Genomic DNA, 115,343 nt, shown 5'->3' with positions numbered 1-115,343 from the left:
GCTTCGTCAATACTGTTTATATTATCAAAAGATATGCGGAGGGTATTTTTTACCTCTTTTAGATTGCACAAACGGGGGTGCATCTGAGCAAAAGCCAGGATCTTGTTGAATACTTCCGAATCGAAATATTTAGACTGTTTATCGGCAATGAAATAACCCCTTAAGATATTTTTCTTGAAACTTACTTTCTCAAAGCCTAATTTTTTGGCGATCCATTGTAAACGTAAAACCTTTACCATATCTGTTACCTGTTGAGGTATTGGTCCAAATCTGTCTCGCAATTGCTGTTCAAAAGCCAAGAGGTCTTTCTCATGTTCTAGCTTAGACAACTCGGTATAAAGGTTGTAACGCTCTGTTATGCTGGTAATGTAATCATCAGGGAAATGTAGCTCAAGATCAGTATCAACCTGTGTAAAGTTTACAAAAGGTTTTTCTGGCTGGTCTTTAAATAGATCTTTAAACTCATCATCTTTAAGCTCCTGTATGGCCTCGTCTAAAATCTTATTGTACATTTCGAAGCCTATTTCTGCTATAAATCCACTTTGTTCGCCGCCCAAAAGGTTTCCACTTCCGCGTATATCCAAATCTCGCATGGCAATATTAAAGCCACTACCCAGATCAGAAAATTCTTCAATGGCACTTAAACGTTTACGAGCCTCTGTAGTAAGTGTAGATAAGGGCAGAGTTAGCAAATAGCAAAATGCTTTTTTGTTAGAACGCCCTACACGGCCACGCATCTGATGCAGATCACTCAAACCAAACATATGTGCCTGATTGATGATAATGGTATTGGCATTTGGGATATCTAATCCGGCTTCAATAATGGTAGTAGCGACCAGTACATCTTTTTCGCCATTAATAAAGGCTAACATTACATCTTCTAAGGCGTCGCCATCTAATTGTCCGTGCGCAATACCTATACGGGCATTCGGTACAAGGGTCTGAATTAATCCGCCCAATTGTTGCAGGTCATTTACCCTATTGTGTATAAAAAACACCTGGCCTCCTCTATCGAGCTCAAACTGTATAGCCTCTTGAATCAGTTTGTCATTAAACACGTGCAACTCAGTATTTACGCCTTGTCGGTTTGGTGGCGGAGTGCTCATAATGGAAAGATCTCGGGCACCCATTAAAGAAAAATGCAAAGTACGAGGAATAGGAGTGGCGGTAAGCGTTAAAGTATCTACATTTACCCTCAGAGTTTTAAGTTTCTCTTTGGCGGCTACTCCAAACTTTTGCTCCTCATCTATTACCATTAAGCCCAGGTCCTTAAACTTTACATCTTTGCTCAGTAGACGATGTGTACCAATAATGATATCAATCTTGCCTTGAGCCAATAGCTCTAAGGTTTCCTTAATCTGTTTAGAAGTTTTAAAGCGGTTAATGTAATCTACTTTGGCTGGGAAATCCTTTAATCGTGAAGAAAAAGTCTTGTAATGCTGCAAAGCCAAAATGGTGGTAGGTACTAAAATGGCAACCTGTTTACTGTTAGCAACTGCTTTAAAGGCAGCACGGATGGCAATTTCGGTTTTACCAAAACCCACGTCGCCACAGATCAGCCTGTCCATAGGATGAGGGGCTTCCATATCTTTTTTTACCTCTGCTGTAGCCTTAACCTGATCGGGCGTATCTTCATAAATGAATGAAGCTTCGAGCTCGGTTTCCAGGTAACCATCTGGGGCAAAAGCTGTACCCTGCTGCGCTTTACGCATGGCATACAAACGGATCAGGTCGCGGGCAATATCTTTTACCTTTTTCTTGGTAGTGCGTTTTAGCTTATCCCAGGCATCAGTACCCAATTTATTCATTTTAGGTACGGTTCCATCTTTGCCGCTGTATTTGGCAATACGGTTTAAAGAGTTGATGTTAACGTACAGCAGATCGTTATCGGCGTAAACCAAACGAATCATTTCCTGTACCTTGCCATTTACCTCAACCTTTTCCAGTCCGGCATATTTACCTATTCCGTGGTCAATATGCGTAACAAAATCGCCGGGTTTAAGTTCTCTTAAGTCTTTTAAGGTAATAGACTGACTGCGTTGATAGCCCTTTTTAAGTTGATATTTATAAAAGCGGTCAAATATCTGGTGGTCGGTATAAAAAGCAACTTTCTGCTCAAAATCAACAAAACCTTCACGTAAAGAAATGTTGATTGGAACAAATTTTACGGTTTTATCAATGTCGTCTAATATGGCATATAAACGCTCAATTTGCTTGGCAGAGTTGGTAAAAATAAAATTGTGGATATGCTGCTTTTCGTTTTCTTTGAAATTGTGGATTAGCAGGCTGAAATCCTTATTAAAAGAAGGTTGAGGTTTAGTGTCAAAAAATACGGTTTCATCTGCACGGTAAAAAAACTGCTTACCAAACTCAACAACGTTAAAATCCTGAAACAGGTCGGCCAGCATTTTCTCATCTGTAAAAGCAAATTTTGGATCAAGCCAGTTGGGATTTTGTTGTTTATCGGCCTGTGGCAAGGCCTTCCACAATTCATCAGCTTTTCTATAACCTGTTTTTACCACATCTAATGCAAAAGCCACGTCTTTGAACCATAGCTGCGTATCTTTGTCGATGTATTCTAATAAACTGATGTTGTTTTCGGTCAGGAACTTGGCTTGTACGTTAGGCACAATGGTAAGTGTTTTGATTTCTTCTACCGATAACTGGCTGTCGATCTCAAAAGTTCGGATACTTTCTATTGTATCGCCAAAGAACTCTATACGATAAGGCAAATCGTGCGAGAAAGAAAAAATATCGACGATACCGCCCCTTATAGAGAATTGTCCAGGTTCATAAACAAAATCGCTGCGCTCAAAATCGTAATCTGTTAAAAATTCATTGATAAAATCGATACCTAAGTTGGCGCCGATGCTTATTTCCAAGGTGTTTTTTTCTAATACATTTCTGTTGATCACTTTTTCGGCCAATGCCTCAGGATAGGTTACTACAATTTTTCCGTATGGCGAATGATGATTGAGTTCTGTTAAAACTTCGGCACGGGCCAGTACGTTGGCAGTATCTACCTGCGTAAATTCAAAGGCTTTACGAAAGGATGCTGGGAATAAAAGCACTTCTTTTCCTAAAAGCGCTTCAAGATCTGAAGAAAAATAAGCAGCTTCTTCGCGGTTAGGAAATACAAATAACTGGGGTTTGTGTTGTAGAAAATAAGTTGTAACAGCAATAAAGGCATCAGCAGAGCCTACCAAACCTTTTATCTGTGTTTTGCTTTTGTGGCTATTCAGCGATGTGGCCAGTGCAAGTACACGTTTATCGGTCTTAAATCTTTCAATTAAATCTTTAACGTTCACTATTCAAAGATACGGCATAAAATAATAATCATTGCACCGTAACCTTGAAAGTTTAAGCTTTAATTATTCCAGTTTAACGGCATAATTCTACCTGTTACAGGCGCAAGACCAATTTTGTTCGATGAAGGATGCTAATTTGTCGGTTTTTATTTACCTTTCGTCGAAATTTAAATAAACCGAAGTAACAAAGCTGTTTTAAAGGCTTCTAACATATAAAAACAGGCATTAGCATGGTAAAAGGTAAGTACTTTGAACTGTTTTTCTGGATCTTTGCGCTGGTGATATTAGCCATGGCAAACCCGAACGAGCATCATTTTACCTTATGCCCATTGGCTAATTTGGGTATAAACTGGTGCCCCGGTTGCGGATTAGGGAGATCGATCTCAGCGTTGTTCCATGCCAATATAAATGAGAGCTTAAGGTATCATTGGTTTGGCATACCAGCGCTAGCGCTGATTTTATACCGGATTTATAAGCTAATAACTGTTTTAACAATTAAAGAAAAACGTATATCGATTTAAAATATTAGGAGGATAAAAAAATGTTTGATCAAAATTTCATGTCTTTACCGGGTATAACCCCTCAAGAATATTCATACTTACAAACCGCTACAAACGGTTTAAATGAACAACAATTGCGTACATTTTTAATGATATATGCAAGTAAAAGAAAAAACCCCAGCGATTTACTGATGTTCTCTGTAATTGGCTTCTTTGTACCGGGTTTATCAAGATTTATCGTAGGCCAGATTGGTATGGGTATCCTGTTCTTTTTAACTTATGGTTTATGTATGATCGGAACCATTGTAGATATTGTGAACCATAAAAGCATTGCATTTGAATACAACCAGCGTATGGTTTTTGAAAGCTTGCAAATGGTAAGAATGGGTAGTTTCCAACAACCACAGCAATAAGCTTATACAGAATAAATTTCATCCCCATAAGTTAAAGCTTATGGGGATTTCTTATTTTTAGGCTATGAAGTTAAGGGAAATAACGAACCATCTCGAAAGTCTTGCACCACTAAACTATCAGGAAGACTATGATAATTCGGGTTTAATTGTAGGAAATCCTGATGAAGAGATCAGGGCGGCTTTGGTTGCTTTAGATTGTACAGAACAGATCGTTGACGAAGCCATTGCAAAAAACTGTAACCTCATTATCACCCATCATCCTATTGTTTTTAAGGGATTGAAGAAGTTTACAGGCAAAAACTATGTGGAGCGGGTAGTGATCAAAGCCATTAAGAATAATATCTCACTTTACGCCATACATACCAATTTAGATCATGTGGCACATGGCGTAAGTGGTTACATCTGTAAAAAACTGGGTTTGCAAAACGCTAAAGTTCTGGCTCCTAAAGTAGGTTTATTGAAAAAGTTAGTGGTTTTTTGTCCTGTTTCGCATACGGATGCGGTTAGAAATGCACTGTTTGTTGCGGGAGCAGGAGAAATTGGCAATTACGGTGAATGCAGTTTTAATGCACCGGGAACAGGAACATTCAAAGCAAATGATGAGGCCAACCCGTATGTGGGTGAAACAGGGAAGCAACATAAGGAAGAAGAAATCAGAATAGAAACTATTTTTAAAATCCAGGATGAAAGAAAGATTCTGGTTGCGCTTTTAGAAAGTCATCCTTATGAAGAAGTAGCTTATGATATTTATCCACTTGCCAATGAATTGAATAACGTAGGAGCCGGAATGATAGGCTGGCTATCTGAAGAAATGGAAGGTCTAAGTTTTTTAAGGCACGTGAAAAATGAAATGCAAGCTGCGGTTGTAAGACATACTGCTGTTTTACCTAAAAAAATCAGAAAAATTGCGGTATGTGGCGGATCTGGAAGCTTTTTGCTACAGAAAGCCATAGCAGCAGGAGCAGATGCTTTTGTAACAGCCGATTTCAAGTACCATGAATTTTTTGATGCTGAAAATAAATTGATTATAGCAGATATCGGACATTTTGAAACAGAACAATTTACATCTAATTTGTTGATAGAGAATATTCAAGAAAAATTTCCTAACTTTGCAATCCGTTTAACGGAGCATAACACAAACCCCATAAATTATTTGTTTTAATGGAACAAACAGTAGAGCAAAAGCTAAAGGCTTTATACGAATTACAAACCATACATTCTAAAATAGACAAAATTCGCCAGATCAGAGGTGAATTGCCTGTAGAAGTAGCTGATTTAGAGGATGAGGTAGCAGGATTAGAAACCCGTATCCAGAAAATAAAGAATGAGTTAGATGATACAGAAGATGCAATTGTAAATCGTAAAAATATGATTAAGGAAGCACAAACCTTAATTAAAAAATACGATGCTCAATTGAAAGAAGTTAAAAATAATCGTGAATACGATGCCTTAACCAAAGAGATCGAAATTCAGAACCTAGAGATCCAGGTTTGTGAGAAAAAGATCAGAGAATACGGATTTGAGATCAATAGCAAAACGGAAATCTATGATAAAGCTCAGGCTAATCTGGAAATGAGAAAAGGTGATCTTGACGCGAAAAAAACTGAGCTTGAAACCATTACTGCAGAAACAGAGAAGGAAGAAGATGCGTTGTTAAAAAAAGCAGAAAAAGCACAGAATGCAATTGAAGACAGGCTTTTATTTGCATATAACCGTTTAAGAACAAATGCGGTTAACGGTTTAGCTGTAGTAACCATTGAAAGAGATTCTTGTTCAGGTTGTTTCAACAAAATTCCACCTCAACGTCAGTTAGATATCCGTCAGCGTAAAAAGATCATTGTTTGCGAACACTGCGGAAGAATCTTGGTTGATGAAGCATTAACACATGAAGTAGCAGAAGCGTAATAAGCTTTCATTATAAAAAATATAAAGGTCAGAATACTAATTTCTGACCTTTTTTGTTTTAATTAATAAAACAAAGTTATGTTTTTAGGGTTGATATAAATACCTAACTTGCTGTAACCGATTAATTGAATTAGATGTACATTAAATACCTTAATTTTCTTCAAAAAAAATACATTGTTTTATTATTCACCGCTCTTCCTCTTGGAGCATTTGCTAATTTTGATTTTAATGCAAACTGCTTAAAAGCCTATCAGAATATTATTGAACTCAAATTGCCTGCTGCCAGGCAATTGGTTGCGGCCGAAAGAAAGGCCAGACCAAACAATGCAATAAGTGCTTTACTAGAAAACTATATAGATTATTTTTACCTGATTACCAATGAAAGCAAGCCCGAGTTTGAACGGCTTGAAGCCAATAAGAACAACCGCTTGAACGAAATCAGTAAAGATGATAAAAGCTCTCCTTATTACTTGTACGCGCAGGCTGAAATCAATTTACAATGGGCTTTGATACGCAGTAGGTTTGGAGAGTATTATACCGCATCCCGTGAAATCAACAGAGCAAGTAATCTGTTGCAGGATAATAGTAAGAAATTTCCCGGGTTTCACCTAAATGGTAAGGGAATAGGTCTGATTAATGTAGTAATGGGGTCTTTACCCGATGGTTTTATGAAAAAGGCTTTAGCAGCACTTGGTATAAAAGGCGATGTGGCTACAGGCTTGAATATGTTAGATAAACTAGCCGAAAACCTGCCTAAATCTGTCTATGAACCTTTTTACGAAGAAGTAGTATTTTACTATTCATATGTTTTATCTGATGTGGTAAAAAGCCCGGCGGCTTATAGCAAAACCATGAAATATACAGCTCGTTTTGCAGACAGTAGTTTATTGAAAACCTACTTGCAGGCTTATGTATGTGCACGTAATAGCCATAACGATCAGGCCATGAATATACTTGAAAACAGACCCAAAGGAAATGCTTACCAGCCTTTTCCTTATCTGGATTATTTGTTGGGTGTTGTAAAGCTAAATAAGCTGGATTTTAGAGCAGCAGGCAATTTTGATACTTTTTTACAGAACAATAAAGGCAACAGCTATATTAAAGATACTTACCTGCATTTAGGCTTCATTTCTCTGTTAAGAAATGACAGTTCAGGCTATTATAACTACATGGGCAAAGTAAAAAATAATGGATATACTTATAATGATAAGGATAAGCAGGCTTTGAATGAGGCTAGTGCTCCAATGCCTAATAGAGAGTTGTTAAAAGCCAGACTTCTTTTTGATGGAGGATATTTTAATAATGCACTGGAAACCTTAACCAATATAAATACATCGGCACTGACTTCTGCAAAAGATAAAACAGAATATTTTTATCGGTTAGGTAGGGTGTATGATGATCTGAATAAAAATGATCAGGCTTTGGTGCAATATCAGAATGCAATCAATAGCGGAAGAAACTTAAAATACTATTATGCTGCAAAAGCGGCCGTATTAGCAGGTAACATCTGTGAAAAAGATAAAAATGTAGCTAGGGCCAAATCATTTTACAATACAGCTATAGGCATGAAAAATCATGAATATGAAAATAGCATAGAAAATGAAGCCAGACAAGGCCTAAAAAGACTACCTGACTAGAACTTGTACACTACTGCATTGATGTGCATGCCGGCTCCTACAGAAGCAAATACCGCATAATCACCCTTTTCAACCTGATAATTCTTTACCTGCTTGTGCAGAACCAGATCTATCAATGTAGGTATAGTTGCTACGGAACTATTGCCAAGCCATGAAATGGTCATTGGCACCAAATTTTCGGGTATTTCAGTAGCCTCGTAAAGTTTAAACAGGCGTTTCATAATGGCGCAATCCATTTTGCCATTGGCCTGATGTATAAATACCATTTTAATATCGCTGATATCAAGCCCTGCTTTATCTATAGCACTTTTTACAACCTGAGGTACAGTTACAACAGCAAATTCATATAGCTTTCGCCCGTTCATCTTAATGTATAAATTATTGTTGTTTTCCTCCGGGTTATTACTCTTGCCCATGGTTAATAGCGAGGCATATGCTGCATAGGTTTGACTTTTATGGGCAAGCACTCCGGTAGGTTGTTCTGAAGTTTTTCCTTCAAAGATTATGGCTGCGGCTCCATCAGCAAAAATCATAGAATCTCTATCGTGCTGATCTACTATGCGAGATAAAGTTTCGGCACCTATAACCATAATGCGTTTTGCGTCACCTGTTCTTAATACATAATCGGCCTGTATAACACCCTGTACCCAACCCGGACAGCCAAAAATCAAGTCGTAAGCAACACAATCGGGATTTTGTATGTCTAAAATTTGTTTAACTTTTGCCGCAAGCGCGGGTAACATATCCACACGGTTACTGTTGTGCCGGATGTCGCCAAAGTTGTGGCAGAATATAATCTGGTCAAGACTTTCTTTGTCAATTTTTGCATCTTTAAGGGCATTTTGGGCTGCAATAACTGCTATATCATGGTTTAACAGATGGTCGTCTGCATAACGGCGTTCAACAATCTCGGTGATTTCGCTAAACTTCTGGATAATCTCATCGTTGGCCTTGGGAATAAGCTCTCCATTCTCGTAAAATACGCGATGGGCAAAGAAAGAACCGTTTATTACCTGCTCAGGAATATAACTTCCTGTTCCAATAATTGTTGAATATATGGGCATATTTAAAATTTAAACCAAAAACCGCTTTGGTATTCTGTTTAAATATAAGATATATTTTTTAAATATGCTATAAATGAAATGAAAGAAAATAGCGCTTAAGAAAAATCATCTACCATAAAAACAAACAATTCTTTTGGTCCGTGGGCACCCAAAACAAGTGTTTTTTCAATATCAGCAGTACGACTTGGGCCAGTAATGGTGCTGATCATGGTAGGTAATTGTGCTCCATAGCGTTCTTTCAAGAGCTGAAAAGCATCCTTTAAGTCTAAAACCAATTGGCCAGTACGCGCAATAACAATATGCTGCTGTGGGTATATGCTTAGCCTGCGACCAGCGGCATTGGCATTGCTCACCATTACAGAACCATTGCGGGCAATCAAAGCCTCACACATAGTAATACCTACTTCGGCTTGTTCAAAGTCTTTATCTCCTCTGTAAAAAGGAAATTCGTAGTGAGCTAATAACTCCTGCAACTGGGGCTCCCAGCAGTAAATTTTACGCCATTTGTATTTATCTGCTAAAGTAAGCAGGTTCTCAATAAAATCCACACCATTCTCACAAAAAATAAAATTACCCGAAACAGCAGCAAGTTCCTGTGCAAAAAGAACCTCTAACTCTTCTTCGTTGGGCTTGTATAGAGGTGCCTCTTCCAGATTAGGATAAGGATTGTCTCTTTTTTCAAGAAGCGCTTTCCTTATTTTTTTGAGCATAAGCTCTTTGGGTGTAATATTATCTTTCATGAATATTTTTCAAATGTAGGCAAGGCATTTGATCTATACAAAAACAGGCAAACATTTTTAAATGTCTGCCTGCTCAATATAGTTATTAAAACTTAGTTTTCTTCTTGTTGCGGGTTATTCTCTGTAATATGTTCTACTACAGGAGTATCTCCGGGAACCATTTCAACTGGTTTTTCTACATCTTTTGGTATGTCACCGTTCACAAACTCATCGTATGTGGTTCTGGTATCAAAAGGACGTTTACCTAAGATGTCTTCTAAATCGGTTTGGAAAAGAATTTCTTTCTCTAACAGTTTTTGAGCAAGTTTCTCTAACCCTTCACGTTTTTCAAGTAATAAAGCTGTGGTACGTTCATAAACTTCGTTAGATAATTTACGTACCTCAGTATCGATCATTTCAGCCGTTTTATCAGAATAAGGTTTATCAAAACTATATTCGGCATGTGGATCGTAAAAAGATACATTTCCAACTTCTTTATTCATACCATAGATTTTTACCATTCCATAAGCAATACGTGTAATATGTTCAAGATCGCTTAAAGCTCCGGTTGATATTTTACCGAAAACAATATCCTCAGCAACACGTCCACCCATAGTCATACACATATCGTCCATTAACTGTTCTGTGGTATATAAAAACTGTTCTTTAGGCAAATATTGGGCATAACCTAAAGCTGCAACACCCCTCGGTACAATAGATACTTTTACTAGTGGATTTGCATGTTCTAAGAACCAGCCGGCAATAGCATGTCCTGCCTCGTGGTAAGCCACAATTCTTTTCTCTTCAGGAGATATAATTTTGTTCTTTTTCTCTAAACCACCAATTACACGGTCAATAGCATCTTGAAAATCCTGCATATCAACCATTTGTTTGTTTTTACGTGCAGCAATTAATGCAGCTTCATTACAAACGTTGGCAATTTCAGCACCTGCAAATCCCGGAGTTTGTGCAGAAAGTTTTTTAGCATCAACATCAGGTGCAATTTTAACGGGTTTAAGGTGAACTTTAAAGATTTGCTCACGACCAACCAAGTCTGGTTTATCAATAGAGATCTGCCTGTCAAAACGTCCCGGACGCATTAAAGCAGAGTCTAACACATCAGGTCTGTTGGTTGCTGCAAGGATAATGATACCAGAGTCTGTGCCAAAGCCATCCATTTCAACCAATAACTGGTTTAATGTGTTCTCACGTTCATCATTACCACCCATCACACTGTTTTTGCCACGGGCACGACCAATTGCATCAATCTCATCAATAAAGATGATACATGGCGCTTTATCTTTAGCCTGTTTAAACAAATCACGTACACGGGAAGCACCCACACCTACAAACATCTCCACAAAATCAGAACCTGATAAGGAAAAGAAAGGTACCTGAGCTTCGCCTGCAACAGCTTTAGCCAATAAGGTTTTACCAGTACCCGGAGAACCCACCAATAAGGCGCCTTTAGGAATTTTACCTCCTAAATTGGTGTATTTTTTAGGGTTTTTAAGGAAATCTACAATTTCCATTACTTCGGTTTTGGCTTCTTCAAGCCCGGCAACATCATTAAAAGTAATGTTAACCTGACTTTCTTTATCAAACAAGGTAGCTTTAGATTTACCAATGTTGAAAATCTGGCCACCGCCACCGCCGCCGCCACCGCTCATACGACGTAACATAAAGATCCATAAACCTGCAAAAAGCAATACCGGAAGTACAATCTGTAAGAATATATTTAACCACGGACTTGATTTAGAAGAAGCAGTTATGGTAATCTGCTCTGCAGGTGGCATGTCTTTTTGAGATTCAGCTAGTTTTTTCTCTAACGATTCAGATGTGGTTGTAACAATTTTGGCAATAGGCCCATTTTTACTGATGGATAAAGCGCCATTGTTAACGTATTTTTTGAACTTAGGGTCTTCATTTTTACCCTCTTTTAAATAAATCTCTCCCGTATAGGTTTCACCGTCAGAAGAACGGTAGCCTACAATCTGTTTAACATCCCCGGGTAAAAGCATGTTTTGCTCAAACTCTTTATAGCTAATGGTTTTCAGATCACTGCTGTTAAACATGAAATTGAAGACCAATAAACCGATAATGATGGTTGCATATACCCAAAAAATATTGAATTTAGGTGATTTTTGAGGCTTTTTCGGAATGTTGGGAAGTCGTTTAATCTGTTTAGGTTTTTTATTATTATCCTGATTTTGTGTCATGGTTTCAGTTATGTGTTATTGGTTTAGGCACTTTTAAATCTGGTAGTTTCGGCATCACCCCATAATTCTTCTATGCCATAAAAATCTCTTTTTTCTGTTTTAAAAATATGGACTACGATATCTAAATAATCTAAAATTATCCAGTCGGCGTTTTCAAAGCCCTCTTTACGCCAAGGTTCGCTTTGTGTCGATTTGTAAATCTCATCCTCCACACTATCGGCAATGGCTCTAACCTGAGTAGAAGAATCTGCGTTGCAGACTACAAAATAATCAGATACAGCACTATTCACCTGCCTTAGATCTAAGCGAACAATATCCTTTCCTTTTTTTTCTTGTATGCCATGTATGGCAATCTGTGAAAGCATCGCTGATAGATCTTCGGTTTTCTTTTTTATCATCAAATCAATTAATTTTGGTAAATCATAAAAATTAAAATCAACAATTGCAAAATAACACTTTTTCTACATTATTTGTTGGTCAAAATCTCATCAAATTATCATCCGTTGATTCTACGAATAATTATTTAAAAAAGATGGCTTCAAATTTTGAGCCATTAACCGAAGGGACTGTAATTATGGCAGACAATCAGTTTGCCGGAAGAGGTCAGCAAGAAAATGTATGGCATGCGGAGCCCGGGAAAAACCTGACTTTTAGCATTTATTTGTGTCCAAGGTTTTTGTCGCCAGTGAACCAGTTTTCTCTGAATATGATCGTTAGCTTGGCTATTTGCAATGCATTAGCCAGTTTTTTACCTGAAAGACCACAAATAAAATGGCCTAACGATATTTATTATAATCATAAAAAGCTGGGAGGAATTTTAATCGAAAACAGCATTTCGGGCAACCAGTTAAAAAGTAGCATTATTGGCATAGGTCTTAATGTAAATCAGCAGATTTTTGACACTCATATACAATCTAAGGCTATATCTATGAATCAAATTTTACATCATGATGTTGATAGGCTCAAAGTTTTGGCACAGATTTGTAGAGGTATAGAGCAGTATTATCTTAATCTTAAGGCAAATAAGATACAGGTGATCAAAGAAAATTACATTAAAAATCTGTTTAAATATCAGACTGAAGCATTATTTAAAGCACAAGGGCAGGAGTTCAGGGGGACAATAAGTAATGTAGATGATAATGGCTTATTAAATATTACTTGTTTAAACAGACAGATAAAGAAATTCAATTTTAAAGAAATAGAATTTTTAGATTGATTTTTCATTCAATATTTTCTATTTTGGACAACAATTAAAACTTAGTTAGAACACACTTTAAACTAAAAATACACACAAATGAAAAAAATCACCTTAATTCTGACCTTTGTGCTTTTAAGCACGATTGGTGCTTTTGCACAGTTAGAAAATCCTGTTTCATGGTCTTACATGGCTAAAAAAACGGGTAAAAATGAAGCTACGTTGTTTATTAAAGCCACAGTTGATGATGGCTGGCACCTGTATTCTCAAAATTTAAAACCAGGTGGCCCAAACAAAACCATTTTTACTTATAGCAAATCTGCTGATTACAGTTTGGTTGGTAAAACAGAAGAACCAACACCTATTACCAAATTTGAAAAGGTATTTAAAATGGATGTGAGTTATTTTGAAGATCAGGTTATCTTTAAACAAAAAGTAAAGCTTAATAAAGGAACTACTGTTGTAAAAGGAAAAGTAGAGTATATGGTATGTAATGATCATTCATGCTTACCTCCTGCTGAAGTTTCTTTTAGCATTCCGGTAAAATAATCGGGAATAAATTGTTTGCCCGTTAGTTTTTTTAAAGAACAGACTTTTTGGTATGTGGTTTTAGCTGCATACCAAAAGTTTTTATACGGGTAAGCTTAAGTTTATGATGTTTTTTTAATATACAAATGAAAAAATTAAGCTTTGTAGCGCTGTTAATTCTTCTATTAACCAGCGTAAGCATGAATTATACCTATGCTGCTTCATCTATACAAAAAGATACAACTACCGTACAAGAGGCCGATGACGATGGTTTTATAACCATTGGTTCTGCGGCAGACAGTGCTGCCAATAATATTAAAGCTGATACGGTTAAGAAAGCTCCTGCAACGGCTGATACAGCAAACGCTATGGCTACCGTAACAGCGCCTAATAAAGAACAAACTTTATGGCATACTTTTATAGAAGGCTTACTGGGAGGATTTCTGGCTTTCCTGATGCCTTGTATTTTTCCAATGGTTCCTTTAACCGTAAGTTATTTTACCAAAAGGGCTGGAAGTAAACAAAAAGGTATTGGACAGGCATTAATTTATGGCCTTTCAATTATTGTTATTTATGTTGTTTTAGGCTTGCTGATAACAATTCTATTTGGTTCTTCCAAACTGAATGAACTGAGTAGTAGTGGAATATTTAATATTTTATTCTTCTTATTGCTCGTTGTTTTTGCTGTTTCTTTCTTTGGTGCTTTTGAAATCACTTTGCCAAGTTCTTTTGTGAATAAGATAGATCAGAAAGCAGATAACAGTAAAGGTTTAGGCGGCATCTTTTTTATGGCCGCCTCTTTAGCCTTGGTTTCTTTCTCATGTACCGGACCAATTATAGGTACTTTGTTGGTACAAGCTAGTGCCAAGGGTGAAGTTTTAGCCCCGGCAATGGGCATGTTTGGTTTTGCCTTGGCCTTAGCTTTACCCTTTACTTTGTCGGCTATTTTTCCGGGCTTCTTAAACAGTATGCCAAAATCAGGTGGTTGGTTAAACAGTGTAAAAGTTTGCTTAGGTTTCTTAGAGTTAGCTTTAGCATTGAAATTCTTATCGGCTGCTGATTTAGTATGGCATTGGGGATGGTTTGACAGAGAAGTATTCCTGGTATTATGGATTGTGATATTTGCCATGATGGGCTTTTATTTACTGGGGAAACTCAAATTTTCTCATGACAGTACCTTGAACTATATCAGTGTGCCAAGATTATTATTGGCTATTGTCTCTATTTCTTTTGCGGTTTATATGGTGCCTGGTTTATGGGGCGCACCTGTAAAAGTATTAAGTGGTTTAGCACCTCCTATGCATACTCAGGATTTTATTTTGAGTAGCGGCGGATCATCTTCTTCTGGATCTCAGGCTTCTTTGGATTTTCCTAAGAAAGTAAAACATGATGAAGTTTTACACCCTCCTCATGGTTTCAATGTATTTTTTGATCTTGATGAAGGAATAGAATTTGCTAAAAAGGTAAATAAACCTATTATGCTAGATTTTACAGGACATACTTGTGTAAATTGTCGCAGAATGGAAGATGATGTATGGATAGATCAAGAAGTAGGAAAAATAATCAAAGAAAAATATGTGCTAATTCAGCTTTATGTAGATGAGCGTTCTATAAAAATGCCTGCAGAAAAAGTACATTCTTCTAATTACCTTAAAGGGGAAACAGATGATTTAGGTAGATGGAATCAGGATTTGCAGGCAACTAAATATGGCGCCAACTCGCAACCTTATTATGTTCTGGTAGATCATCAGTTAAATCCTCTTGTACCTGCTCAGGGAGCGATATTCAATGCGAAAGAATATGCAGCATTTTTACAGAGCGGGGTAGATAAATTTAATTCGGCTAATGAGTAAAATAAAAAATATTGGCGTATTGACATCCGGAGGAGATGCTCCCGGCATGAACGCAGCGATAAGGGCTGTGGTAAGAGCAAGTTTATATCATGAGCTCAAAGTGACGGGAATTTTGAGGGGATATGATGGATTGATCAATGCAGATTTTATCCCGATGGATGGTAAATCTGTAGCTAATATTATACAACGCGGCGGTACAGTTTTAAAAACAGCCAGATGCGATGCTTTCAGAACCAAGGAAGGTCGCGCTAAAGCCTATGATAACCTGAAAAAAAGTGAGATAGATGCTTTGGTTGTGATAGGGGGAGACGGAACTTTTACCGGTGCAAATGTATTTGCGCAGGAATATGATTTTCCAATTGTGGGCTTGCCTGGAACCATAGACAACGATTTAATGGGTACAGACCTTACCATTGGCTATGATACGGCCATTAATACGGTTGTAAATGCTGTTGACAGAATTAGAGATACAGCAGAATCCCATGATCGTTTATTTATTGTTGAGGTAATGGGACGTGACTCCGGCCTGATAGCGCTTCGAAGCGGAATAGGTGTGGGAGCAGAAGCGATTATGATTCCTGAAGCGAAAACAGCAGTAAGCGATCTGATTAAACGCATAGAAAATGGAAGAAAGGATAAGGCTTCAAAAATTATTGTAGTAGCCGAAGGTGACGAAGCCGGAGGTGCATACAATGTGGGCAAAGCTTTGGAGAAGAAATTCCCTAACTATGATATCCGTATTTCTGTATTGGGTCATATACAACGCGGAGGTAAGCCTACTTGTATGGACAGGGTTTTAGCCAGTCGTTTAGGCGTGGCAGCTGTTGAAGGTCTTTTAGAAGGCAAAGCTGGGGTAATGGCTGGCCAGGTAAATAAAGAGATCATTTTTACACCATTTGCAGGAGCTATAAAACATATCAATGCCGAACAGATTACTCCGGCATGGTTAAAACTGGCCGAAATTTTATCGATGTAAGAATCACAAAATATTTTCATGAAAGCTGCCCATTTGGGCAGCTTTTTTTTCTTGTTAGACTTTTTTAAATGGCTGACTTTCAGTATATTTTTTTATATTGAATAAAATAATCTAAATAATGCTTGTTAAAACTTTTGGTAGCGCACTCTGCGGAGTGGATGCATTAACAATTACGATTGAAGTAAGTGTAGGTGGGGGGAGCAAATATTATGTAGTAGGGTTGCCCGATAATGCGGTAAAAGAAAGCCTTTTCAGGGTTGAAAGTGCCATCCGTATATCTGGGTTTCATATGCCGAGACAAAAGATACTGGTAAATCTGGCTCCTGCAGATATTAGAAAAGAAGGCTCTGCGTACGATCTTCCCATAGCCATTGGTATTTTGGCGGCTTCGGGGCAGATCAATGCAGATGAATTAGCAGATTACATGATCATGGGTGAGCTTTCGCTAGATGGAGGATTACAAAGCATAGCTGGTGCATTACCTATTGTAATACAAGCCCGTAAAGAAGGATACAAAGGCTTTATATTACCTAAACAAAATGCCCGTGAAGCAGCAATTGTAAATAATATCGATGTGTTTGGAATGGAGACTTTAAGTGATGTGATCAATTTCTTTTCTCATAAAGAAAAACCTGAGCCACTTAAAATAGATACCCGAAAAGCTTTTTTTGATGAAGTTAATGATGTTGAACAGGATTTTGCAGATGTAAGAGGTCAGGAAAACATAAAGCGAGCACTTGAAATTGCAGCAGCCGGAGGCCATAATGTAATCTTAATAGGACCGCCGGGAGCTGGAAAAACAATGCTGGCTAAGCGTTTGCCTTCTATTTTACCTCCTTTAACTTTGCAGGAAGCTCTTGAAAGTACCAAAATATATTCGGTGGCAGGTAAGTTAGCTGTAAGTAGCTCTTTACTTGCAGAGCGCCCTTTCAGGGCACCGCATCATACTATATCTGATGTGGCTTTAGTTGGTGGCGGTGCACATCCCAGCCCTGGGGAAATATCTCTCGCACATAATGGTGTACTCTTTCTAGATGAACTGCCCGAATTTAAAAGAACGGTTTTAGAAGTAATGCGGCAACCCCTAGAAGATCGGAAAGTAAATATTTCAAGAGCTAAATTTTCTGTAGATTATCCGGCAAACTTTATGCTGGTTGCCTCAATGAATCCATGTCCTTGTGGATTTTTTAATCATCCTGAAAAAGAATGTATCTGTGCTCCGGGAGTGGTGCAAAAATATCTGAGTAAGGTTTCGGGGCCATTATTAGACCGGATAGATCTGCATGTGGAAGTAACACCTGTAAATTTTTCAGAACTCTCTTCTTCTGCCAAAGCCGAATCAAGTAAAGCGATAAGAGAAAGAGTAATTAAAGCCAAAGTATTGCAACATCAAAGGTTTAAAGTTCACGAAGGTTTGTATGCAAATGCACAAATGAACTCGGCCATGGTGAGAAATGTCTGTGAAATCGATGAAACAGGTAAAAATCTGATCAAACAGGCTATGGAAAAACTAAGCTTATCTGCAAGAGCTTATGATAGAATATTAAAAGTAGCCAGAACCATTGCAGACCTTGCCAGCTCTGAAACGATTGAAATGGAACATTTGGCGGAAGCCATTAATTACCGTAGCTTAGATCGTGAAAACTGGGCAGGATAATAAAAAATGGAAGAAATAGAACAGCAAAAACTTAAAAGGAAGAACAGCGATATTTCTATTTTAATGATCGTGGTAAACCTGCTGTTGATGGTTATGTTTTTAACCATAGGAAAACTGACAGAAGACCAGGTGTATCTAAATATTGTCTATATCTCTATAGGAATAACATGCTTAGTTTTTCTATATGCAGTTAGTTACCATGGCAAAGGCTATAACCGGGGGAAATGGTTTTTTGCCATTGCTTTGATCATTAGTGTAATTCTTGTGGTTTTTATGATTTATGTTTTTAATTTGGCTCAGGCATTTGTGCATTAACAGATGAAGATTAACCTTACCAACAAGATCTATTTTACCCTGGCTATACTGCTCCTAATAGGTATAGGTATAAAGATTTATAAATATGCCGCCTGGAGCAGATATTACTATAATGCGTTATTACAGGTTCAAGAAACCGATTCGATAAAAATTGAAGCAGCATTATTACTCACGTCTGATGATTTTATTCCTGTAGCCAAACAAGAACAGCTTACAGAACTAACTCCCTTTAACCTGATTCCTCAGCAACTGATTGTAGAATATACAAATAGAGACAAGCGATATAAGGAGATCATTCCTGTTCCTGCTGACCGGATAAAAGAGGCATTTGATCAGATCAGAAAGAGCGGAAAACAATTAGAATTGTATAGCGAAAAAGGCCCAAAAAAAGGTTATAGCTTTTTGATTTCCCAAGATAAGAGCAACCAAATAACAGTTTGGATTAAGGGAGATAAAATTAAAAGCCGCTTATTCAGCTACACTTTAAAAAAGCAATAGAATCTATAGCTCATCTTCACCTTCTTCCTCTTCAGGATTTTCTTTGTAGTACTCAATAAGTTTACCCAGTTGATTTACCTCTTCGTCATATTCAAAAAGAGGAGTTCCTGTCTCTTCATCAAATTTGATCCATTGCTCGCCTTCATCTTTCTGGATTTGTATATATTCTTTTCCTTCTTTATAAATGGTATAGGTTTCATTTCCTTCAGGAAAAACAGCATAATTAATCTGGTTAAGTTCTAAATCAAATGGTTGCATAATGAAGATATAAGAAGCGATTTAATCTTTTAAAGCTTTTAGCTTCTCTATAAAATTAGTGAATTTTTTACTGTTGTAATTTGCTGCTCCAACTTCTTTAAATGATAAACGGCCTTGTTTATCGAGTACAATTGTAGTGGGTAGTGAGCCTCCAAAGATAACTTCGGGTACACTGCTAACCGCTTTGTAAACAGGAAGATTATATTGTCTTTTATTCATGAAATCAACCGACTTGCCAAAATCGCTGTCAGCATCAACCATGAGAAAAACAATATCCTTATCATCTTTATATAACTGAGCCAGCTTGTTGATAGAAGGCATTTCTGCTATACATGGAGGGCACCATGTTGCCCAGAAGTTTAAAAAAATAATCTTACCTTTTAAATCGGCGAGGCTTACTTGGTTGCCCTTAGTATCTTCAAATACAATTTTAGAAAGATCAGCAGGGATGGTTGCATTCTTGGTCTGTTCTGCAGGAGAGAATAATCCAATCTGCATCAATCCTTGTATAAAATAAGCTTTCACAGGCGGAACAAAAGCAATCAGCAGCATGAGTGAAATTAAAATAACATTCACTATGTTTTTCTTGTTAAAATATCGCTTGCTTGCAATGGCTGTGTTTTGTTCCATTTCTAATAAGTACTTCTATTTCTGCCTGAATATAGACACACTTAGTTGTGTATTGTCGCTGGCAGATTTTAATCCTTTTGCGTAAATCGTATAAATTTTTCCGGCTTCAATCTGGGCCTGACTTAACTGTGTTTCTACGGTTCCATTACTGTTTTTAAGATCGAAAGTAACAGAAGTTCCAGCTGTTATTTCTGCATAATCAGAAGCTTGTTTAAAGGCCAGATTACTGAAAAGATTTGCATTAGAGCCATTTATGGCCAGACTTGCAATACCTAAATCGGGACTTAAATTTACAAATCTTACTTTAGCTTTTCCACTTTGAGGAGCGGTTAAATCATCCTTTAAAAGTAAAAACTCAGGCGTTTCAATTTTATTAACAGCAAATAAAGAATATCCGATCTGAGGATCAAGTGTGATTGTTGTAGAGGCCAATGAAGTTTGAAGACCTTGTTTGGTTAAATCTATTTTTCGCTTGCCTGAATAAGCATTCAGGTAGTCTATTTTAGTGCCAAAAGAAAAATCTATTGAAAAGTTAGTTGCTTTCAGATTATCAACATAAACATCTAGATTGGTAGATGAAGGAACTGCGTTAATAAGGCTTAAACCTGAAATTTGTACCGGCTGGTAATCACTGTTCTTGTTTTTCAAACATGATGTTAGGCTCAAACCAATTACGATGGTGCTGATAAATAATTTTAATCCTGATAGAGTTCTCATAACAATAAAATTTTGTGGCCGGTTTATAACAGGCCGTTTAAATATCATAAATAAAACGCATTTATTGCGGTTTAATTTTGTTTTTACGTAATTCTATGACAGTAATTTCTGGCCAGATACCAACTCTTCCTAAAAATCCCAAAAATCCAAAACCTCGGTTAATATTAATGGTACGCTGGTTTTCTGTCTTTAATCCTGCCCAATGTTTGTACCTCAAACTTACAGGACTCCATTTTATTCCAAAGAATTCAACACCAAATTGCATGCCATGCGTATGACCTGATAGAGTTAAATGTATTTTTGAAGAGTGGTTTTTTACTTCTTCTTCCCAATGCGTAGGATCATGAGAGAGCAGGATCTTAAAATCATCAACTTGTGTGTTTTCGAGAGATTTATTTAAATCGCCCCGCTGCCCAAAACCTATACCCCAGTTTTCGATACCTGCTAGAATGATTTTTTGCGTGCCCTTAGTAAGCGTAACATGCTCATCTAACAATAATCTGAAACCAATTTGTGCGTGATAATCTTTTAATTGTTGTAAATTCTTTGCTTTCTCACCCTCATTTGGCCATTTTACGTAATCGCCATAATCATGATTACCTAACACCGAGAACTGGCCATATTTTGCTTTGATTTGTGAGAAATGATTAATCCAGGGAACAATTTCTTCTGACCGGTTATTTACCAGATCGCCCGTAAATACAAACAGATCACTATGCTGTTTATTGATCAGATTGATACCCTTTTGTACTTGCCTGGCATTGTTAAAGCTGCCTGCATGAATATCTGAGATCTGGGTAATGGTAAAGCCTTCAAATGCTTTGGGCAAATCATCAAAATACAACACATGTTTAATTACCCGATATTGGTACTTGCCCCAAAGTATGCCGTATATAAATAACAGACAAAGAAAAACAGAAAGAGCCGTTCCCATCTCAACCAGTATGAGACTGCGACCAGGTATGATGAATGAATAAGTTTCAAAATAATAGGGTACCGCCCTGAAAAAACTTAAAATATCATTGATCAAAAGGAAAACAGAAAATAGAATTTCTGATGCAAGATAGATAATGAAGCTGTGTATGGTAACCGTAAAAAATCTGTCGGGCTCTTTATTTTGTATGCGTAATGTGGCAAGGTAAGCACAGCTTACCAATATACCAGCAAAACCCCAGAAAAGATAAGGAAATACCGGATTTGAAATTATAAACCTAAGACCTCCAAAAACATAAAAGTTGATCAATAGAAATGCTATTGAAACAATTGCAAGAGGAGTAGTCAGATTTTTTCGCCTCATATATTTTTAAAAAGAAAAGGTGTTCTTTACTTTTCGGATTTCTATACTTGGGATAGATTTCAGAAAAAACTATAAAGAACACCTTTTATGTTAGATCAACTCAACGCTACGGCTAACAAAAGCTGTTAACTCTGCACCGGTAAGCATTCCCTGCGATAATAATGCCAAGTCTACAGCCTGTTTTGCATATTTGCTTTGCTCCGCAGAATCTGTGGTTGATAAAATTTTATTGATTAATTTGTGATTACCGTTAATGGCCACTTTATAGCTATCAGGCATATTGCCGTAAAAACTCATTCCGCCACCCATTTTTGCCATATCTTTCATGCGACGCATAAACTCATCCATAGTAATGGTTACAGGAGCATCATCAGGATTTAAAGCCACAACTTCCACGTTATAACCAGGTTTGTTGATTGCCTGCTCAAAAACAGTTTTAACATTGTTGCTCTGTTCTTCAGAAAGCACCGATTCTAATTTCTCGTCTTTTTCTATAAGCTGGTTGGCCACACTTGCATCAACACGTTTTAACTGTGTTTTTTCTAGCTTTTGTTCAAGAGTGCTTACAAAATGCCCGTCGATAGGGTGGCTCATTACCAGCACATCATAATCTTTTTTGTTGGCAGCCTGTATAAATCCATCTTGTTTATCGGTATCAGTAGTATATAAATAAACTACATTGCCATTTTTGTCGGTCTGCAATGGCGATACCTTAGCTTTATAATCTTCTAAAGTGAAATGCTCGTTTTGGGTATTGGTTAACAATGCAAAGTCTTTAGCTTTTTCATAAAACTTCTCCTCGGTAATCATGCCATATTTTACGAAAAGACCTATATCACTCCATTTTTCTTCGTAAGCTTTTCTATCAGCCTTAAACAGTTCAGCCAGTTTATCGGCTACTTTCTTGGTAATGTAAGTATTGATTTTTTTAACGTTGCTATCGGCCTGTAAGAAACTTCTCGATACATTTAACGGAATATCAGGAGAATCGATAACACCATGTAATAACATCAAGAACTCAGGAACAATATCTTTAACCTCATCGGTAATGAATACCTGGCGGCTAAATAATTTGATCTTGTTGCGCTGCATGTCAAAATCTTCTTTAACCTTAGGGAAATACAATACTCCGGTTAGGTTAAATGGATAATCAACATTTAAATGGATCCAGAATAAAGGCTCATCCGAGAACGGATATAATTGTCTGTAAAAATCAAGGTAATCTTTATCTGACAAATCTGCAGGTGATTTTGTCCAGATAGGACTCGTAGTGTTTACAATGTTATCAACTTCAACAGATGTGTATTTGGTTTTACCTTCTTCATCTTTGCCATCTTCTACCTGCTCTGTTTTTGTGCCGAATTTAATTGGAACAGGTAAGAACTTAGCATATTTATCTAAGATCTCCTGTAGCTTTTGCTCACTTAAAAACTCTTCGCTATCGGCATTAACATGGAGGATGATATCTGTACCGCGAGTGGTTCTGCTACCTTCGCTAATTTCAAATTCTGTACTTCCGTCGCAGGTCCATTTAGCTGGTTTTGCACCTTCCTGATATGATAAAGTTTGAATTTCAACCAGATCAGCAACCATAAAGGCTGAGTAAAAGCCTAAACCAAACTTACCAATGATTTCGTTGGCATCTTTAGCATCTTTAAACTTTTCTACAAATTCACTCGCTCCTGAAAAAGCTACCTGATTAATATATTTTTTGATTTCTTCGGCAGTCATACCTAGACCATTATCGCTTATGGTAATGGTTTTGGCTTTTTCATCTAATTTAACTTCAACCAGCGGTTCGCCAACTTCACCGTTAAACTGCCCTAATGAGGCGAGGCGTTTTATTTTTTGTACGGCATCAACCGCATTGGAAACTAATTCTCTTAAAAAGATTTCATTGTCCGAATACAAGAATTTCTTAATGATTGGGAAAATGTTTTCTGTGTGTATTGAAATACTTCCTTTTTCTGTTGCCATATTTAAATATTAAGTTTTTTAGTTTTCAATCCTTTATCAAGGTGTGTTCCAATTACATGGTTAAGTCAAAATGACAGATTTTAAGGCGCTTTTGAACTAAAATTCTATAGTTTAGCTATCTTTGCTGACTTAAAAATGGCGATGAATTTAAAAACCCTGAATACTTTACATCTTTCTTTTTGCTTAGCGGTATTGTTTTTTGCGCTTGCTACCTATTTTACATATAGCGGTACAACTACATTTACTACCCAAATGGCTGCTTCTTCTTCTTATTTTTTACTTTTTCCTTTGGTGGCTTTGTTGAGCATAACTATTGGAAATACGCTTTTCAGCAGGATTTTACTGAAAGCAAGACAGTTAGAAACTTTTGAACAAAAGACAGTAAAGTACCAGTCGGGTTTTATCATAAGATGCGCATTGATTGAAGGAGGGGCTTTTTTAAATATTGTGGCTTTTATGTTAAGTGGAAACCTGATTTTTATGGTTTTTGCTGGGATTAGTTTACTGGGCTTGCTCTCATGTAAACCAACCAAAGCTAAAGTGGTTGCAGATTTAGAACTTTCATTTCCAGATACGGAGAGATTATAGTGGAGTATAACGTTCATACTTTATCAAACGGCATCAGAATATTGCATGTTCCTGCCGCATCGGCTATATCTCATGCCTGCATTATTGTAAACGCAGGATCAAGAGATGAAGATGATGCACAAATGGGCTTGGCGCATTTCATTGAACATTTAATTTTTAAACGTACAGAAAAGCGAAATACGAGTCAGATACTAAACAGGCTCGAAAGTATAGGAGCAGATCTGAACGCTTATACCACTAAAGAATATACCTGTATACATGCGTCGTTTTTAAATCCTTACCTGGACAGAACACTAGAACTTTTTAATGATATTGTTTTTCATTCTACGTTTCCGGAAGACGAGATGGAGAAAGAAAAAGGAGTAATCTTGGATGAAATCTCTTCTTATCTGGATCAGCCGGAAGAAGCGATAAACGATGATTTTGAAGACCTGATTTTTGCAGGGCATGGTCTGGGCAGAAATATTCTGGGTACACCAGATACTGTAAAGAAACTGGATAAACAGGATATTAAGCAGTTTATAAAAAATAATTACCGTACCAATGAAATTGTGATAGCAGTTTTGGGTAATTATTCTTTTAACAAATTAATTAAGAGCGGTACAAAGTATTATGGCGATGTGCCAGAAAATACTCCAGGAATAGACCGCAAATCTCCCTTAGCCTATAATCCGGTTAAATTAACGGTTAATAAACCTATTGCACAGGCTCACTGTATGCTGGGTATGCCAGCCTATTCGCTACATGATCAGCAAAAGGCCGGATTGTTATTGCTGAATAACATGTTAGGCGGTACAGGGATGAGTTCTATTCTTAATTTGCAGCTACGCGAAAAATATGGCATTGCCTATACTATAGAAACCAATTATAGCCCATTGAGCGATACGGGCATATTTGCTTTGTACTTTGGAACCGATAAAGAGAAAGTGGGAAAAGCTCAGCAACTGATCTTTAAAGAATTTAAAAAACTTAAAGAGCATACCCTAACCGAAATACAATTGCATAAAGCCAAAAATAAATTTATCGGGCAGATTGCTTTAGGAGAAGAAAACCGTATAGGCCTGATTATAGCGATGGCTAAAAGTCTGATAGATTACCAGAAAATAGATAGCCTTGAGGAAGTTTTTAATAAGATTAATGCCGTTAAGGCCCAAGAAATTAACCAGATTGCAAACTATGTCTTGGATGAAAACAACCTCACTGCACTTGTATTTAATCCAGCTTAAATTTTTGCCCAGACAACATTCGTTAACTTTTTAGTAAATTTGCATCGTAGCTCTCGACAATTAGAAAATATAAACACCCAATGAAATTACCCATTGTAGCTTACGGCGATCCGGTTTTGAAGAAAAAATGCGAGCCTATTGATAAAAACTACCCTAATCTGAAGGAATTGATAGAAAATATGTGGGAAACCATGTATAATGCCAGTGGGGTGGGCTTGGCTGCACCGCAAGTAGGTTTGCCTATCAGGCTGTTTGTGGTTGATACCGGAGAGTTAGATGATGAACCTCAATACAAAAAAGCATTTGTTAACGCACAGATATTGGAAGAAAGTGGCGAACCATGGGGCTTTTCTGAAGGATGCCTCAGCATTCCTGATATCAGAGAGGAAGTAATGCGTAAACCCAATATTGTTATTCAGTACTTTGATGAGAACTGGGAAGAACATAAAGAAGCGGTAACAGGATTTGCTGCACGTGTAATTCAGCATGAGTATGATCATATTGAAGGAAAGCTTTTCACTGATAAAATAAGCCTGTTAAGAAAACAGCTCTTGAAATCAAAATTAGATAAGATTACTAAGGGAGAGGTAAGAGCAGATTATAAGATGAAATTCCCTAAACAAAATAAGAAAAGATAAACCTACAATTAAGAAAAAGGCCTGTTAGAATATATTCTAACAGGCCTTTGTGGTTTATTTGGTGTTTGGTTTATTTGCGTACATATATTTTCCCGCTTGAAGATTTTAAAATAATCTTCTCTCCACCTCCATTTAAGCTGCCTTTAATATTAGTGCCATTAGATAGATTTGTGCCAGCAAACGAGAAATTGCTACTAGATAAAGATGTTGCACTCCCGCTGATAACAGTAGCTGTTTTAGCATCACCGCCTGTTAACACAATAGTACTTCCATTGGCAGTGATTGTTTCTCTGGATTTTTCTGGTGTTTGCTTCTCTTCCTGGATGGTGAGATTTAAATCCTTAGGAGCATATAGTGTTCCATAAGCCGTGCTGATAGATAAATCGGCTTTAGCTGCAGGGGGAATGGTAAAGTCTATAAAACCATAAGCAGAAATCAACGAAATAGGGCCTTTAAAATCAGGAGTTAAGGTGCTCTCGATATTACCCTGAAAAGTTTTAATGCTTAACGGACCCTTGATGTTAGATACTTTGATGTTCTCATATTGAAGAGAAGCATCTACCTCGCTTTTTAGATTGCTGATAACAATAGAGGCACTATCTTTATCTTTTTGGTACAAGCTCCAACTGCTTCCTGAAGTAGTTTTAATAGAAAGGGCTACAGAATAAGGTATTTTTACGGTTACCTTATATTTTACAAAGCTTTCTATTGGTGAAATCTCAGTGTTTTGACCATTTTCTTTGAGGCTTAAACCTACTCCAGTATTATCAAAACCCACACTACTTAGTGCTGATAAACCTTGAGCCCTCGGATCTGATGTTTCTTTCTTTCCAAGAATTGTAAAAATGATTTCCTTGCCTTCATATCCTTCAATTGTTAAGTTTGAAAGATTGTTTATAATGAGCTTACCATTTGTTTTTGCTACTTTAAATTCTTTTTGAGCTAAAACATGTAGAGCTGTTGCAAAGCATATAGCTACAATTAAAAAAAGTTTTTTCATAATGTGTTATTTATAAAGAGTTATTGTTTGGTTAATAAAGCATAATACACTTGTTCTTTTACAACCTCTATTGTTGCCGGGTTGCTGGCCATTTCCATTAGCTTTTGATCGGTTTCCTTTTCTTTACTGTCGCCCATGATCTTTACCAGTTCAATCTGTATAAAAGGATCTGTTTGCAGAGTAAGACTTTGCTTAAGATTTTCATTGATATAGCTGTCATCTTTAATTTTCGATAATATATTTAAAGCAGCAAGTCTTACGTTATCGTTTTCATCATGGTTAAAAGTTCTGCAAAGCGCAACCTTTAATTCTTTACTGATCGTATGTAAGGTATTTGCTTTTAACAATGCACTTAACCGGGTTGCCACAGATGTGCTATCGTTGAGCTCGTGGTAGATTTGTTGTATTTCGGTCTTATCATATGTTTTATGATTAGCTATGGAGTGTTTAGCCAAGGTCTTTACAGTTTTAGCAACATAGCCGTTCTCCTCTGCTCCTTTAAGATTGTCATGATTTTCATCTACAAGGCTTGCGGTTGGTTTTATACCTGCTATTGTTAGAGCTTGCTCAGGTTTTTCCTGTTTATTCATAAATAAGAAAGCTCCTATAACAATGAAAAGTGAACAGGCTATGGCTAACCAAGGTCTTAAAAAAGCACGCTTTGACTGAACGGTTTCTTTCTTTACCTTACCCATGATCTGACTGAACGCCTGAGAAGGCAATTCTTGATCATCAAAAGCATCCCTGTTTTGTTGAATATATTTTTTTAAAAAATCATGTTCCATAATAAGCTTTATCTTTAAGTAACATAAATATCTTTTTCTTCGCCCTGTGGTATTGACTACGTACCGTATTATGGCTTATTTCAAGCATCTTTGCAATATCTTCCTGTGAAACATCTTCAAATAAATGCAGAGATATAATGGTTCTGTACCCGTCTGGCAAAGTCTGTATAGCTTGTTTAATATCTTCTACACGGCATTGAAACAGCATTTCTTCAGTCATATCAAATTCTTCATCCGCTATCTTCTCAAAAAGGTCGTCTTCAGCAAAAACCATTTTGTTTTTTCTTAAAACTGATATAGATTGATTAATGGCAATTCTTTTTAGCCATCCTTCAAAATTATCTCTGTTTTTTAATTTATCTAATTGCCCAAAAGCAGTACAAAAAGCATCTTGTAAAATATCTTCTGCATCAGCTGCATTGTTTACAACGCGGTATATTGAGTTGTAAATGCGCTTGGCATATTTCTGGTACAGCAATGTATAGCCTTTTTCTTCTCCGGCTAAACACTGACGTATCAGTTCGCTCTCATTTAATGATAGACTTAGATGCAACGTTATATTTTATTTGTTCTTTGGTTTAGTAAAGATACTGTTCTTGTTCTGTACAAACCTATCTGTTAAGTTAAACTATAGGATAGTCGGGCTTGCTCAACTTTTGTTGCATGGGAGCTGTAATATTTTTTTAAAAACTAAAGATATCTTGTTTTTAGATAGGTAAGCAGGAAATAAATCTGCTAAAAAGAAAAAGGCCGGAATTAACTCCGGCCCTTTGATTAAAGAACAATTATTTTAATTTTCTGTTGGAAACCAATATCGGATATACTTAATATATATTGCCCTCTTGGTAGCTTGTCTTTAAGGCCTAAACGATAATCGCTGCTACCTGAAACAGTACTGAATTCTTCTTCATGTATGGTCTGACCATAAAGATTGATTAACTTGGTTTTTACAGATTTTCCGTTAAAATTAGCTAAACTAAAATTGATGTGGTTATTAGTCGGGTTTGGAAAAGCTTTTGCACTAATTACAATCAGTTCGTTGAAATGAGCACTTGTAATTTCTGGCTTTGACGAAATTCCGTTTTTGTCAAATTGTGTCAACCTGTAATAATTGATTCCGCTGAGAGGAGCATTATCCCAAGTAAAATAGTGTTTAACTTCTGAATAATTAAGAGCAGAAGATGGTTTTTTGTCAACAAGACTGAATGCACCTTCAGGACCGGCCTTCTCAATCAAAAAATAATCGCTGTTAGCTTCATTGGTAGTTGTCCATTCAATCTTTATACGGTTACCATTAGCTTTTGCTGTAAAATCTATGAGTTTAACAGGTAATGTAGCAGGATCGGCTACAGTGTTACTCGATAGACTTTCATTACTTAATCTATCCAAAGAACGTACAGCATAGTAATATGAAGTTCCTGCTCCTGGTGTTACTTTAGTATCTGTATAAGATGTTTCTGTGCTTGGAATAATAGCAATTAAATTAGCAGAATTGTTAAAATCAATAATTGAACTGGTAGAACGATAAATGGCATATCTTACCACTTCCTGCATTTTATCAATAGTACTGGCAGGTGCTGTCCAACTTAACTTTGTTTTGCCACTTTCTAAGACAGATGTTAGAGCGGTTGGTTCGGCAGGTGCTGTATTGTCAATCCAGGTCATTACTGGAATTAAGGCTGGCGAACTGTATTGATTATCCCGTATATATTCCATGGTGTTTTTAGTGACTGTATTAGAAGTAACCGCAAAGGCGGCTCTGAAATGAGCAACTCCCAAAACATTAGGCGCATTATTCTTTAAATAATCTATTTGATTCTTAATTTCATCTTCAGTATATGCAGTACCACTTCCATCTTTGGTTTTGTAAGTAGCCAATCCAATAAAAAGATGGCGGGTAAAATTCATGCTGTTCCAGTTATCAGTTACATAATTGAATTTGGCATTGGCTAATGTTTGACTGAATGCCCAGTACACCTGAGGGGTCAGGTAATCAATTAATCCGTCTTCCATCCATTTTTTTGTGTCGATAAATTGTACGTTATAATGTTCTGATCCAGTTGTCGTGATAGCGGGGCTTGAACCTGGTACAGTGAAGTTTCTGTAAATGCCTGAAGGTGAAATCCCAAATTTTACCCAGGGTTTTATAGACTTGATTTTTGTTCCTATCTGAGTAATCAATAAGGTAATATTATCTCTTCTCCAGTCATTAATATTGGCAAATCCGCGTTTATCGGCATTGTATTGGGTTTGGTCCTGAGTTCCTAGTCCAGAGTTGTAAAAATAATCATCGAAGTGTATTCCATCTATGTCATAATTAGTAACAAGTTCTTCAATAACGTCTGTGATGTGATCTCTAACAGCTTGTATTCCGGGATTAAAATATTTGATAAGTGGTGAAGAACCGGTCTGATCTAAAAGCCATTCAGGATTTGTTACAGCTTTGTGTGTAGAGCTGTATTTTGAAATCAGGGTTGCATCTGTGGCCGCTCTGAAAGGATTTAGCCATGCATGAATTTCCATTCCTCTTTTATGACACTCATCTATAGCAAAAGCCAAAGGATCCCAACCAGGGTTTACACCATAATTGTTTGCACCTGTTAAACGGTTAGACCAAGGAACTAATGTGCTTGGATAGAAAGCATCTCCAACTCCCCTTACCTGAAAATAGATGGTATTAATTCTAAGAGCTTGCAGGTTATCCAAGATTGTTTTCAGCGCAGCCTGCTGGCTTGTCGGTGTCGCTGTCATACTTGGCCAGTCTAAACTCAAGTGTGTAGTTAGCCAAACGGCTCTTAATTCTCGTTTTGGATTTTGGCTAAATGCAGGAATTTGCAGCAAAATGATAGCTGCGATGAGTAAAATTCTTTTCATACGCGGGTTGTTTAGGTTAAGTTTTAATTAAAGATAAAATAAAACCTCATTAAAGCCGCATTTGCCCGCAACAAAACGCATGTAAAATTATTGCATAGCAATATTGTTACATGACTTAACTGCTTGTGATTAAGAAAAATAGATAAATAAAGAAAAAACTTAAGATTTATTGATCTGTACTTCGTGCCTTATCACCTTTAAAGATTTCCTGCATAAGCTTGCCCCAGGCAAAGGGATTAAGTAAAGGATTAGTCTGACGCATATTGGCATTTACCATTCGATCAAAATTGTAACGGTAATTACTATTGCTTATTTCCTGGGCATCACGTGGAAGTGTTAATAACATGCCATTGATGCTCTGTTTAGATAGATTTTTCTTAGCAATAGCCATATCGTCATCAGCTATTTTTAAAGATAAAAAGTCACGGGTAAATTCCTCTGTTGTAGCCCATGGGTATACTCTCACCGTTTGCAGAGAAATTACCTCTGATTTTATTTGCACCATTGTGGTGTACTTATTATCAGCGATGATTTGAGGTAAGACTAATTTTTTACTGGTAAAGCCTACAGCCGAAAATAATAAAGTGTCACCCGGATTCACTACAAAAGAGAAATAGCCCTGATAATTGGCCGCATATTTTTGGTTATTCTTACTCAGATTGGTAATGGTAACATAAGGAACAACCATATTGCTGTCAGCATCGGTAACAATACCAGAAAACTGAACTAACTTATTAGGCTGTTTCTGGTCCTGGGCAAAAACATTACCAATAACACAGAACAACAATATGGTTAATATATATCTCATTTAAGTTGCTACTTTTTAAGTATTAGCATTACAAAAATAGTATGGTTGGCAAAATATGAAGGTTAAAATGTGTTAAAATTAAGCCTGTTCGGCTAAATCGATAGCTACTACCCCTTTAATTTCGGGTACTTCTTTAATAATAGCCTGTTCTATGCCTGCTTTCATAGTCATAAAACTCATTTTGCATGAACCACAATTACCCAATAATTTAACTTTTACAATATTATCAGGAGTAATTTCTTCAATGGCAACATTCCCCCCATCAGCAATTAAGTAAGGTCTAATCGTTTCTAAAGCTTGCTCAACTTGTGCTCTTAAATCCATTTCGTCGTTATTTAAAATTTAAAAATAATAAAAATATGGCAAAAGAAAGTCTATTTAATGTTATTAATAGAAATTTGCTGAGCTACTTTTCCGGCAATTTCATTAAAGGCAAAAGACTGTGGGTTATTATCTTCTAAGCTTATTGGACGACCATTATCACCTGAGGTGCTGATACCTTGTACCAATGGTATTTCACCTAAAAATGGTACGTCAAACTGTTCGGCGAGCATTTTTCCTCCGTCTTTGCCAAATATGTAATATTTATTTTCGGGTAATTCTTCTGGGATAAAATAAGCCATGTTTTCAATTACGCCTAAAACAGGGATATCAATGCCCGGCATTTTAAACATAGCTAATCCTTTGCGGGTATCGGCTAAAGCAACCTGCTGCGGAGTAGTAACAATCACTGCTCCGGCAATAGGGAAAGTCTGACAAATGGTGATATGTATATCTCCTGTTCCCGGAGGGAGATCCACTAAAAGATAATCTAATGCTCCCCAATCGGCATCATTAAAAAGTTGTTTTATAGCATTAGAAGCCATTGGACCGCGCCATGGCACCGGTTGGTCTGGGTCTGCAAAAAATCCTAATGAGAGTAGTTTAATGCCGTATTGTTCAATTGGCTCGATCAGGGTTTTTCCATCTTCAGTTTCTTTTGCCGAAGGTTTTGCACCTACTAGATTAAACATGGTAGGTACAGAGGGTCCGTAAATATCCGCATCTATCAAGCCTACTTTTGCTCCATTTTTGGCCAAAGTAATAGCCAGATTACTGGCTACAGTAGATTTCCCTACCCCCCCTTTACCAGATGAGACCAGAATAATGTTCTTTATAGCTTTAAGTTGACTGGTATCAACAGGCTTACTTACGCGTGAGGTAATGTTGATATCTATTATAGCATCAGCAGCAACAAAGTGCTTGATGGCATTAACACAGGCATTTTTTAGCATATCCTTTAACGGACACGCAGGTGTGGTAAGCTCTAAGGTAAAAGCAATATTTTTATCATTGATCTTAACATCCTTGATCATGTTAAGTGTAACCAGATCTTTTTTTAAATCGGGGTCTTCAACATTGCGTAAGGCTGCCAGAATGTTCTCTTCGGTTATTATCATGCCCAAAATTAATAAAACATGCGCATAAAGTATTTTCAATCGGGCATTTTGTTGTATTTTTAACACGAAATAAACATTCATATCAACCGTTTGTTAAAGCAGTAATCTTAAATTGTTTATGCAACTGTCAAAAATCAACATCCCTAAAAAATATATAAAGATCGCGACCTGGGTTTTAACAATAATACTGGTTTTATTGGGTACAGGAGGTGTAATAGCTTACAACAAACGGGATGCTTTTCTCAAAAAGGCAATAGCTAAAGCTATAGAAAAGGCAGATCATGATTATGGTGTTGATTTAAAGATTGGAAAAGCAGGATTTAGTGGACTGAGTGCTGTTCACATGACCAATATCAGCGTGGTGCCTAAAGACAGAGACACACTGGCTAACATACAGGATATTACGGTTGGGGTTAAAATTTTTCCGTTAATATTTGGTAAAGTCAAATTATCGGAGATAAATCTGAATAATGGAGATTTTACTGTTGTAATGCGTGATACTTTAACAAACATCGACTTCTTTTTAAAACGGAAAAAGAAAGACAGTGTAAGTACTCACAAACTTGCTTTAAGTGATATTGCCAGTAATTTGCTTAATCAGGTACTCTATAAAATACCTGATAACATGAAGATCAATAATTTTATGATGAGGCTTAATGATAATGATACAGCCGGCGTAAAATTTTTGACTAAAAGTGCAACAATTGAAGATGGAAAGCTCAGTTCTACAATACTGGTAAATGATACAGCTGCAACCTGGCATGTAAATGGAAAATTGAATCCGGGTAGCAGGAAACTTAATGTGATGTTATTTGCTGAAGACAAGAAAGTAGAACTGCCTTATCTTGAAAATAAACTTCATACTAAAATCAATTTCGATACGGTAAGAACAGAGATGAAACAAGCAGGATTTAGTGGAGGCGATTACAAAATATCTGGTTCGTGGAGCATTAAAAACCTGTTGATTAACCAAAAGCGTATATCTGATGGAGATATCATTGTTCCTGATGCAAAGATTGAAGCAGATATGATTGTGGGAGATAACTTTCTATGTCTGGACAGTTCTTCTACCGTATTCCTGCAAAATGCCACAATACATCCGTATTTAAAATATACTTTATCTCCTCATAAAATCTATGAGATGAAGCTCAATGCAGAGGAGCAGGACGCTCAACAGATTTTGGATGCATTTCCTCAGGGACTTTTCGAATCTCTGGAAGGGATGAAAGTACAAGGTAGATTGAGATATAACTTAGATTTTTACCTTGATTCTTCGATGCCTGACAGCGTAAGATTTAGTTCAGCTTTAACACCCACTAATTTCAAGATTTTAAAGTGGGGTAAAACAGATCTACAGAAGATCAATCATGATTTTATCTATACGCCTTATGAATATGGCAAACCCATGCGTGACATTATGATAGGCCCTTCAAATCCTAACTTTACCAGATTAGATGCCATATCGCCTAATTTTAAAAATGCTTTACTAACCTCAGAAGATCCTTCGTTTTTCAGACATAACGGTTTTGTTGAGCAGTCAATCAGAAATTCTATTGCTGTAAATTTTAAAGAAAAGAAATTTAAAAGAGGAGGGAGTACCATATCCATGCAACTGGTTAAGAATGTTTTTTTGAGCCGTAAAAAGACCTTAGCCCGTAAAGCAGAAGAAATTCTGATTGTATGGTTGATAGAAAATAACAAACTGGTTAGTAAACAGCGCATGCTTGAAGTTTATTTTAACATCATAGAGATGGGTAATAATGTATATGGAATAGGAGAGGCTTCAAGATATTATTTTGGAAAAACACCTGCTGAGCTGAGTTTGGGAGAAGGTATATTTCTGGCCAATATTGTTCCTAAACCCAAAGTGGCTTTATTTAAATTTATGAGCGATGGCAGCCTAAAACCTTATCTTATTCCCTACTTTAAGTTTATTGGAGGTACCATGGCTAGACGAGGATTAGCTATGCCAGATTCTTCTGCTTACGGATTTTATGATGTGAGACTGAGAGAAGGTTTACGTAAATATCTGGCACCTGATACCGTTGCTATTGATACTAATGCTATAAGTGGAGATGATGATGACCTGATGCCGCCAAAAGGCATGCAGGATCAGGCAAAAAGTTTATTTGATAAATTGTTTGGCGGATCAAAAAAAGATACCTCAACAGTTAAAACTCAGCCGGTTCGTATAGATACACCTAAAACAAAGAAACAAATGCGACAGGAACGGAGAGAAGAACGAAGAAGGCAGAAAGAGAACGGAAATGGATAGAATAGAGATACACCAAAAAGCATTTGAACTTTTTCTGGATGCAGATGCCATTGCAAAGCGAATTAGATTGCTAGCCGTACAGCTTAATTTAGATTATGAAAATAAGATACCTGTCTTTGTAGGAGTCTTGAATGGCGGTTTCCTGTTTCTGGCAGATCTAATTAAAGAAATTAATATTCCCTGCGAAATCGAATTCATTAAGGTTTCTTCGTATAAAGGACAAGAGAGTACAGGAACACTTAGGCAGTCTTTTGCCCTGCCAACCAACCTGCAAAACAGGCATGTTATTTTAGTTGAAGATATTGTAGATACTGGATTTACCATAAATAATCTTGTAAATAAAGTTAAAGAACATAAGCCGGCTTCTGTTGCTACCTGTACCCTGCTGTTTAAGCCCGATGCGCTCAAAGAAAAAATAGATCCACTTACCTACATTGCTTTTGAAATTCCTCCAGCCTTTGTGGTCGGTTACGGTTTAGATTTTGATGGTCTGGGCAGAAACCTGAAAGATATTTACAGAGCGGTTTAGCTCTTTTTGCTGTAAATTCATTTTTTTTGCGAGATTTGTAAAAAAATAAAGAACGGGATAAATGACTATACATAAAGAAGGATATACGAGCATTGCTTTAAGCATTTTATTTATTTTTATTATCAATGCTATTGTTGAATATCGTTTTGCAGATATCGCTTGGCTGAGGTGGTTTATCTACATCTTTTCATTTGCCTTGTTCGTTATTATTCTACAATTTTTCAGGAATCCTAAGCGTACTTTTACACGTGGCGAAAACCTCATTATCTGCCCCGCCGATGGTAAGGTTGTGGTAATAGAAGAAACGCAGGAAGATGAATATTTTAAAGATAAGAGATTACAGGTGTCTATTTTTATGTCGCCGGTAAATGTACATATCAACCGAAACCCTATTTCAGGAGTAGTTAAATTCTTTAAATATCACCCGGGTAAATATCTGGCAGCATGGAATCCAAAATCAAGCACAGAGAATGAACGTACAACCGTTGTGGTAGAGCATAAAAACGGAGCTCCGGTTTTATTCAGGCAAATTGCAGGTGCTTTGGCACGTCGTATAGTTTGGTACGTAAAAGAAGGAGATAAAGTAGTACAAACCGAGCAGTTTGGCTTTATCAAATTTGGTTCAAGGGTAGATATTTTCCTTCCTTTAGGTACTAAAGTAAATTTAGAGCTTAATCAGGTAGTTAAGGGAGGTATAACCGTATTAGGAGAGCTAAGCTAAAAACTTAATCCTATTCTTTTTGATATTTGAGGCTATTTCCTGTTTCAACAATATTCTTTCTTATACAGGGAAAGTGAAATCTGCTTCATTTGCTTTCACAATGTCAATTATCTTAAAGTTGACATCCTGTTTTACACTTACAAAATCATTAAACGCTAAATCACTTACTAAGAAGAGAATTTGAATATTTAAGGCTGTATCTCCAAACCCTTCAAAGTTTACAGCAGGATCTGTAATCTTGGGATGTTGTTTAAGATAATCGGTTATTTGTGTTATAATATTTTTTATGCTCTGGTTTGGTGTTTTGTAATTTAAGCCTATACTAAATTTTACCCGCCTAAAATTACGACGTGTTAAGTTCTCTAAAGCACCACTTATCATTGACCGGTTAGGGATAACAATAGTTGTTTTATCCGTACTTCTTATAATGGTACTTCTGAAACCTACTTTTTCAATTGCCCCTTCAACTCCATTTACTTTAACCACATCACCTACGGTAAAAGGTTTATCCATAAAAATCAGAAAAGAACCTAAAAGATTTTCTAAGCTTTCTTTGGCTGCCATAGCAATGGCAATACCGCCAATACCCAAACCGGTTATCAAGCTTACGGCATTTACCTCAAAAACATAACCCAATAACACAAAAAAGCCAATAAAAGCCACAATAAACTTTAAAAGCTCTTTTAAGAAAGGAACCAATTGTACATCTGCCTTGTCATTGGTTTTTAAAGCACGATTTAAAAGAACAACAGCTATAAAATCGATTATTCTCAAGATAATCCAGAATACAGAAAGAATAATCAGGAATAAGAAAACCTTATCTAGAAACTCACCAATTGTAAAAGTTGCATTTACTTTAACTTTATCAACAGTGTTTTTATAGTGGAACATTGCCACTTGCAGAGGATGGGAAAGTTGATTTACTGCTAAATAACAAGTGGTGAGTGTGATAAAAAACTCAAAAGGTTTTAGCAGTAAATCAACAAATGTCTGGTTATGATGATTGTCTGCAAATTTATCGAACAATTTAAAGAGTAAACGACTAATTGTACGAGATACTAATCTTTTAAAAAGAATCCCTAAAATTAAGATCGTAGCAAAAATGCAATATTGCTTAATTGTATTACCCCAAAAAATCTGTTCAAAAAAATTGCTCGTCATTTTAAACCAATTGTTTTAATGCAATTTCAAAAGCCCTGCTCGAAAGTTTTACGTTGCTATCCGATAACTGATGAACGGCTACCAAAGCGTCATAAATAACTTTAGAAGCATCACTGAAAATAGCGTCGTCACTCATCTCTACATCTCTTTGCATTAAATATGCAAATACTCTGGCCATACCACAGTTTGCTATAAAATCAGGTATAACAGCCACATGATTGTCGGTATATTCCATTATCGGGCCAAAAAATATCTCAGGATCTGCAAAAGGAACATTTGCTCCGCAGGCTATAACTTCAAGACCGCTCGCTACCATTTGGTCAACCTCGTTTTGTTTAACTAAACGAGATGCTGCTGCCGGAACAAAGATCTGTGCGCCCATGCCCCATATTTTTTCATTTGCTTCAGCAAAACTTATTAAATTATCGGCAACTAAAGTATTGTTCTGGCGATTGTTAAATAATGCCTGAATTTCTTCATAAGAAAAACCTTCGGGATTTAATACGCCACCTACGCGATCTATAATGCCAACAATTTTTACACCATTTTGAGCAAGATAATATCCTGCTGCGGCAGCTACGTTACCCCAACCTTGTATAATTGCTTTTTTCCCCTGTAAGTTGCCACCCCAGATATTGTAAAAGTGCTTAATAGACTGTGCTACCCCATAACCGGTAATCATATCGGCAACTTTATATTTACGTTTGATATCAGGAGTATAAGTCGGATCTTCCAATACTTTTGATACACCATAACGTAATTGCCCTATCTGATGGATACGCTCATTTTCGCGTGCCTGGTAATGCCCGTTAATTACCCCTTCTTGTGGATGCCATAGGCCATAACTTTCGGTAATAGGAATTACCTCATGTATTTCGTCTACATTTAGATCACCACCAGTGCCATAATAATTTTTAAGTAAAGGCATTACGGCTTTATACCAGCGTTTTAAGACGTCTTTTTTACGCGGATCGGCAGGATCAAAGTTTATACCCGATTTGGCTCCGCCAATAGGAGGGCCTGAAACAGTAAACTTTACTTCCATGGTTTTGGCTAAAGACTCAACTTCACGTTTATCCAGTCCTTTGCGCATACGTGTACCTCCGCCGGCTGCGCCGCCTCTTAGGGAGTTGATTACTACCCAACCTTCGGCTTCAGATTCGCTATCCTTCCATTCAAAAACAACTTCGGGTTGTTTTTGCTCATATTTTTTTAACAGGTCTTTCATGTGTGCTTATATTTGATGTTTTGCAAAGATATAAACAAAAAAACCTCCACGAAATAATCGTGAAGGTGTTTCTTTCTCAAAAAGAAAAAATTATTTTCTTATAGATTTGATACGAGCAGCTTTACCAGTTAAGTCGCGTAGATAGAATAATTTAGCTCTACGAACTTTACCTCTGCTGTTAACTTCTACTTTCTCGATATTTGGAGAGTTTACAGGGAAAATACGCTCAACGCCTACACCGTTACTGATTTTACGAACAGTAAAAGTTTTATTTGCACCTGTGCTGTTTAACTGTATAACTACACCTTGGTAAACCTGAACACGTTCTTTGTTACCTTCGCGAATTTTATAGTGAACACTTACTGTATCTCCTGATTTAAAAGAAGGAAATTCATTTTTAGCGATTACCTGCTCTTCTACAAATTTTACTAAATCCATGATTTTAAGCTATTAAGCCGATTTTTGTATTGTTTAAAATCGGACTGCAATATTAGTGAATATTTTTGAAAAAAAAAACAGTGATTTTATTTTTTTATTTCATGCGGGTGAAAGCTATTTTACTGATATATAGGCAGGCTGAAAAATACGGTAATACCTTTGTCTTGATTATTTACAGCCCATATTTCTCCTCCTTCTGTTTTTAAAAGCTCTTTGCATAAAGAAAGTGCCAATCCTGAACCGGTTCTGTGTTGAGATGAAGAAGTGCTGAAAGGGATTGCTATATCTGTAGGCTTGTTCAGGTTAATCCCTGTTCCGCTATCACATACATAAGAAATTACTTCATTATTAATTAAGGTAGCTTTCAGGTGGATGGAACTGTTCGCTTCCGAAAATTTTAAGGCATTCCTGATAACGTTTTTTAATACAATGGTATATAAAGTTTGATCTAATTTTAAAACCAGATCAGAAATATGGTTCTGAAATCTGATGTTTTTATGAAAGGACATATTTATTATATCATGATTCTGAATTATACACTCAGTCAGCTGCTTTAAGTTAATGTCTTTTTCACTATGATTGAAATCTGCACGTTTCTGCTTCGCCCAAAAGAGTAGTTCATGGATATAAGTTTCATGATCTTTGAATTCGTTTTCCAGTTGTTGTAGCATCAGTAAATTTTCTTTGCTATTTAGCCCCTGGTTATTTAGCAGATATAAATAATTACCCAAGCCAGATAAGATATCCTTTACTTCATGAGCAAATAGTAAAAAGAAAGTTTCTTTATACATATTACATTAATTAGTTAATCAAAAGGAGCTTCCTTTAATAACTGGATAATTGTTTTGCTCTCAATGCGGTAGTTCTCCAACTTTCTTTCTTTAAGGCCAAAAATTATTTCCAGCTTTCTAACCTTTTCATAGGGAATGTCTTTGTTTTCTCCAATTTGTATGTTGCGATAATTATGAAATGTATTCTCTGAAATATTTAACACTTTGGGAATGATTTTCATAGCCCTTTTATAGTCTTTCATAGGCAAATCATGAAGACATTCATTGATTTTGTATTTATAACCTTTCATAAAAAAGTAGCGTTATTAAAAAATTTGTGTATTTTTAACAAAATTTTGTGTTGAATTACCAAATATTTTACGGTAAATATACTAAAAATTTTATACAAAGATTATTGTTTTAACAGATAATTATATTATGTTTTTAAAATCGGTGGTAGATGGCATTCTTGCAGAGCAGAACCGTTCTTTGAGCTGGCTGGCCGCAGAGATGGGAAAAACTTTTGACGGGTTAAGGCTAAGCTTAATAAGATGTTCTATTAAATATCTTGATTTACAGAAGATGGCTAAAATATTAAATGTGCCGGTTTCGCGTTTTTTTACCGAGCCTGCCGAATATGATATTTTAATCAAAACAACAATTAATGAACCTCTTGAAGAATATAATTCTATCTACAAAACAGAATTTAAAAGCTGCCAGGAAATGGTAGAAACCTTAAAGTCTCAATTAAAAGATAAGGATAGGATTATAGCACTGTTAAGCAAATAGAAGCAAAAGACAGATTATTTAAGCAGATCTGGTCGCCTGGTTTGTGTGCGTTTTAAAGCTTCATCATGCCTCCATTCATTTATTTTGGCTTCATGGCCGCTTAAAAGGACATCAGGTACTTTATGGCCTCGCCATTCGGCAGGTCGGGTGAAAACAGGAGCATCCAGTAAATCACCTTGAAAACTGTCTGATAAAGCTGAGGTCTCATCATTAAGAACACCTGGTATTAATCGGGTCACTGCATCTACCAGTACTGCTGCAGGCAATTCTCCACCAGATAAAACATAATCCCCGATAGAGATTTCTTTTGTTACAAAGATATCACGAATACGTTGATCAATACCTTTATAGTGACCACATAAAATGATAATATTTTCTTTAGTAGATAAATTATTGGCTATGGTCTGGTTAAGCGTTTCTCCATCGGGCGTCATAAAAATAACCTCGTCATAAGATCTTTCTGCCTGAAGTTTTTCTATACAGGCAGCGAAAGGTTCTATGCTCATCACCATTCCGCTGCCGCCACCGTAAGGATAATCATCAACACTTTTATGTTTATTGTTGGCGTAATCTCTAAGGTTATGAATATGAATTTGTGCAATACCTTTGCTTTGTGCTCTTTGTAAAATAGAGTGGGCAAACGGACTGCTTAATAGGTCAGGCAAAACAGATATAATATCAAAACGCATCCTGCAAAGATAAACATTTCGAGATTGGTTTATTCGTTCTCCTCAAGTTCAAAAATATCTTCTACCTTAACATTAAAAACCTTTGCTATTTTTAGAGCTAATACGGTTGATGGTACATATTTTCCAGATTCGATTGTGTTTATAGTTTGCCTTGAAACCTGTATCATTTCGGCTAGTTCAGCTTGAGTGATATTCTTGATGGCCCGCTGTACTTTAATGTTGTTTTTCATGTTAAGCAGCCTCCTTTCTGGAGCGATATAAGTTCCAGTTAAATATGATGATGAATAATATCAAGATAGTCCAGGTATTGTAAATCATAAACATCGAGAAACTCAATCCGTAACTGGAAAAATTTAAAATTAAGATAATAGCATAACTTATAAGTACAGCCCATTGTAAACTTTTAAGACGCAAATGCGAGATGTATTCATCTTCAATTTTTTCTTTAGCAAAAACAACCATTAATAAGCCAATTGTAATACCTAAAAAAGCTAACTCGTTGGTAAGATTATAATCTGCAAAATTTAGTGGTCTGTCTTCATTTTCGGGTGGGAGGTATATCTGTAGTCCGTTGATCTTAAAATCAAATGCTAAACAGAAATAGCCCAATACAGCAGAGGCAAGAAATAGAATCCAGCCTAATATCTTGTATTTGCTTGGAAGTAAAATGCGATTTTTCATGTCAAATAAATTTTATTAAATATAAAGATTATTTGACATTAATGTCAAGTATAATTTACAAAAAGTCTAATTTTCTTTATATTATGCTGTCCATTGATCGTGTACTATAGCAACGAGATAATACTGGTCTTGAAACTTTTCAAATACGAGCCTTAAACTTTGCCAGTCCATACCATTTAAAGCCTTGTCAAACCCATCGAAATGATACTCCACAAAAACTGCTTCAGGAAATAATTCTTTTAAATTACTTTTGGTATTGCCTTGTTTAATGATCTTATTAAAGGCTTTTTGAGGTGCTTTCTCAAAAGCAACATTATAAACGAACTTATTAAGGTAGGGGATAACCTTTAACTGCATGATTTCTCCAGATCCATCATAAACACCCCAGGTTAAGGTCCAGTTTTTTAAAATGGATTCTAAAAAATCTTTTGCCAATAATCGTTTACTTTTTTTTATATCTATAAATCCATAAGGAGAAAAAAGAACCCCTTTCTGAGGATGAAAGCTTAATGAAAATGCTTCATAGTTCTGCTGCTTTAAATAAGATAAAATTTGAGTGGAAATTTTAAAGACAGAATCTTGTTGTATATTTCCTGATACAGATATGGTATTCTCCTGTTGTTTATCTTTATCTTTAGCGCTGTTAGCTAAACTAATGGTATCTAGTTTTTCTTCGTTCTTAGATGAATTGTTATTGCATGATGCAAACAAAATAAATATGCCGAAAATTACTAAATAACGTTTCATAGGTCCTTAGCATGATTAATTGATCTCTTTAGAAGACTATTGCAAATATATATCCAGCAAACCTTCGGGTAAGTCTAGATGTAATATTTTTTCCTGCTCATCTATTTCTACAATGAAATCTTCATTTAACGGAAATAGAACTTCTTTCTCCTGATAAACAACTGTAGCTACAAATTGTTGAGGATATTCATTGACGGCAATGATTTCACCCAGCTCACCTAAACTTTCATCTACCGCCATGTAGTTTACCAGGTCTGTATAGTAAAATTCATCTTCATCGCGGGCAGGCATTTTATTTAAAGGTAAATAAACTCTCTTTTTGACTAAATCCTTAACCTTATCTATGTTATCAATACCTTCGAAAAGGAACAAGCCGGTGTTGTTTGGGTAGAGTTTATGCTGGTCAACAAAAAAAGGGACCAGCTTTGAATTTATCTCGAGAAACAATACCTCAAGATCTAACTCGTCATAATTTTCAAACTCAAAAAAGATCTGAGCCTCCCCCTTTAATCCTTTTGTTTTGGTTATATATCCTATATAAAAAGCCTCGTTCAGTGTCATACTAATTTATTTATAAAAAAATAGCGTTCCGAATTTCGAAACGCTATTTGATGCATATCAATAATCTGATTATTCAGCGTTATTTTCTGCTTGAGTTTCTTCAGCTGCTGGCTCCTCAGTTTGAGGCTCTTCAGTTTCAGCTGTTTCTTCAGCCACTGGAGCGTTTTTAGCTGCAATAGCTGCTGCTTTCTCTTCTTTTTTCTTTGCTTCGGCTGCTAAGGCTGATTTTTTGTTCTCAGCTTTTTTAGCGGCTAAACCATCTACCTTACCAGAGATTTTGTTGCCTTTTTCTTCTAACCATTTAGCAAATTTTTCTTCTGCTTGTTCAGGAGTTAAAGCACCTTTTCTAACGCCACCTTCTAAGTGTTTTTTGTAAAGAACACCTTTGTAAGATAAAATAGCACGAGCTGTATCTGTAGGTTCAGCACCGTTAAGTACCCATGTTACAGCTTTTTCGAAGTTGATTTCGATGGTTGCAGGATTGGTGTTAGGGTTATAAGAACCTAAACGCTCAATAAACTTACCATCTCTTGGAGCACGTGAGTCTGCTACCACTACGTGGTAAAAAGGTTTCCCTTTTTTACCAAATCTTTGCAATCTGATTTTAGTTGCCATTCTTTATTAAATTTATGTATTCAACATAGTTCCCGGAACTCCATGTTGCGGGGATGCAAAATTAAGTAAAATGTTAATAATTAGCAAACTGCAAAAGCTTTGTTCTGAAAATGCATGCTATTGGTAAAATACTTCTGTTAAATTATGGCGTAGAGCAAGGGGATTTAAGAGAAAGAATTAGTATAAAAGCTTTGGGTAGCTGACTGATAAACCCGCTAGATCTTAAAGAGGATTACAAGCTGAATTGAGTGAAAATCAGGCGATGTTTTTGGAATATATTCAAGAGCCAGAGTGTTTCAATCTTAAAGAAAAAGTGTATTTTAGCGCAAAATTACTGCTTGCAACATTATTATTACAAGAGGGTTGGAGCAGCATTAAAATTTGCTAAAATAAAATGAAAGTTGCACTAATTACGGGAGTGACCGGCCAGGATGGTGCCTATTTAACAGAATTTCTGTTAAAGAAAGGGTATTTTGTGCATGGTATTAAAAGAAGATCATCTTTATTCAATACAGACAGAATAGATCATCTTTACCAAGATCAACATGAAGATAATGTTAAGTTTAAGCTTCATTATGGAGATTTAACAGATTCTACCAATTTGATCAGAATAATTCAGGAAACCCAACCTGATGAAATTTATAACCTGGCGGCAATGAGCCATGTCAGAGTGAGTTTTGAAATGCCTGAATATACGGCAAATGCCGATGGTATAGGTACTTTGCGTATTCTGGAAGCGATCAGGACTTTAGGCCTTACAAAAAAAACCAAAGTATACCAGGCTTCTACTTCTGAGCTTTATGGACTGGTTCAGGCTGTACCTCAAAGTGAAAGCACACCTTTTTATCCACGTTCACCATATGCCGTAGCTAAAATATACGGATATTGGATTACCGTAAACTATCGCGAAGCATACGGTATGTTTGCTTGTAATGGTATTCTTTTCAATCATGAAAGTCCATTAAGAGGAGAAACGTTTGTTACGAGAAAAATAACGCGAGCAGCTTCTAAAATTGCTTTAGGCTTACAGAAGTGCCTGTACCTTGGAAACCTTTCAGCTCAAAGAGACTGGGGACATGCTAAAGATTATATAGAAGCCATGTGGTTAATTCTTCAACAGGAAAAGCCTGAAGATTATGTTATTGCAACGGGTATTACCACTACTGTAAGAGACTTTGTTAGAATGAGCTTTGCAGAATTAGGTATTACAATTGAATTCTCTGGGAAGGATGAGAATGAAAAAGGCGTGATTATTGATGTAGATGCAGAAAAAGCTAAAACTCTAGGACTGAATTTAAATGTTTTGCATTTAGGACAAACTGTAGTAAAAGTTGACCCTAAATATTTCAGACCGACGGAAGTTGATTTATTATTAGGAGATCCGTCTAAGTCAAAAAACCAGCTAGGATGGCAGCCTAAATATGATCTTCCGGCGTTGGTTAAGGATATGATAACATCTGATCTGAAGCTAATGAAGAAAGATGAATTTTTAAAACAAGGAGGTTATCAAACACTTAATTATTTTGAATAACTCTTAAACTTATCTATAACATGATTAGAAAAACTCTGGTTGTATTTATTCTTTTGTTAATTACAACTGCATTTGCTTTTGCGCAAAACAACTATTCAAACTATAAAGTTGATGATTTAACAGATGCACAAATTATGCAGATTGTGAAACAGGCTGAATCAATAGGTTATACTTCGCCTGAACAGATTTCACAATTAGCAAAAGCAAGGGGCTTAAAAGATGAAGAGATAGAAAAGTTTAAGCAAAGAGTTGAAAAAATAAAGAAGCAAGGTGCATCTTCAGAAAGGCCACAAACTCAGCCTAAATCTTCTGTTACAAGACAGATAGAAGGTACAGATCTGAACAATGACGTTTTAAATGAAAATGAAAAAAGTCAGTCTAAGAAGAATGACTTATCAGATCAAACCCGTGATATTGGATTAAAAATATTTGGCTCAGAATTATTTAAGAATAAAAACTTAACATTTGAGCCTAATTTGAGGATAGCCACACCTAAAAATTATGTAATAGGCCCTGATGATAAGTTATTAATAGACTTAACCGGAGATAATGAGCGATCATATGAGTTACAAGTTGGCACAGAAGGTTATATTAATTTAGAATATGTTGGCCGTATAGCTGTGGGTGGATTAACCATTGAACAGGCAACAGCTAAAATCAAATCAGCAATGGCCCGTACTTATCCGGCTTTAAAATCGGGAAGAACAAGTGTTGCCATTAATTTGGGTAATATAAGAAGTATCAAGGTAATGATTACCGGCCAGTCTGTAAAGCCAGGAACTTATACGATTTCTTCTTTATCGTCTGTTTATAATGCCTTATACGCATCAGGAGGTCCGTCTGATAAAGGGTCTTTTCGAAATATACAAGTGATCAGAGGAAATAAAGTAATTACAACTATTGATACTTATAGTGTTTTACTGGATGGCATTTTTGCAAATAATATTCGGTTGCAAGATCAGGATGTAATTAATATACCTTTTTATGAGAAACGTGTAGAGATTGAAGGCGAGGTAAAAAGAGAAGCTATTTTTGAGGTTAAAAATAACGAGACATTTGCTGATGTACTTTCTTTTGCAGGCGGTTTTACTACTAAAGCTTATACCGCCAGTATAAAAGCCTTTCAAAATACAGACAGAGAAAGAAAAATAATAGATATTAAATCTTCCGATTTTTCAGGTTACAAGCCTAAAAATGGCGATAAATATCTGATAGAGGCAATATTAGATCGTTTTGCTAATCGTGTTGAGATAGTTGGAGCCGTTTTCCGCCCGGGATTTTATGCTTTAGAAGGAAATTTAACTTTAAAAGGTTTAATAGAAAAAGCAAACGGATTAACAGAAGATGCATTTTTAAACAGAGGATACATCAATCGGTTAAATCCTGACAATACGCAAAGCCTTATATCTTTTGACGTAGCTAAAATTATGTCCGGTACCCAGCAGGATATTACCTTACAAAGAGAGGATAAAATTACAATCAATTCTTTATTTGATTTAAGAGAAGAACGTACTGTAAGCATTCAGGGCGAAGTTCGTGCGCCGGGTACTTTTCCATATGCAGATAACCTAAGTGTAGTAGATGTTATTCAGATGGCAGGCGGGTTAACTGAAGGCGCCACGCCGAAACACATAGAAGTTTCAAGAAGGGTTAAAGGTGATAGTACTATAACAGATAAATCTAAGATTGCAGATGTTTTTATTGTTAATGTAAGTGAAGACTTAAAAGTTCTGGACAAAGAATTTAAAATCATGCCTTTTGATATTATTTCAGTAAGAGCATCAGAAATTTATTCTGCTCAAAAGCAAGTGAGAATTGAAGGTGAGGTAACTTATCCGGGAACTTATACAATTACCTCAAAAGAGTATCGCATTTCTGATTTAATTAAAAATGCAGGAGGTGTAACCTCTTTGGCTTATGTTGATGGTGCTTCATTAAAAAGACCGGGCGCAGCTAAAGTAAACCCCAAAGATAAAAACGCTATAGATGATAGTGAGGAAGAACAAAAGAAAATTTTAAACTTAGAACGCATTCAGGATAGTGGAATAAAAGATGGTAAAGAGAAGAAAGTGGATGAGAAATTAATCCAGTCTGATTTAGTTGGCATTAACCTTGAAAAAATATTACAAAACCCTAGATCCCGAATCGATCTGATATTGGAAGAAGGAGATATTATTCGTGTTCCAAAACAGTTACAGATTGTAAAAGTTACAGGAGAGGTACTTAACCCTAACAGCATTGTATATACACCTGGTAAAAGCTTTAGAGAATATATTAGCGGAGCAGGTGGCTTTACAGGAAATGCTAAAAAAAGTGGTGCCTATATCAAGTATGCTAATGGAGCAGCAGAATCAACTAAAAAATTCTTATTCTTTAATAATTATCCTAAGGTAAAACCCGGAGCAGAGATATTGGTTCCTATCAAACCTGAACGAGAAAAAATAACAGCACAAGCCTGGATTGGAATAGGAACAGGAATAGCTTCACTTGCAGCTATCATTGTAAGCTTGTTAAAATAACATGAAAACACTTGCCGATTCAAAAATTGCTGTAATTGGCTTAGGTTATGTAGGTTTGCCTTTGGCTATAGAACTAGCTGAAAAATACCCGGTAACCGGTTTTGATATTGATCAGAACAGAGTAGCAAATCTTAATGCCGGAATAGATTTTACAAAAGAGGCAAACCTTGAGAGATTGCAATTTTTACTGTCTCTTTCTAATAATAGAAACGGATTGAAATTTACAGATGAACTCTCTCAAATCAAAGAATGCAATATTTTTATTGTTACTGTCCCCACACCTATTAATCAGTTTAAAGCTCCTGATTTAAAACCTTTGCTTTCGGCTTCAGAAATGATAGGAAGAGTTTTAAAAAGAGGGGATATCGTCATTTACGAATCTACAGTTTATCCAGGCTGTACCGAGGAAGACTGTGTGCCTGTTTTAGAGAAAAGCTCTGGATTAACTTTTAACACAGATTTTTTCTGTGGATATTCACCTGAAAGAATAAATCCAGGAGATAAAGTAAACACATTGGTAAATATCAAGAAAGTAACTTCTGGTTCAACAACAGAAATTGCCGAATATGTAGATGGCCTTTATTGTAGCATTATTACAGCAGGAACTCATAAAGCTCCGTCCATTAAAGTGGCGGAAGCGAGTAAGGCTATAGAAAATGCTCAAAGAGATGTAAATATATCATTTATCAATGAGCTGTCTCTGATTTTTGACAGAATGGAGATTGATACCAATGATGTAATAGAAGCTGCAGCAACCAAATGGAATTTTTTAAAATTTAAACCCGGATTGGTTGGGGGGCATTGTATTGGTGTAGACCCTTATTATCTTACTCATAAAGCTCAGGCTTTGGGCTATCATCCCGAAGTAATTTTATCGGGAAGGAAAGTGAATGATAATATGGGAATGTTCATAGCCAATAAGGTGGTTAAACTAATGATCAATAAAGGTCAGACCATCAAAAAATCCAGAGCTCTTATTTTAGGTGTAACATTTAAAGAAGACTGCCCAGATATCAGAAACTCAAGAGTGATCGATATTTATAGCGAATTAGAACAATTTGGAATCGAAGTAGATGTTTATGATCCCCATGCTAACGCTCTTGAGGTAAAAAAGGAGTATGGAATTGAACTCTCTATCAATCTAGAACACAAGTATGATATTATAATTCTGGCAGTAAGCCATCATGAATTTCTGAACCTAGATTATAATGCCTTAAAATCAGGGATAAACACCGTAATTTTTGATACTAAAGCCTTTTTGGATAGAAATATAATAGATGCCAGATTATAGACAGGAAATCCCTTTTTTTGATACGGCAATTTATAATCCTAAGCAGAGATCGCAAATAGATTTGGCTATTCAAAGCGTATTAGACCATGGTAAATATATTAACGGTCCGGAAGTATATGAATTTTCAGAAAAGCTTTCAACATATTTAAATGTAAAACACGTTGTCCCCTGTGCTAATGGCACAGATGCATTAACCATTTCTTTACTGGCTTTGGATTTACAAAGGGGAGACGAGGTTATTGTACCTGTATTTAACTATGTGGCAGCAGCAGAAGCTGTAGAGATTTTAGGACTAACTCCTGCTTTCATTGATGTTTCTAATAAGGATTTTAATATAGAAGTAAAAGAAATAGAAAAAAGAATAAACTCTAAAACTAAGGCTATTATAATTACACATCTTTTTGGAGCAGCAGCTAAAATAGATCATATTGTTGATCTGGCACATAAATATAATATTGCTGTTATTGAAGATATAGCTCAGGCAGTAGGAACCGAACTTAATCAGAGAAAAGTAGGTACCTATGGAGATATAGGATGTATTTCTTTTTTCCCTACTAAAAACCTTGCCTGCTTCGGAGATGGTGGCGCTATCATTACTAATAATGAAGTGATAGCAAATAAAGCTAAAATGATAGCCAATCATGGTCAGACAAATAAATATGAGCATAAAATAGCCGGTTGTAATTCAAGATTGGATACGCTACAGGCGGCTATATTAAGTGTACAGCTTCTATATTTGGAAGATAACCTTAATAAGCGCAGAGCTATAGCAGAGAAGTACCAAGATGGTTTAAAAGACATTTCAGAAATATGCCTGCCAGTTCAACAACAAAATTCCTTTCATACTTTTAACCAATATTGCATTTTACTAAGAAGTAAAGAAGTAAGAGAAGAACTACAAAATGATCTAAAAAATAGTGGAATTGGCGTGATGATTTATTATCCAAAACCACTGCATATACAAGAAGCTTTTGCCCGGTATGAGCATAAAGTAAATGATTTTCCGGTTGCAGAAGATTTATGTAATCGAATACTGGCTCTTCCGGTTTTCCCTGATTTGAGGGAGGAACAACTACAATATATTATAAGCCAGATTAGGAATTTTTTTAATCAATAACAGATGGATGTTTTTGTACATGAAACAGCTATAGTTGATGAGGGTAGTAAAGTGGGGAGCTATACAAAAATCTGGCACTTTTCTCACATTATGAGCGGTGCTAAAATAGGAGAAAACTGTAATATAGGGCAAAATGTAATGATTGCTGCGGGAGTAGCAATAGGTAATAATGTTAAGATACAAAATAATGTATCAATATATGATGGTGTTATTTTGGAAGATGATGTGTTTATCGGACCTTCGGCTGTTTTTACCAATGTTAAAAATCCCAGAAGTTTTATTAATCGAAAGCACGAATTTAAATTAACCAAAGTAGCCAAAGGAGCTACTATAGGAGCAAATGCTACAATTGTATGTGGTAATCTGATTGGAGCGTATGCTATGATCGGTGCAGGAGCCGTAATTACCAAAGATGTTAAGCCTTATGCTTTAATGGTGGGTAATCCGGCTATGCAGGCAGGTTGGGTTAGTGAAGCGGGAATTAAGCTGGAACTGGATCAGAATAACTATGCTATTTGTACAGAAACGGGTGAAAGATACAGGTTTGAAAATAATCAGATCATGAAACAGGATTAATGAAGAGGTATAAAAAAATTAAGTTTGCCATATTGGGGTATGGACATATAGGAAAACGTCATACAGATCTTATTGTACAAGACCCTAATGCAGAACTGGTAGCCGTAATAGATATTGATCCTTTTCACCAGGAAAATGCATTAGAATTAAAAGTTCCTTTATTTACCAATTTATCAGAATTTCTAAATGCTGGTATTTACACAGATGTAGTTAATATTTGTACACCAAATGGATTGCATGCAAATCAGGCAATAGAATGCTTGGAAAGCCATAAGCATGTTATTATAGAAAAACCAATCGCCTTAACTAAACAAGAAGCCCTTAATGTGCAGAAGGCATCAATAAAGCACCGTAGATATGCATTCCCTGTAGTACAGAACAGATATTCTTCCGCTATAAAATGGGTAAAAGAAATACTGGAAAAACAAGCCTTGGGAGAAATATTTATGGTACAACTTAACTGTTTCTGGAACAGAGATGAAAGATATTATATACCGGGAAGCTGGCATGGATCAATAAATTTAGATGGTGGACCATTATATACCCAGTTTTCACATTTCATTGATGTATTATTATGGATGTTTGGAGATATTATCAACATTAGCTCTAAATTTTTGAATTTTAATCATGAGTATCTTACCCAGTTTGAAGATAGTGGTATAATTTCATTTGACTTTAAGAAACAGGGCGTTGGGATTTTAAATTATTCAACATCTATTTTTGGTGCTAATTTTGAGAGCAGTATGACCATTATAGGAGCAAAGGGAGTGATTAAGATTGGAGGGCAATATATGAATGAAATTAGCTACTGTAATGTGGAGGAACTGGAAGTTCCTTCTTTTGATAGCGCTGTTCCTCCAAACAATTATGGTGCGTATCAGGGATCTGCGGCCAATCATCAATTTTTGATTAGCAATGTAATTAATGTTTTGAATGGTATTGAAACACCTCATGTCAATTTAGAAGACGGAATAAGAGTTGTGGATACTATAGAGCGTATATATACAGGACGCATTCAAAAAGAAAAAATAGGAGTAACAAATGATGGTTTTACTTTATATAATTAAAATATCACTATAATTGAATATGAATAACGAAGCAGAAAAAAGTAGTAGTTATAGTCAGGACGAGGAGATTTCCGTAAAAGAACTCATAATAAAAATTCAAGGATGGTGGCATTATTTATGGAGCAAAAAATGGACAATTCTTGTAACGGGCTTAATAGGTGGGACTTTAGGTTTAGCTTATACGTTTATTAAAAAGCCTGTATATACTGCATCTACTACATTTGTTTTAGAAAGTGGAGATAAAGCAGGAGGCTTATCTGCTTATGCAGGACTGGCTTCTATGGTGGGAATAGACTTAGGTGGCGGTGGCGGTGGTATTTTTCAGGGTGATAATATTTTAGAATTGTATAAGTCACGTAGCATGATACAAAAGACTTTATTAAGTCCGGTAAATATTACATCTCAAGAACCGTTAATAGAGAGATATATTGAAATAAACAAGTTGAGGAATAAATGGAAAAAACCTGAATTAAAGAATTTAAAATACGTTGTAGATAGTCTTTCTGAAAGTGGTTTTAAAGAAAAAGATCCAAAGAATAAACGACTTCTGGATAGTATAATGGGAGAAGTGGTTGAAGATATTAACCAAAAGTATTTAAGTGTAGGAAAACCAGATAAAAAATTAGCGATTATTAAAGTAGATGTAAGTTCTGAAGATGAAGAATTTGCTAAGCAGTTTAATGAAGAACTGGTAAAAAACGTTAACGACTTTTATATACAGACTAAAACCAAGAAATCTTTAGAAAATATTGCAATATTACAACGTAAAACCGATTCGGTTAGAAAGGTAATGAATGGTGCCATTTATTCTGCGGCAGTAGTGGCAGATGCTACGCCTAATCTAAATCCAACTAGGCAGGTACAACGAGCAGCCCCTGTACAAAAAGCACAATTTTCAGCAGAAACTAACAAGGCTATTTTAGGAGAGATGGTTAAAAACTTGGAGATGTCAAAAATGGCCTTAATGCGGGAAACACCTCTTATACAAGTAGTAGATAAACCAGTTTATCCATTACATGAGGAAAAATTAGGAAAAGTTAAAGGAATTGCTCTTGGTGGCATTATTTTTGGGTTCCTATCAGTTCTGGTAATTATAACCAAAAGACTATACAATCTTATTATTAATAGCTAAATGAACATATTAAGTCTTATTGGGCGCTCTGCGGAGTTATTTGTAGAAGATATTAGAAAAAATGAGGAGGAACTTGCGTCTATTGTGCATGCTTCCCGCTTTTTGGTTTTAGGTGGAGCGGGCTCAATTGGCCAGGCAACAGTTAAAGAGATTTTTAAAAGAAATCCGCGAAAATTGCATGTGGTTGATATCTCAGAAAATAACATGGTTGAACTGGTTAGAGATATAAGAAGCTCATTTGGCTATATCAGTGGCGATTTTCAAACCTTTGCATTAGATATCGGGTCTATAGAATACGATGCATTTATAGAAGCTGACGGGGAATATGATTATGTACTTAACTTGTCGGCTTTGAAACATGTAAGATCAGAAAAAGACCCCTATACTTTAATGCGTATGATTGATGTAAATGTTTTTAATACAGAAAAAACTATTAATCAGTCTATAGCGAAAGGTACTAAAAAATATTTCTGTGTTTCAACCGATAAAGCAGCAAATCCGGTAAATATGATGGGGGCCTCCAAACGCATTATGGAAATGTTTCTGATGCGTAAATCGTTAGAAATAAACATTTCAACTGCCCGCTTTGCCAATGTTGCTTTTTCTGACGGATCATTGTTGCATGGGTTCAATCAGCGAATTCAAAAACGCCAGCCTATTGTTGCACCAAATGATATTAAGCGTTATTTTGTAATACCTAAAGAATCAGGAGAGCTGTGTTTAATGTCATGTATTTTTGGTGAAAACAGAGATATCTTTTTCCCAAAACTAAGCGAAGAATTACACCTGATTACCTTTGCAGAGATTGCTGTAAAATATCTTAAACAACTGGGCTATGAACCTTATCTATGCCATGATGAAGAAGAGGCCAGAGAGAAAATTCATACTATGCCAGAGCAGGGTAAATGGCCGTGCTTATTTACAGAAAGCGATACAACTGGCGAAAAGGATTTTGAAGAGTTCTTTACAGATAACGAAGTTCTAGATTTAGACAGATTCTATAATCTGGGTGTAATTAAAAATGAAGCCATTTTTGATCAAAACAAACTGCAGTATTTTGAAAACAGAATAGACGGTATGAAAAGAGCTAGAAAATGGAATAAAGAAGAAATAGTAGATTTATTTCATGAAATGATTCCTGATTTTGGTCACAAAGAAACAGGCAAGTATCTGGATGCAAAAATGTAGATGATTTATGGAGACTAAATATCAGGAGTTAACCTCATTTATTAAAGAAAAATTTCCTAACCAGGATTTTATACCCTTACATGCTCCCTCGTTTTTAGGAAACGAAAAAAAATACGTTGCAGATGCCATAGACTCAACTTTTGTTTCATCGGTAGGTGCATACGTTAATCGTTTTGAAGAAATGATGTGCAATATTACGGGTGCAAAATATGCAATTGCAATTGTAAACGGAACAAATGCTCTACATTTAGCCTTAGTACTTGCTGGTGTCGAACCTGGAGATGAGGTTCTTTCCCAAAGCCTAACCTTTATAGCTACCGCTAACGCAATCAGCTATATTGGTGCTAAACCGGTCTTTGTGGATGTGGATAGAGATACTATGGGGATGTCACCAATAGCCTTGCAACAATTTCTCGTACAAAATGCCGAAAAAAAGGCAGACGGCTTTACTTATAACAAAAAGACAGGGAAGAGAATTGCCGCATGTGTACCTATGCATACTTTTGGTTTACCATGCAGGATGGATGAGTTGATTGCCATTTGTAATGAATGGAATATATTTCTAATTGAAGATGCTGCAGAATCCTTAGGCAGCTATTATAAAGGTAAACACACAGGTACATTAGGTAAAATAGGTACATTTAGTTTTAATGGAAATAAAACGGTAACCTGCGGAGGTGGTGGAGCTTTGGTAACCAACGATGAAGAGCTGGCTAAAAGAGCAAAACATTTAAGCACGCAGGCGAAAGTTCCCCATAAATGGGAATTTGTGCATGATGCTATTGGATACAACTATCGTATGCCTAATTTAAATGCTGCTTTAGCCTGCGCACAATTAGAGCAGCTCAATACATTTATTGCAAATAAAAGAGAACTTACAGAAGCATACCGTCAGTTTTGTGCAATGCACAATATACAACTGGTTACAGAAATAGAAAATACAAAATCTAACTACTGGTTAAATGCAATCCTTTTGGATAATAGCGAAGAGAGAGAAGAATTTTTGACCTATACAAATGCCAATGGAGTAATGACAAGACCAATCTGGCAATTAATGAATAAGCTTACCATGTTTCAGGAATGCCAGCATGACGGATTAGAAAACAGTATTTGGCTTGCAGAAAGGATAGTTAATATTCCAAGTAGCTACCGACCTTTGTAAGATGAAAAAAGATTTGATTTTAATAGGTGGGGGAGGGCATTGTAAATCGTGCATAGATGTAATTGAATATACAGAAGAGTTTAATATTATCGGGATTTTAGATAAAAAAGAACTGACAGGAAATAAAATACTGTCTTACGATATTATAGGAACCGATGAAGATATATTAAAATTCAAAAAATGCTCTTTTTTAATTACCGTAGGTCAGATCAAAAGCAGTGCAGTAAGAAGAAACATCTACCATAACCTTGTTGCAAACGAATTAAACTTAGCCACGGTGATTTCACCAAGGGCCTATGTTTCAAAACATGCAAGTATAGGAAAAGGAACCATTGTTATGCATGATGCCATGATAAACTCAGCAGTAACTGTTGGTTATAATTGCATTATAAACACTAAGGCATTGATAGAGCATGATACCGTAGTGGGTAATCATTGTCATATTTCAACAGCAGCTGTATTAAATGGCAATTGTAAAATAGGAGATGATGTTTTTATGGGGAGTAATGCAACGTTGGCAAATCAGATTATAGTTACAGATGAAGTAATTGTAGGCGCAGGTATAACTGTGATAAAGAATATTAACAGTAAAGGGATTTATACAGGGTAATACGGCTAAATAAATTAAGGATGAAGAAACATACGGTGATAATTGCTGAAGCAGGTGTAAATCATAACGGTTCATTTGAAAATGCGTTAAAGCTGGTAGATGCGGCTGTTAATGCTGGAGTTGATTATGTGAAATTCCAAACATTTAAAGCAGAGGCTTTGGTGTCAAAAGATGCAAAAAAAGCCGAATATCAGGTACAGAATACAGGAAATGCAAGTGATACACAATTGCAGATGCTGAAAAAACTGGAACTCTCAACCAAAGATCACGAAGAATTGATAAAGTATTGTCAAAGCAAGCAGATCAAATTTTTCTCAACAGCTTTTGACTTAGGCTCACTTCAGTATTTAAAAGACCTTGGTCTTGAATTGGTAAAAATACCTTCAGGAGAGATCACCAATTTACCTTATTTACGCAAAGCTGCTAAATTATTTAAAGAAGTTATTTTATCTACAGGCATGGCTACCATGGATGAAATACAAGCAGCGTTGCAGGTGTTTACTGAAAATGGTATAACTAAAGATAGAATAACCATTTTGCATTGCAATACAGAATATCCAACCCCAATGGATGATGTAAACCTTAAAGCCATGCTAAGCATCGGGAGTACTTTTGGTACACGGATAGGTTACTCAGACCATACATTAGGTATAGAGGTACCTATTGCATCAGTAGCTTTGGGTGCAACTATTGTTGAGAAACATTTTACCCTTGATAAATCAATGGAAGGCCCAGATCATGCGGCGTCATTAGAACCGCATGAATTAGCTGCTATGGTTAAAGCCATAAGAAATATAGAAGCAGCTGTTTCAGGCTCAGGACTTAAAGAGCCCAGTAAATCAGAATTAAAAAATATAGGAATAGCCCGCAAAAGCATCGTGGCTAAAAAAGATATTAAAAAAGGAGAGATTTTTACCGAAGAAAATCTGACCGTTAAAAGACCGGGAGAAGGTATATCTCCTATGCAGTGGGATCAAATTATAGGTAAAGAAGCGGCATTTGACTTTTTAGCAGATGACCTAATAAAGCTGAAATGAGAAAAGTTTGTGTAATAACAGCAACAAGGGCAGAATACGGTCTGTTAAAACCTTTGATGAGAAAGATCAGCGAAGGGAATGACTATGCACTTCAGATTTTGGCTACAGGAGCGCATCTTTCTCCCGAATTTGGATTGACTTATAAACATATAGAAGATGATGGCTTTACGATAGACAGTAAAGTTGAAATGCTTCTATCGGCAGACACTGACCCTGGCATAGTGAAATCTATGGGCCTGGGAATGATAGGGTACGCAGATGCATTTACGCAATTAAAACCAGATGCTATTGTTATTTTAGGAGACAGGTATGAAATGTTAGCCGTTGCAGCTGCGGCAAGTATATTTAAAATCCCTATTATACATCTACACGGTGGGGAAATAACAGAGGGAGCATATGACGATGCTATAAGACATGCCATTACCAAATTAAGTTATTTACATTTTACCTCAACCGAAGAATATAGAAACAGAGTTATACAAATGGGTGAAGAACCCGGTAGGGTATTTAATGTTGGTGCCATAGGCCTAGATAATATTGTTAATCAGCAGACCTTAAGCAGACAGGAATTAGAAAAAGAACTGGGTATAACTTTTAAAAAGCATAATTACCAGATCACATTTCATCCGGAAACGCTGGCAGGAAAAAGCTCTAAAGAACAATTTGAAGAGCTTTTAACAGCAATAAACCAACAACAGGAAAGCCTGTTTGTATTTACCAAAGCCAATGCAGACTCAGACGGGAGAATTATCAACCAGATGATAGATGAATACGTAAAAAACAATCCCGATCATGCAGTTGCATTTACTTCCTTAGGATCATTTAAATTTCTTTCGTTGTTAAAATGTTGTGATGCTATTGTTGGTAATAGCTCTAGTGGAATTATAGAAGCTCCTTCACTGGGTATATTAACCATCAACATTGGCGAAAGGCAAAGAGGAAGAATACAGGCATCAAGTGTAATCAATTGCACGGTTAGTTCTTCAGCTATTATCCATGCATTTGACCAGGTTAAGCAACATAAAAAAGGGGAAAGTACTATAATCAATCCTTATGGTAATGGAAATACCGCAGAAAGAATTTACAACCTGTTAAAAGAAAAATTGAACCATAAGCCAGGAGCTAAAACCTTTTATGATAAAGTATGAAAGAAATAGTAGCAAGACATACCATTGATCAGACCCAATCTGTGAGAGAAGCATTAATCAAGTTAGATGAAATTGCTCCCGATTCGATTTTATTTGTTACAGATACCAATAAAAAGCTGTTGGGGTCATTAACTGATGGAGATCTGAGAAGAGGTTTTATTAAAGGTCTGGATTTTTCTAATCGTTTATTAGATTTTGTACAAGCACATCCGGTTTATATAGAAGAAGGAAACTATCCCTTGTCTGAAATAGAGAATTTCAGAAAAAATATGCTCAAGGTAATTCCTATTGTAAATCAGGAAAAGATTATAGTAGATATTTTAAGTTTCAGAACAAGGAAGTCGATTATTCTTGCAGATGCTGTGATTATGGCTGGTGGTGAGGGTAAGCGTTTAAGACCTTTAACCGAAGACACGCCTAAACCTTTGTTAAAAGTAGGCGAAAAGCCTATTATAGAGTATAACATAGATCGACTTATTAATGTAGGTATAGAAAAAATAAATATCAGTATTAACTATTTAGGAGAGCAAATAGAAGAATACTTTGGAACCGGAACCGGAAAAGGAGTCCGGATCAATTACCTGAAAGAAGAAATGCCTTTGGGTACAATAGGATCCATTTTATTGGTAGATAATGTAGAAAATGATGATATCATCGTTATGAACAGCGATCTGTTGACCAATATAGATTTTGTGGATTTCTTTAAAACATATCGCGATTCTGGAGCCGACATGGCAGTAGCAGCTACAACTTATCATGTAGATGTACCTTATGCTGTACTTGAGCTTGGAGAGGGCAGCGAGGTAAGATCCCTTAAAGAAAAACCAAGATATACATATTACTCCAATGCAGGAATTTATATCCTTAAGAAACATTTGTTAAAGCTTATTCCGCAAAATAAATTCTTTGACATTACAGACTTAATGGATAAAATATTGGAGATGAATTTAAAATTAGTTACTTATCCTATAAATGGCTACTGGTTAGATATTGGTAAACACGAAGACTTTAAAAAAGCACAGGAAGATATAAAACACTTAAGACTTTAATGATGGAAAATTTTGTTTTGATAATAGGTTTGGGTTCTATGGGCAAGAGAAGGGTAAGAAATCTTCAGGCTCTGGGCATAAAAAATATTATAGGCTTTGATTTAAAAGAGAGTAGAAGAAATCAGGCAGCGGGAGAATATGGAATTGCCACTACAGACAATTTCGAAAAAGTATTAAGTGAAAATAAAATTGATGCTTTTGTAATTTCTGTACCACCTGATGTGCATCATATTTACATGAAAAAAGCGATAGAATTGAGCATTCCAGCATTTATAGAAGCAAGTGTAGTGGATACCGATTTTGATCAGATGATAGCAGAAGCGAATAAAAAAGATGTGCTTTTGGCACCCTCATGTACCTTACATTTTCACCCGGCTATCAAGAAAATATCAGAGATCGTAAAGAATAATGAGCTTGGTAAGATTTCTAATTTTCTTTACCATTCAGGTCAGTATTTGCCTGACTGGCATACCTACGAAGCTGTAAGCGATTATTACGTTTCCCAAAAAGAAACAGGTGGCGGTAGAGAAATCGTTCCCTTTGAACTAACCTGGATTACGCTACTATTAGGTATTCCGAGCAGAGTAGTGGGCTTTTTTAAGAAAGCTATTGATATAGATGGCGCTTCAGATATTGATGATACCTACAATCTGCTAATGGATTATAATTCAATGATCTTTAATTTATCTGTAGATGTGGTATCCAGATATGCTACCAGAAGAATGGTGATAAATGGAGATCAGAAACAATTATATTGGAACTGGGATGATAACTGTATTAAAATCTTTGATCCGCTAAAAGGCGATTGGGAGATCATCAATTACGATACTGTGGCAGCTCAGGATGGGTATAATAAAAACATTACTGAACAGATGTATATAGACGAAATGGATGCTTTCTTTAAAGCGGCAGCCAAAAAGATATCTTTTCCAAATTCTTTGGAAAAAGACCATGACGTTTTAAAGATATTATATGCTGTAGAGAAATCAGATAACGAAAACCAAATTCAAACACTGTAATGGTAGGTTTATTTGTTACAGCCAGATTAGGATCAACCAGGCTTTCGCAAAAGCACTTAATAGAAGCTGCCGGACAACCATTTATTAAATGGCTTACCAACAGGTATGCTCATCAGTTTAAAGAAGAAATTAAAAACGGAGTATTAAAGATCTTCATTACGACATCAGTTAGCCCGGAAAACAAAACATTTGAACAAGTTTTTTCTGGAGATGAGGTTTCGGTATTTTATGGATCTGATGAAAATATACCGCTCAGACATCTTGAATGTGCAAGAGCAAATAACATAGAATATATTATTTCAATTGACGGAGATGATATTTTATGCTCAACAGAAGCCGCAGTAAAAGTAATAGAAAAGCTTCAACAAGGCAGAGAAATTGCACAGACTAAAGGATTACCCTTAGGCATGAATGTTATGGGATATCGGGCAGATTTTCTGGAAAAATGCCTTACAGGTAAAGAGCTTTCAAAGCTAGAAACAGGCTGGGGAAAAATTTTTGAAAAAGGAAATACAGAAATCATAGAAATAACTGGCTATGAACAGGCAACAGACCTGAGAATGACTCTTGACTATGAAGATGATGCTACTTTTTTTAAAGAAGTGATTACTCACATAGGAAATAAGATAATTGACATAAGCGATGCAGAGCTGGTGTGTGAGATTATTAAAAACAGCTGGCAAAATATAAATAAAGGCCTGAACGAAACGTATTGGGCAAACTTTAATAAGCAAAAAAACGAGGAACAATAATATGGACGAACAATATTCAAAAAAATTGCATGATCTTATACCCGGAGGAGCGCATACCTACTCAAGAGGTGATGATCAATTTCCCTCAAACGCACCTTCAATATTAGAGCGTGGAGAAGGGGCTTATGTGTATGATCCGAATGGTAAAAAATATCTGGATTATGGCATGGGACTTCGTTCAGTAAATATAGGCTATGGAAATAAAGAAATAGCAGATGCATGTTATCAGGAGATAATGAAAGGCAATAACCTTACAAGAGCTTCTATTACTGAACTTCGTGCAGCAGAGTTGATAACAGATCTTATTCCGGCTGTAGAGATGGTTAAATTTGCTAAACACGGTTCAACAGTTACAACTGCGGCTGTTAAACTGGCCAGAGCCTATACCGGGAAAAAATATATCGCTATTCCGGCAGAACAACCATTCTTTTCTTTTGATGATTGGTTTATTGGTTCAACAGTAATGGATAGAGGTATTCCTGAAGAAGGAGGAAAATATACATTAAGATTTAATTATAATAATATTGCTTCTCTACACGAATTATTTGATAAATATCCTGGAGAAATTGCTGCGGTAATGTTAGAAGCTACTACAACAGTTGAACCTCAGAATGATTTCCTGCATCAGGTTAAGTCGTTATGCCATCAAAATGGCGCCGTGTTTATTATCGATGAAATGATTACCGGTTTTCGTTGGGATCTTCGGGGTGCACAGACTTATTTTAACATCGAGCCAGATCTTTGCACATTCGGAAAAGCGATGGCTAATGGGTTTGCAGTAGCGGCTTTGGGTGGTAAACGCGAGATTATGAAGATAGGTGGTATTTTAGAAGAAGGAGCAGAAAGATTATTTCTGACCTCTACTACCCATGGTGCTGAAATGAGCGCATTAGGAGCCTTTATTAAAACAGTAGAAATATTACAAAGAGATAATGTGGTTAATCATTTCTGGCAATTTGGAGAGCAGCTTAAGACAGGAATGAATAATATAGCTAAAGATCTGGGCCTTGAACATAATTTTATGGTTGAGGGTTATGCCTGTTCACCAAATTATGTGGTTAAAGATAATAATGGTAATGTATCGTTGCCTTTAAGAACTTTATATGCACAGGAAATGGTTAGCAATGGCGTGTTAATGCCTTACTTAGCGCTTTCTTATGCACATCAGCAAGAAGAGTTAGAATTAACTTTAAACGCTGTAAGAAACTCATTAGAGGTTATCAAAAAAGCGGTTGACGGTGATATTAACGAATACCTGAAATCAAAAGTAATTAAACCTGTTTTCAGAAAATACAATTAATACCTAAAAGTAATTTTATTATAGTAAGTAGATGAGTTCCTTAAAAAACAAAGTAATTATAATTACCGGTTCATCAGGGTTATTAGGCCAGCTTGCTACAGCAGACCTAATCAAAAAAGGAGCTAAGGTAATAGGTACAGACATACACCGCACAGATTTTAAAGATAACAGCTTTGATTTTTTTGAAGGAAATATCTCTGAGAAAGAAGATATAGACCAATTAATAACCTATGCTAAGGCTACTTATAATCGCATAGACGGATTGGTAAATCTGGCATATCCAAGAACAAATGATTGGGGCACTAAATTCGAGGAAATTCCTTATACTTCATGGCAAAAAAATGTGGATATGCAGTTAAATGCTGTGTTTTATATCTGTCAGCAGGTATTAGAGATCATGAAACAACAAAACTCGGGAGCTATTGTAAACATTGCATCTATTTACGGAGTTGTAGGTAATGATTTTTCGCTGTATCAGGAATACGGCGGAACTTCTCCGGCAGCATATTCGGCCATTAAAGGAGGGATCATTAATTTTTCCAGGTATTTAGCTTCATATTATGGTAAGAACAATGTAAGAGTAAACTGTGTTTCGCCCGGAGGTATTATTGATGAAAAACAGCAGCATCCATCATTTATAAAACGGTATAGTGAGAAATCGCCTTTAGGCAGAATGGGAAGACCAGAAGAAATAGCTCCAGCAATTAGTTTCCTGTTGTCAGATGATGCTTCATTTATAACGGGGCATAATTTGATGGTAGATGGAGGATGGACGAGTATTTAAATAATTATTGAATGAAAATATTAATTACCGGGGTTGCCGGTTTCATAGGATTTCACTTAACTCAAAGCCTTCTTTCATTAGGGCATGAAATAGCAGGTATAGACAATCTCAATGATTATTATGATATTTCATTAAAAGAAAATAGGCTTGCAATACTTAAAAATCACAATAATTTTAAATTTAGTAAAATTGATTTGTGTGAGTATGATAACCTGAATAAATTGGTTGAGAATGAAAAGCCCTCATTAATTATTAATCTGGCAGCACAAGCTGGTGTACGTTATTCTATTACGAACCCGTTGGCTTATCAAAAGTCAAATTTAGAGGGTTTTTTGAATGTTCTTGAAATTTGCAGGCAAAACAGTATAAATAAACTCGTTTACGCCTCAAGCTCATCTGTTTACGGCAATAGCGATAAAGAATTCTTTTCTGAAAAAGATAATGTTGACACCCCTATATCATTATATGCCGCAACCAAAAAAGCAAATGAGTTAATGGCATACACTTATAGTCATTTATATGGAATAAACTCTATTGGATTGAGGTTTTTTACTGTTTATGGTCCATTTGGGCGGCCAGATATGGCATATTTTAAGTTTTTAAATATGTTATACGATGAAAAACCGATAGATATTTATGGAGGTGGAGAACTTTACAGAGACTTTACTTATATAGATGATATTGTAACTGGAATTGTTGCTTCATTAGAGGCGGTGAACCATGAACCTTACAATGTGATCAATTTAGGTAATAATACACCTGTAAAACTAATGGACTATATTCATATAATAGAGGGCATTACAGGTAAAGAATTTTTAAAAAATTATCTTCCTGAGCAACCTGGAGATGTTAAGCGTACTTCAGCAAACATAGATAAAGCAACAAAAAAATTAAACTATAGCCCAAAAACTGATATAAAACAAGGCATGGAGGCTTTTATTAAATGGTATAAAAAATATTACCAGATATAAATGACCTGGATAGCGGATTTCATATTGGGTATTCTGATTATACTCTGCTTTTACTTATCACCAATAAGGATTATACAGTATTATATTGCATTTGCAGCAGCAGCGGATGAGTATTTTTCTGCTGTTGTTTTAATCTGTGTTTTGCCGGTTGTATTTTATAAAGTACTAAAAGATAAATCCACTCACTTAAAAATAACTAAAATTACCCTGCTGCTCATTTTCTGGGTAGCCTACGCCTCTCTTACAATTTTCTGGGCAATAGATTACTTCAGGTATTTTACTGAAATTGTCCAGCTTATTATTTCAGTACTCTTGATGTATCTAATTTACACCCTGGTAGATACAAGAGAAAAATTGACCCAAATCTTTAATGGGCTTGTTGTTGCGGGCGTAATGCTTGCATTGTTAAGCATTGTTAATTATAATGAATACCAGTCATCAGCCATTAATTACTATGCTATTATAGCCTTATTTACACTAATTATCTACCCCTTATCAAGATATCAGAAACTGCTGGAAAAAAAAACAATAGGGGTATTTATATGTGTTTTTTTAGGACTATTGATTATTCATATTCATGATTCCAGGGCAGCCTTAGGTTTAGGTGGATTGATAATTATCTGGAGGGTTTTCTGGCTGAACAAAATGAATAAGAAACTGAAATATTTCCTGGCAATTACAGCTGTATTGGCAGTTTCTATATATGCATTAGGTTATTTATTAAATACAGATTACTTTCTGGATATAACAGATACGGAAGGCAACTTTTCTAATTTAGAGAGGATTGCGTTATTACAGCAAGCTTGGGATTTATTTCTGGTACACCCCTTTGGAATGGGGCAGGGAGCAAGTAATAATGTATTTATGAATTCAACCTACACTGTATTAAGTTATCCGCATCCCCATAATACTTTTGCCCACCTGTTAACAGAGTTGGGTTTTGTTGGCTTAATTATTTACTTAACTCTCCTCGTCCATATTTTTCGCTCGTGGATAAAAGCCAATAAGGTAAAAGATCTGAATGAAACCAACTATCAGATTTTTATTGGCCTTGGCCTTTCTTTAGCAATTCTGTTTGCTTATTCCTTTTTTGAAGATTTTTTATTTAACGGAGTTTTTAACCTTTATATATTCACATTTATAGGCATTTGTTTAGCCATGAAAAACTTACTGGTTGTTAATGATTAAGAAGGTTACAAAAATATTTACTACATCCCTTTTAGGAAAGATATTAGGCTTTTTAAGGATACAATTACTGACGGTATTTTTTGGTGCTAACTACCTTACTGATGCCATTATATTAGTAACTAATATTTATTGGTTCTGGTCCAATAATATTGTAGATTCTTTATTTTCAAATACATTAATTCCTCGGGTGGCAAAGCATGGCAAACGTAAAATGCAGATTGTTGAAGCTATTCGTACCATATCTGCAGTAAATGTATTGTCTATTTTTTTAGGTATATCAGTCATTTTCTTTTCAAAAGGAATATTACATGTTTTTGCACCAGGGGCGAATGATGAGCTGTATATGCACAGCAATCACCTTATGCTGTTAATGTTTCCATTGCTTTTTCTGATACCATTAACAGAGATATTTACGCTCTTGAACCAGTACAATGAAAAGTTTTTCATTTCTGCATCTAATATGACTATCTGGAACTTGTTCCAGATTATTGCTATTCTTATTGTTTACTATTTTTTCCGTGTAGATCTACTTCTGTACGTGTATGCTATCTGTACGGTTCTGTCCTATTTGGTTACGTCATTTATGCAGCTGTCTTCAATAGATTATAGAAATAATTTTCCTTTAAAACATTTATTTCATATTTCTTTAAGGCACTTTAAGAAAAGCATATTACATAATTTTAGCTATTTCCTATCCACTGTATTTCTGCAGGTAAATCTTTACGTAAACTTTGCTTTTATCGCATCGTTAGGAGCAGGAGCCATAACAATATACAATAACATTATTAAAATCCCTGATGTTATACAGTCGTTGGTAATGACCTCGTTCACAATTTTATTTTTTAATGAAATTGCAAATTCAAAGGATAAAATAGTTCCGCACTTTAAAAAATTTACCTTATTTATTTTTGTTATAACGATTGGCCTTTATATTGCTTGTTCTTTTTACGGAAAAGAATTTCTCTATTTAATTTTTACTAAGAAAGTATTTGACCCATTTCCAGAAACGGGAGCGGTGTTGATGTTTGCCACAATAAATATTTATTTTTTAGGCAAGTTCCTGCTTTTAATTAAAACAGCCATTATAGAGAACAGAGGGAAATATTTATTAAAAATGACCTTTATTGCATGCTTGTTAAATGTTGCACTTAATTATTTTTTGGTAGATAAATATGGAATGATGGGAGTAGTTATTTCAACCCTTTCTGTTCATATTGTTTTATCGCAAACAGTTCAGGTTATTATGCTGAAATTTAGAAAAGAACTCTCATTGGTCTACCTGTTTGATCTCCTGTTAATAACAGTCTTTGTATTTACATTATTAAAGTATAATTAAACATATATGTGTGGAATAATTGGATTTTACGACACCAGCGAAAAAGCTTTACCCATACTTAATAAACTTATTGACAATTTACACCATAGAGGGCCTGATGGAGATGGAAAGATCTTAAAAGATGGTTATGCCTTTGGTCATGTGCGGTTAAGTTTAGTGGATCTTACTTCCGGAGCACAACCCATTATTTTTCAGGAACTGACTATCGTATTTAACGGAGAGATTTACAATCATAAAGACCTGAGAGCCCAGTTAATTAAAGATGGATATAAATTTGAGACAACTTCAGATACAGAGGTATTGTTAAAACTTTTTCATCAGAAAGGGCCGGAATGCATAGACCTCTTAAATGGTATCTTTGCTTTTTCAATATATAATGCTTTAACCGGTGAAGTTTTTTTAGGGCGTGATTTATTCGGCATAAAACCACTGTATTATATCAATACAGTGTTTGACTTTGCTTTTGCTTCTGAATGGAAAACCTTATTTACTTATATAAAAGAGAAGAAAATTCCTTATGTAATTAATCAGAAGGCTTTAACAGAGTATTTTTCACATGGTTATCCCTATAGAGAAAAACTGATAGAAGAGATACAAACTGTACAAAGAGGTGCTGTAATTCGATTTAAACGGGAAACGCAACCAGAGATTGTATATCAAATGCAGTTAAATGACAGCCAAAACTCATCTTTAGAGGATATAGAAAGCGTTTTATCTAAGCAGGTAGGCCTGGAATTAGATGCGGATGTTGAAGTAGGGGTGTTATTAAGCGGAGGAATAGACTCATCTCTTGTAACCTATTTTGCATCTAAGCTTAAGAAAAAAATAAAGACTTTTTCAATTGGTTATGCAGAAGGAAAAAGATATGATGAAACAAAATATGCAAAAATAGTTTCAGAGAAATTTGATACAGACCACCATATATTTACTTTCTCAGAAGATGATCTCTTAAACGAACTGCCTCAACTTATAGATTGCCTTGACCAACCTGTATATGATCCGGCTATGTTGCCCTTACTGTTTCTTTCAAAAAATGTTAAGAAACACGTAAAAGCGGCACTTTCGGGTGATGGAGGCGATGAGTTATTTGGAGGCTATACCCATTACAGGGTTTTAAAATATAAGCCGTTGTTTGGCTTTGCTCATAAAATATTACGCACATTGGCACCGCATAATAACAAGGTTAAAACCTTGGGTAATATGCTAAATGATATTCATAAACCCAAAGGGCCATTTATGTATAATCTTAGCCTGTTAAATTATGAGCCGGAAACACATGAGATAGATAAAACCTGGCAACAAACAATGTATGAAGAAATAGATACTACATTGCAGAAAAAACTCTTGGTTAAAACAGATCTGAGTTCAATGTACTATGGACTTGAAATCAGAGTGCCTTTTTTAAATAAACGATTGTTTGAACTTTCTAAGGGACTTTCTTCCACTAACTTTATAAATCTTTTTTATGGAAAAACAGGATTAAGAAAGCTGACGAAGAAATATGTGAACGGAGATATCGCTTATAAACCCAAAAAGGGTTTCAGAGTGCCTTTAAATACCTGGATCAGAAACTCTAAACTAGGTAAACATATTGAGCATACGCTTGAAACCACTAATGTTATCCCTGAAAATGTAATATCTAAAGAACATATAAACTGGTTATTAGCAAATAAGAATTCTTTAGAGCTGGGAAATGAAATCTTTTCTCTTTACATACTTAACGAATGGTTAAAAAAACATCAAATAATTATTAATGAAAATACTCCAAATTAGAGGCGCTTTTGAAGATAACGGACCTGGTTCTCAAACATTGACTATATCTGAAGAATTAAGGAAACGTGGACATGATGTTGTGTTATGTTGCAGCGGAGGTATGTTAGTGCCTAAGATTAAATCTAAGGGATTTCAGGTGTCAATAATACCAGAACTGGCCATTAATAAAAGAAATTTATTCAGTGTAATTAAAGCAATAAAAGCATTACGAAGTTTTCTTAAAGAAAATGAGATAGAAATTGTTCACGCACATAATGCAGCTACTTTATATCTTGCTTACGTTGCCAGCCGTTTTTTATCAGTAAAAAAGAAAATCAAATTTTTTCATAGTTGCAGAGGAGTGGAGCTTAGAGAAAATTATCAATGGAGAAACTGGATATACAAAGGTTATCCTGCACATCTGTTTGCTGTATGTGAGTTTACACAGAATATTCTAATGTCTTTTGGCGTAAAAAAAGAACAGATCACAATTACTTACAATGGGGTAGATCTGGAAAGATTTGATATCTCAAAAATAGATGACAGACGTAAAGCAATCAGAGAAGAATTAAATATTCCTGAAGATGCTTTTGTTGTGGGAATAATAGGAAGGATGGGAGTTAAAGGTCACGATATTCTTATTAAGGCATTTAATCTCCTATATAAGAAATACGATAATTTATATACAGTACTGGTAGGAGAAGGCGAAACTTTTGAAAGTAATAATAAACTGGCAAAAGATTTTGGTATAACAGACAGAACAATCTTTACGGGCTTTAGAACAGATGCAGAAATGCTAAATGCTGGATTTGATATTTTTGCATTATTATCAACAGAGGGAGAGATGTTCCCTAATGCAATTTTAGAATCAATGGCTTACGGACATCCTTTCATCGCCAGCAGATTAAGCGGTATTCCGGAAATGGCCAAAAACAACGAAGGATTTTTGGTAACCATTGGAAATGAACAGGAGGTTGCAGAAAGAATAGAAGAGCTAATTAAAGATACAGATTTACGCTATGAAATGGGTAAGCACGCAAGAGAAAGCGTAATCAATGTTTTTAATATTGTAAAAGTTGTAGATAAAATTGAAAATGCTTATCAATAAGAAAAAGCTGGTTTTTGTTTGCTATGGAGGAGGGCACATAGAGCTTGTTAAATCGGTAATCCCAATACTGGTTAAAGAGAAGATATTTGAGATTATTTTAATTCCACTTACTACTGCAGTAAAAGCATTGCCTAAAGAAGGAATAGAAGGAGTTAGAATTATAGCATTACCAGAATTCATACACTTGTTTGATGAGAATATAGACCAGATTCTTGAATACGGCCTTTCATTATTTGAAGAAAATTATAATCCTGTATTGGGATTAAGAAAAAGCGATACTATTTTTTACCTGGGGCTTTCTTTGTTTGATGCGGTTACAGAATATGGTAAGGAAAGAGCACTTGATCGGTATAAAAAAATGGGTAGACAAAGTTTTCTACCTGTAGAAAGTCTTAAAACAATATTTAAATTTCTAAATCCTGATCTGGTTTTTACAACTAATTCGCCAAGATTTGAAGCAGCAGCCTTGGCAGCAGCAAAAGAGCTAAAGATTAAATCCATGCAACTATTGGATCTTTTTGGTGATGGATATCCTCTGCCTTCAGCTGATTATATAGGTGTATTGAATGAAAGTGTTGTAAACAAACTTAAAAATAAGGGGATAGAAAAAGAAATTTTACCTGTTGGCCAGCCAGTGTTTGATGATACTGTGAAGCAGGTTAAAGAAATCGACAGCGTAATACTACGTAATAAATTAAATATCCCTTCATCTTCGCAGTTAATTTTGTTTTGCCCCACCTTATATTATGTGTGGAATGATAATCTTACAATTAAAGAGATAAGAGATCTGGACCTGATCAATCAGCCTATGTTCAGAATTTTGAATCAACTTATAGAAACCAATAACGTAAGTGTGTTGTTAAGGCCACATCCTGTAAGTGATTCTATAAATAATTATCTTCCGTATATACAGGATAAAAAGGGGTACTACTATTATGATAACAGTGAACTGGGGATATTAGAAGCTATTGCTCTTTGTGATTTATGTTTAACCTACAATTCTACGGTAGCAGTTCAGGCACTGGTTTGTGATAAGAAGGTTGTGACATATAACTATGACCCTGATCAGAATTATTTCTGGCCTGAGTTTACTCAACCACCTTTTAAATATGCTCCTGATTATGAAGCATTGAATGCTGTATTAAGTCAGACTATAAAAGAAGAGATAAATAAACAAGAGTATGATCATTTCTATAAAAATGGTGCAGCTCATAAAATTTTAGATATTCTGAAAGATAAATTATGGAGTTCTTAATTATAGAGAATACACCGGAAAGGGCTCAGATCTATGACAAAATTGGCGTAGAGCGAATTTTTATAGATCTGGAAACCTTAGGAAAAACAGAAAGGCAAGGACATCTTGATACGGTAATAAGTCTGCATCACTCTATAGCTGATATTTCAAAAGTAAAAGCGGTATTAACTAAAAGCCTTCTTTTAGTCAGAACTAATCCCATACATTCAGAAAGCCAGAAGGAGATTGACCAGATTGTTAATGAAGGTGCAGATATAGTAATGCTACCCTATTTTAAAACAGCACAGGAAGTTCAGAAATTTATTAAGATTGTTAATAAAAGAGCTAAGGTTTGCCTTTTAATCGAAACGCCAGAAGCATTGGTAAGAATAGATGATATTTTAGCTGTTGAGGGGATAGATGAAGTACATATAGGGCTTAATGACCTTCATCTGGGACTTAATCTTCAGTTTATGTTTGAATTATTAAGCTGTGGTCTGGTTGATTATATGGTGCAAAAGATCAAGCAAAAAAATATCAGATTTGGCATAGGGGGAATTGCAAGCTTGTCTGGCGGTAAGATATCAGGAAAAGAAGTACTGGCAGAACATGTGCGCTTGGGTTCTTCTATGGTTATATTATCGAGAACTTTTGTTAAACAGTTTGATAACGATATAGATAATCTTGAAAAAGAAATTAATGCAATAAGAAACCAGGAAATAAAATATAATACCTTAAGCCAAATAGAATTGCAGCAACACCATATTCAGTTTAAGCAAAAAATTAACCAGATAGTTAATGAACTAATTGGTTCCTTTAGCTAATATTACTTGGCTAAATGTTTTAAAAATGATCTTTAAATATAGCTTTAAGCTATACTTATCAACATATTCTAAGTCTAATCTGATGGTTTCTTCTAAACTCAGGTTACTTCTGCCACTTATCTGAGCTAAACCGGTTATTCCAGGTTTTACCAGACTCCTTTTAACCCATTGTTCACTGGTATAATCTATTTCTTGAATAGGAGTATCAGGTCGGGGGCCTACCAGACTCATATCGCCTAAAAGTACATTTAAGAGCTGTGGAAGTTCATCAATACTGGTTTTCCTGATGAATTTTCCAACTTTTGTAATTCTTGAATCTGCATTGTTTTTGGTAACAAAAGAACCCCTCAGTTTCATCAGCTCTTCCTTACTTAACTCTTTGTTAACAGAGCTCATATCGCCAGCAAAGCGTTTAGTGTCTGTAAACATTGATCTGAATTTATAAATCTTAAAATTAATCCGATTTTTCCCTACCCTTACCTGCCTGAAAAAAACAGGGCCTTTAGAGTCTATTTTAATAAGTACAGCCACTATAATTAATATGGGCATAAGTATTACGAGCGCAATAAAAGATAAAAGCTTATCAAAAAATAAAATCATTATTGAAGAAGAAACAATATCGCAAAGACGACTAAACCATTATATTTGCAAATATATAAAAATAATATGTGCGGAATAGCTGGTTTAGTTAGTAAAGAAGGACATAATGCTTCTGTAATTAAGGATTTTGCGGCGTCAATTCATCATAGAGGACCTGACGATTTCGGTTTTTTTGAGTATAACAATTCATTTATTCTCAATACAAGACTTTCCATTATTGATATTGCCAGTGGCCATCAACCTTTTATTTCTGAAGATGGGAATATTGCTTTGGTTCAAAATGGTGAAATCTATAATTATATAGAGCTTAAAGAAGAACTAAGCGCTATGGGATTTCAGTTTAAAACTAACTCAGACACTGAAGTTCTCCTCATCGCATATCAGGCTTTTGGAAGTGAGTTTGTTAAAAAGTTAAATGGCATGTTCGCAATAGCGATCATAGATAAACTGCAAAATAAAGTATTGCTTTATCGGGACAGGTTAGGTGTTAAGCCTTTATACATCTATCAGAAAAATGACAATATTTTATTCTCATCAGAGATAAAAACTTTTTTGCGGTACAAAGATTTTGACGGAACTATAAGTAATCAATCTATTCATAATTATTTGATTTATAATTATGTGCCAATACCGGGAACAATCTTTAAATATGTAAATCATGTTTTGCCCGGACATTTTTACAGTATAGACTTAAGTAGCTACAAAATAGAAAAAGTTAAGTACTGGGAAATAGAGAACATTGCTGAAGACGAGGCTAAATCAGATGCTGAATATTTAGAAGAAATAGATCAACTGTTATTAGATGCCACTAAAATTAGATTAAGAAGTGATGTACCAGTTGGAGCATTTCTTAGTGGGGGATTAGATTCGAGTTTGATATGTGCATACATGAGTCAAATTACTGGGCAGCCGTTTAATACTTATACCATAGGCTTTAAAGAAAAAGAATTTGATGAGTCGACATATGCTAAGTATATCGCAGATAAATACAGCTTAAATTATAATGAAAAAACGCTGGAAGCAGATATAGTAGACTTATGGGCTAAAACAACCTGGTATAATGATCAGCCACATGGAGATATTTCTTTTATCCCAACCTATATAGTTGCTGGTTTTGCCGCTCAGGATCATAAATTGGTGCTAACTGGCGATGGGGGAGATGAATTATTTGCAGGTTACCTTAAATATTTATCCTTAGAGGAACATGATTGTGCATCAAAAGACTTTTTCGATTCTATCTCCTTATTTAAAGAAGGGGGCTACATCAATGAGCTTTACACAGATGCTTTTAAAGAAACTATTGATGATGAAGGAGCTTTTCAGCTTTTTATTGATGTAATTTCCAGGTCTTCTAATAAGGATAAAATAAACCAGGCGCTTTATTTTGATACTGTGCAATTACTTCCGGGTAACAATCTGGTAAAGCCAGACAAAATGGCTATGGCTAATTCACTGGAAACAAGAAGTCCGTTTTTAGATTACAGGTTCTTTGAAATGATGATGAAAGTTCCAGGTAATAAAAAACTTCAGAATAAGGATACAAAATACATTCTTAAGAAACTTGCTTTACGTCATTTCTCTGAAGAGCATGTCTATAGAAAGAAACAGATGTTTACTGTTCCGGTTGGTGAATGGTTCAAAAATAAGCTAAGCTCCTTTTTAATAAATACTTTATCCAGTGAAAGCTTTAAATCAAGAAATATCTTTAAGCAAGATCTCATTGTTAAAATGATCAATGATCATATTGAAGGGACAAAGAACTATACACGTGAATTGCGGGCAATAGTAAACCTTGAAATCTGGTTCAGGCAATTTATAGACGAAAAATAAAGAAGTTATAAGTTAGCAGGGCTTCTAGTACCTGCTAACTTCATCTAAATAAGCTATATTTTCTGCTGACAGGCTAAGTTCGGTAGCTTTCAATAATTCATTAAGCTGAGCCGGATTAGTTGCACTTGTAATGGCAGATGTTATGCTCTTTTTTGAAACTAACCAGGCAATTGCTATTGTTGCTTCTGTAACCTGATATTCCTGCGCAATAGAAGTTAATCCATTTATAATTCTGGCCCCCCGCTCATTTAAGTATTTTTTCATGCGATTTCCTCTTTCGCTCTTTTCAGGATCAACACCTTTATAGTATTTACCCGTTAAAAAGCCAGCTGCGAGAGAAAAATATGTAATTACTCCTAAATTGTATTTCAAACATGTTTGCTCAAAATCACGTTCATAATTCTCTCTGTCATACAAGTTATATTCAGGCTGTAAAGATTGGTAGGTTGGTAGATTATTTTCAACAGAAGTTTTAAGGGATAATATTAATCGCTCTTTAGAAAAATTAGAGGCTCCTACCCAGCGCACCTTTCCTGCTTTGATCAGATGTTCATATGCATTCAACGTTTCTTCAATAGGGGTGTTTATATCATCATAATGAGATTGATATAAATCAATATAGTCTGTGCTTAACCTTTGTAAAGAATCTTCAACAGCTTCAATGATATATTTCGAGCTTAAACCTTTCCTGTCATTACTCATTATACCACCAACTTTAGTAGCAATAATAATAGAATCTCTGTTTTTATGTTTTTTAAGCCAATTTCCAATTATTGTTTCAGATTCTCCTCCTTTATTGCCTGGTTTCCATGTAGAATAAACATCGGCTGTGTCTATAAAATTATGACCCTTTCCTACATATATATTAAGGAGTTCAAATGATTCTTTTTCTCCTATTGTCCAGCCAAAAACATTGCCTCCAAATGCGATTTGACTAACTTCTAAATCCGTATTACCTAATAACTTTTTCACAATCTTTAAATGTATTCAAATGTAAACTTTTTATAGATAGGATTTAAGGGATGTTTTGTGTCAATATTTTAAATATTTGTTAGTATGCTGGCTGTGATGATATTATCACATATTAATTATATTTGTCTTTTATGCAGAAGTAATAGTATTGCAATAGAAAAATGACGATACAGCTATTTACAATGCAAATCTTCCTCTATTATGAAAAACGAGCGGTTTCAGAATAACCTTTAAATGATATTTAGAAATGACGATAAATAAACGCTGCTCAGTCATTTTCTCAATTAAATAATGGATATATACCTGATTTCTATTATTACGCCCGTTTACAATGCAGAGAGGTATTTATTACAGACTCTGGAAACTGTATTGGCCCAAACTTACCTTAATTGGGAGTGGATATTAGTGGATGATTGTTCAACTGATAACTCATATAATATACTGAAGGATATTGCAGCTAAAGACGAAAGAATAAAGGTTCATAAAAATAAGATTAATTCAAAGGCTTTTCAGACTAGAAATAATGCTTTGGGCATTGCCAAGGGCAATTTTATAGCATTTTTAGATGTAGATGATTTGTGGGAGCCTGAGAAGCTGAAGCTTCAGGTTGAATTTATGAAGCAAAACAACAGTTATTTTTCTTATACAGATTTTGATAGGTTTGTTAAAGATTCTAAAAAGCCTTTAAGAAGAGAGAAACTTCCTCAAACAGCTACCTATAAAAGAATTTTAACGAATAACTATATTGCAACTTCAACTGTAATGATATGGAGAAGCAAAACGGGTGTTTTTTATATGAAAGATGTCTATTATGATGATTTTATGCTCTGGCTCGATTTACTAAAACGAATAGGAACAGGGTATAAGGTCCCTTATAATCTTATGCATTATAGGCTTACAAGTGGTTCTTTGTCTATTAATAAATTTAAGTCGGCTAAAGAAGTATATGGAATGTTTACCCGTAAGATGGGCTTTAGTTATATACGTGGAATTGTATATTTTATAACGTGGGTGGTTAATACAACCCTTAGATATATGAGATGAAAATACTTATTACGGGAATAAAAGGCTATTTCGGTCAGATCTTATCACACATTTTAGAAGAAAGTCATTCAGTATATGGGCTGGGCAGAGAACACACAGATTATAACCTTGACCTATCTCTGGGGATACCAAATAATTTTATAGATTTTGATATTGTTGTTCATGCTGCAGCCAAAGCCCATATAACACCTCGTACAGAAGCAGAAAATGAAGCATTTTTTAATGTAAATGTAAAGGGCACTAAAAACCTTTTAAAAGGCCTGGAACAAGCCCCTACTTTACCCCAATCATTTGTGTTTATCAGTTCGGTAGCGGCATATGGTCTTGAACATGGAACAGATATAGATGAAAACTATCCGCTAAAGGCTAATGATCCTTATGGGCTAAGTAAAATACAAGCAGAACAAGTTGTAGAAGAGTGGTGTAAAAAACACAATGTAATATGCAGTATCTTAAGGCTGCCTTTGCTGGTGGGAACAAATCCGCCGGGTAATCTGGGAGTAATGATAAACGGAATAAAAAGAGGATATTATTTTAATATCTCAGGAGGTAAAGCAAAAAAAAGTATGGTAATTGCAGAAGATGTAGCCAGGATTATTCCTAAAGTGGCAACAATTGGAGGTGTATATAACCTTACCGATGGATATCATCCAACTTTTAAGGAACTATCACAACATATTGCAAAACAGTTTGGAAGAAAAGAAAATCTTAATATGCCCTATTGGATAGCAAAACTTTTAGCTATTTTTGGAGATATGGCGGTAAGTTTTCCCGTTAACTCAAAAAAAATAACCAAAATAACCTCTGATCTTACATTTAACGATACAAAAGCAAGAAAACTATTAGGATGGAATCCTCAAAAAGTAGTAGATAACTTTCAAATAGAACTAAGAAACTATCGTTCACAATAACGATATATGGATAACATTTTAGAGTATACCATTTTATTGATATCTCTATTCTTAATAGAATGGATATACATAAAACTTGCTGAAAAATATAAGTTTGTAAATTACAGGAAATTTGAAAATCGTAGCCTAACAGGCTATCAGCAAACTATAAGAGGTGGCGGAATTATATTTATTATTAGCATTTTAATAAGTGTTTTTCTTTTTTCTTTTCATAATTATTATTTTTTAGCTGGCTTGTTCTTACTAACGATAATAAGTTTTCTGGATGATGTCATAAATGTAAATTTTAGAACCCGGTTGATATTTCATGCAGTAGCAGCGGTTTTACTGCTTTGTCAATTTAAGCTGCTTGATTTACCTATAGCATACTTGTGCTTTATTGGTGTTTTCATTATTGCTACCATAAATGCGTACAACTTTATGGATGGAATTAATGGTATGACAGGTGGCTATAGTTTATTGGCAATTCTGTCATTTTACTATATTAATTCTAATATTGTACAATTTACCTCTGCTCAATTGCTGGTCGTAACAGGATTGTCTTTGATTGTTTTTAACTTTTTTAATTTCAGAGGAAAAGCAAAATGCTTTGCAGGAGATGTGGGAAGTATAGGGATTGCTTTTATAACCCTTTTTTTTATGGGGCAGCTTATTCTAAAAACCGGAAATGTTTCCTATCTATTTTTACTCTTAATTTATGGTATAGATACTTTATTTACGGTTTTCTTTAGAAAAATAAAAGGAGAGAATATATTCGAAGCTCATCATAGTCATCTTTATCAATATTTGGTCCGATATTTAACACTTCCTCACTTATATGTGTCATCTATATATGTTGTTAGTCAGTTGATAATTAACATTGTACTCCTCTCTCTTCTTGCCAAGTCTCATGTCTATATCTTTATATTGGTATTGGTTGTAATATGTGTTTATTTGATGGTAAGATTCTATTTAGAAGAGAAGAAAAAGCAACGTATTAAATTCAATCTCGTTAAACAACATGATGATTTTTTTGTTAAATGACATATTAATGTTACTTTTATAGACATATTTTTAAACGTATTTGGATTGTTTATGAAAATAAACATAGTGCCCAGATGGATTATTTTTTTGCTGGATATATTTATTTGTCTGGTATCTTTAATTATAGCATATGCTATTAAACTCAATTTTGCATTAAATGAAGTTAATGTTCAGGAATTTAATGTAAATGCTTTAATTTTAACATGCATAAATTTTCTGGTATTCTTTAATGTAAAGACATACTCAGGTATAATTCGTTACACCAGTGCACAAGATACTTTCAGGGTATTATTTGCTGTGGTTATTAGTAATGGATTGTTTCTGTTTCTGAACTTTGCGGTTACAATATTCAGAGGGACGCCCTTAATTTCCAATGCTATAATTGTTGTTAATACTCTTGCTGCTTTCTTGCTTTTAATAACATATAGGGTACTGGTAAAATATTTCTTCCTTTACATTAAAAATCTTAATCTGGATAAAAGAAAAGTTGTTATTTATGGTGCTGGAGAAGCTGGTCTAGCAACTAAGAGAACTTTTGATCATGACGGACGCGTAAATAAAACCATTATTGCTTTTGTTGATGATGATGAAAGAAAAATTGGGAAAACAATAGATGGTATAAAAATTATTGATGCTGCTAATTTGGAGGATCTTATTCGTGATCATGAGTTGGACGAAATTATTTTTGCATCTTATACCATTCCTAACGAAAGAAAAAACCAAATTGTTGATGTATGTTTAGAAAATGATGTGGTAGCGCTAAATATACCTCCTGCAGACGTATGGATTGGCGGGAAATTACATCAGACACAGATACAGAATATCAATATTGAAGATTTGCTTAACCGTAAGCAAATAGAGATGGATACAGCAGGTATTCAGAATCAGTTAAAATCTAAACGCGTCCTAATTACAGGAGCTGCAGGTTCTATCGGAAGCGAAATCGTAAGGCAACTTATTAAATTTGATTTAAGCCTCATTATTTTATGCGATCAGTCTGAAACTGCCCTACATCATATTTACTTAGAGCTGGAAGAAGAACATAAACACACCAATTTTCACGCTTTTGTTGGAGATGTAAGAGATCAGCAGCGGATGGAGCATCTCTTTGAGACTTACAAGCCTCATTACGTTTATCATGCTGCAGCATATAAGCATGTGCCTTTAATGGAAGACAATCCTTCTGAAGCAATTAAAGTAAACGTTTTAGGTACCAAAACAATAGCAGATCTTTCGGTTAAACATGGGGTGCAGAAATTCGTAATGATTTCTACAGATAAAGCGGTGAACCCTACTAATGTAATGGGTGCGTCAAAACGTATAGCCGAGATCTATGTTCAATCTTTAAATAATTCTTTATCAAACCGTGATGCTATTTATAGAAATGGCTTAAGTTATATCAATGATTTAGATGTAAAACCTATAACTAAATTCATTACTACGCGTTTTGGGAATGTTTTGGGCTCTAATGGATCTGTGATCCCAAGATTTAAACAACAGATTGAAAAAGGCGGTCCGGTTACAGTAACCCATCCTGAAATAACACGTTTTTTTATGACCATACCCGAAGCCTGCAGACTGGTTCTGGAAGCAGGTTGTATGGGTAAAGGTGGTGAGATTTATGTGTTTGACATGGGTAAATCTGTAAAAATAGTAGAACTGGCTAAGAAGATGATAAGACTGGCAGGCTTGGTCCCAAATCAAGATATAAAAATTCAATATTCAGGTTTAAGGCCGGGAGAAAAACTATTTGAAGAATTGCTAAACGATAATGAAAATACCATGCCTACACATCACCAGCAAATTATGATAGGCAAAGTTAGAGAATATCACTTTAATGAAGTAGAAGACCAGATCTATAATCTGCTGGAATTTGCTAAGAAAAATGATGACAGACAAGTGGTTATTGCAATGAAAGGAATTGTGATAGAATATAAAAGTAAAAACTCCATTTTCGAAGAACTAGATGCCCCTAAAAATGATTAAAAAAAAACTACTGTTGGTTTTTGCTCTGTCTGTTTTTATTTTTAATGTTCAGGCTCAAATTTCAACTCCCAATCAGAATATTCCTTTAGACTATCAATTTTATCAGAAATTAAACAGGTCTGTATATGATACAAAGAGTAAATTTCACTCTTCCATAAGAGGATTTTATTCGGATGATTCGCTTTTAGAAAAGCAGTACGACTCTTTAATGAAATATGGAACAGATACATTGAATAAACGAAGTTGGGTACATCGTAAACTGTTTCAAGAGCATTTAATCCAGATTGAAAATGAAGAGTATCGTGTTTATGCAGACTTTCTACCTGATTTTCAAATAGGAAGAGATTTTCAAACCAACAGAACAACATGGCTAAACACACGAGGTTTTCAGATAGGCGGGAACATTGGAAAAACCTTTTCGTTTTATTTAAACGGATTTGAAGATCAGGGAAAATTTCCTAATTATATTAATGATTTTATTGTTAAAAATCAGGTTGTTCCGGGGCAGTCATTCGGAAAACTGGGAACAGATAAACAGGATTGGACCTATGTTACTGCCCTTTTATCTTATACGCCAAGTAAGTATGTTAACTTTGCATTAGGATATGATAAAAATTTTATAGGAGATGGTTATCGCTCTGTGTTGTTATCTGATGTGGCTTCAAACTATTCTTTTTTTAGGATCAGAGCCAGTTTAGGAAGTGTGCAATATCAAACCATATTTGCTTATATGCTGGATCCGGGAGCACCCAAGCTAACTACAGACAGAAGGTTAGGAGACCGAGGTAAATGGATGGCAGCTCATTATGTAGACTGGAATGTAACTAACAGACTATCTTTAGGTTTTTTTCAGGCTGTAACCTGGGCAGATGCAGAAGTAGAGGGTAAACGTGGCTTTGATTTTAATTATGTCCACCCCTTTATTTTCTTAAGATCGGTTGAAAGTACGAATACGACATCTCCAGATAAGATGCGTTTGGGCTTTAATGCTAAATATGAGGTATTGGAGAAAACAGCTGTTTACGGACAGTTTATGTTCGATGAATTTACAGCTAAAGAATTCTTCTCAAATAAAGGTTATTGGGCTAATAAATGGGCAATTCAGTTAGGGCTTAGAGGCTCTGATTTGTTCAATGTTCCTGCTTTAAATTATCTGGCAGAGTTTAATACAGCACGTCCTTATACTTATGCACATTTTGACCGAATGTCAAACTATTCGCAATATAATCAGCCATTGGCACATCCTTATGGAGCAAATTTTAGAGAAACTTTAGGTCTATTAAATTATAGCTTTAAACGATTTGATTTTCAAGGGCAGCTCTTATATGCGAATTATGGTTTAGATGGAACAGGAGAGAATTATGGAAAAGATATATTCAAAAATTATAATACTCGTGTAGCAGATTACGGCAACCACATAGGGCAAGGACTATCAACAGATTTGTATATTATACAGGGAAAAATAGCTTATTTATTGAACCCTAAATATAACCTTAAACTGGAACTGGCAGGAACTTATCGCCAGGAAAAGAACAGTAAATGGAATAACAAAACCAATTGGGTAACATTTGGGCTAAGGAGTAGTTTCAGGAACATTTATTACGATTTTTAATTTAAATCATATTCTATGATAATTAAAAAGGCTGTTTGATTACCAAACAGCCTTTTTTGTTTAAAAGAGTTATAAACTATATTTTACTTAAATAATCCTGATATGCAAGTTGTAATCCTTCTGCTAATTCAATTTGATGTCTCCATCCTAAATTGTGCAGTTTTGAAACATCCATGAGCTTTCTTGGAGTTCCATCAGGTTTGCTTGTATCAAAAGTTAATACTCCTTCAAATCCTACTATATCCTTGATCATTAAGGCTAAATCTTTGATAGTTAGGTCTTCTCCCGTACCTATATTAATGAGATTAGATTCATTATAATTTTGCATTAAAAAATAACAGGCATCTGCTAAATCATCAGCAAATAAGAATTCACGCATTGGAGCGCCTGTTCCCCATATCACTACTTCTGTACTGCCGTTGCGTTTTGCTTCGTCAAACTTTCTGATCAGAGCAGGTAAAACATGTGAATTTTGAGGGTGGTAGTTGTCATTATAGCCGTATAAATTTGTTGGCATTACAGAAATAAAATTACAACCGTACTGCGCTCTATAAGCATCACACATTTTAATTCCCGCAATTTTAGCAATAGCGTAAGGTTCATTCGTGTCTTCTAATAATCCTGTAAGCAGATACTCTTCTTTTAAAGGTTGTGGTGCCAGTTTTGGATAGATACAGCTTGAACCTAAGAACATTAATTTTTTTACGCCATTTACATATGATTGATGTATAACATTGTTCTGGATAGCCAGATTCTCATATAGAAAGTCGGCTCTATATGTATTATTGGCTACAATACCACCAACTTTAGCTGCTGCTAAAAAAACATAATCGGGTTTTTCTTGAGCAAAAAAATCAGCTACAGCTTGTTGATTCCTTAAGTCAAGTTCTGAAGAAGTCCTAGTAATAATGTTAGAAAAACCTTCTTTAACTAACTTACGATGGATAGCCGAACCCACCATTCCTCTATGTCCGGCTACAAATATCTTAGCACTTTTTTCCAATTTATAGATGTATTTAAGTGAAATTAGCAGGCAAGTGTTTTTGTAGTCCTGCTGATGGCAAATTTTTTAACGGTATTTATAATGGCGGTTTTATCATAGCCGCATAATGCCCATAACTCAGGCTGCTCCCCATGTTCAATAATCTCATCAGGAATACCTAATCTAACTACATTCGCCTTATAACCGTTATCGGCCATAAATTCTAAAACAGCACTTCCCATACCTCCTTGTACACAACCGTCTTCTACAGTAATGATATTTTGATATCTTTTAAAAACTTCGTGTAATAGCTCCGTATCTAAAGGCTTTACAAATCTGAGGTCATAATGCGCAGGATGGATACCTTCTGTACTTAATTCTTTACAGGCTTCAACTGCAAAATTACCTACATGCCCAATGGTTAGGATAGCGACATCTTCACCATCGGTTATTTTTCTGCCTTTACCTACTTCTAATGCTTTGAAAGGTCGTTTCCAGTCAGGCATAACCCCATTACCCCGAGGGTAACGAATGGTGAAAGGTCCCATGTTTTCCTGTTGACCGGTGTACATCATATTTCTCAGCTCTTCCTCGTTCATAGGTGAAGCGACTACCATATTTGGAATACAACGCATAAAGGCTAAATCATAAGCTCCATGATGTGTTGGCCCATCGGCACCAGCTAATCCGGCACGATCTAAACAAAAGATAACATTTAAATTTTGAATAGCTACATCATGAATTACCTGATCATACGCTCTTTGCATAAAGCTCGAGTAGATATTACAAAAAGGCACTAATCCTTGTGTAGCTAAACCTGCAGAAAAAGTTACTGCATGCTGCTCTGCAATTCCCACATCAAAAGCTCTGTCTGGCATGGCTTTCATCATAATGTTTAATGAAGAGCCAGAAGGCATAGCAGGCGTAATTCCTACTATTTTATCATTTGCTTCAGCAAGCTCAACCATAGTATGTCCAAAAACATCCTGATATTTTGGAGGCTGGGGTTTGTCTGGAACGGATTTTTTAATTTCACCCGTGATCTTATCAAACAGACCAGGAGCATGCCATTTGGTTTGGTCTTTTTCTGCCAAAGCAAAGCCTTTACCTTTTACAGTTACGCAATGCAATAGCTTTGGACCCGGTATATCTTTGAGATCTTTAATAATCGAAGCAAGACGCTTAACGTCATGCCCATCAACCGGACCAAAATATCTGAAGTTAAGAGCTTCAAAAAGGTTACTCTGTTTTAAAAGTGTTCCTTTAATGCTTTTCTGAATTTTCTTTACATATTTCTGTGCATTCGGACCAAGCTCTGAAAGTTTGGTTAGCACGTTGAAAACATCATCCCTAAAACGGTTATATGATTTAGAAGTTGTAATGCTTGTTAAATATTCTTTTAAAGCGCCAACATTGGGGTCAATAGACATGCAATTGTCGTTCAAGATCACCAGAACGTTAGACTTCTCAATACCTGCATGATTTAGGCCTTCAAAGGCTAAACCTGCGGTCATTGCACCATCGCCAATTACCGCAACGTGCTGGCGGTCTTTTTCTCCTTTGTAATGCGAAGCAACAGCCATACCCAGTGCGGCAGAAATCGAAGTTGATGAATGCCCAACTCCAAAAGTATCATAAACGCTTTCGCTGATTTTTGGGAAACCACTAATGCCGTTTAAGATCCGGTTAGTATGAAATTGCTCTCGGCGACCAGTTAAGATTTTATGACCATAAGCCTGATGCCCAACATCCCATACCAAACGATCATAAGGTGTATTTAATGCATAATGTAAGGCTACAGTAAGCTCTACTACTCCTAAACTTGCCCCAAAATGTCCCCCATTAACACTAACAACATCAATAATATATTGACGTAGCTCCTGGCAAATTTGCTCCAAATCCTGCTCACTGTATTTCTTTAAATCGTCTGGGCTGTTAATGGTTGATAATAAGGTTCCTGGTTTAATTTCCATGCAAAAACTTAAAAATACAAATTACGACATTTTGTTTAATACTTTCATTAAATATGTTCTAAAAAATAGCTTATTTGCAAAAGCATTTATAATACGTAAAAAAGGTGTTTTGCATTAAAACTGCTTTTACAAATGTATATAGATCATTGTTTTAACTGATAAATTAAGTATTTTTACCAAAAATCTTATAACTCCGTATAATGAAAAAAGACACTTTAGTTTTCGACTTAATTAGCAAAGAATTAGACAGACAGGAACATGGATTAGAGCTTATAGCTTCCGAGAATTTTGTAAGCAGACAAGTAATGGAAGCAGCCGGTTCAGTTTTAACCAATAAATATGCAGAAGGTTTACCGGGTAAGCGTTACTATGGAGGTTGTGAAGTAGTAGATCAGATAGAAAACATTGCTATTGAAAGAGCTAAAAAGTTGTTTGGTGCAGAATGGGTAAATGTTCAGCCTCACTCAGGAGCACAGGCAAATGCAGCAGTAATGCTTGCGGTATTACAGCCTGGAGATAAGATTTTAGGTTTTGATTTATCTCATGGAGGACACTTAACCCATGGATCTCCGGTTAATTTCTCGGGAAAATTATATCAGCCATTTTTTTATGGAGTAAAGAAAGAAGATGGCCTTATTGATTATGCTAAATTAGAAGAAGTAGCATTGGCAGAAAAACCTAAATTAATTATTTGTGGTGCATCTGCTTATTCAAGAGAGTGGGATTATGCCTTTATACGTAAAGTTGCAGATCAAGTTGGTGCTTTGGTACTGGCAGATATTTCACATCCGGCAGGTTTTATTGCTAAAGGTCTTTTAAATGATCCTCTTCCTCATTGCCATATTGTAACCACAACTACCCATAAAACATTGAGAGGCCCAAGAGGTGGTATGATTATGATGGGGAAAGACTTTGAGAACCCATTTGGATTGACAACTCCAAAAGGAGAAATCAGAATGATGTCTTCTTTATTGGATATGGCCGTTTTTCCGGGTACACAAGGTGGCCCGTTAGAACATATTATTGCAGCTAAAGCAGTAGCTTTTGGAGAGGCATTAACAGATGAATATTTAGCATATATCAAACAAGTTGGTGCAAATGCCAAAGCTATGGCACAGGCATTTATAGCAAAAGGCTACGGAATTATTTCTGGAGGTACTGATAACCACTTGATGCTGATTGACCTACGCAATAAAAACATTACAGGTAAGCAAGCAGAGAATGCCTTGGTAAAAGCTGACATAACCGTAAATAAAAATATGGTTCCTTTTGATGACAAATCACCATTTGTTACATCTGGTATGCGTGTGGGTACTGCCGCGATTACATCAAGAGGATTTAAAGAGACAGAAATGGCTCAGATCGTTGATCTGATAGATGAAGTGATTTCAAATTTTGAGAATGAGCAAATTATTGATCAGGTAAAACACAAAGTACAAACCTTAGTAAGTAATTTTCCTCTTTACAAATAATATTACAGCATGTTTCCAACGATCTCTCAAAATACCGAAGAAGAGGCACGTCTGGCTGTGCTTCACTCATATGATATTTTGGGAGATGGGTTGGATAAAGAATTAGGCAGCTTAGTAAAACTGGCTGTTCAAATCACAAAAACGTCTAAAGCATATATTTCATTTGTTGGACGTGATACCATTTTTATTAAAGTTCAGGTAGGACTTTCAAATACCTTCAGAACCATCTCAAGAAACAGTAGTATCTGCCAGCAGACGATGTTTTTTGATGATATCTTTTTGGTTAGAAATATCAAAGAAGAAACAGATGACCGTTTAAGCTCTATTGCTTTAATGGAAAATCTTTCTTTTTATGCCACAGTACCCATAGTAAGTGCTGGAGGAAAAGCATTAGGCTGTTTATGTGTGGGACATACAGAACCGCATGATCTTGATCAGTTTCAAAAAGATGCTTTAAAAACGTTATCAGCACAGATAACAACACAACTCGAACTAAGAAAGCAAACTGCCGATTTACAAAAACAAAAAGAGCGTGCAGAAAACTTAGCCAATATTTTTTACGCATCACCTGAAATTCACTGTGTATTAAACAGAAATATTGATATTCTCTTTGTTAATGAATTTGCCTGTGAACGACTGGGCTATGACCTTAAGAAAAGTCTGAATACCAGTGCGTGGGAGTACTGCTATATTGAAGACAGACAACGTGTACGCTGTGAGATAGAACTAGGCTTAAAAAAAGGGAAAAAGCAATTTAACTTAGATTTTAGACTGGTTGATAATAATAGAAAGCTAAGATGGATTGCCTGGAGTATGGTATCCAAAGGAGAATTTTGGTATTGTTATGGACAGGATATTACAGACAACAAAAAAATGGAAGCTGAATTTATGCAGCTTTCATATGTAGCCAGCAAAGTAAATAACGGTGTTGTAATTAGCGACGGTCAAAATAAGGTAAAGTGGATTAATGATGCTTTTAGGCGAATAACAGGCTTTGAGCTGGAGGATATTAAAGGTAAACCACTTGCCGACCTGATTGCCGGTCCGGAAACGGATTGGACAGAAATAGAAAATGCCCGGAAATTAACCAGTGAAAAGAAATCTTTCACAGTTGATATTCTGGCCTACACCAAAGATAAACAGAAGATATGGCTCTCGGTTTATAGCTCCGTAATTTTAGATGAGAACGGGCAGATAGATTCAGAGGTAGAGATCATTATCGATATTACCGAAAAAAAACTGGCTCAACAGGAGTTAGAAGTATTATCTACCGTAGCAAGTAAATCCAATACAGGTGTAACCATTTGCAACTATTCGGGCGAAATCATCTGGTTAAATAACTCTCTTGAAAAACTGGTAGGTTATTCTCTGAACGAGTTAATGAACAAGCGTTTGGGTGATGTGCTTTCTACTCCTCAAACGGATTTTAATACCATTTATCTTGCCAGAGAAAAAGCTAAAAATCGCGAATCGACAAATATTGAAGTTTTTGCAAACAAAAAAGATGGTACTCCTATATGGCTTTCGGTTTCTAACACACCTATTATTAATAATCAGGGGCAAATAGAAAGGTATATAGAGCTTATTACAGATATTACGCAACGCAAACTGGTAGAACAGGAAATGGTTGCTGCCAGAGAACAGGCTTTGCAACTAAGCGAGGCTAAAGAAATGCTGCTTTCGGTAATGAGCCATGAAATACGTACACCTTTAAACGCCATTATAGGCATGACTCATCTCCTGTTAGAGAGCAATCCAAATCCCGAACAGGTAGAAGATCTTAATATTCTTAAATTCTCAAGTGAAAATCTCCTGTCTATTGTAAATGATGTACTTGATTTTACCAAGATAGAAACCGGAAATCTTCATCTTGAAAAAATCCCTTTTGATTTAAGGCATTTATGTAATGATATGATCAATTCTTTACAGGTTAATGCTTCAAAAGGAAATAATAAGCTAACACTGGTTTATAATCCATCTATACCTCAATTAATAACTGGAGATAAAACCCGCCTCTATCAAATACTGATTAATCTTTTGGGAAATGCCATTAAATTTACCAGTAACGGCGAGATTATCTTAACGGTTAGCCTTGTTATGAAGAATAAGGATAAGGTTAAGTTATATTTTGAGGTAAGTGATACGGGAATAGGTATAGCAGTAGATAAACAAGCTTATATTTTTGAAACATTTACACAGGCAAGGACAGATATTTCACGTAAGTACGGTGGAACAGGTTTAGGATTGTCTATCACAAAAAAGCTCTTGCAACTATATCAATCTGATATCAGGGTAGAAAGTGCAGAGGGCGAGGGCGCCAAGTTTTCTTTTGAAATAGAGTTTGAGATAGCCGAGCAGATAAAAATAGAAGTTGAAAGTAAAATAGAAAAAGCTGCTGAGTTCAGTGATAAGAAAATACTGATCGTTGATGATAACGAAATAAATATATTAATAGCGCAGCGGATATTGTCTAAATGGGGGTTGAATATAGAACATGCTATTGATGGCTACAAAGCGCTTGAAATGGTGAAAAATAAGAAGTATGACCTTATTTTTATGGATATTAACATGCCCGGAATAAATGGATTTGAAACAGCAAGTCTGATCAGAAAAACAAAAGGAAAGTATTTTCAAACTGTAAAAATTGTAGCTCTGACAGGATCCAGCTTACATAACGAAGAACGTAAATTAAAAGAAAGCGGTATTAATGCGCATATTCTTAAACCGTTTAATCCTGAAGAGCTCAAAAAATTGCTTACCAGATTTTTATTTTAAAAGTAAAGGGCCAACATCCTTTGAGTAGAAATGTTGACCCTTACCATCTAAATTAACGCTCTCGAATATATAAACGGAGCAACAGTCAATTTGTTTTAAGAACAAAAATATTTTTTTAATTTTTCTGATAACACCCTAAGTCAGAAGGGAATAATCTTTCTTTATTTTTTTTGTCATGCTTTAAAAATGGAACGAAATAAGGATCGTTAAAGAGATTAATTCCTTTAGCTAAGACAGGACTTTCAGCCCTTACTTCAAAGTTCCCTATTCTTGGATTAATAAACAAAGGGTCCTGGTTAATGATATTATTGTTATTGTAATTGTTTTTCAGGGTTTTTATGAGGTTTCCATTTATATTAATGGTTGAATTATTAGAATTTACAGTTTCTATAAATAATTCATTGTCCAGGCTTCCCCATATTATGTTGTTAGTTAGATTTAGGTTGATTGGGGCAAATTCTTTATCACTTATGGTATCAGAGAAGTAAAGTGCGCTCGTTCTGCGTGCAAAATTAAAATTATAGGCTGCAAAAGTGTTTTGTTTTAGATTGTACGCTCCGCCTCCAACACCATACATTAGGTACTGGCCACAATTATAGAATAAGTTGTTAAAAGCAGTAAAGCTTGCATGATACCCTAAAAAACCTACAACCTGCATGTTTTTTACGGAAGTATTGGCTAAGATCAGCTTAGGATTATTGTTATTAGAGATTGAATCTACAGTTATACCTGCGGCTGCATTTTTAATGGTAGCGTTATTGATGATGGAATTGCGGCTCGAAGGATAGAAATGCAGGCCATTCCATTGTCCGGGCTCTTCCTCATAAATGCGTTCTAATCTGTCGCCGGCAAAGAGAATACTGTCTTTGACAGTACCCTGGGCAATTAAAGAACCTTTAATGTTCATGGTAGCTCCGTTATGAAATAAAATCCGTGAACCGGGATTAATCTTCAATTCTGCATTTTCTGCAACGGTTACAGAGCTATAAATAATGTAAGGTAATTTACTATCCCACGTGGTATTTTCATTAATATTTACATTCTTTAAAAATATGGCATTCTGCCCATAAGCAACCAAAGGTATTTTTTCTTTTCTGCCATTAAAAAAGAATAGAATGGAATCTTCTGTAATAAATGGAGAAGTAGCTGTGTTAGGATTAATGGTAACCTTTATCAAAACATTAAGCGAATCATTTCCTTTGATTTTGATGTTTTTAAAATCCAGGCCGTTCTGGCCTACAACATTAATACTAAAGGGACTGTTTGCTCCACCACTTAATAATATCTGATCAATATTAATGGCTTTTGCATTGGGATTAAAAATTTTAAAGCGTCTGTGTGTAGAACCTACAGAAGTAAATACGGTATCAAATAGAACACTATCTGTAGAGAAACTGAGTTTTGCATTCGGATCAAAAGTAATATCTTCATCTTTATTACAAGCTGCAATAAATAGGCAGAAAAGAGAAAAGATAAGTAATGATCTTATGCGCATAATTATTCTGAAAATGCCAGGGCGGCAAAACTTAAGTTTTTAATATTAGCTTTCCATAATGCGTTTCCACAAGCTTCAAATGTTGATCCGGTTGTGACCACATCGTCAACTAAAAGCACGTGTTTATTTTCCAATTGTTCAATGTTTTTAACTAAAAAAACATCTTCCAGGTTTTCAAAACGGCTATACCTTGTTTTGCGGGTCTGGCTTTCTGTAGCCTTTGTTTTGTAAAGACAAAACGAGTTCACAGTAATTCCCAAGGTATCTGCCAATCCTTTTGCAATATACTCACTTTGGTTATAACCTCTTGACTTTAATTTTTTTTCATGAAGAGGTACCGGAATTATAATATCTATTTCTTTGTACAAGTTGCCAAGCAATAGTCTTTGGGCAAGTAAATTTCCCAGAACAATACCAACATCGGTTTTAGCTTTATATTTCAACGCATGCATCAGGTTCTGCACTTTGGAACCTTTCTTAAAATACAGCATTGCCATAGCGGTGTTAAAGGGTAATCTGTTCCATAATTGTTTGGCTACTAAGTTATCTGCATAGAAATGAAAATCTGTATAAGGTAAGTCGAATAAACATTTGGTGCAAATTTGTTCTTCCTGATGGTAGAGCTGTTTGCCACAAGCATTGCAAAGCTCTGGAAAGAGCAGACTGATCATGTCTAAAGCATAACGTTTTAGTGCAAACATGATACAAGTTAATGATTTTCAGTAAATAACAAGTTTGTCAAATTTATTTCTATAAAAAATAATGAGCTGTAATGGACAATTTACTCCATTAAAAAGGTTTGATATTGTATGATTATGTTTAGCTTTAAGATAATTGATATATAAGAATATAAATTAACAAATATGAAGAAGCACTTTTTATTACTGTACATACTTCTAAGCTTAATTAAACTTGTAAATGCCCAACCCGGACAAATACATATTAAATATGTTAATATGCCCTTTTTAATGGTGGAGCGCTATTCATTTTTTAAAGAGGATCCTTTAATAAAAGTTGAAAAGGAAAGTGATAATAATTTTGTGCTGACTTATTATGGAGATAAACCCAGACTTTATAATATTAATTTTAGAAATGTCTTGATCAGCCCGGGTGATACCGTAAAATTGCTACATGAAAAACTGGAATTAGACCAGAACAGCAGGAGAGATACTTTGATTGCAACAGGTAAAAACCTTGCTAATTATCTTTTCTCGAATAAAGAGCTCGATTTTATACCTAAAGAATATCATCCCGATTATAAAGCTGCCAAATTTAAGAACAATACATTAGGTGCTTTTAAAGCATTGAAAGAGAGCAGAGATAGATTTGAAACAGAGGTAAAAGCCTATTTGGAACGTATTCAATGCAACAAAGATCTAAAGGGTTTTTTGGTAAGAAGAAATAAGATGCAATTGTATTATGATTTTAACAATATGATGAACATGAGCGGCAATGATATCTCTCAAAAAGCATTGGTAAGTCATCTGAGAGACAGCTTATTTAACAACATGACCTTTGTAGAAAGCGATACTGCATATAATTATTCTATGGAAATATTGTTCAATAATCATTTTAAGTTTTTGATTACGGATCAGTTTAACAGTCTTAGAACAGAAAAAGATTTTGAAGCTGTGGTTACTTACATAGCGCAATATCCAAAACCTTTTATAAAAGATTATTTTGTGTACTTTTTGAATACAGATTACAACTATGCAGTTTCCAACTATAAAAATAAAATCTATGAAGAACTACTCAATAAAAACCCTTATATAGGCAGAATTAGAAATAAAATACTGGATCCAGCAAATGTGTATAAATAATTAACTAGATTAAGAAATCTCTTCTGAGAATTTATATTCACACAGTTGATTGTTTTTAAAGGTTATGCAAGGATCTAACTTTTTTAAGTTCAGTTTCTTTTTCGGCTAATCGTATTTTTAGTTGCTGTATTTCTTTACTTTGTAAAACAATAGCTTCTTTTAGTAAACTTATATTGTTTTGCTCTAATTTACACATAGTGTTTGATTCAAAATCATTAAGCTCTTTTCCTAAAATATTAGCGATTTCTATTAATCGTTCCTTAGTAATTTTGACATTACCAGCCTCTATTTTTTGATAAGTGCTTTGGCTAATTCCAAGTTTTGTTGCCATATATTCCTGAGATAGACATTTTTCATTTCGGTAATAACGAATGTGTGCTGCACCTCCAGAATAGCCTTTCATTTCTTTTGAGGTTAAAGTTTTTTTGTTGAGCATAATTAATTCAGATGTTTCAATAAATATAAATAATTACTGCTAATGAATAATTTTATTCATTCAAAAGAGTAGAAAATTAAGTAGTTCTGTTTAGTTTTATAGTAACCGGTTATAAGCACCAAATAAAAAGGTGCTGCTGTAAATGGGCCAGCATTTAAAGCCTGTAAAACTTAACAACTAAATTATTAAATTATGGACAAATTTAATTTACTCAGCAGAGCTGAGATGAAAAATGTAACAGGAGGATCTATTCCAAAGGAATTCGATGGTTATAATCCAAATTGTGGAGAAACAAATCCTGTAGGTGATTATGTTTGTTGTACTTGGACGTCAATTATCCATGTAGGGGAAATGGATTGTGATTCAGCCTCTACAGCTTGTGCCAATCAGGGTGGACATGGTATAACTACGGATCCTTCAAGATGTTAATATTTAATTTCATAACCAGGCAAGGTAATTGTCTGGTTTCTTTTTAATTATAGGGTATGAGGTACTTTATTTTCTTTTTATTGTTCTTTTTTTCTTGTCATAAGGAAAAGCTTTTAACAATAAAGGGACAATTTACAAATATGGATGGTATTTTAGTATCATTAAGATTTGAAGATAAAGTATTAAAAGTAGATACCGTACGTAATGGGAAATTTGAGATGCAGGCTGTATTGCCCAGTAATAGAATTTTCAATCTATCTTTTTATGACCCCAAACCCGAAATAATGCCCAATGGCATGCCGCTATATAATTCGCCCAGTGTTACTCTGTTTTCTGATGATGAGAATTCAGAAATCATGATAAAGGCCAACAATATTAAGCAACTAGCCAGATTTGGTGATTACCAACTGTACACAAGCTCCAAAAATCAAATTGATTATAATCGATATCAAGCCGATATAAAAAAAGACAGAGAAGATAATGAATTTAAGTTTGCCTATTTAGTCAGGAAACAAAGTCAAGCTTTGAGAAACGGAAGTGACTCCTTATATACCTTATATTCTGATTCTTTAAGATTTCAGGAAAAGTTGAATAAAACTACACATAACCAGGTAACAAAGAGATTCATCGCAAATAATCCTAACACTTATGTCGCTATGTACCTGCTCTCCAAAAGGCTGGATTTAAAAAATAATCTGGCTTTTTATCAGGTATTATATGATAAAGCAGAAAGAAAATATAAAAAGAGTTGGTACGGCTTATATTTTGCCAAACGTGTAGAACAATTAGAAAAACTTAGAAAAAACTACGTTAAAATTTTTAACATAAATGCCCATGATAGCCAAGATTCGATCTTTAGGTATAGTAAATATTCAAACAGTAAGCTACTTGTGTTTGATTTTTGGGCAACCTGGTGCGCACCATGTATGGAAGATATACCCGCCGCGCTGAAATTGGAAAAGGAATTGGTAGGGAAGCAAGTAAGTTATATTTTCTTTTCTTATGATTTTAATAACCAATACTGGAAACAGCAAAGCAAAAAACAGGGATTAACGCACAGCTTTTACTTATCAGAAAGCACAAGAAGGTTTCTTAATGAAGAATTGGGAGTGCTAAGTATTCCCAGATATATGATCTTAAACAATAAAGGAGAGATATTAGTTGTTGATGCCCCATCTCCATCAACAGCTGAGCTAAAAAAACTTATAGAGCATATGCTTTAATTGCTCTCTAAGCTTTCTCTTTAACCGCCAACTGGCCACATGCAGCATCAATATCTTTACCACGACTTCGTCTGATATTGGTGTTAACCCCTTTGCTACGGAGGTAATTTGCAAAAGCATCTATCTTATCACCATCTGCATTTAAGAAATCGGCAAATTGAATAGGATTATATTCAATTAGGTTTACTTTGCAGGGAACATGTTTGCAGAACTTTTCCAGTTCCATGGCATCCTCTAATTCATCATTAAAGTCATTAAAAACGATATATTCGTAAGTAACCGGGTTCTTGGTTTTCTGAAAATAGTATTTTAAGGCTTCTGCCAGCGCCTTTAAAGAGTTATGCTCTGAAATAGGCATGATCTCATTTCTCTTTTTATCGTTGGCAGCATGTAGCGAAAGCGCAAGATTAAATTTTACACCATCATCGCCCAGTTTCTTGATCATTTTGGCAATACCGGCAGTAGATACGGTAATACGTTTGTACGACATGTTTAATCCATCCGGTGCGGTAATACGTTCTATGGATTTTAAAACATTTGCATAATTAAGCAAAGGTTCGCCCATACCCATATACACAATGTTGGTAAGTGGTACATTGTAATTCTGCTTGGCCTGTTGATCTATCAGTACAACCTGATCATAAATTTCATCGGCATTTAAATTACGCTTGCGATCCATGTAACCGGTTGCACAGAACTTGCAGGTTAAGCTACAACCTACCTGTGAACTTACACAGGCAGTCATGCGGTCTTCGGTTGGAATTAAAACACCTTCTACAATATTGTTGTCATACAGCCTGAAGGCATTCTTGATGGTGCGATCATTGCTGAACTGTGCATTGCTGATTTCAACTGTATTGATTACATAATGCTCATCCAATTTCTTGCGCAGCTCTTTAGACAGGTTGCTCATTTCGTCAAAACTACGTGCAGATTTCTCCCACAACCATTGGTAAACCTGTTTAGCCCGGTAAGCGGGTTCTTTCATGTCTGAAAAATGTTGCTGTAAACCTGGTAAGTCAAGCGAACGAATATCTGTCTTGGTGTTTTTTTGCATTATGCTGCAAAATTACTCAAAACAATGATCAAATTATATGATTAAGTTTATTTAAGATTAACTATCAGTAAGTTATAGTTGTTTTTTAACGTCGTTTTACACGTTTCTGACGATTGTCCTGAGGTTTAGAACCTTTAACTTGTTTTTTGCCAGCAGGTTTTGGTTTACCAGAACGGGCTGCTGTTTTTTTATTTTCAGGCGGATAAGCTTTTTTTGTTTTCCCTGTAGAATGATTTCTGGGCTTATTGTCTTTTACTTGGGGTTTACTAGCTTTTTTAGGTTCTTTTTCTGAGCTTGATTGTGCTACTAGACGATAAATTTCATTTTGCTCATCCAGATCGAGCTCTCTCCAGTCGCCTAAAGCCAAGCCCTTTACGCTGATATTCATAATGCGTACCCGCTCAAGTTTTACCACTTCATAACCAAAATATTCGGTCATACGTCGTATTTGTCTGTTTAAGCCCTGTACTAAAATAATTCTGAAAACATGAGTTGTTTCTTTCTTAACCTTACATTTCTTGGTTACCACACCTAAAATGGGCACACCCTTGCTCATCCCCTCTATAAACTGATCGGTAAGAGGTTTATCTACCGTAACAATATATTCTTTTTCATGGTTATTACCTGCCCTCAGTATCTTGTTAACTAAATCACCATTGTTGGTTAGAAAAATCAACCCCTGAGAGTCCTTGTCCAATCGGCCAATAGGGAAAATACGTTCGCTGTAATTTACATGATCAATGATATTATCTTTTACATTACTTTCGGTTGTACAGGTTACACCTACAGGTTTATTGTAAGCGAGGATAATACTCTTTTCAGCTTCGCGGGGTTCTATGTTCTGTCCGTTAACCCTTACCAGATCGCCGGGCATTACAATATCACCTATTCTTGCTTTTTTACCATTAATGAATACCTGACCCCGCTCAATAAAATTATCGGCAGCTCTTCTTGAGCATAAACCACTTTCACTGATGTACTTATTTAAACGGGTTCCGAAATCTGGCATTCTATTTATAGCTTATGGTGCAAAGTAACCAAAACTATTCAGATAAAAAGCAATAAAAATAAAGAGGATATCTAAAGAACCTTATTCATTTCCTGTCTGGTAAATGACCGGTTTAATTTTAGATACCCTCTTTTGGTTGGTTTAATTCGGATTTATTTTGGATATTCTTTAGGTAGTTTTAAAAAGTTGTTTCATCAGCACTTGGGCCATAAGAACCCGGAACAGGGATGTTTAACAGTCTGAAATAAACACCTAACTGTGCCCGGTGATGAGAGGTTTGCGCAAAAGCATGTCTTATGGTTTCATAGCTGCTCAAATCTGCATGTATTTTATCGCCGCTTCTTAATACCCAGCGTTTGTTCAGGTCTTCGGGCATAGCTTTTTCAAGACTTTCCTGTCCTTCTTTTAAGCTGTTTTCAAAAAGGGTTAATAAATCTTGTGAGCTTTTAATTACAGGTGCTTGGTATTCCATTGTGGCAAAATCCAGACCTTCGGTTTCCAGTCCTAATTTAACCCAGGTAGGAAGTTCGGCAATATGAACAGCCAGATCACCCATTTTCATGCTTTTTTCGTGAGGTGCCCAATCTAATTTGTCTACGGGTACCAAAGCCAAAAATTTTTGTGTAGTGCCTGCTTCAGCAGCTAATTCTTTTGATAGTTCTTTAATCAGTTCCATATTCTTTGTTTTTTAACAAAGTAAAGTATGGCTACTGACAACCCTATGGCAGTGCGAAATTGCCATCAACATTTTTTTGAAAAAATCATGAATTAGGTTGTGTTGAATTTGCAATATCTACTTAAATAGACCCTGAAACAAGTTCAGGGTGACGTAACCTCAACTGAAAATTAAACAATTCTAATAGTTTACCGGAAGAAACTTCATGTACTCGCTAACTGGAATATGGTCTGTTTTAATAAAGGATTTATCCAGATCTCGAACATTAATGATGTTGGCTACTTTAAAATCGCGATACTCATTTCTTAGGTTGCACCACGCAATAAGGTGCCAGCTAAAAGCATAAAATATTAAACCTATAGGTTCTATCTCGCGTTTACTTTCAATGCCTTCATTATTCTTATATTCTAAAAGTAAACAGCTTTTTACTGCTATGGCATTTTGTAAAAGGCTTAAGTGCTCAAAGTCGTTTTTTAAACGCTCAGGTAATTGCAGCTTAATATTTTCATTTAAAGAATCGAATTTCTCTTTCTGAACACTTTTTAATACTGTTTTTACTTTATCTAAAGCGTTGTTGTAATGGCGTTTAATAGATTTATCGGCAAAACCTTCTAAAAAACGTTCCATCATTAACAAAGCATTGGCTTCTTCGGCATTAAAAGAGATGGGAGGTAAAAAATAACCTGAAACAACCTGATAGCCTTTGTTGGGCTCGAAATGAAGTGGAATACCCTGCTCTGTTAAAGCTCTTATATCACGGTAAACGGTTCTGATACTAATACTAAACTGCTCAGCAATTTTCTCTGCCGTAATAAACTTTCTCGATTGTAAAAGTACCAGAATACCAAAAAGCCTGTCAATCCTATTCATTATCCAAATATAAAAGGATGGCAGCGTATCTCCATAAACGAAGAATGATTAATTTATCATGTAACTTTCTGCTAACATCAAGCTATTTCGGTTCAAATTTTGTGGGTTCTGTCTTTTAATTTAAATGCAGTTTTAGGGTAAATGGCAAATCCAAACAGGTTTTTTTTCAGAGCAACAAAAGGTAAGGTTATTTTAGGCTTTCTGTTTGGATTGGTTGCTTTGTTCTTGGCATGGGGGGTAAGCAGGTTTGTATTCAGGGAAATTTTAGGCACGGTAGAAAAAGTATCATCGCCCAATGTGAAGCTAAAAATGGTAAACTCCCTGTCTCATAAAATTTACCGTTTAGATCAGCTGCAAACCGACCATAAACCTCACAACTCAAATTTTGTTACTGAAACCAAAGCCGTAAGAAAAACACTGGATACTCTATCCATTCTCTATAAAGATGATGCTAAACAGCTTAAACGCATTAACTCGCTAAAGCATTTACTAGCCGATAGGAATAAACAATTCTTATCCTATTTAGAAGTAAAAGAAACATTGGTTAATACCAAATCATTTTCTGATGAAGTTCAAAAGCTATCAGAAATGTTCGCACAACAAAGCAAGCAGATAGATAGTGCTACCTATACTACAGAAAAATCAACTTCTACCACTACAGTAGCACCAGCTCAACCAGAAGAAAGATCAAAAGGCTTTTTAAGCAGGTTGTTCGGTAAAAAGAAAGCAGAGGTTTATGAGATTATAAAAGAAGAGCTCACGGTAAAGAAAGATACCTTAAATCCTAAAATACAGGATAGTCTGGTTCAAAATATTGAAACCGCTTTAAGAAACATTGAATTAGAGCAAAAAGAAAAAAGTACCCTGTTTGTAAAAAAAGAAACAGAATTAGCCTCTTCCAGTCATGCGCTTACCAAACAAATGTTAAATATATTGAAAGAGGTTGAGGCAGAAGCATTGGCACAGGTTGATCAGAAAGGTTTAGATGCAAGAAATACGGTGAACCAAGGTGTTCATGAAATTAAACTGATCATGATTTCTTTTCTGTGTATTACCCTGATTTTGGGCTACCTCATATTTGCAGATATAGCCAAGAGCAATAAATATAGGATAGCACTAGAAAAAGCTAAAGACGAAGCCGAGTATCACGGAAAAGCCAAGCAACGTTTCCTGTCGAACATGAGCCATGAAATCAGAACGCCTTTACAATCTATTTTAGGTTATTCAGAATATATTCTTAGACAGAATACACCCAATCCCAAGCATGTTGCGGCTATACACCAGTCTTCAGTACATTTATTGCAGATCGTAAATGAAATTCTTGATTATAACCGGATCATATCTGGAGAGTTTTCTTTTGTAAATGAAACTTTTGAAATGAACGGTGTAATTAAAGAGGTAATAGAAGCTATGCAGCCCCTTGCACAACAAAAAAATCTTTTATTAGATTATGAAATAGAAGCCGATAAGACTTTTTGGCTAAAAGGAGATGTGTTTAGGCTAAAACAGGTATTATACAACCTCATAGGAAACGCCATAAAATTTACGCTTAAAGGAAAAGTGATTTTAAGCTTAGAGAGTAAATGGCAGGAAGATATGTTGCATTGCTATTTCAGGGTAGAAGATACAGGAATTGGCTTTTCAAAAGAAGACGCAGAGCGTATTTTTAATGAATTTGAGCAACTTGAAATACCACAAAAACGGGTTTTGAATCAACATGGTGCTGGTTTGGGCCTCAATATTGTAAAAACATTGATTGATGCCCAAGGGGGAAGGATCAGTGTAAAAAGTGAACCGGGAAATGGAACTATAATCTCTTTCTATTTGAAGTTTGAAAAGGGAGAAACAGCCCCTGAAAAATCAGGTGTACATCAGGCTTTAGGCCAGCATTTTAATCCTTCAACAACTGTTTGGGTTATTGATGATGATCAATTAATCCTAGATTTATGTGGACTGGTTTTCTCGTTGAATAATATCAATTATGAATTGTTTAACAATGCCAATGATATTTTAAATGCTGATGTTCCTGATCATTTAAGCCATGTTTTGATAGATATACGCTTAAGAGAAACAAGCGGTACAGATTTGATAAAGCGCTTAAAGAAAAAATTACCTGTAAATGTAGCCTATTATGCAATTACGGCTCAAGTACTGCCAGATGAGCAGCAGCATATTCTTAAAAAAGGTTTTAAAGATATCCTGATTAAACCTTTTAAAACAGAAGATCTGCTCAATTTATTGAAAAGAACCACCGAAGAAAGGCGAGCAAAAGAGTTTGATATAGGAAACCTGCTGAAAATGGCCATGGGCGATAGAAAAATAGTAGCGGGTATTCTAAGAACCTTTATCAAAGATTGTGAAGAAGATTCTGGGTTATTAAAAAGCAGTTTAAAAAAGCATGATTTTGAAGAAAGCAGATTGATTGTTCATCGTTTGGCTGGAAGGATTAGTCAGGTTGGTGCAGGGGAATTAGGTCAGGCTTTTAGAAGTTTTGAAATGGAAATTGAGCAAAAAGGCCGTATTGATGCTGCCGAGTACCGTAAGGCTACTCAGTTATTGGAAAGATTGAAATTGCTTATATATAAAATAAGTGATCAGCAATATATGAAGGCTGAAGGGTAATAAAAAAGCATAGGAATTCCTGTTTAATTTCCCGGTACAAAAAATATTTATTCTATTCCATAGCGCTCCATTTTGCTATAAAGCGTTTTCCGGTCTATGTTTAGAAGTTTTGCCGCTTTAGACTTATTGTATTTTACTTTAATTAAGGTCTCGGTAATCAGCGCTTTTTCATTGCTTTCATTAACCGCTTTTAAATCTGAAGGATTATTGATGTGGTTTTTGGCAGATGCAACGGCTATTTTCATTTCATCGGGCAGGCTGTCTGCGGTAGCTAAAATACCTGGGGTAAGCAATACCATACGCTTAATTACATTTTTCAGCTCACGTAAATTACCGGGCCAGTCATATTGTAATAAAAGAGAACGGGTTTCTTCATCAATATCCTTTACATCCCGTTTCAGCTCCTTATTAGAAAGCCGGATAAAATGATTGATAAAGATTTCTAAATCTACACCTCTATCGCGTAAAGCAGGTAATTGTATTTTAAATTCGTTTAAGCGATGATAAAGATCTTCTCTGAATTCTCCATTTTTGATGCTGTTCATTAGGTCATCATTGGTAGCCGCTACAATTCGTACATCAACTTTAATCTGTTTATTACTACCTACCGGCTGTATTACACGTTCTTGCAGTGCACGTAAAAGTTTTACCTGAACCTCATAACTTAAGTTGCCAATTTCGTCCAGAAAAATAGTGCCGCCGTTTGCTTCCTCAAAACACCCTTTTTTGTCATTAACGGCTCCTGTAAAGGCTCCTTTTACATGCCCAAAAAGCTCACTTGCTGCCAGTTCTTTAGATAAAGCGCCACAATCTAAGGCGATAAATTTTTTATCGTTTCTTTTACTTTGCTGGTGTATGTTTCTTGCTGCAACTTCTTTTCCCGTTCCGCTTTCTCCCTGTATCAATACCGACATATCGGTTCCGGCAACCAAGTCTATATACTGGTAAAGTCGTTGGGCCGCCTCGCTTTCTCCTTTAATAAAATCACTTATGTTTTTCTCAAGATCTTCTTCATAAGCCCTGGCCTTCAGAACCTGATTAATGACCATAAGTAATTCGTCAGGATTGATCGGTTTGGTAATATAGTCTGCGGCACCTAAGTGAATTGATTTTACAGCGGTGCGTACATCATTGAAACTGGTCATAATAATGGCCGGAGCAGAAATGCCGAACTCTTTTCTGAAGTTCAGGATGTCTGTTCCATTCCCATCGGGTAACCTGTAATCGACCAAAAGCAATTCAAACTGATCTATCCTCAGTATTTCAATTGCTTTTTTGATACTGTTGGCCCATTTTACGATATAGCCATTCCTGCTTAGAAAAGCCTCAATAATCTGGGCAAAGGTGCTATCATCTTCAATGATTAAAACTGTAGGCATATACAAAAATAACAAAAGCCGGATAAATCCGGCCTCTGTAATTATTGCGATATCTGAAATTATGACTATTCAATAGGTTTACCATCGGCGGTAAAGTTTAAAGACTTAGTCTCTTCTTCTTTTTTTACATCTACCTGGTAGTATTGTTTATCGCCTTTTTTTACTGCAAATGCAGCAGTTGGCATCCAGTCTTTATAAGGATCAGATTGTAAAGTGGTTTTAATGGCATCAGGTAATTCTTCTAGTTTGATTGGCGTTTTAATTACACTGTCCTGAACGGCTGTAACTTTTGTTAACTTAATTTCTGACGCTTGTGATTGAGTTGAAATAAAACCGGCTGCTGCTACTAATGCTACTACAAATAATTTTTTCATAATTATTAATTTTTTAAGGTTATACAATTTTAAAACACTTGATAAGCAGTGTAACATAAGAGTGCCAGAATAATATTAATATTTAAGTTGTTGATTTTTAGTGTTTTGATTTTTGTGTGTGAAAATATAAGTGTAGAGAAACTCTACACTTTGTTGATATTTTCTGCAACATGAAACAGTTTTCTTTTAAAAGAAATCTCGTTTATTTGTAAAGTGGTCAATTACATTTCAGCAAATTACATTTATCCGGTTATAACCCCGCCCGTAAAGGATGGTGTTATAGGATTTGAACCTGATGGTACAATAACAGGAGTTTATACCAAAGAGGAGGCTGTTGAATTAAATATTACCGACATAGAATATTATGAAGGTGTACTGGTTCCTGGCTTTGTGAACACGCATTGTCATTTAGAACTTTCGCATTTATTTAAAAAGATACCTCAAAAAACAGGCTTACCTGCTTTTGTAAAGGAGATTGTAGCACAACGTGAGCAAGCTGAAGAAACTGTTTTATCTGCGATGAAAGAAGCAGACAGACAAATGTTTGAGAACGGTATTGTTGCCGTGGGCGACATTTCAAATGTTCTGGCTTCTAAAGTAGTAAAAGAAAACAGTGCTATTTATTACCACACTTTTGTAGAGGTATTTGGATTTGACAGACCTTCAAAGCCTATCATAGATAATGCTTTAAGCATCTGTGAAAATTTTGAACCTTTACCGGCTTCTATTGTTCCGCATGCGCCCTATTCAGTTTCAGAAGAATTGTTTACGGCGATTAGAAGTGTAACCAGGTTTAAAGATATATTAAGCATACATAATCAGGAAACAGCGGCAGAAAATGAATTCTTTGAATTGGGTACCGGACAGTTTGCCCAGATGTATGAACGGTTAGGCGTACAGAAATCCACCTACCATGGTAATGGAGAAAACTCCTTAAGGTATCATTTACCTCAATTACCACAAAACAACCTTCTTCTAGTGCATAATACATTTAGCACAAAACAAGATGTGGATTTTGCCCGTCAACAACATGGCTTTGTGTTTTGGTGCCTATGTGCGCATGCCAATCTTTATATCGAGAATAATTTACCCGATATAGAAATGCTGCTGAACGAAGATATTAAAATTACCTTGGGTACGGACAGCCTGGCCAGTAATCATCAGTTAAGTATCTTGGCTGAAATGCAGGTTATACAGGAACATAAAAATATTTCGTTTGATCATTTAATTACATGGGCTACTTTAAATGGTGCTAAATTCTTAAATATAGATCAGCAATATGGAAGTTTGCAGGTAGGCAAGCAACCCGGTATTAATCTGCTCAATATCGGACCGGATTTAAAAATCGGTAACCATACAAAGGTTGCGCGTTTAGTTTAGATTTCTATGAACAACAGAATAACATCTCTTTTTGGTATAAAATATCCTATCATACAGGCAGGCATGATCTGGTGCAGTGGGTGGCGTTTAGCTGCTGCGGTTTCAAATGCTGGAGGTTTGGGTATTATAGGTGCGGGATCTATGTATCCTGAAGTTCTAAAAGAACATATCCGTAAATGCAGGGTGGCTACAGATCGACCTTTTGCGGTGAATGTTCCCTTGCTTTATCCTAACATCGAAGAAATCATGCAGATTTTGGTTGAAGAGCAGGTCGAAATCGTATTCACATCGGCAGGTAACCCAGCTACGTGGACAAGTTTTCTAAAAGAAAAAGGAATTACTGTAGTGCATGTAATTGCCAATAAGAAATTTGCTGTAAAAGCACAAAATGCGGGTGTTGATGCTATCGTTGCCGAAGGTTTTGAAGCTGGAGGACATAACGGAAGAGAAGAAACAACCACATTATGTCTGATCCCAATGATAGCAGATGCCGTAAATATTCCTGTAATTGCCGCAGGAGGAATTGCTGGCGGTAAAGCAATGTTAGCTGCTTTTGCCTTAGGTGCAGAGGCCGTTCAGGTGGGTTCGGCATTTGCAGTTGCTGAAGAATCATCTGCACATCTCAGCTTTAAAGAAAAGATTATTCACGCTGTAGAAGGCGATACCAAGTTGAGAATGAAAAAGCTGGTTCCGGTACGCTTGTTGCAAAATGATTTTGCCGAAACTATTGCTCAGGCCGAGGCTGCGGGCGCAAATGCTGATGAATTAGGTAAACTCTTAGGAAGAGCAAGAGCAAAGAAAGGGATGTTTGAGGGCGATATGCAAGAAGGCGAACTGGAGATTGGACAGGTATCGGCTATGCTTCGTGAAATAAAACCTGCAGCAGCAATACTTGAACAGATCTGGCAGGAGTTTATAAATGAAAAGAAAAGAATATCGGGCTTAGAGATTTAATGAGTTCTACGCGCTTTTGTTAGTTTTGTAAAATATAAGCTTTTGCCCTTGAGGTAAAGGCTAAAAATTGAAGAATAATGCAGCATATTAATATTAAGGTTACGGGTAAGGTTCAGGGCGTTTTTTTTAGAGCGAGCACTAAAGCTGTGGCCGATCAGATGGGCGTTAAGGGAAAGGTCAAAAATGAAAAAGACGGTTCGGTGTTGATTGAAGCAGAAGCAGATCCTCAAACGTTAGAAATGTTCATAGAATGGTGCAATGAAGGACCCGAAAAAGCAAAAGTAGAAAAAGTAGAAGTAAGTGAAGGCGAATTACAGAACTATAACAACTTTGTGGTGATTAAAAAGAATCTATTGTGGTAAGCTTAATTCAAGAACCTCTTATTAAAAAATATAGAATACCTTACGCATGAGATCAGATTTCAAAACTCAAATCAGAAATAAAATTGTCAGTATATAAAAAGTTTTTAGGGCAAACAGCCATATACGGGATAAGCACGGTTTTATCAAGACTGTTCAATTTTATCTTAACCCCAATTTATACAAATGTTTATCCTAAAGGGGTGTATGGCATTTTTACAAACATGTATGCCAACGCATCTATTATCAATGCTATCCTGGCATTTGGTATGGAAAGCACTTATTTTAGGTATCTCAATAAATTTGAAAACAGAAAAGAACAGGTTTACAATAACTCATTCCTGTGCATTGTGTTTATATCTATCTTATTCCTGATTAGCGGCTTAATTTTTATTAATCCAATAGCCTCTTATTTAGCCAGCGATGCGGCGGATATTGCTTCTTACAAACTTTATACACAGTATTTCCTTTGGATTTTATTCATAGATGCCATATGTGTTATTCCTTTCGCCAAACTACGCGCCGATGGAAAGGCTACTAAATACAGCATTGTAAAATTTCTGAATATAGGCACTTTTGTAGGCTTTAACCTCATATTTCTGTTTGCTGTTCCTGCATTGATCAAAGGTCATGGCTGGTTGGCCCAATGGCTGGCCTCATGGTACCAGACCCAGTGGATAGGTTATGTATTTATCTCCAATTTAATAGCCAGTATAGTAACGCTCATCGCATTGTTACCTGAGTTTGCTAAAATTAAGTTCAGCTTTGATAAAGTCTTGTTTAAAAGTATGTTTACTTATAGCTGGCCTATCTTGGTAGCTAACCTGTCGTTCATTATCAATGAGAATTTAGATAAGATTGTATTAAATAAATTACTGCCGCCGGCCATTGCCGATGGCGAAGTAGGAATTTACGGTGCGGTATGTAAGATTGCAATCTTCTTAAGTATTTTTATTACCGCTTTCAGGCTGGGTGCAGAACCGTTTTTTTATAGCCATGCCAAACATAAAAATGCTAAAAACACCTATGCAATTATCTTGCAGTATTTTGCTATTGCATTAGCCATTATGTTTTTAGGTTTGGTGGCCAATATAGAAATCCTTAAACACTTTATACGTAATGAACAATATTGGGTAGGATTACCTGCTGTGCCGTATTTATTGTTGGGCTATGTCTGTTTAGGCATTTATATGAACCTTTCTATCTGGTATAGGTTATCAGATCAGACCAGGTTTGGATTATATATCTCTGTAATAGGAGCTATCATAACCATTGTTTTCAATTTTGTTTTGATACCTAAGTACAGCTATATGGGTTCTGCATGGGTAAGCATGATTGCTTATTTTGTAATGATGGTCATCTCTTATATCCTCGGCCAGAAATATTATCCTATCCCATACAATTTAAAGAAAATAAGTGCGTATTTAATTGTGGCTACTGTTTTATCATTTTGTTCGTTTTTTGTGTTTAAACGTAACATTTACATAGGTAATGCTTTATTAATCGCTTTTGTAGGGGTGATTGTTTATCTTGAAAAAGGTGATTTAATCAGGTTTTTAAACAAAAAATAATCTCAAGTGAAAGTTAATATCATAAATACATCCAGCCATCCACTGCCGGCGTATGAAACCGATCATGCAGCAGGTCTGGATCTAAGAGCATTTATTCCTGAACAAATTACAATTAAACCTTTGCAACGGTTTTTAATTCCAACAGGTATTTACATAGAGCTACCCGTAGGATATGAGGCGCAGGTAAGGCCACGTAGCGGACTGGCTTATAAACATGGGATAACCGTATTGAACTCACCAGGTACAATAGATGCCGATTACAGAGGTGAGGTAAAAGTATTACTGGTTAATTTATCCGATACTGATTTTATCATCAATAATGGAGAACGCATTGCGCAAATGGTTGTAGCAAAACATGAAGCCATCACCTGGAACGAGGTAGAAGTATTAACCGATACCAAAAGAGGACAGGGTGGGTATGGACATACAGGTAAATAATTCGGCTAACCGAGGCTGAAATGAAGAGAAAATAATGCAGGTAAAAAAGATTTTTTTAGGTGTTTTATGTTGTTTTAGTAGTATTGCTTTTAATGCCTATGCTCAAAAGGAGGTGGTTTTAAAGGACACAAACGCCGTAAAAGAACTTTTTTTTGCAGGGTTAAGAGATAAGATGACAGAGAATTATCCCAAAGCGGCAAGCAGCTTCTCTAAAATTGTAGATCTCGATCCTCAAAATGACGCTGCATTATTTGAACTGGCAAATCTCTATTTTAAGCAAAACAAATTTATGGAAGCCGAGATTGCGGTAAAAAAAGCAATCGCAATTAAACCTGCTAATATCTGGTATCTTAAATTGCAGGCCGATATTTACAGACGGTCGGGAAACCCTGAAGCACTGATCCGTATTTTAGACCAGCTTATAACCCTTGATGAAAATGACAGGTTTTATTATTTCGATAAAGCCAATGCTTTATATTTCTCAGGCAAGAAAGCAGAAGCAGAAAAACTTTACCAGAACATAGAACAAAAATTCGGCTCATCCCGGGAACTTGAAATGGCACGTCAGCGTTTTGCTTTTCAAAGTAAAAATGCAGAGAAACAGCAATCCGATGAAACAGTTAGTACGAGTAACTATCTTTTAAAAGGCGCACAATTGTTGGAGAACAATAAGCCCTCAGAAGCTCTTGCTGTATTACAGAAAGCCAAGCAGGGAGAACCGCAAAATTTTGAAATAGATTTGGCTATGGCCGATGTTTATCAGGAACTGAAACAAAGTGATGCAGCCATTGCGGCTTTACAAAATGCATTTAACAACCCCGAAATGCCTCTTAATGCAAGACTCAGTGTGCTAGGCAAAATATTGGCAAAATCGGGGGGCTTAATTAAATCTAAAAATATAACCGATCTGGCACTAAATACCTTAAAAGAATATCCCGATAATACTAAAGCTAGGCTCATGTATGGCGATCTGCTGTATCAAACGGGTAATCTTGCAGTTGCTAAAGAACAATATGCAAAAGCGGTTAAAGCAGAACCCCAACTTTATATTGCATGGGAAAAATTGCTTGCTGTGCAAACTTTATTAGGTAATTACGAAGAAGCCATAAAAGTAGGTGAAGAAGCTTTAACTTATTACCCCAACCAAGCTATTCTTTACTATTATAAAGCCTTTGCTTTGCATCGTAACGGGCAAAATGCAGAAGCTGCTTTCGATATTAAAAATGCGTTGCAATTAGATGCAGAAGATAAAAATCTCAATGCAATGATTTTGGCTTTACAGGCAGAGGTTTTTATAGATCAAGGGAAACTTAAAGAAGCCGATGAGGCTTTTGAAAAGGCCATTGCCCTTGCCCCCAACAATTACCTTACCATGAGTAACTATGCCTACTACATGGCGCTTAGAAACCATAATTTAGATAAAGCAGAGAGCCTGGCTTTAAAAGCAGCGGCCGCACATCCGGCTAATGCTTCTGTATTAGATACGTATGCTTTTGTTTTGCTGAAACAAAATAAGTTGGATGCGGCTTTAGAAAATATAAAAAAAGCCTTACAGTCAGATCCTTCAAACGGGGTTTATATAGAACATCATGGAGATATCCTGTATTTAAAAGGAGATAAAGAAAAAGCATTAGAACAGTGGATAAAGGCGGGTTCAAGCGGAAACGCGTCTGATAAATTAAAAAGAAAGATCAATGAGAAAAAATATATTAAATAGTTTTTTGATTACAGCGATTGTATTTACGCTGGCAAGCTGTAAAACTAAGAAGATCATTGTTGCTACACCCCCGGTAGCGCAACAACAACTGCCTGAAACCAATAAAAAATTGGAAAATCTACAGGCTTTACAGGCAAAAGATCTGTCTTTTAACACACTGGCATTAAAAGGCAAGGCCGATTTAGATATAGATGGCGATATTAATAGTGTTACCATGAATATCAGGATAAAAAAAGACCAGGCCATATGGGTAAATATTACTGCATTAGGCGGAGCTTTAGAGGTTGCAAGAGCATTGGTTACACCTGATAGCATTAAACTGATTAATCGTATGCAAAAAACATATACCAAAAAGCCTTTCAGTTATATCCACGAATTTACCAATCATCAGATTGATTTTAGTCTGCTACAGTCGATATTCTCAGGCAATACCATTAAAGCTTTTATGAATGAGAACTCAGATTTAAAGTTTGAGAATGGTGTCTGGAATTTAAGTGGTAAAGCAGAAGATTTGGTTTATGCTGTACTTTTTAATACACTTTTAAAACCAGCCGAAACCAGTCTGAATGATGCCGAAGCCGGGCAAGCCCTTAAAGTATCTTATGAAAAATATACGCCTTTAAATGGAGGTTTATTCCCCTCAAAATTGAACTTACAGTCGATGGCAGGAACCAAGAAGATTGCTTTAAGCCTTGAGTTTAACAAGGTAGAAGGCAATACAAATGTTGATTTTCCGTTTACAGTTCCTAAGTCTTATCAGCTAATCAAATAATTTTTTTATAATTTTGGATAATGAAGCTAAAAACTATCCTGATTCTCATTTCGTTAATTTTAGGTTTTGCAGGCGTAAAGGCACAATCGAGTAAAGAGCTGATGCGCAAAAAAGAAGCGCTACAAAGAGAGATTGAACTGGCCAGGAAAAATCTGGACAAGACCACATCTGGCAAAAAACTTACCTTATCTCAGATCAATGCGCTAAAAGCACAGATCAGGCTACGTCAGGAAAAAATAGCTGTCATCAACTCAGAGATTAAAAACATAGACAGTAAAATAAATGAGAATACCGGCAAGGTTAGAGATCTGCAATTGCGCTTGTCTGATTTGAAAAAAGAATATGCAGGTATGATTCGCTTTGCACAGCGCAATAAAAATGCTTACGATAAAATGATGTTTGTTTTTGCTGCAAAAGATTTTAACCAAGCATATAAACGTATTAAATATCTACAACAATTTGGACAGTACAGAAAAAAACAAGCCGCTTATATACAGGGAACCCAAAAAGACCTGAACAATCAGATCGTTGTTTTAGATAAAGACCTGAAAAACAAATCGAATTTACTTAAAGAACAGGAAACAGAAAAAGGTAAACTGGATAAAAATAAAAATGAACAGTCTGTAGTGTTAAACCAATTAACCAAACAGGAAAAACAGTACAAACAAGATATTACTAAGAGAAAACAGCAGCAAGATGCCATTAGCAGGCAGATTAAAATAGCGATAGACCGTGAAATTGCTGCAGCACGTAAAAAAGCTGAAGAAGAAGAGCGTATAGCTGCTGCTAAGGCAAAAGCAGAGAACAAACCAGCTCCTGCTACAACGCCCGGCAAACCAAAAACAAACAGTGATGTGCTTAGAGCCACGCCTGAAGCGGCCAGACTTTCTGAGGCATTTGAAGCGAATAAAGGTAGCTTACCAGCTCCGGTAGCCAACGGATATATTACCGCTCATTACGGGGCTTATAAGGTAGATCAGGCCTCAGGTAAAAACGATGGGGTAACTTATCAGACCAGTGAAGATGCAGCTGCAAGAGCTGTGTTTAAAGGAAAAGTTACAACAGTAACTCCTTTGCAGGGCAGGTATATTGTTATTATTAGCCACGGTGAATATTTTACGGTATATTATAATCTTAAAAGCGTAAGTGTGAGCAAGGGCGCAGAAGTTTCTACAAAACAAACTATAGGTATTGTAGCCATGAATGAAGGCGTACCTGAATTAGGTTTTCAGATACAACGGGGATCAGTTCCGCAAAATCCTGAAAGCTGGTTAGCGCGCTAAAAGCTGTTATTTTAATTATATTTGTATAAAATTGGCTTAGAGATGTATTCAGCAACGTTATTAGAGTTCTTAAACATAGGCGGAAGTGAGATGATGCTTATTGTTTTGGCTATACTTTTGTTATTTGGAGGTAAAAAATTACCAGAACTGGCACGGGGATTGGGTAAAGGTATAAGAGAATTCAAAGATGCTTCAGAGGGAGTAAAAAGAGAAATCCACCGTAACATCAATTCTTTTGATGCAGATGTAGAAGACAAGTCTGCTGCGGCTAACCACACTTACCGTGAGCCAGAAACAGACCAAGGTTACTCTATCCATGAGAATGAAACTCCGTTAGCAGGCACTTCCTCTGCGGTAGAGGCAAACGGAACACAAACAGAAGATAAGGAACCTACAAGTTCACATTAAACAGGTTTAAAAATATTAAAATTAGAACATCATGTTACAACCAACAATTTTAGGAGCATTAGGGTCATCAGAGATCATTTTAATTGTAATCGCACTTTTATTGCTCTTTGGAGGTAAAAAAATTCCAGAATTAATGCGTGGTTTAGGTAGAGGTGTAAAAGAGTTTAAAGACGGTAAAGACGGCGTAGACTCTGATAAATCTACACAAAACAACGGTTAATTACCTTTAAAATACTTTTTGCAAGTTTTGAAAAAGCATAACTCTTTAAATGAGATTAAATCCCTTTTAGAAAGTAAAGCGCTTACTCTTCAAGACTTGCTGGCTTATTATTTTAAGCAGATAGAAAAGCATCAACACCTCAATGCCTTCAATGAGGTGTTTTTTGATTCTGCCACCAGGCAGGCAGAAATTGTTCAGCAAAAAATGGATTCCGGTAAAGCTGGAAAACTAGCGGGTATGGTAATAGGTATTAAAGACAATATTTGTTATACCAATCATAAAGTTACCGCTTCATCAAAAATGCTCGAAAGCTTTGTGGCCCCTTATTCTGCCACGGTAGTTGAAAAACTTTTACAGGAAGACGCCATTATTATAGGTCGGTTAAACTGCGATGAGTTTGCTATGGGCGGATCAAATGAAACCTCTTATTACGGAGTGGTAAGAAATGCCGCAGATCAAAGCCGTGTAGCAGGAGGCTCATCAGGAGGTTCGGCTGCTGCTGTTCAGGCAGATATGTGCTTGGCCGCATTAGGTACAGATACTGGCGGATCGGTACGACAGCCGGCTGCTTTTTGTGGTTGTATTGGCTTAAAACCTACTTACGGACGTATTTCACGATATGGCGTAATCGCTTATGCTTCTTCTTTTGATCAGATCGGAACAATTACCTCATCGGTTACAGATGCTGCATTGCTTTTAGAAGTGCTATCAGGTGCAGATCATTATGATAGTACCGTTTCTACGCAACCTGTTCCTGCCTATCAAAGCAGTTTAAACCAGTCGGGAAATCCTAAAAAAATAGCCGTTTTAAAAGAAACCATTGATAATCCGGCATTGGATAATGACATCAGGAATGCAATTGAGTATGCAATAGAAAAACTTCGAGAGCAAGGTCATCAGATCACTTATGTTTCATTTGATTTATTAGATTACCTGGTTCCGGCTTATTATGTTTTAACTACAGCCGAAGCATCTTCTAATCTTTCGCGGTATAGTGGGGTGCATTTTGGCCACAGAAATACCGACGCAAAAAATCTTACAGACTTATATAAAACATCTCGGGCAGAAGGCTTTGGAGAAGAAGTAAAACGCCGCATTATGCTGGGTACATTTGTATTAAGCGCAGGTTATTATGATGCCTATTACCAAAAGGCGCAAAAGGTTCGTAAACTTATCAAAAACAAAATAGAAGAGCTTTTAAATACGCACGATATCTTATTAAGCCCGGTAACCCCAACACCCGCATTTAAAATAGGCGAAAATATCAAAGACCCTTTGCAGATGTATATGGCAGATGTTTATACCGTTTTAGCATCGCTTACAGGTGTGCCCGCTATCGCTTTGCCTTTAACCAGCAATGCACAAGGACTGCCTTTGAGCGTACAGCTAATGGCTAAACATTTTAACGAACAGGAACTTTTAAACCTATCATATCAGTTTTTAAAAGAAGCTTAGCGTAAGTTAAGTATTGGAGGCTTTGCTTATGAAAAAAACCTTACTCACTATTTTTATAATTTGCAGTTCATTAAGCGTTTTCTCTCAATTTAAAGTAAAACAATTATCTGCCGATTCTTTGAATCAGGAAAAGCATACAGATACCACAGCTGTTCCCGAACTGGGGCAGGCACTTCTAACCTACAATCAGAATTATATTTATAAACTGCGTCTTGATTCTATACAGCAAACCGTACCCTTAACTTATAATGAATTTGTGCAGGGTTATATAGATGTCTATTCAAAAAGGAAAGATATGTATGGTAAGATGCTGGGTTTGTCTAACTACTATTTCCCCATCTTTGAGCAGGCACTTAAAGCCTATAATATACCCTCAGAGATCAAATATCTTCCCATCATAGAATCTTCTATGAACCCTCATGCCATTTCAAGAGTAGGTGCAACAGGTTTGTGGCAATTTATGTTTGGTACGGCAAAAGGCTATGGGTTAAATATGGATAACTTTGTTGATGAAAGAAAAGACCCTGTTCAGGCCAGTTATGCAGCCGCAGCTTATTTTAGAGATGCATATAACGAATTAGGCGACTGGTTGCTGGCAATAGCGGCATACAATTGCGGAAAAGGCAATGTTACACGGGCCATAGATAAAGCCGGATCTAATGATTTCTGGCAGATAAGACCATATTTGCCTAAAGAAACCAGAGATTATGTACCTGCATTTATCGCTGCGGTTTATGTAATGAAATATGCAAGCCGACATGAAATTACAGCGCAGAAGAGTTCCTTTGGCTTTAAAACAGATAGTATCATGGTTACTAAATTTGTTGCACTGAGCGATCTGGCCAAAGCAATAAACTATGATTCAACCACCTTGGTAGCGTTAAATCCTTCATATAAAAAATTTATAGTGAATGGAACCCTAGAAGCACCCAAACGCGTCATTATCCCAAAAGTAGATCATACATTTTATGCAAACATCTTTGAAATCGTAAATGCAGATCTGGATATAGATAAAACCCTAGTAGCAGCCACAACAGATGATGTAAGAGACCTTAGGAAACTGAAAAAAACCTCAATAAAAGATCAGAAAACCAATACACAGACCCATAGCGTAAAAGCAGGCGAAACACTTACCGCCATCGCCAATAAATACGGCATAGAAGTTCAGGATATAAAAGTCTGGAATAAACTAAGTGAGGCATCTATCATACCCGGACAGAAACTGATTGTAGCTAAAAATACCGATAGCCTAAAAAACAGCAAAGATATAACTGCAAATAAATCTACCATTTATAAAGTAGAAGCAGGTGATACCCTGTTTGCTATTGCAGAAAAATTTAAAGGAGTAACAGTAGAAGCGATCCAGAAACTAAACGGACTTAAGAATAATGCCATTAAAGTAGGTATGCTTTTGAAAATTATGTAAACCTGTTTCTTCATAAAATTTATTTATTCCTTTAAATTTTAAAGGAATAAATAATTCATATCTCTTTAAAAATAAGTTGTTTTTCACAAATAACATCTGCATATTGGCTGTTGCTTAATAAACCAGCCATCTTTTTGCGCAAGCACTAAAACTAAGCTAAGAGAAGTTTCAGTTTCATTTAAAACAATAACTAATATGAAAAAGGAACCTTATCATTAGTAAAAATTGTAAATTTGACCGCACAAGAATTAAGAAGAAAATGAGCAAAACAAATAGAAAACAAGACGCTTTAGACTATCACTCACAAGGAAGACCGGGAAAGATAGAGGTAGTACCAACTAAACCTTATTCTTCTCAAAGAGATTTGACTTTAGCCTATTCTCCAGGTGTGGCAGAACCTTGTTTAAAAATTGCAGAAAATAAAGAAGACGTTTATAAATATACATCAAAAGGTAACCTGGTAGCGGTAATCAGTAATGGTACTGCTGTTTTAGGTTTGGGAGATATTGGCCCTGAAGGTGGTAAACCTGTTATGGAAGGAAAAGGATTGTTATTTAAGATCTTTGCCGATATTGATGTTTTTGACTTAGAACTTGATACCAAAAACGTAGATGAGTTTGTAAGAATTGTAAAAGCATTAGAACCTACTTTTGGAGGGGTTAACCTTGAAGATATCAAAGCGCCTGAGTGTTTTGAAATTGAGCGCCGCCTTAAAGAAGAAATGAATATTCCGGTTATGCACGATGATCAGCATGGCACGGCAATCATTTCAGCAGCAGCATTGTTAAATGCTTGTGAACTGCAAAAAAAGAAAATAGATAAAGTTAAGATTGTGGTAAACGGCGCAGGAGCGGCAGCCATTTCTTG

The 115,343-nt window shown here is 35.7% G+C and carries 109 protein-coding genes (2 of these 109 running past the window's edge); 68 read left to right on the top strand and 41 right to left on the bottom strand.

Annotated features, from left to right (window positions below; all coding sequences use genetic code 11):
• Positions 1-3,308, bottom strand: partial view of a transcription-repair coupling factor gene (gene mfd / locus MMF97_RS02505; protein ID WP_243358777.1) — the 5' portion only. Its footprint begins 28 nt before the window's first position; only the first 3,308 of its 3,336 coding nucleotides appear in the window; it begins with the start codon at positions 3,306-3,308; the stop codon falls past the left edge of the window.
• Between the two features lie 230 nt (positions 3,309-3,538).
• Here mfd and MMF97_RS02500 point away from each other — a divergent pair, with 230 nt between their 5' ends.
• The 5 genes from MMF97_RS02500 to MMF97_RS02480 all read left to right on the top strand — a co-directional run bounded on the left by MMF97_RS02500 (position 3,539) and on the right by MMF97_RS02480 (position 7,763).
• A complete protein-coding gene (locus MMF97_RS02500) occupies positions 3,539-3,829 on the top strand; it encodes a DUF2752 domain-containing protein (protein WP_317228594.1) in 291 nt (96 codons plus the stop codon).
• A 20-nt stretch (positions 3,830-3,849) separates the two neighbouring features.
• Complete coding sequence (locus MMF97_RS02495) at positions 3,850-4,221, top strand: NINE protein (protein WP_243358775.1); 372 nt, start codon at positions 3,850-3,852, stop codon at positions 4,219-4,221.
• Positions 4,222-4,285: 64 nt separating this feature from the next.
• Positions 4,286-5,383, top strand: coding sequence for a Nif3-like dinuclear metal center hexameric protein (locus MMF97_RS02490; RefSeq protein ID WP_243358772.1), 1,098 nt, complete (start codon positions 4,286-4,288; stop codon positions 5,381-5,383).
• Positions 5,383-6,126 (top strand): zinc ribbon domain-containing protein, encoded by a 744-nt coding sequence (locus MMF97_RS02485; protein WP_243358755.1) that lies wholly within the window; start codon positions 5,383-5,385, stop codon positions 6,124-6,126. The genes MMF97_RS02490 and MMF97_RS02485 overlap by 1 nt, the downstream gene beginning before the upstream one ends.
• Positions 6,127-6,260: 134 nt before the next feature.
• The gene (locus MMF97_RS02480) at positions 6,261-7,763 is read left to right on the top strand and encodes a YfgM family protein (RefSeq protein ID WP_243358754.1); all 1,503 of its coding nucleotides are present in this window, start codon (positions 6,261-6,263) and stop codon (positions 7,761-7,763) included.
• Here MMF97_RS02480 and MMF97_RS02475 read toward each other — a convergent pair.
• From MMF97_RS02475 to rsfS, 4 genes are all read right to left on the bottom strand, one after another.
• Positions 7,760-8,827, bottom strand: coding sequence for a 3-oxoacyl-ACP synthase III family protein (locus MMF97_RS02475; RefSeq protein ID WP_243358753.1), 1,068 nt, complete (start codon positions 8,825-8,827; stop codon positions 7,760-7,762). The two genes, MMF97_RS02480 and MMF97_RS02475, sit on opposite strands and share 4 nt — an antisense overlap.
• 95 nt (positions 8,828-8,922) lie before the next feature.
• Positions 8,923-9,567: a LutC/YkgG family protein gene (locus MMF97_RS02470; protein WP_243358752.1), complete on the bottom strand. Its 645-nt coding sequence runs from the start codon at positions 9,565-9,567 to the stop codon at positions 8,923-8,925.
• A gap of 92 nt (positions 9,568-9,659) precedes the next feature.
• Complete coding sequence (gene ftsH / locus MMF97_RS02465; RefSeq protein WP_243358750.1) at positions 9,660-11,765, bottom strand: ATP-dependent zinc metalloprotease FtsH; 2,106 nt, start codon at positions 11,763-11,765, stop codon at positions 9,660-9,662.
• Between the two features lie 23 nt (positions 11,766-11,788).
• Complete coding sequence (gene rsfS / locus MMF97_RS02460) at positions 11,789-12,163, bottom strand: ribosome silencing factor (protein ID WP_243358748.1); 375 nt, start codon at positions 12,161-12,163, stop codon at positions 11,789-11,791.
• A gap of 44 nt (positions 12,164-12,207) precedes the next feature.
• On the opposite strand from rsfS, the gene MMF97_RS02455 reads away from it, so the two are divergent.
• The 7 genes from MMF97_RS02455 (at position 12,208) to MMF97_RS02425 (ending at position 18,787) form a co-directional block, all read left to right on the top strand.
• Complete coding sequence (locus MMF97_RS02455; RefSeq protein ID WP_262916086.1) at positions 12,208-12,981, top strand: biotin--[acetyl-CoA-carboxylase] ligase; 774 nt, start codon at positions 12,208-12,210, stop codon at positions 12,979-12,981.
• Positions 12,982-13,059: 78 nt separating this feature from the next.
• Positions 13,060-13,509 carry a protein-disulfide reductase DsbD N-terminal domain-containing protein gene (locus MMF97_RS02450; RefSeq protein WP_243358743.1) on the top strand — a complete coding sequence of 150 codons (450 nt, stop codon included), beginning with the start codon at positions 13,060-13,062 and terminating at the stop codon, positions 13,507-13,509.
• A gap of 125 nt (positions 13,510-13,634) precedes the next feature.
• Positions 13,635-15,341, top strand: a complete 1,707-nt coding sequence (locus MMF97_RS02445; protein ID WP_243358741.1) for a protein-disulfide reductase DsbD family protein — start codon at positions 13,635-13,637, stop codon at positions 15,339-15,341.
• Positions 15,334-16,317: a 6-phosphofructokinase gene (gene pfkA, locus MMF97_RS02440; RefSeq protein ID WP_243358739.1), complete on the top strand. Its 984-nt coding sequence runs from the start codon at positions 15,334-15,336 to the stop codon at positions 16,315-16,317. The genes MMF97_RS02445 and pfkA overlap by 8 nt, the downstream gene beginning before the upstream one ends.
• A 118-nt stretch (positions 16,318-16,435) precedes the next feature.
• A complete protein-coding gene (locus MMF97_RS02435) occupies positions 16,436-17,974 on the top strand; it encodes a YifB family Mg chelatase-like AAA ATPase (RefSeq protein ID WP_243358680.1) in 1,539 nt (512 codons plus the stop codon).
• 6 nt (positions 17,975-17,980) lie between these two features.
• Positions 17,981-18,289, top strand: coding sequence for a hypothetical protein (locus tag MMF97_RS02430; protein ID WP_243358677.1), 309 nt, complete (start codon positions 17,981-17,983; stop codon positions 18,287-18,289).
• A gap of 3 nt (positions 18,290-18,292) precedes the next feature.
• On the top strand, positions 18,293-18,787 hold the full coding sequence (locus MMF97_RS02425; protein WP_243358675.1) for a hypothetical protein: 495 nt from the start codon (positions 18,293-18,295) through the stop codon (positions 18,785-18,787).
• Between the two features lie 3 nt (positions 18,788-18,790).
• Here MMF97_RS02425 and MMF97_RS02420 read toward each other — a convergent pair whose 3' ends face one another.
• The 5 genes from MMF97_RS02420 to htpG form a co-directional block, all read right to left on the bottom strand.
• Positions 18,791-19,045 (bottom strand): hypothetical protein, encoded by a 255-nt coding sequence (locus MMF97_RS02420; protein WP_243358673.1) that lies wholly within the window; start codon positions 19,043-19,045, stop codon positions 18,791-18,793.
• Between the two features lie 21 nt (positions 19,046-19,066).
• Complete coding sequence (locus tag MMF97_RS02415; RefSeq protein ID WP_317228593.1) at positions 19,067-19,675, bottom strand: TlpA family protein disulfide reductase; 609 nt, start codon at positions 19,673-19,675, stop codon at positions 19,067-19,069.
• A 15-nt stretch (positions 19,676-19,690) separates the two neighbouring features.
• Positions 19,691-20,392 carry a DUF4397 domain-containing protein gene (locus MMF97_RS02410; RefSeq protein ID WP_243358671.1) on the bottom strand — a complete coding sequence of 234 codons (702 nt, stop codon included), beginning with the start codon at positions 20,390-20,392 and terminating at the stop codon, positions 19,691-19,693.
• Between the two features lie 61 nt (positions 20,393-20,453).
• Positions 20,454-21,689 carry a metallophosphoesterase gene (locus tag MMF97_RS02405; RefSeq protein ID WP_243358662.1) on the bottom strand — a complete coding sequence of 412 codons (1,236 nt, stop codon included), beginning with the start codon at positions 21,687-21,689 and terminating at the stop codon, positions 20,454-20,456.
• Between the two features lie 90 nt (positions 21,690-21,779).
• Positions 21,780-23,666, bottom strand: a complete 1,887-nt coding sequence (htpG, locus tag MMF97_RS02400) for a molecular chaperone HtpG (RefSeq protein WP_243358652.1) — start codon at positions 23,664-23,666, stop codon at positions 21,780-21,782.
• Positions 23,667-23,807: 141 nt separating this feature from the next.
• Between htpG and MMF97_RS02395 the strand changes: the two genes are divergently transcribed.
• The 3 genes from MMF97_RS02395 to def all read left to right on the top strand — a co-directional run bounded on the left by MMF97_RS02395 (position 23,808) and on the right by def (position 26,118).
• Positions 23,808-24,254: a hypothetical protein gene (locus MMF97_RS02395; RefSeq protein WP_243358644.1), complete on the top strand. Its 447-nt coding sequence runs from the start codon at positions 23,808-23,810 to the stop codon at positions 24,252-24,254.
• Complete coding sequence (locus MMF97_RS02390; protein ID WP_243358643.1) at positions 24,254-25,480, top strand: M16 family metallopeptidase; 1,227 nt, start codon at positions 24,254-24,256, stop codon at positions 25,478-25,480. Before MMF97_RS02395 ends, MMF97_RS02390 begins: the two co-directional genes overlap by 1 nt.
• An 80-nt stretch (positions 25,481-25,560) precedes the next feature.
• Positions 25,561-26,118, top strand: coding sequence for a peptide deformylase (gene def / locus MMF97_RS02385; protein WP_243358641.1), 558 nt, complete (start codon positions 25,561-25,563; stop codon positions 26,116-26,118).
• Between the two features lie 70 nt (positions 26,119-26,188).
• Here the strand turns inward: def and MMF97_RS02380 are convergent, their stop codons facing one another.
• From MMF97_RS02380 to MMF97_RS02350, 7 genes are all read right to left on the bottom strand, one after another.
• Positions 26,189-27,118, bottom strand: coding sequence for a DUF4097 family beta strand repeat-containing protein (locus tag MMF97_RS02380; RefSeq protein ID WP_243358638.1), 930 nt, complete (start codon positions 27,116-27,118; stop codon positions 26,189-26,191).
• Between the two features lie 20 nt (positions 27,119-27,138).
• Complete coding sequence (locus MMF97_RS02375) at positions 27,139-27,903, bottom strand: HEAT repeat domain-containing protein (protein ID WP_243358636.1); 765 nt, start codon at positions 27,901-27,903, stop codon at positions 27,139-27,141.
• Positions 27,893-28,456: an RNA polymerase sigma factor gene (locus tag MMF97_RS02370; protein ID WP_243358634.1), complete on the bottom strand. Its 564-nt coding sequence runs from the start codon at positions 28,454-28,456 to the stop codon at positions 27,893-27,895. The genes MMF97_RS02375 and MMF97_RS02370 overlap by 11 nt, the downstream gene beginning before the upstream one ends.
• 221 nt (positions 28,457-28,677) lie before the next feature.
• Positions 28,678-30,777: a family 10 glycosylhydrolase gene (locus MMF97_RS02365; RefSeq protein ID WP_243358626.1), complete on the bottom strand. Its 2,100-nt coding sequence runs from the start codon at positions 30,775-30,777 to the stop codon at positions 28,678-28,680.
• 166 nt (positions 30,778-30,943) lie between these two features.
• Positions 30,944-31,585: a carboxypeptidase-like regulatory domain-containing protein gene (locus tag MMF97_RS02360; protein WP_243358587.1), complete on the bottom strand. Its 642-nt coding sequence runs from the start codon at positions 31,583-31,585 to the stop codon at positions 30,944-30,946.
• A 78-nt stretch (positions 31,586-31,663) separates the two neighbouring features.
• Positions 31,664-31,909, bottom strand: coding sequence for a NifU family protein (locus MMF97_RS02355; protein ID WP_243358585.1), 246 nt, complete (start codon positions 31,907-31,909; stop codon positions 31,664-31,666).
• A 50-nt stretch (positions 31,910-31,959) separates the two neighbouring features.
• Positions 31,960-33,024 (bottom strand): Mrp/NBP35 family ATP-binding protein, encoded by a 1,065-nt coding sequence (locus tag MMF97_RS02350; RefSeq protein WP_243361148.1) that lies wholly within the window; start codon positions 33,022-33,024, stop codon positions 31,960-31,962.
• A 118-nt stretch (positions 33,025-33,142) separates the two neighbouring features.
• Between MMF97_RS02350 and MMF97_RS02345 the strand changes: the two genes are divergently transcribed.
• From MMF97_RS02345 to MMF97_RS02335, 3 genes are all read left to right on the top strand, one after another.
• Positions 33,143-35,299 (top strand): transglycosylase domain-containing protein, encoded by a 2,157-nt coding sequence (locus MMF97_RS02345; protein WP_243358583.1) that lies wholly within the window; start codon positions 33,143-33,145, stop codon positions 35,297-35,299.
• The gene (gene hpt, locus MMF97_RS02340) at positions 35,292-35,828 is read left to right on the top strand and encodes a hypoxanthine phosphoribosyltransferase (RefSeq protein WP_243358574.1); all 537 of its coding nucleotides are present in this window, start codon (positions 35,292-35,294) and stop codon (positions 35,826-35,828) included. Before MMF97_RS02345 ends, hpt begins: the two co-directional genes overlap by 8 nt.
• Before the next feature lie 61 nt (positions 35,829-35,889).
• Entirely contained in the window at positions 35,890-36,549 is a 660-nt protein-coding gene (locus MMF97_RS02335; protein ID WP_243358573.1) for a phosphatidylserine decarboxylase family protein, read from the top strand.
• A 60-nt stretch (positions 36,550-36,609) separates the two neighbouring features.
• On the opposite strand, the gene MMF97_RS02330 is transcribed toward MMF97_RS02335, so the two are convergent.
• The 5 genes from MMF97_RS02330 to MMF97_RS02310 form a co-directional block, all read right to left on the bottom strand.
• A complete protein-coding gene (locus tag MMF97_RS02330; protein WP_243358556.1) occupies positions 36,610-37,710 on the bottom strand; it encodes a mechanosensitive ion channel family protein in 1,101 nt (366 codons plus the stop codon).
• A gap of 1 nt (position 37,711) precedes the next feature.
• On the bottom strand, positions 37,712-38,938 hold the full coding sequence (locus tag MMF97_RS02325) for a Glu/Leu/Phe/Val dehydrogenase dimerization domain-containing protein (protein WP_243358555.1): 1,227 nt from the start codon (positions 38,936-38,938) through the stop codon (positions 37,712-37,714).
• 90 nt (positions 38,939-39,028) lie between these two features.
• Positions 39,029-39,376, bottom strand: a complete 348-nt coding sequence (gene rplS, locus MMF97_RS02320) for a 50S ribosomal protein L19 (protein ID WP_243358553.1) — start codon at positions 39,374-39,376, stop codon at positions 39,029-39,031.
• A gap of 119 nt (positions 39,377-39,495) precedes the next feature.
• The gene (locus MMF97_RS02315) at positions 39,496-40,167 is read right to left on the bottom strand and encodes a sensor histidine kinase (RefSeq protein ID WP_243358543.1); all 672 of its coding nucleotides are present in this window, start codon (positions 40,165-40,167) and stop codon (positions 39,496-39,498) included.
• A 14-nt stretch (positions 40,168-40,181) separates the two neighbouring features.
• Positions 40,182-40,457: a hypothetical protein gene (locus tag MMF97_RS02310; RefSeq protein WP_243358542.1), complete on the bottom strand. Its 276-nt coding sequence runs from the start codon at positions 40,455-40,457 to the stop codon at positions 40,182-40,184.
• 127 nt (positions 40,458-40,584) lie between these two features.
• Between MMF97_RS02310 and MMF97_RS02305 the strand changes: the two genes are divergently transcribed.
• Entirely contained in the window at positions 40,585-40,935 is a 351-nt protein-coding gene (locus tag MMF97_RS02305; RefSeq protein ID WP_243358540.1) for a hypothetical protein, read from the top strand.
• Positions 40,936-40,949: 14 nt separating this feature from the next.
• Here the strand turns inward: MMF97_RS02305 and trmD are convergent, their stop codons facing one another.
• The 6 genes from trmD to MMF97_RS02275 form a co-directional block, all read right to left on the bottom strand.
• Positions 40,950-41,624, bottom strand: a complete 675-nt coding sequence (trmD, locus tag MMF97_RS02300; protein ID WP_243358539.1) for a tRNA (guanosine(37)-N1)-methyltransferase TrmD — start codon at positions 41,622-41,624, stop codon at positions 40,950-40,952.
• 29 nt (positions 41,625-41,653) lie between these two features.
• Entirely contained in the window at positions 41,654-41,854 is a 201-nt protein-coding gene (locus tag MMF97_RS02295) for a helix-turn-helix transcriptional regulator (RefSeq protein WP_243358536.1), read from the bottom strand.
• Position 41,855: 1 nt separating this feature from the next.
• Complete coding sequence (locus MMF97_RS02290) at positions 41,856-42,305, bottom strand: hypothetical protein (protein WP_243358535.1); 450 nt, start codon at positions 42,303-42,305, stop codon at positions 41,856-41,858.
• A gap of 81 nt (positions 42,306-42,386) precedes the next feature.
• Positions 42,387-43,052: a hypothetical protein gene (locus MMF97_RS02285; protein WP_243358533.1), complete on the bottom strand. Its 666-nt coding sequence runs from the start codon at positions 43,050-43,052 to the stop codon at positions 42,387-42,389.
• Between the two features lie 36 nt (positions 43,053-43,088).
• Positions 43,089-43,613, bottom strand: coding sequence for a ribosome maturation factor RimM (rimM, locus tag MMF97_RS02280; protein ID WP_243358531.1), 525 nt, complete (start codon positions 43,611-43,613; stop codon positions 43,089-43,091).
• A 69-nt stretch (positions 43,614-43,682) separates the two neighbouring features.
• Positions 43,683-44,228, bottom strand: a complete 546-nt coding sequence (locus MMF97_RS02275) for a 30S ribosomal protein S16 (protein WP_243358515.1) — start codon at positions 44,226-44,228, stop codon at positions 43,683-43,685.
• A 394-nt stretch (positions 44,229-44,622) separates the two neighbouring features.
• Here MMF97_RS02275 and gmd point away from each other — a divergent pair, with 394 nt between their 5' ends.
• From gmd to MMF97_RS02155, 24 genes are read left to right on the top strand one after another with little or no spacing between them, the layout of a single operon-like run.
• Positions 44,623-45,759 carry a GDP-mannose 4,6-dehydratase gene (gene gmd, locus MMF97_RS02270; protein WP_243358513.1) on the top strand — a complete coding sequence of 379 codons (1,137 nt, stop codon included), beginning with the start codon at positions 44,623-44,625 and terminating at the stop codon, positions 45,757-45,759.
• A 20-nt stretch (positions 45,760-45,779) separates the two neighbouring features.
• Entirely contained in the window at positions 45,780-48,278 is a 2,499-nt protein-coding gene (locus tag MMF97_RS02265) for an SLBB domain-containing protein (RefSeq protein WP_243358510.1), read from the top strand.
• Position 48,279: 1 nt separating this feature from the next.
• On the top strand, positions 48,280-49,569 hold the full coding sequence (locus tag MMF97_RS02260; RefSeq protein WP_243358508.1) for a nucleotide sugar dehydrogenase: 1,290 nt from the start codon (positions 48,280-48,282) through the stop codon (positions 49,567-49,569).
• Positions 49,556-50,686, top strand: a complete 1,131-nt coding sequence (locus MMF97_RS02255; RefSeq protein ID WP_243358480.1) for a DegT/DnrJ/EryC1/StrS family aminotransferase — start codon at positions 49,556-49,558, stop codon at positions 50,684-50,686. Before MMF97_RS02260 ends, MMF97_RS02255 begins: the two co-directional genes overlap by 14 nt.
• A gap of 3 nt (positions 50,687-50,689) precedes the next feature.
• Positions 50,690-51,262 (top strand): acyltransferase, encoded by a 573-nt coding sequence (locus MMF97_RS02250; RefSeq protein WP_243358473.1) that lies wholly within the window; start codon positions 50,690-50,692, stop codon positions 51,260-51,262.
• Complete coding sequence (locus tag MMF97_RS02245) at positions 51,262-52,329, top strand: Gfo/Idh/MocA family protein (protein ID WP_243358471.1); 1,068 nt, start codon at positions 51,262-51,264, stop codon at positions 52,327-52,329. Before MMF97_RS02250 ends, MMF97_RS02245 begins: the two co-directional genes overlap by 1 nt.
• Positions 52,330-52,348: 19 nt before the next feature.
• Positions 52,349-53,461 carry a Wzz/FepE/Etk N-terminal domain-containing protein gene (locus MMF97_RS02240; RefSeq protein ID WP_243358468.1) on the top strand — a complete coding sequence of 371 codons (1,113 nt, stop codon included), beginning with the start codon at positions 52,349-52,351 and terminating at the stop codon, positions 53,459-53,461.
• Entirely contained in the window at positions 53,462-54,649 is a 1,188-nt protein-coding gene (locus MMF97_RS02235) for a UDP-N-acetylglucosamine 4,6-dehydratase (RefSeq protein ID WP_243358467.1), read from the top strand. It abuts the gene before it with no gap.
• Between the two features lie 7 nt (positions 54,650-54,656).
• Positions 54,657-55,811, top strand: a complete 1,155-nt coding sequence (locus MMF97_RS02230) for a LegC family aminotransferase (protein WP_243358464.1) — start codon at positions 54,657-54,659, stop codon at positions 55,809-55,811.
• Position 55,812: 1 nt separating this feature from the next.
• The gene (locus MMF97_RS02225) at positions 55,813-56,421 is read left to right on the top strand and encodes an acetyltransferase (RefSeq protein ID WP_243358462.1); all 609 of its coding nucleotides are present in this window, start codon (positions 55,813-55,815) and stop codon (positions 56,419-56,421) included.
• Between the two features lie 20 nt (positions 56,422-56,441).
• Positions 56,442-57,458, top strand: coding sequence for an N-acetylneuraminate synthase (gene neuB, locus MMF97_RS02220; RefSeq protein WP_243358460.1), 1,017 nt, complete (start codon positions 56,442-56,444; stop codon positions 57,456-57,458).
• Positions 57,455-58,606, top strand: coding sequence for a UDP-N-acetylglucosamine 2-epimerase (neuC, locus tag MMF97_RS02215; protein ID WP_243358457.1), 1,152 nt, complete (start codon positions 57,455-57,457; stop codon positions 58,604-58,606). The genes neuB and neuC overlap by 4 nt, the downstream gene beginning before the upstream one ends.
• Positions 58,603-59,655 carry a nucleotidyltransferase family protein gene (locus MMF97_RS02210; protein WP_243358455.1) on the top strand — a complete coding sequence of 351 codons (1,053 nt, stop codon included), beginning with the start codon at positions 58,603-58,605 and terminating at the stop codon, positions 59,653-59,655. The genes neuC and MMF97_RS02210 overlap by 4 nt, the downstream gene beginning before the upstream one ends.
• A complete protein-coding gene (locus MMF97_RS02205) occupies positions 59,655-60,674 on the top strand; it encodes a Gfo/Idh/MocA family protein (RefSeq protein ID WP_243358453.1) in 1,020 nt (339 codons plus the stop codon). The genes MMF97_RS02210 and MMF97_RS02205 overlap by 1 nt, the downstream gene beginning before the upstream one ends.
• A complete protein-coding gene (locus tag MMF97_RS02200) occupies positions 60,674-61,426 on the top strand; it encodes a cytidylyltransferase domain-containing protein (RefSeq protein ID WP_243358451.1) in 753 nt (250 codons plus the stop codon). The genes MMF97_RS02205 and MMF97_RS02200 overlap by 1 nt, the downstream gene beginning before the upstream one ends.
• Before the next feature lies 1 nt (position 61,427).
• The gene (locus MMF97_RS02195) at positions 61,428-62,726 is read left to right on the top strand and encodes a glutamate-1-semialdehyde 2,1-aminomutase (protein ID WP_243358450.1); all 1,299 of its coding nucleotides are present in this window, start codon (positions 61,428-61,430) and stop codon (positions 62,724-62,726) included.
• A gap of 31 nt (positions 62,727-62,757) precedes the next feature.
• Positions 62,758-63,510: an SDR family oxidoreductase gene (locus MMF97_RS02190; RefSeq protein ID WP_243358448.1), complete on the top strand. Its 753-nt coding sequence runs from the start codon at positions 62,758-62,760 to the stop codon at positions 63,508-63,510.
• A gap of 11 nt (positions 63,511-63,521) precedes the next feature.
• Positions 63,522-64,481: an NAD-dependent epimerase/dehydratase family protein gene (locus MMF97_RS02185; RefSeq protein WP_243358446.1), complete on the top strand. Its 960-nt coding sequence runs from the start codon at positions 63,522-63,524 to the stop codon at positions 64,479-64,481.
• Entirely contained in the window at positions 64,482-65,669 is a 1,188-nt protein-coding gene (locus MMF97_RS02180; protein WP_243358445.1) for an O-antigen ligase family protein, read from the top strand. It abuts the gene before it with no gap.
• Complete coding sequence (locus MMF97_RS02175) at positions 65,662-67,005, top strand: lipid II flippase MurJ (RefSeq protein ID WP_243358433.1); 1,344 nt, start codon at positions 65,662-65,664, stop codon at positions 67,003-67,005. The genes MMF97_RS02180 and MMF97_RS02175 overlap by 8 nt, the downstream gene beginning before the upstream one ends.
• A gap of 6 nt (positions 67,006-67,011) precedes the next feature.
• Positions 67,012-68,778 (top strand): asparagine synthase (glutamine-hydrolyzing), encoded by a 1,767-nt coding sequence (gene asnB / locus MMF97_RS02170; protein ID WP_243358431.1) that lies wholly within the window; start codon positions 67,012-67,014, stop codon positions 68,776-68,778.
• Positions 68,759-69,865, top strand: a complete 1,107-nt coding sequence (locus MMF97_RS02165; protein WP_243358415.1) for a glycosyltransferase — start codon at positions 68,759-68,761, stop codon at positions 69,863-69,865. Before asnB (MMF97_RS02170) ends, MMF97_RS02165 begins: the two co-directional genes overlap by 20 nt.
• Positions 69,852-71,120, top strand: a complete 1,269-nt coding sequence (locus MMF97_RS02160; RefSeq protein WP_243358406.1) for a CDP-glycerol glycerophosphotransferase family protein — start codon at positions 69,852-69,854, stop codon at positions 71,118-71,120. Before MMF97_RS02165 ends, MMF97_RS02160 begins: the two co-directional genes overlap by 14 nt.
• Positions 71,108-71,923 (top strand): aldolase/citrate lyase family protein, encoded by an 816-nt coding sequence (locus MMF97_RS02155; protein ID WP_243358404.1) that lies wholly within the window; start codon positions 71,108-71,110, stop codon positions 71,921-71,923. Before MMF97_RS02160 ends, MMF97_RS02155 begins: the two co-directional genes overlap by 13 nt.
• On the opposite strand, the gene MMF97_RS02150 is transcribed toward MMF97_RS02155, so the two are convergent.
• Complete coding sequence (locus MMF97_RS02150) at positions 71,903-72,523, bottom strand: sugar transferase (RefSeq protein ID WP_262916085.1); 621 nt, start codon at positions 72,521-72,523, stop codon at positions 71,903-71,905. The genes MMF97_RS02155 and MMF97_RS02150 overlap by 21 nt on opposite strands.
• A gap of 66 nt (positions 72,524-72,589) precedes the next feature.
• On the opposite strand from MMF97_RS02150, the gene asnB (MMF97_RS02145) reads away from it, so the two are divergent.
• Complete coding sequence (gene asnB, locus MMF97_RS02145) at positions 72,590-74,353, top strand: asparagine synthase (glutamine-hydrolyzing) (protein ID WP_243358391.1); 1,764 nt, start codon at positions 72,590-72,592, stop codon at positions 74,351-74,353.
• 24 nt (positions 74,354-74,377) lie between these two features.
• Here asnB (MMF97_RS02145) and MMF97_RS02140 read toward each other — a convergent pair whose 3' ends face one another.
• The gene (locus MMF97_RS02140; RefSeq protein WP_317228592.1) at positions 74,378-75,325 is read right to left on the bottom strand and encodes an aldo/keto reductase; all 948 of its coding nucleotides are present in this window, start codon (positions 75,323-75,325) and stop codon (positions 74,378-74,380) included.
• 291 nt (positions 75,326-75,616) lie between these two features.
• Here MMF97_RS02140 and MMF97_RS02135 point away from each other — a divergent pair, with 291 nt between their 5' ends.
• Genes MMF97_RS02135 through MMF97_RS02115 form a run of 5 tightly spaced genes read left to right on the top strand, consistent with a single transcriptional unit; the run spans position 75,617 to position 81,901 of the window.
• Positions 75,617-76,369, top strand: a complete 753-nt coding sequence (locus MMF97_RS02135; protein WP_243358389.1) for a glycosyltransferase family 2 protein — start codon at positions 75,617-75,619, stop codon at positions 76,367-76,369.
• Complete coding sequence (locus MMF97_RS02130) at positions 76,366-77,280, top strand: NAD-dependent epimerase/dehydratase family protein (RefSeq protein WP_243358387.1); 915 nt, start codon at positions 76,366-76,368, stop codon at positions 77,278-77,280. The genes MMF97_RS02135 and MMF97_RS02130 overlap by 4 nt, the downstream gene beginning before the upstream one ends.
• A gap of 6 nt (positions 77,281-77,286) precedes the next feature.
• Positions 77,287-78,303, top strand: a complete 1,017-nt coding sequence (locus tag MMF97_RS02125; RefSeq protein WP_243358384.1) for an MraY family glycosyltransferase — start codon at positions 77,287-77,289, stop codon at positions 78,301-78,303.
• Between the two features lie 51 nt (positions 78,304-78,354).
• On the top strand, positions 78,355-80,289 hold the full coding sequence (locus MMF97_RS02120; protein ID WP_394801151.1) for a polysaccharide biosynthesis protein: 1,935 nt from the start codon (positions 78,355-78,357) through the stop codon (positions 80,287-80,289).
• Complete coding sequence (locus MMF97_RS02115; protein ID WP_243358380.1) at positions 80,282-81,901, top strand: gliding motility protein RemB; 1,620 nt, start codon at positions 80,282-80,284, stop codon at positions 81,899-81,901. The genes MMF97_RS02120 and MMF97_RS02115 overlap by 8 nt, the downstream gene beginning before the upstream one ends.
• A gap of 76 nt (positions 81,902-81,977) precedes the next feature.
• On the opposite strand, the gene fcl is transcribed toward MMF97_RS02115, so the two are convergent.
• Together fcl and dxs are read right to left on the bottom strand one after the other, a co-directional pair.
• Positions 81,978-82,904 (bottom strand): GDP-L-fucose synthase, encoded by a 927-nt coding sequence (fcl, locus tag MMF97_RS02110; protein ID WP_262916084.1) that lies wholly within the window; start codon positions 82,902-82,904, stop codon positions 81,978-81,980.
• Between the two features lie 23 nt (positions 82,905-82,927).
• The gene (dxs, locus tag MMF97_RS02105) at positions 82,928-84,856 is read right to left on the bottom strand and encodes a 1-deoxy-D-xylulose-5-phosphate synthase (protein ID WP_243358377.1); all 1,929 of its coding nucleotides are present in this window, start codon (positions 84,854-84,856) and stop codon (positions 82,928-82,930) included.
• A 200-nt stretch (positions 84,857-85,056) separates the two neighbouring features.
• On the opposite strand from dxs, the gene glyA reads away from it, so the two are divergent.
• Positions 85,057-86,328 (top strand): serine hydroxymethyltransferase, encoded by a 1,272-nt coding sequence (gene glyA / locus MMF97_RS02100; RefSeq protein ID WP_243358376.1) that lies wholly within the window; start codon positions 85,057-85,059, stop codon positions 86,326-86,328.
• 9 nt (positions 86,329-86,337) lie between these two features.
• Positions 86,338-89,103, top strand: a complete 2,766-nt coding sequence (locus MMF97_RS02095) for a PAS domain S-box protein (protein ID WP_243358374.1) — start codon at positions 86,338-86,340, stop codon at positions 89,101-89,103.
• 115 nt (positions 89,104-89,218) lie between these two features.
• Here MMF97_RS02095 and MMF97_RS02090 read toward each other — a convergent pair whose 3' ends face one another.
• Positions 89,219-90,598 carry a hypothetical protein gene (locus MMF97_RS02090; protein WP_243358372.1) on the bottom strand — a complete coding sequence of 460 codons (1,380 nt, stop codon included), beginning with the start codon at positions 90,596-90,598 and terminating at the stop codon, positions 89,219-89,221.
• Between the two features lie 2 nt (positions 90,599-90,600).
• Positions 90,601-91,299, bottom strand: coding sequence for a ComF family protein (locus MMF97_RS02085; protein ID WP_243358370.1), 699 nt, complete (start codon positions 91,297-91,299; stop codon positions 90,601-90,603).
• A gap of 162 nt (positions 91,300-91,461) precedes the next feature.
• On the opposite strand from MMF97_RS02085, the gene MMF97_RS02080 reads away from it, so the two are divergent.
• A complete protein-coding gene (locus MMF97_RS02080; protein WP_243358368.1) occupies positions 91,462-92,418 on the top strand; it encodes a hypothetical protein in 957 nt (318 codons plus the stop codon).
• Positions 92,419-92,473: 55 nt separating this feature from the next.
• Here MMF97_RS02080 and MMF97_RS02075 read toward each other — a convergent pair whose 3' ends face one another.
• A complete protein-coding gene (locus tag MMF97_RS02075; protein ID WP_243358365.1) occupies positions 92,474-92,854 on the bottom strand; it encodes a helix-turn-helix domain-containing protein in 381 nt (126 codons plus the stop codon).
• A 192-nt stretch (positions 92,855-93,046) separates the two neighbouring features.
• On the opposite strand from MMF97_RS02075, the gene MMF97_RS02070 reads away from it, so the two are divergent.
• On the top strand, positions 93,047-93,283 hold the full coding sequence (locus MMF97_RS02070) for a hypothetical protein (RefSeq protein WP_243358359.1): 237 nt from the start codon (positions 93,047-93,049) through the stop codon (positions 93,281-93,283).
• Positions 93,284-93,423: 140 nt separating this feature from the next.
• Positions 93,424-94,506: a TlpA family protein disulfide reductase gene (locus tag MMF97_RS02065; RefSeq protein ID WP_243358357.1), complete on the top strand. Its 1,083-nt coding sequence runs from the start codon at positions 93,424-93,426 to the stop codon at positions 94,504-94,506.
• A gap of 7 nt (positions 94,507-94,513) precedes the next feature.
• Here MMF97_RS02065 and rlmN read toward each other — a convergent pair whose 3' ends face one another.
• The 4 genes from rlmN to MMF97_RS02045 form a co-directional block, all read right to left on the bottom strand.
• A complete protein-coding gene (rlmN, locus tag MMF97_RS02060; RefSeq protein WP_243358354.1) occupies positions 94,514-95,563 on the bottom strand; it encodes a 23S rRNA (adenine(2503)-C(2))-methyltransferase RlmN in 1,050 nt (349 codons plus the stop codon).
• An 85-nt stretch (positions 95,564-95,648) separates the two neighbouring features.
• Entirely contained in the window at positions 95,649-96,572 is a 924-nt protein-coding gene (gene rluF / locus MMF97_RS02055) for a 23S rRNA pseudouridine(2604) synthase RluF (protein WP_243358352.1), read from the bottom strand.
• Positions 96,573-96,750: 178 nt separating this feature from the next.
• Entirely contained in the window at positions 96,751-97,248 is a 498-nt protein-coding gene (locus MMF97_RS02050) for a DinB family protein (RefSeq protein ID WP_243358341.1), read from the bottom strand.
• 180 nt (positions 97,249-97,428) lie between these two features.
• A complete protein-coding gene (locus MMF97_RS02045) occupies positions 97,429-98,118 on the bottom strand; it encodes a helix-turn-helix transcriptional regulator (RefSeq protein ID WP_243358339.1) in 690 nt (229 codons plus the stop codon).
• Positions 98,119-98,259: 141 nt separating this feature from the next.
• On the opposite strand from MMF97_RS02045, the gene MMF97_RS02040 reads away from it, so the two are divergent.
• A complete protein-coding gene (locus MMF97_RS02040; protein ID WP_243358337.1) occupies positions 98,260-100,740 on the top strand; it encodes an ATP-binding response regulator in 2,481 nt (826 codons plus the stop codon).
• A gap of 47 nt (positions 100,741-100,787) precedes the next feature.
• Here MMF97_RS02040 and MMF97_RS02035 read toward each other — a convergent pair whose 3' ends face one another.
• Together MMF97_RS02035 and MMF97_RS02030 are read right to left on the bottom strand one after the other, a co-directional pair.
• Positions 100,788-102,119, bottom strand: a complete 1,332-nt coding sequence (locus tag MMF97_RS02035; RefSeq protein ID WP_243358322.1) for a sigma-54-dependent transcriptional regulator — start codon at positions 102,117-102,119, stop codon at positions 100,788-100,790.
• Between the two features lie 65 nt (positions 102,120-102,184).
• On the bottom strand, positions 102,185-102,493 hold the full coding sequence (locus MMF97_RS02030) for a hypothetical protein (RefSeq protein WP_243358320.1): 309 nt from the start codon (positions 102,491-102,493) through the stop codon (positions 102,185-102,187).
• Between the two features lie 213 nt (positions 102,494-102,706).
• Between MMF97_RS02030 and MMF97_RS02025 the strand changes: the two genes are divergently transcribed.
• The 13 genes from MMF97_RS02025 to MMF97_RS01965 all read left to right on the top strand — a co-directional run.
• Positions 102,707-103,873: an amidohydrolase family protein gene (locus tag MMF97_RS02025; RefSeq protein WP_243358313.1), complete on the top strand. Its 1,167-nt coding sequence runs from the start codon at positions 102,707-102,709 to the stop codon at positions 103,871-103,873.
• A 6-nt stretch (positions 103,874-103,879) separates the two neighbouring features.
• Positions 103,880-104,827 (top strand): NAD(P)H-dependent flavin oxidoreductase, encoded by a 948-nt coding sequence (locus tag MMF97_RS02020; protein ID WP_243358310.1) that lies wholly within the window; start codon positions 103,880-103,882, stop codon positions 104,825-104,827.
• A 77-nt stretch (positions 104,828-104,904) separates the two neighbouring features.
• Positions 104,905-105,189 (top strand): acylphosphatase, encoded by a 285-nt coding sequence (locus tag MMF97_RS02015; protein WP_243358308.1) that lies wholly within the window; start codon positions 104,905-104,907, stop codon positions 105,187-105,189.
• Between the two features lie 83 nt (positions 105,190-105,272).
• Positions 105,273-106,757, top strand: a complete 1,485-nt coding sequence (locus tag MMF97_RS02010; protein WP_243358306.1) for an oligosaccharide flippase family protein — start codon at positions 105,273-105,275, stop codon at positions 106,755-106,757.
• A 6-nt stretch (positions 106,758-106,763) separates the two neighbouring features.
• Positions 106,764-107,195, top strand: a complete 432-nt coding sequence (gene dut / locus MMF97_RS02005) for a dUTP diphosphatase (protein WP_243358303.1) — start codon at positions 106,764-106,766, stop codon at positions 107,193-107,195.
• A gap of 172 nt (positions 107,196-107,367) precedes the next feature.
• On the top strand, positions 107,368-108,912 hold the full coding sequence (locus tag MMF97_RS02000; RefSeq protein WP_243358301.1) for a tetratricopeptide repeat protein: 1,545 nt from the start codon (positions 107,368-107,370) through the stop codon (positions 108,910-108,912).
• Positions 108,890-109,684, top strand: coding sequence for a DUF4292 domain-containing protein (locus MMF97_RS01995; RefSeq protein ID WP_243358290.1), 795 nt, complete (start codon positions 108,890-108,892; stop codon positions 109,682-109,684). The genes MMF97_RS02000 and MMF97_RS01995 overlap by 23 nt, the downstream gene beginning before the upstream one ends.
• Before the next feature lie 20 nt (positions 109,685-109,704).
• Positions 109,705-110,967 (top strand): murein hydrolase activator EnvC family protein, encoded by a 1,263-nt coding sequence (locus MMF97_RS01990; RefSeq protein WP_243358282.1) that lies wholly within the window; start codon positions 109,705-109,707, stop codon positions 110,965-110,967.
• A 42-nt stretch (positions 110,968-111,009) separates the two neighbouring features.
• On the top strand, positions 111,010-111,375 hold the full coding sequence (locus MMF97_RS01985; RefSeq protein ID WP_243358280.1) for a Sec-independent protein translocase subunit TatA/TatB: 366 nt from the start codon (positions 111,010-111,012) through the stop codon (positions 111,373-111,375).
• 31 nt (positions 111,376-111,406) lie between these two features.
• Positions 111,407-111,595 carry a Sec-independent protein translocase subunit TatA/TatB gene (locus tag MMF97_RS01980; RefSeq protein ID WP_243358276.1) on the top strand — a complete coding sequence of 63 codons (189 nt, stop codon included), beginning with the start codon at positions 111,407-111,409 and terminating at the stop codon, positions 111,593-111,595.
• A gap of 27 nt (positions 111,596-111,622) precedes the next feature.
• Positions 111,623-113,050 (top strand): Asp-tRNA(Asn)/Glu-tRNA(Gln) amidotransferase subunit GatA, encoded by a 1,428-nt coding sequence (gatA, locus tag MMF97_RS01975; protein WP_243358274.1) that lies wholly within the window; start codon positions 111,623-111,625, stop codon positions 113,048-113,050.
• A 28-nt stretch (positions 113,051-113,078) separates the two neighbouring features.
• A complete protein-coding gene (locus tag MMF97_RS01970; protein ID WP_243358272.1) occupies positions 113,079-114,476 on the top strand; it encodes a lytic transglycosylase domain-containing protein in 1,398 nt (465 codons plus the stop codon).
• A 259-nt stretch (positions 114,477-114,735) separates the two neighbouring features.
• Positions 114,736-115,343 carry the 5' end (the start) of an NADP-dependent malic enzyme gene (locus MMF97_RS01965; RefSeq protein ID WP_243358270.1) on the top strand. It continues 1,690 nt past the right edge of the window, so the window shows 608 of its 2,298 coding nt (coding positions 1-608); it begins with the start codon at positions 114,736-114,738; the stop codon falls past the right edge of the window.

Source organism: Pedobacter montanisoli, from assembly GCF_022809115.1.
In the GTDB taxonomy this organism is placed as follows: Bacteria; Bacteroidota; Bacteroidia; order Sphingobacteriales; family Sphingobacteriaceae; genus Pedobacter; species Pedobacter montanisoli.
Note: the sequence above shows the minus strand (reverse complement) of the source record. Positions and strands in the feature narration are given on the sequence as shown.

Bases quoted from the DNA above. Each gene is read 5' to 3' on its own strand.
- MMF97_RS02500 (WP_317228594.1), top strand. From the start codon at position 3,539: ATGGTAAAAGGTAAGTACTTTGAACTGTTTTTCTGGATCTTTGCGCTG.
- MMF97_RS02495 (WP_243358775.1), top strand. From the start codon at position 3,850: ATGTTTGATCAAAATTTCATGTCTTTACCGGGTATAACCCCTCAAGAA.
- MMF97_RS02490 (WP_243358772.1), top strand. From the start codon at position 4,286: ATGAAGTTAAGGGAAATAACGAACCATCTCGAAAGTCTTGCACCACTA.
- MMF97_RS02485 (WP_243358755.1), top strand. From the start codon at position 5,383: ATGGAACAAACAGTAGAGCAAAAGCTAAAGGCTTTATACGAATTACAA.
- MMF97_RS02480 (WP_243358754.1), top strand. From the start codon at position 6,261: ATGTACATTAAATACCTTAATTTTCTTCAAAAAAAATACATTGTTTTA.
- MMF97_RS02475 (WP_243358753.1), bottom strand. From the start codon at position 8,827: ATGCCCATATATTCAACAATTATTGGAACAGGAAGTTATATTCCTGAG.
- MMF97_RS02470 (WP_243358752.1), bottom strand. From the start codon at position 9,567: ATGAAAGATAATATTACACCCAAAGAGCTTATGCTCAAAAAAATAAGG.
- ftsH (WP_243358750.1), bottom strand. From the start codon at position 11,765: ATGACACAAAATCAGGATAATAATAAAAAACCTAAACAGATTAAACGA.
- rsfS (WP_243358748.1), bottom strand. From the start codon at position 12,163: ATGATAAAAAAGAAAACCGAAGATCTATCAGCGATGCTTTCACAGATT.
- MMF97_RS02450 (WP_243358743.1), top strand. From the start codon at position 13,060: ATGAAAAAAATCACCTTAATTCTGACCTTTGTGCTTTTAAGCACGATT.
- MMF97_RS02445 (WP_243358741.1), top strand. From the start codon at position 13,635: ATGAAAAAATTAAGCTTTGTAGCGCTGTTAATTCTTCTATTAACCAGC.
- pfkA (WP_243358739.1), top strand. From the start codon at position 15,334: ATGAGTAAAATAAAAAATATTGGCGTATTGACATCCGGAGGAGATGCT.
- MMF97_RS02435 (WP_243358680.1), top strand. From the start codon at position 16,436: ATGCTTGTTAAAACTTTTGGTAGCGCACTCTGCGGAGTGGATGCATTA.
- MMF97_RS02430 (WP_243358677.1), top strand. From the start codon at position 17,981: ATGGAAGAAATAGAACAGCAAAAACTTAAAAGGAAGAACAGCGATATT.
- MMF97_RS02425 (WP_243358675.1), top strand. From the start codon at position 18,293: ATGAAGATTAACCTTACCAACAAGATCTATTTTACCCTGGCTATACTG.
- MMF97_RS02420 (WP_243358673.1), bottom strand. From the start codon at position 19,045: ATGCAACCATTTGATTTAGAACTTAACCAGATTAATTATGCTGTTTTT.
- MMF97_RS02415 (WP_317228593.1), bottom strand. From the start codon at position 19,675: ATGGAACAAAACACAGCCATTGCAAGCAAGCGATATTTTAACAAGAAA.
- MMF97_RS02410 (WP_243358671.1), bottom strand. From the start codon at position 20,392: ATGAGAACTCTATCAGGATTAAAATTATTTATCAGCACCATCGTAATT.
- MMF97_RS02405 (WP_243358662.1), bottom strand. From the start codon at position 21,689: ATGAGGCGAAAAAATCTGACTACTCCTCTTGCAATTGTTTCAATAGCA.
- htpG (WP_243358652.1), bottom strand. From the start codon at position 23,666: ATGGCAACAGAAAAAGGAAGTATTTCAATACACACAGAAAACATTTTC.
- MMF97_RS02395 (WP_243358644.1), top strand. From the start codon at position 23,808: ATGAATTTAAAAACCCTGAATACTTTACATCTTTCTTTTTGCTTAGCG.
- def (WP_243358641.1), top strand. From the start codon at position 25,561: ATGAAATTACCCATTGTAGCTTACGGCGATCCGGTTTTGAAGAAAAAA.
- MMF97_RS02380 (WP_243358638.1), bottom strand. From the start codon at position 27,118: ATGAAAAAACTTTTTTTAATTGTAGCTATATGCTTTGCAACAGCTCTA.
- MMF97_RS02375 (WP_243358636.1), bottom strand. From the start codon at position 27,903: ATGGAACATGATTTTTTAAAAAAATATATTCAACAAAACAGGGATGCT.
- MMF97_RS02365 (WP_243358626.1), bottom strand. From the start codon at position 30,777: ATGAAAAGAATTTTACTCATCGCAGCTATCATTTTGCTGCAAATTCCT.
- MMF97_RS02360 (WP_243358587.1), bottom strand. From the start codon at position 31,585: ATGAGATATATATTAACCATATTGTTGTTCTGTGTTATTGGTAATGTT.
- MMF97_RS02355 (WP_243358585.1), bottom strand. From the start codon at position 31,909: ATGGATTTAAGAGCACAAGTTGAGCAAGCTTTAGAAACGATTAGACCT.
- MMF97_RS02350 (WP_243361148.1), bottom strand. From the start codon at position 33,024: ATGATAATAACCGAAGAGAACATTCTGGCAGCCTTACGCAATGTTGAA.
- MMF97_RS02345 (WP_243358583.1), top strand. From the start codon at position 33,143: ATGCAACTGTCAAAAATCAACATCCCTAAAAAATATATAAAGATCGCG.
- hpt (WP_243358574.1), top strand. From the start codon at position 35,292: ATGGATAGAATAGAGATACACCAAAAAGCATTTGAACTTTTTCTGGAT.
- MMF97_RS02335 (WP_243358573.1), top strand. From the start codon at position 35,890: ATGACTATACATAAAGAAGGATATACGAGCATTGCTTTAAGCATTTTA.
- MMF97_RS02330 (WP_243358556.1), bottom strand. From the start codon at position 37,710: ATGACGAGCAATTTTTTTGAACAGATTTTTTGGGGTAATACAATTAAG.
- MMF97_RS02325 (WP_243358555.1), bottom strand. From the start codon at position 38,938: ATGAAAGACCTGTTAAAAAAATATGAGCAAAAACAACCCGAAGTTGTT.
- rplS (WP_243358553.1), bottom strand. From the start codon at position 39,376: ATGGATTTAGTAAAATTTGTAGAAGAGCAGGTAATCGCTAAAAATGAA.
- MMF97_RS02315 (WP_243358543.1), bottom strand. From the start codon at position 40,167: ATGTATAAAGAAACTTTCTTTTTACTATTTGCTCATGAAGTAAAGGAT.
- MMF97_RS02310 (WP_243358542.1), bottom strand. From the start codon at position 40,457: ATGAAAGGTTATAAATACAAAATCAATGAATGTCTTCATGATTTGCCT.
- MMF97_RS02305 (WP_243358540.1), top strand. From the start codon at position 40,585: ATGTTTTTAAAATCGGTGGTAGATGGCATTCTTGCAGAGCAGAACCGT.
- trmD (WP_243358539.1), bottom strand. From the start codon at position 41,624: ATGCGTTTTGATATTATATCTGTTTTGCCTGACCTATTAAGCAGTCCG.
- MMF97_RS02295 (WP_243358536.1), bottom strand. From the start codon at position 41,854: ATGAAAAACAACATTAAAGTACAGCGGGCCATCAAGAATATCACTCAA.
- MMF97_RS02290 (WP_243358535.1), bottom strand. From the start codon at position 42,305: ATGAAAAATCGCATTTTACTTCCAAGCAAATACAAGATATTAGGCTGG.
- MMF97_RS02285 (WP_243358533.1), bottom strand. From the start codon at position 43,052: ATGAAACGTTATTTAGTAATTTTCGGCATATTTATTTTGTTTGCATCA.
- rimM (WP_243358531.1), bottom strand. From the start codon at position 43,613: ATGACACTGAACGAGGCTTTTTATATAGGATATATAACCAAAACAAAA.
- MMF97_RS02275 (WP_243358515.1), bottom strand. From the start codon at position 44,228: ATGGCAACTAAAATCAGATTGCAAAGATTTGGTAAAAAAGGGAAACCT.
- gmd (WP_243358513.1), top strand. From the start codon at position 44,623: ATGAAAGTTGCACTAATTACGGGAGTGACCGGCCAGGATGGTGCCTAT.
- MMF97_RS02265 (WP_243358510.1), top strand. From the start codon at position 45,780: ATGATTAGAAAAACTCTGGTTGTATTTATTCTTTTGTTAATTACAACT.
- MMF97_RS02260 (WP_243358508.1), top strand. From the start codon at position 48,280: ATGAAAACACTTGCCGATTCAAAAATTGCTGTAATTGGCTTAGGTTAT.
- MMF97_RS02255 (WP_243358480.1), top strand. From the start codon at position 49,556: ATGCCAGATTATAGACAGGAAATCCCTTTTTTTGATACGGCAATTTAT.
- MMF97_RS02250 (WP_243358473.1), top strand. From the start codon at position 50,690: ATGGATGTTTTTGTACATGAAACAGCTATAGTTGATGAGGGTAGTAAA.
- MMF97_RS02245 (WP_243358471.1), top strand. From the start codon at position 51,262: ATGAAGAGGTATAAAAAAATTAAGTTTGCCATATTGGGGTATGGACAT.
- MMF97_RS02240 (WP_243358468.1), top strand. From the start codon at position 52,349: ATGAATAACGAAGCAGAAAAAAGTAGTAGTTATAGTCAGGACGAGGAG.
- MMF97_RS02235 (WP_243358467.1), top strand. From the start codon at position 53,462: ATGAACATATTAAGTCTTATTGGGCGCTCTGCGGAGTTATTTGTAGAA.
- MMF97_RS02230 (WP_243358464.1), top strand. From the start codon at position 54,657: ATGGAGACTAAATATCAGGAGTTAACCTCATTTATTAAAGAAAAATTT.
- MMF97_RS02225 (WP_243358462.1), top strand. From the start codon at position 55,813: ATGAAAAAAGATTTGATTTTAATAGGTGGGGGAGGGCATTGTAAATCG.
- neuB (WP_243358460.1), top strand. From the start codon at position 56,442: ATGAAGAAACATACGGTGATAATTGCTGAAGCAGGTGTAAATCATAAC.
- neuC (WP_243358457.1), top strand. From the start codon at position 57,455: ATGAGAAAAGTTTGTGTAATAACAGCAACAAGGGCAGAATACGGTCTG.
- MMF97_RS02210 (WP_243358455.1), top strand. From the start codon at position 58,603: ATGAAAGAAATAGTAGCAAGACATACCATTGATCAGACCCAATCTGTG.
- MMF97_RS02205 (WP_243358453.1), top strand. From the start codon at position 59,655: ATGATGGAAAATTTTGTTTTGATAATAGGTTTGGGTTCTATGGGCAAG.
- MMF97_RS02200 (WP_243358451.1), top strand. From the start codon at position 60,674: ATGGTAGGTTTATTTGTTACAGCCAGATTAGGATCAACCAGGCTTTCG.
- MMF97_RS02195 (WP_243358450.1), top strand. From the start codon at position 61,428: ATGGACGAACAATATTCAAAAAAATTGCATGATCTTATACCCGGAGGA.
- MMF97_RS02190 (WP_243358448.1), top strand. From the start codon at position 62,758: ATGAGTTCCTTAAAAAACAAAGTAATTATAATTACCGGTTCATCAGGG.
- MMF97_RS02185 (WP_243358446.1), top strand. From the start codon at position 63,522: ATGAAAATATTAATTACCGGGGTTGCCGGTTTCATAGGATTTCACTTA.
- MMF97_RS02180 (WP_243358445.1), top strand. From the start codon at position 64,482: ATGACCTGGATAGCGGATTTCATATTGGGTATTCTGATTATACTCTGC.
- MMF97_RS02175 (WP_243358433.1), top strand. From the start codon at position 65,662: ATGATTAAGAAGGTTACAAAAATATTTACTACATCCCTTTTAGGAAAG.
- asnB (WP_243358431.1), top strand. From the start codon at position 67,012: ATGTGTGGAATAATTGGATTTTACGACACCAGCGAAAAAGCTTTACCC.
- MMF97_RS02165 (WP_243358415.1), top strand. From the start codon at position 68,759: ATGAAAATACTCCAAATTAGAGGCGCTTTTGAAGATAACGGACCTGGT.
- MMF97_RS02160 (WP_243358406.1), top strand. From the start codon at position 69,852: ATGCTTATCAATAAGAAAAAGCTGGTTTTTGTTTGCTATGGAGGAGGG.
- MMF97_RS02155 (WP_243358404.1), top strand. From the start codon at position 71,108: ATGGAGTTCTTAATTATAGAGAATACACCGGAAAGGGCTCAGATCTAT.
- MMF97_RS02150 (WP_262916085.1), bottom strand. From the start codon at position 72,523: ATGATTTTATTTTTTGATAAGCTTTTATCTTTTATTGCGCTCGTAATA.
- asnB (WP_243358391.1), top strand. From the start codon at position 72,590: ATGTGCGGAATAGCTGGTTTAGTTAGTAAAGAAGGACATAATGCTTCT.
- MMF97_RS02135 (WP_243358389.1), top strand. From the start codon at position 75,617: ATGGATATATACCTGATTTCTATTATTACGCCCGTTTACAATGCAGAG.
- MMF97_RS02130 (WP_243358387.1), top strand. From the start codon at position 76,366: ATGAAAATACTTATTACGGGAATAAAAGGCTATTTCGGTCAGATCTTA.
- MMF97_RS02125 (WP_243358384.1), top strand. From the start codon at position 77,287: ATGGATAACATTTTAGAGTATACCATTTTATTGATATCTCTATTCTTA.
- MMF97_RS02120 (WP_394801151.1), top strand. From the start codon at position 78,355: ATGAAAATAAACATAGTGCCCAGATGGATTATTTTTTTGCTGGATATA.
- MMF97_RS02115 (WP_243358380.1), top strand. From the start codon at position 80,282: ATGATTAAAAAAAAACTACTGTTGGTTTTTGCTCTGTCTGTTTTTATT.
- dxs (WP_243358377.1), bottom strand. From the start codon at position 84,856: ATGGAAATTAAACCAGGAACCTTATTATCAACCATTAACAGCCCAGAC.
- glyA (WP_243358376.1), top strand. From the start codon at position 85,057: ATGAAAAAAGACACTTTAGTTTTCGACTTAATTAGCAAAGAATTAGAC.
- MMF97_RS02095 (WP_243358374.1), top strand. From the start codon at position 86,338: ATGTTTCCAACGATCTCTCAAAATACCGAAGAAGAGGCACGTCTGGCT.
- MMF97_RS02090 (WP_243358372.1), bottom strand. From the start codon at position 90,598: ATGCGCATAAGATCATTACTTATCTTTTCTCTTTTCTGCCTATTTATT.
- MMF97_RS02085 (WP_243358370.1), bottom strand. From the start codon at position 91,299: ATGTTTGCACTAAAACGTTATGCTTTAGACATGATCAGTCTGCTCTTT.
- MMF97_RS02080 (WP_243358368.1), top strand. From the start codon at position 91,462: ATGAAGAAGCACTTTTTATTACTGTACATACTTCTAAGCTTAATTAAA.
- MMF97_RS02075 (WP_243358365.1), bottom strand. From the start codon at position 92,854: ATGCTCAACAAAAAAACTTTAACCTCAAAAGAAATGAAAGGCTATTCT.
- MMF97_RS02070 (WP_243358359.1), top strand. From the start codon at position 93,047: ATGGACAAATTTAATTTACTCAGCAGAGCTGAGATGAAAAATGTAACA.
- MMF97_RS02065 (WP_243358357.1), top strand. From the start codon at position 93,424: ATGGATGGTATTTTAGTATCATTAAGATTTGAAGATAAAGTATTAAAA.
- rlmN (WP_243358354.1), bottom strand. From the start codon at position 95,563: ATGCAAAAAAACACCAAGACAGATATTCGTTCGCTTGACTTACCAGGT.
- rluF (WP_243358352.1), bottom strand. From the start codon at position 96,572: ATGCCAGATTTCGGAACCCGTTTAAATAAGTACATCAGTGAAAGTGGT.
- MMF97_RS02050 (WP_243358341.1), bottom strand. From the start codon at position 97,248: ATGGAACTGATTAAAGAACTATCAAAAGAATTAGCTGCTGAAGCAGGC.
- MMF97_RS02045 (WP_243358339.1), bottom strand. From the start codon at position 98,118: ATGAATAGGATTGACAGGCTTTTTGGTATTCTGGTACTTTTACAATCG.
- MMF97_RS02040 (WP_243358337.1), top strand. From the start codon at position 98,260: ATGGCAAATCCAAACAGGTTTTTTTTCAGAGCAACAAAAGGTAAGGTT.
- MMF97_RS02035 (WP_243358322.1), bottom strand. From the start codon at position 102,119: ATGCCTACAGTTTTAATCATTGAAGATGATAGCACCTTTGCCCAGATT.
- MMF97_RS02030 (WP_243358320.1), bottom strand. From the start codon at position 102,493: ATGAAAAAATTATTTGTAGTAGCATTAGTAGCAGCAGCCGGTTTTATT.
- MMF97_RS02020 (WP_243358310.1), top strand. From the start codon at position 103,880: ATGAACAACAGAATAACATCTCTTTTTGGTATAAAATATCCTATCATA.
- MMF97_RS02015 (WP_243358308.1), top strand. From the start codon at position 104,905: ATGCAGCATATTAATATTAAGGTTACGGGTAAGGTTCAGGGCGTTTTT.
- MMF97_RS02000 (WP_243358301.1), top strand. From the start codon at position 107,368: ATGACAGAGAATTATCCCAAAGCGGCAAGCAGCTTCTCTAAAATTGTA.
- MMF97_RS01995 (WP_243358290.1), top strand. From the start codon at position 108,890: ATGAGAAAAAATATATTAAATAGTTTTTTGATTACAGCGATTGTATTT.
- MMF97_RS01990 (WP_243358282.1), top strand. From the start codon at position 109,705: ATGAAGCTAAAAACTATCCTGATTCTCATTTCGTTAATTTTAGGTTTT.
- MMF97_RS01985 (WP_243358280.1), top strand. From the start codon at position 111,010: ATGTATTCAGCAACGTTATTAGAGTTCTTAAACATAGGCGGAAGTGAG.
- MMF97_RS01980 (WP_243358276.1), top strand. From the start codon at position 111,407: ATGTTACAACCAACAATTTTAGGAGCATTAGGGTCATCAGAGATCATT.
- MMF97_RS01970 (WP_243358272.1), top strand. From the start codon at position 113,079: ATGAAAAAAACCTTACTCACTATTTTTATAATTTGCAGTTCATTAAGC.